Origin of the sequence: Arthrobacter sp. Bi26 (assembly GCF_918697925.1) — a bacterium.
Taxonomy (GTDB): domain Bacteria; phylum Actinomycetota; class Actinomycetes; order Actinomycetales; family Micrococcaceae; genus Arthrobacter.
The window spans coordinates 1-86,771 of sequence record NZ_CAKKMF010000008.1 but is presented as its reverse complement, the minus strand read 5'-3'; the positions used below and the strand labels follow the sequence as shown (position 1 = coordinate 86,771).

The following is an 86,771-nucleotide window of genomic DNA, read 5'->3' as shown; positions in this document are numbered from 1 at the left end:
GTTCTTGCCGGTGGGGTTCTTGCTGGTGGGGATTTTGGCCGATGAATTTTTGGCGGCACTCCGAGACGGGCTCCCGGATCCGTTCCCGGCGCCCTTGGTGGCGGGACGGGAGGCTTCACGGGCGGCGGATCGGCTGGCTGCATTGCTGGTGGCCCGGGCAGCGCGGGCGCTCCGCACGGAATTCGCGAACGCGGCCGGGCCGAACCTGAGCATCTTCTTCGGCTGCATGCCGGGGTCCATCTGGGCCCTGGCCAGGGACAGGACGACGCCGATTGCGCACAGCGACATCAGCAGGGCCGAGCCGCCGTAGGAAATGAAGGGCAACGGGACGCCGATCACCGGTGCCAGCCCCGTGACCACGGCCATGTTGACGCTGGCCTGGCCCAGCAGCCAGACCATGATCGCGCCGGCCAGGACGCGGTGGAAGACATCGTGCTGTGCGACGACGACGCGGTAGATGGCGGTGCCGAGGATAGCGAAGAGGACCAGGACCACGAGCGTGCCCACCAGTCCGAGTTCCTCGCCGATGATCGCGAAGATGAAGTCGTTGTGCGCTTCCGGGATCCAGCTGTACTTCTGCCGGCTCTGGCCCAGTCCGACGCCGAACCATCCGCCGGACGCGAGCCCGTACAGACCGTTGGTGGACTGGTAGTTCAGGTCGGAGCCATCGGCACAGGTCTGGCCCGTCCATGACAGGATACGGCACATCCGGTTCGGGCTCGTGACGGCGAGGACGGTCGCGCCTATGGCCAGTAACGCCCCGGAAATGCCGAAGAAGGAGAGCCGGACTCCGGCGAAGAACAGTGCGGCGGCCACAATGATCATCACAATCATGGCCGTGCCGAGGTCGTTTCCGGCGAGGATGAGGCCAAGGACCACAATAGCGCCCGGGAGCACGACCGGAATGAGCGCGTGGCGCCACTCCTGGAGGAGCTTGGCTTTGCGGTCAAGCACCGTGGCCATCCAAAGCGCCAGGGCAAGCTTGGCGGCTTCGGAGGGCTGGAAGGTGAACGGGCCGACGTCGATCCAGTTCTGGTTGCCCAGGGCGCTGCGTCCCACGAGGAGGACCAGGCCCAACAGCGCAATGGCCAAGAACATGAGCCCCCAGGCCACGCGCCTGAGCCAGGCGACGTTGACGCGCGAAAGGACAAACATGGCGAAGAGGCCAATGGCGGCGAATCCGCCCTGTTTGAGGGCAGCGGAGTACGGTGACTCCCCCGCAGCGATGGCTTCCACGCTGGAGGCGGAGAGGACCATCATGATGCCGATCGCCGTCAGGGCCAGGGTGGAGCCAAGGATCAGGTAGTACGTGGATCCGTTGCGGGACTTGCCGGTGCCTTCGAGCGCCGACCAGAATCCGCGGTTCCAGGCACGCACCCGGGCTGCCGGGGTGACGGAGGGCCTGCCGGCCGTTGACGCGGTAGCCGAAGGCGTCCTGCTGCCGGCGGACTTGCCACTGGTGGCACCGCCTCCGGCGGGTCGTGCCGCCGTCGTACGTGTGGGCGTGCTGACCATTGTTACTCCTCGCTGGTCTGAGCCTGCCCTTCCACGAGCTCGCGGACAGCTTCGATGAAGGCATCGCCACGGTGAGCATAGGAAGAGAACTGATCCATGGAAGCAGCCGCCGGCGCGAGCAGCACAGTGTCCCCGGAGGCGGCCAGCTGCGCCGCCGAGGCAACGGCCTGGGCCATCACAGTCTCACCGAAAATCGGCGAAGGGCCTGCGTCGGCTTTGGCCGTTACGGCAGTCTGCACGTCTTCAGTCTCGCCCTTGGCCGGCAGGATCACGGGGACATCCGGCGCGTGTCGCTTCAGTGCGGCCTGCAGATCGCTGGAGTCAGCGCCGATCAGGACCACGGCTTTGAGCCGGCTGCCCTGTTCCTGGATCAAGGAGTCGTAATTCACGCCCTTGGACAAGCCACCGGCGATCCACACCACGTTCTGGAAGGCGGATAAAGCAGCGGCGGCGGCGTGCGGGTTGGTGGCCTTGGAATCATTGACCCAGAGCACACCCTCATAGCGGGCCACGGGCTGGATCCTGTGGTCTCCCGGAAGGTAGTCCAGCAGGCCCTGGCGGACAGCCGACGGCGCCAGGCCGTAGGCCCGGACCAGGGCGGCCGCTGCCAGAGCGTTCGCCACCATGTGGCGCGGAGCCGCCGACCCCAGGTCAGCAATCGAGGCGAGTTCGGCCGCGCTGTCCTTGCGTTCGGCGATGAACGCGCGGTCCACCAGCAGCCCCTCCACGACCCCAAGCATGCTGATGGCCGGCGTCAGTGTGGTGAAGCCCACGGCCCGGCAGCCTTCCACCACGTCCGCGTCCTCGACCATGCGTTCGGTCTCGATCTGCTCGGCGTTGTAGATGCAGGCCTTCTGCGTATTCGCGTAAACCTTGGCCTTGTCGGCGAGGTAGGAGGCGTACGAACCGTGCCAGTCCACGTGGTCTTCAGCGACGTTGAGGCACACGCTGGCCACTGGGGACACCGAGTGGCTCCAGTGCAGCTGGAAACTGGAGAGTTCCACTGCAAAGACGTCGTAGTCCACGGGATCGCGCAGGGCGTCCAGGATCGGGGTCCCGACGTTGCCTACGGCGATCGCCTTGAGCCCGGCGGCCTGGAGCATGGACTCGGTGAGGCCGACCGTGGTGGTCTTGCCGTTGGTGCCGGTGATGGTCAGCCAGTCGGCGGTCTTGCGGCCCTTGCGTTCGCGGAGCCGCCAGGCGAGTTCGACGTCGCCCCACACCGGAATGTGCGCCCGCGCCGCAGCGGCGAGCAAGGCCTGGTCCGGGCGCCAGCCCGGGGACGTGACAACGAGGTCGGGCTTGTGCCCGTCGATCTTCGGAACCGACTCCACGGCTTCTTCGCCCAGCAGGACGTCCACGGCGCCGACGATGCGGAGCGTGTCGGCCTGCGCCAGCGCTTTGGCGCTGGTCGCGGCGTCCACCACGACCACCCGGGCACCGAGTTCGATCAGGGTATCGGCGGCGGCGAAGCCCGAGACGCCGATGCCGGTGACCACGACGCGCAGGCCGGACCAGTCGGAGTCCCACGTGGTGAGGCCCTGCAGCCGGGGTGAGGTGGTGAGCGGGGCGGGGATCGGTCCGGTCACAGGAGTACCACCCATTCAGCGTAGAAGATGCCCAGGCCGGCGGCGACAAACAACCCGCACAGGATCCAGAACCGGACCACCACCGTGACTTCGGCCCAGCCTTTGAGCTCGAAGTGGTGCTGCAGCGGTGCCATCTTGAAGAACCGTTTGCCCTTGGTGATTTTGAAGTAGCCCACCTGGATGATGACCGAGAGCGTGATGAGGACGAAGAGCCCGCCGATGAAGGCCAGCAGCAGTTCGGTGCGGGACAGGATGGCGAAGGCTGCGACGGCGCCGCCGATGGCCAGGGAGCCGGTGTCGCCCATGAAGATTTTCGCGGGCGAGGTGTTCCACCACAGGAAGCCGACCATCGCCGCGCTCAGGATGGCGGCCAGCAGGGCCAGGTCCAGGGGGTCGCGGACGGAGTAGCAGCCGCCGCCGGCCTGGCGCGGGGACCCGCAGGCCTGGTTGCTTTGCCAGATGCCCATGAGCGTGTACGCCCCGAACACCATGACCGAAGCGCCGGCGGCCAGGCCGTCGAGGCCGTCGGTGAGGTTCACGCCGTTGGTCGCGGCCGTGACGATCAGGTTGGACCACAGCACAAAGAGTATGGCGCCGAGCACGGTTCCGGCGAAGGCCAGGTTGAGCCACGGAATATCCCGCACCAGTGAGATCTGGGTGGAAGCCGGGGTCAGGCCGGCGGCATTGGGGAAGTTCAGCGCCAGCACGGCGAAAATGATGCCCACGGCACCCTGGAGGATCAGCTTGGCTTTGGCATCCAGCCCCAGGCTGCGCTGCTTGGAAATCTTGATGAAGTCATCCAGGAAGCCGACCAGCCCCATACCCACCATGAGGAACAGCAGGAGCAGCCCGGAGGCGCTTGGACCCGGGGAGTGCGGGTTCATCATCCACATGATCAGGTGCGTGAGCCCGTAGCTGACGAGGACCGCCACGACCACAACGGTGCCGCCCATTGTCGGGGTGCCGCGCTTGGTGTGGTGGGAGGTGGGTCCGTCGTCCCGGATGAATTGTCCGTAGCCCTTGCGGACCAGGAACCGGATAAACAGCGGGGTGCCCACAAACGCGAGGAGCAGCGCCATTCCGGCGCCCATCAGCAGTGCAATCACAGCTGTGCACTCCCTTCGGTGGCGGTGGCGGCAGTTCCCTCAGCAGATCGCTCGGGAGAGTCCTTGGTGGCATGTGGGGGTAATGCTATCCGATCCCCCAAGTGGCGCAGCCCGATGCCGTTCGATGACTTGAACAGGACCAGGTCGCCGGGCTGGAGCTCGGCTTGAAGGAGCTCGTAGGCCTCGTCCGCAGTCTCGGCGAAAACACATTCGTCGCCCCAGGAGCCCTCGTTGATGGCGGAGACATACAGCGACCGGGCTTCCCGGCCCACCACGACGAGACGGGAGATGTTGAGCCGCACCACCTGGGTGCCGACTGCCATGTGCTCGCGGATGGAATCCGGGCCGAGTTCCAGCATGGCGCCCAGGACCGCCCAGGTGCGGCGGCCGCGTCCCAGCTCGGCCAGCGTCCGCAGTGCCGCCCGCATGGACTCCGGGTTGGCATTGTAGGCATCGTTGATGACTGTCACGCCGTCGGGACGCTCCGTGCGCTCCATCCGCCAGCGGCTGGCGGCGGCCTGCGTACCGAGCGAGGCGGCGATCTGCGCGCCCGGAATGCCGGCCGCGTGCGCCGCGGCCGCAGCCGCGAGGAGGTTGGCCATGTGATGGGCACCGATCAGCTTGGCGGCAACGTGGTACTCGGTCGGTCCTTGCTGGCTCAAGTCGCCGGGGAGGAACAGCTCAAATTCTGGATGGCCGTCGGCGTTCAGTTCCACACCCTCTGCCCTCACCACATCGGCTTGGGCCATGCCCGTCTGGACGCTGTTGTCTTGGCCTATGCCGGCCGCGCGGGAGGTGTAGCCGAGCACGCGGGCCCGGGTCCGGGCGGCCATCGCTGCGACGCGGGAATCATCCAGGTTCAGCACGGCGGTGCCCGTGGCCGGGAGCGACTCCACGAGTTCGCCCTTGGCCACCGCGATGTTGTCGATACCGCCGAATTCTCCGGCATGGGCGGAGCCGACACCGAGGACGACGCCGATCTCCGGCTGGACCATGTCCGCGAGGTATTGGATGTGGCCGATACCCGTGGCGCCCATCTCGATGACGAGGTAGCGGGTGTCGAAGTCGGCCTTGAAGACGGTGAGCGGGACGCCGATCTCGCCGTTGTAGGACCCTTGCGGCGCAACGGTGGCGCCTTCAGTGCCGGCTGCCGCGAAGATTCCGGCGAGCAGGTCTTTCGTGGTGGTCTTGCCGGCGGAACCGGTAATGCCGATCACCGTGAACGCGGCGCCGGCAGCTGCGCGGCTGGCCCGGATCCGGCGGACGGATTCAGCAGCCAGTGCGCCCATGGCGAGGACAGCGTCCTCAACGACGACGGCGGGAAAGTTCGTTCCGGCGGCGTCGGCGACTTCGCGCTCGACGAGTGCCAGGACGGCGCCCCGGTCAAAGGCGGCGCCCACGAAGTCGTGTCCGTCGGCGTTCTCCCCCGGTTTGGCCACATAGAGGGAACCCGCCGTGGCCTCGCGGGAGTCGGTCACCACGGATGCGGGAGTAATTCCCGGTTCCGCGGCGAGCCGGCCGTTGGTTATGTCGGCGATTTCCGCCGCTGTAAGTGCAATCATCTCGGTTTAGGACTCTATCCGGTGGTCTTCGAGAACGGTGAATCCCCGTGCTGTCAAGGCGTTCCGAAGCTCCACCCGGTCATCCAATGCCAGGTTGACTCCCTTGACCTCCTGCCACACCTCGTGCCCGCGCCCGGCCACGAGGATGGTGTCCCCGGCTCCGGCGAGCTCTACGGCCTTCACGATGGCCGCGTCGCGCGGGAAGACCTCCAGGACAGTGCAGTCCAGGCCTTCGTCATCCTTGGCCGCCAAGGCCCCGGCAAGGACGTCCGCGCGGATGGCCGCCGCGTCCTCGTCGTGGGGATCGTCGTCGCTGACAATTACGGTGTCCGCCAGCCGGGCCGCAATGGCCCCCATGGCGGGGCGCTTGCTCTGGTCGCGTTGTCCGGTGGCGCCGAAAACGATGATCACCTTGGACCCGGGCTCCGGGGACCGGACGGCTTCGAGGGCACGTTCGAGGGCGTCGGGGTTGTGCGCGAAATCCACCACGGCCGCCGGGGCCGTGGAGACGAGCTGCATCCGGCCGGGCACGGCGACGGTGAAGGGGTCTGCGGCGTCGAGGGCGGCCTGCACGGCGGCAGGCTCGTGGCCGCCGGCGAGCACCATGACCGTGGCCAGTGCTGCGTTGGCGACGTTGAAGCCTCCCGGCAGGCCAGTGTGGACGCGCAGCTCGGCGCCGTCCAGGTGCCTGAGTACGAAGTCGGAGCCAAGGCCCCGCGGAGCAGTCCGGGCCACAGTCCAGTCCGCGGTCCAGTCGGCGTCAGTCTGCCCGCTGCCGGTGGTCCCGGCCGCGGCGAGGGTTGTGACCGGGATTTCGGCGGCGGCCGCGAGCTTCCGGCCCCAGGCGTCGTCGATTGTCACCACCGCGGCGCGGGCGCGTTCCGGCGTGAACAGCCGGGCTTTGGTCTGGAAGTATTCCTCCATGGTCCCGTGCAGGTCCAGGTGGTCCTGGGTGAGGTTCGTGAACCCGGCGACGTCGAACACCACGCCGTCCACGCGGTGGAAGGACACGGCGTGCGAGGAAACTTCCATGGAGGCGGCATCGAGCCCGCGTTCGCGCATGAGCGCCAGCAGGGCGTGCACATCCGTGGATTCGGGGGTGGTCAGCAGGCTCGGGATCGGCTCGCCGCCGGCCAGGATCTCAATCGTTCCGATCAGCCCGGTCCGTTTGCCCAGCGCCCGCAAGAGGGCATTGATGAAGTAGGTGGTGGTGGTCTTGCCGTTGGTGCCCGTCACGCCGAAGAGGGCCGGCGCCCCGGCGCCGTCGGGCCGGCTCTGGTAAATGAGTGCGGACAGCCGGCCGACCACGCTGCGCGGCTCGGCGGACAGCAGCACCGGGACGGGGATGTCATTGGCCAGTGCCAGCAGGCGCGCTCCGGCGTCGTCTGTCAGGACCGCCACGGCGCCGGCGTCGACGGCCTGGGACACGAAGTCGGCCCCGTGCCGTGCGGCGCCGGGCAGGGCCACGTAGAGGTCTCCCGGGCGGACCGACCGGGAGTTCAGGGAGATCCCGGTGACCGGGACGGAGCTGGATGCCCCGGGAACGGCGACGCCGATCGCCGCACCGATGGCTGACAGCGGCACTGCGGCAACCGCAGTGGGCCGAAAGCCCGGGGTGGCGTCATGGCCGGACGGCGCGGAAGCATCGGGGGCGGTGAGCTCTGACAAGTGGATCTCCGTTGTGGTGCTAGTGGATCGGGCACTGAATGAATCGGGACCTGCGCACGGAGATAGGCTCCGGCGGGCAGGCACTGGGCAGTGGCGCCGGCTGGTAACTTCCGGGTGCCAGGTGGAACGGGCGCTACTTGGCGTACTGCGGCAGCCGGGCAGGTTCGCCGGTGGAGGGCTGGACGTTGAACGTGCGCAGCGTCTGGCTCATCACCGATCGGAACACCGGTCCGTTGGTGATTCCGTAGATGCTTCCCTTGGGCCGTTGCAGGACCACCTCAACAATAAACCGCGGATTGTCCATGGGCGCCATTCCCACCATGGAGGCCGTGAAGCCGCAGAAGCCGGATTTGCCGTCGTCGCACGGGGACTCGGACGTGCCTGTCTTGGCGCCCACGCGGTACCCGTCGATCGCGGCCTCCTTGATCTCGCCCTCGGTCACCGCGCTCTCCAGGATGTCGCGGACCTGCTTGGCGGTCTCCTTGGAAACGATCTGCTGCGGGGCCTTGGCCGGGACTTTTTCCTCGGTTCCGTCCGGGTTGATGTAGCTGTCGATCAGCCGCGGCTGGAGCATCACTCCGTCGTTGGCGATGCTCTGGTAGGCCCGGACGGTCTGGAGGGTGGATTGGGCGACGCCCTGGCCGAAGAGGACGGTGTACTGCTGGCGGCCATCCCACTGGTCAGCCGGGGTCAGGATGCCCTTGGATTCGGCCGGGAGTCCAATGTCGGGGGCGTCGCCGATCCCGAACTTCCGCAACCAGTCATGGCGCTGGTCCTTGCTCAGGCGCTGGCCCACCATGACCGTGCCGGTGTTCATGGAGTAGCCGACAATTCCGGCCAGCGTCCGGCGCTCGGTGCCGTGTTCGAACGCGTCGCTGAAGGTCTGCCCGTCCACGGTGTAGGTGGGCGGAATGGTGAAGGTGTCCAGCGGGCTGGACTTGCCTTCTTCGATCGCGGCGGCGGCCGTGATCATCTTCTCCACCGAGCCGGGCTCGTAGGAGGCGGTGACGGCCCGGACGCCGCGGTCCTCGGCCGCGACCTTGCCGGGGTCGTTGGGATCCGGGGAGTCGGTATCGGCCATGGCGATGATGTTGCCGGTCTTGGCGTCGGAGACCACAATCACACCCCACTCGGCGCCGAGCTTGTCTTTTTGGCTTTGAATCGCCTGCTGGGAAAAATACTGCAGGTCCGAATTCAGCGTGAGCTTGATGTCCTTGCCGTTAATCGCCGGCGTCAGCTCGTCCACGCCCACGGGGATGCGCAGTCCGTCGGCGCCGATTTCGAACAGGCGCTTGCCGGGTGTCCCTTTGAGGATCTCGTCCTGGGTCTGTTCGAGTCCTGCCTGCCCGGTGGTGCCGTCCTTGAGGAACCCCACAATTCCGCCGGCCACGGAGCCGTTGGGGTAGACCCGTTTGCTGGTGCCTTCGGTGACAATGCCCGGAATCTGCAGCTTGGACACCCGGTCCTCGACGTCCGGTTTCAAGTCCTTGGCCACGATGTAGTAGCGCTGGGTTCCGGTCAGGGCATCGCGCAGCGCGTCGCGGTCCATGCCGAGCACGCCGGCCAGTTCGGAGATGCCCTGGTCACGGGTGACCTTGACGAGTTCGTCCTTGCCCTTGATGGTTTCGAGCCGGCGGAACGAGTCGGTCTTGGTGTTGACGGTCTGGTCCACCACGACGTTATAGCGGATGACGCTGCTGGCCAGGACCGTGCCGGAGGAATCGAGGATACTGCCGCGCTCCGCGGGCAGCTCTATGGGCGTGAGCCGGTTATTGAGGGCCGCCTCCGCCATGCCCCCAATGTCCAGGCCCTGGACCATGAACAGCTTGCCGCCGACCACCAGCAGGAGCGCCAGCATGATGCCGAGTCCCCAGCGGAGCCGCCGGGTGGCGTTTGGGGCTTTCGCCTTGCTTGCCTTGCCGGAGTTCTTCGCCACGGTGAGTCCTTGCTGCTTGCCTTGCTGGTGGTCAGTGAGCGTTACTGCCCGGGGGTCTTCTGCGCCGGGGCGGGAACCGATCCACCGTGGAGCTCCGCCGCGGGAGCGGGCTTTGCAGGTGCCGCCGCGGGAGCGGGCTTTGCAGCCGCCGGCGCCGGCACGGTGTCCGCCGCCTTGCGCTGGGCCAGCGGTTCATTTTCCGTGACAGGCGGAACGACGTTGAGCTGTCCTGCGACGGCCGGTGCGGCGATGACGGCGCCCGGGGCATCGCCCTTGACGGCCGGTTTGGCCTTGCCGGTGACACTGAGGGTGGAGAGATCGATCTGGCCCTTGGCCAGGGATGCCACCATGCCCAGTTCCGCGGCCTTGGCCGCGAGGTTCTGCGGGGCGTCGAAGTTCTGCACTTGCTGGGTGAGGTCCTGGTTCTGCTTGGTCAGGGTGCTCTGTTCACTGCGGAGCTGGACCAACTGGTACTGGGCGGAGGAAACGGAGATGTTCAGGACCAGTACGGCCATGAGGGCAATCGCCAGGAGACCGAAGCAGAGGACCACGAATGGTGCGCGGCGCTTGCGGGGCACGGAGCGGACCACAGAAAGCGGAGTGCGCGCCTTCCGGGTCTGATCAGTGCCGGGGCGGAGGCCGGGCAGGGCACGGGCAGTGGCGCCCTGGGCAACGGGGTAGCTGTTGACGGCGGCGGTGCTCATGCGGCTCTCCTGGCTTTGATGCGTTCGACGGCGCGCAGCCGGGCGGAGGCTGCACGGGGGTTTTCGGCGATTTCAGCGGCGGTAGGTACCTCGGTGCCCTTCGTCAGGGTTTTGAGTTCGGCTTTGTGCTCTTCGAGCTCGACCGGGAAGCCGAGCGGGGCCGAGGACTTCGACCCGGCCTGGAAGAAGCCCTTGACGATCTTGTCTTCCAGGGAGTGGTAGGACATGACCACCACGCGGCCACCGAGGGCGATGGCCGCGATGGCTGCCGGAATGGCACGCTCCAGGACGTCCAGTTCCTCGTTGACCTCGATCCGGAGTGCCTGGAAAGTGCGCTTCGCGGGGTGGCCGCCGGACTTGGCGGCACCGGCGGGCACCACGGACCGGATCTGTTCGACCAGTTCGCCGGTGGTGGTGAAGGGCTTTTCGGCACGCGCGGCCACGATCCTGTTCGCGATGCGGCCGGCGAACTTCTCCTCGCCCCATTTTCGGATGATCCGGACGAGTTCTTCTTCGCTGTAATTGTTGACGACGTCGGCGGCAGTCTGGCCGCGGCTGGTGTCCATCCGCATATCCAGGGGCGCATCAAAGGAGTAGGCGAAACCGCGCTCCCGCTCGTCCAGCTGGAGGGACGAGACGCCAAGGTCCATCAGCACACCGTGGACTTCGGTGAAGCCCAGGTCCGCGAGGACGTCCGGGATTTCGTCGTAGACGGCGTGAACGAGGTCGGTCCGGTTCGCGAAGGGCGCCAGACGCGCCCCCGCCAGCGCCAGGGCTTCCTCGTCCCGGTCGATGCCGATCAGGTGGAGGTCGGGAAAGCGCTGCAGGAGGGCCTCGGAGTGGCCGCCCATGCCGAGCGTCGCGTCGATCACCACGGGGGTCTCGCCGCGGCTCCGGGCAGCCTCGAAGCCAGGGGCCAACAAATTGATGCACCGGTCCTTGAGGACCGGTACATGGCGTTCGGACGTTGGCTTCGCCTGGTCGGGATCAGTCATGCCGTCGTCCTTTCGTTGCGGGAGTTTGCTGGTTGCGGCCCTTACGCAACGTTCCTTGGTCCAGATCCCCATCCGCGCCTACCCGGTGCCGGCCTGGCTCCGGGGAAGTGAGCCAGGACAACAACCGGATGGGCGGCTGGAGATCTCGATCAAGGAACGTTGTGTGCTTGTGGATGAGTGGGGGTTCAGAGAATCCCCGGAATAGCGTCGTCTGTTTCCGAGAAGGCGGTTTCCTTTTCGGCCAGGTACTCACTCCAAGCCTGGGCGTCCCAGATCTCCGCGCGGGAACCTGCGCCAATGACGGCGAGTTCCCGGCCAAGACCTGCGTATTCCCGGAGCGCCGGCGGAATCGTCACGCGCCCCTGCTTGTCAGGTACCTCGTCCGAGGCTCCAGAGAGGAAAACACGGATGTAGTCACGTGCCTGCTTGGAGGAAATTGGAGCCTCCCGCATCTGCTCGTGAACCCGGCCGAATTCCGCCTCACTGAAAACGTAGATGCAACGCTCCTGGCCCCTTGTGAGAACCAGCCCGCTGGCAAGTTCCTCGCGGAACTTCGCGGGGAGGATAATTCGGCCTTTTTCGTCCAGACGCGGCGAATGTGTGCCGAGAAACACGGCCCACCGCCCGTCTGTTCTAGAAAGTCCAACGTCCCCTGAGTTGCAACTACCCTCTTACGCCCTCCACATTACTCCACATCGCTCCACAGTCAACGACACGCCCGGGATGTTTAGACAAATTTGCGGATGTTTATCCCCTTTCGTCCCAGCATTTGCAGGGAAACAGGATTGGTGGGGGAAAGTGGAGTGATTTTTCCTGCTTGCCTCACTCGCCCTGGCCGATTCACGGTTCGGACCGGCGCCAGGGTGAATCAATTCGACGGCGCCGCCCCTTTTATGGCCCGATCGCGGCGAACCCGGGCAAGAACCGGAGCAAAATTTCTGCTTTAAATGGCGAAAGACCCGCCGAAGCGGGTCTCGCGCCGTCCCCCGGAGAGCCGGTGGCGGAAAGTGGAGGGCCTAAGGGGCCGTCACGGATTGGTTCAGGACTCGCCCCCGTGCCGTTCGTCCCAGCGCTGTTCAAGGTTGCTCATGAACGAGTTCCTGGGTTTGCCCTGCTTGCGGCCGCCGGCTGCCCGGGACCTGCCCACAGCCGAACTGCGCATCGTGGCGAAATAGACGCCGGCGCCCATCACTACAAAGCCCACAACCCCGACGATGATAATTTGCGTGGACACGCCGACCAATAACAGAAGCACGCCCGCGAGAGTCGCGAGCACGCCCATGACGAGGTGGCGTGTGGACCAAGAGCGTCCGGGGACCGATCCCATCGAGCTTGCAAACTTTGGGTCGTCCTCATTCAGCTGCTTCTCAAGTTGCTCCAGCAACTTCTGTTCGTGTTCCGAGAGCGGCATCACGACCTCCTCAAGTCTGCCAACGTCCGGGCGTGACGTATCCAGTGCCCTAATCGCCTAACGCCCGGGATTCCGAAGAGGTTCCCATTCACCGCCCTTGGTGAAAGGGGCAATTCAGCAGTCCCGTGCCGGTCTTAGCTGGCCGGGTCGCCCGAACGGTCGATCCAGTAGTCCTAAACCTAGGTATTAATAAGGATAGATTGTTGCGGCCTGTTCTGAAAGACAGTCTTAAGGCCCTGTCCCGTGTCCGAAACCCCTCGCTGGAGCCCTTGTCGGGGCGGGGCCGCCATATTCCTGCGCCGGTCCCTGCGCCGGGCTCACTCGAGGGGGCCCCCGGGATCCAGGAGCCGTGCCGGTAGAACCGACTTATTGCCGAATTTCCGGGTGACAGCATCGAGGGCTTGTTCGGCGGCCCGCCAGTTGTCGTCCCGGCGGTCCAGGCTGAGCTGGAGCGGGGCGTGGGCAGCCTCTTCCAGCTGTTCGGCCCGAATGCCCACGAGCCGGACTGTCATGGGCCTCTCACCTACCGATTCCAGGAGCTGCACTGCCACGGCGTAAAGAAGTTGGGCGCTGTCGATCGGTGTGCTGACGGTGCGGCTGCGGGTGATGGTGGAAAAGTCCGCGTAGCGCAGCTTGAGCGCCACGGTGCGGGCGTGCATGCCGGCGCCCCGGAGGCGCTCCGCGGTCCGGTGCGAAAGCCGCAGCAGCTCACGGTGCAGCAGGGCGTCATCCGCAGTGTCAGTGGCGAACGTCTCTTCGGCTCCAATGCTCTTTTCCAGCCGGACCGGCGTCACGGGCCGCGGATCGATGCCCCAGGAGAGCCGGTAGACATGCTCCCCCGACGCGCCCAGCAGCTTCCGCAGCGAGGGCAGCGGCGAGGCGGCGACGTCTGCCACCGTCCGGATCCCCCTGCGGGCAAGCACTTCCACTGTCTTGCCGCCGACGCCCCACAGCGCACTGACGGGAAGGCTGTGCAGGTACGGGACGGTTTCCTCGGGCCTGATCAGCAGCAGCCCGTCCGGCTTGCACCGGGTGGAAGCGATCTTGGCCACAAACTTGCTGGCGGCAATGCCCACCGACGCCGTGATTCCCAATTCCCGGAAGACGCGGGCCCGGATCAGTTCGCCAATCTCACGGGGCGGACCGAGCCGCCGGATGGCTCCCCCGACGTCCAGGAACGCCTCGTCCACGCTGAGCGGCTCGACGAGATCGGTGATGGAGCCAAAGATTTCCATGATCTGGCCGGAGACTTCGTAGTAGAGCTTGTGGCGGGGCTCGATAATGACAGCCGAGGGGCACATGCGTGCCGCCACCACCATAGGCATCGCTGATCTGACGCCGAACGCCCGGGCCTCGTAGGACGCGGACAGCACCACGGAGCGGTCCGCCGGATAGCCCACAATCACGGGCCTTCCCTTCAACTCGGGACGGCTGCGCAGCTCCACGGAAACAAAGAACGCGTCCATGTCCACATGCATGATGCTGCTGCGCCTCAGTTCCAGCAGGGAATCCCCGCTCAGGCGGCCGGGAAGCTGGCTGTGGGGCTGCGCATTCGGCAGCCCCCGAGGGTGCACATTTGACTGCACTCTCTGCTGATTGTCTGCGTCCGGCCCCACGTCTTCAATCCTATGCCCGGGGACTGACTAAACTGGAGGCTGATTCCGCTTCAACACCAGGAGGAAAGTCCCTGTGAAGGTATTTGGACAGCGCAAACGTGCCGCAGCAGCCATCGCGGCGGCGGGCGCGTTATTGGCCTTGGCCGCATGCACGCCCGCCGGCTCCGCGAGCCCGGCGGCGTCGTCGGCGTCGAACCCGGCCGCATCTGCGCAGTCCTCCACCACGGCTCCCCCCAGCCCTTCGGCGCAGCCCGGCACGTCGGCGACGGTTGGCGCGCTGGTTCCCGGCTTCCCGCAGAAGCTCCTGCCGCTCATGCCCGGGGCCAAGTTGGTCTCCAGCAGCTTCGATAAGACCACCGTGCCGGCAACCGTGGCACTGGTCGGCAGCATCACCGCCCCTGCCGCAGATGTCCTGGCCTTCCACACCAAGACGCTGGAGGCACAGGGCTTCAAGGCCGTACCCGGTGAAACCGTGGGCGCCCTGCCCTCGAAGGACTTCCTGCGCGGGGACAACGAAACTGTGAACATCTCCGTCATGCAGAAAGCAGGCGTGTCCACGTTCACGATTGGCGCGAACGTCGCTGCCGAGTCCGTCAAGTGAGTCTCGCTGAACAGCTAAGGCTAGAGCAGGCGGATTACGTGGCCGCCGTCGCCGGCCAGCTGACGGAGTTCCTGACCAGCCGCCAGGCCGTCATGTCCTCGATCTCCCAGGACATCGATCCGCTCATGGGCTCGATCTCAAACCTGGTCACGGGCGGAAAGCGCCTGCGGGCACTCATGTGCTACTGGGGGTGGCGTGGCGCGGGCGGGGAGGCAGGCGCCACCGAGGTGGTCACAGCCGGCTCAGCCCTGGAGCTGTTCCAGGCTGCGGCCTTGATCCACGACGACATCATTGACCGCTCGGATACCCGCCGGGGCGGCCCCAGCGTCCACCGCCGCTTCATTGAACTGCACGAGGCCCAGGGCTGGGCGCTGGACAGTGAGCGGTTCGGCCACGCGGCAGCGATCCTGACCGGGGATCTCTGCCTGTCCTTCAGCGAGGAATCCTTCACGGAAATCGGCCACCGCGCCGCCTCGGGCAGCCCGGCACGGCTGATCTTCAACCTGATGCGTGCCGAAGTGATGGCCGGGCAGTACCTGGACATCCTCGAAGAGGTCGCCGGGCCCAGGCGGGACCGCGCCGGGGCAGTCAGCCGGGCCCAGTCCATCATCCGGTTCAAGTCGGCCAAGTACTCCACCGAACACCCGCTCGCTCTCGGCGGCGCCCTGGCCGGCGCCGGCGACGAGCTGCTGCGCGGCTATTCCGCCTTCGCCCTGCCGCTCGGCGAGGCGTTCCAGCTGCGGGACGATGTCCTTGGCGTCTTCGGCGACCCCGTCACCACGGGCAAACCTGCCGGGGACGATCTCCGTGAGGGCAAGCGCACGGTCTTGGTGGCTTTCGCCCTGGACCAGGCCTCGGCGGCCGAATCAGAGTTCATCGACGCCAAACTGGGCAGCCCCGATCTCAGCGACGCGGACATCGAGGAGATCCGGCGGATCATCGTGGACTGCGGTGCGCTCCAGGCCACCGAGGTACTCATCGAGGAATTCGGCAAGGCGGCCTTCGCCGCCCTGGACCTCCTGCCGCTTCAGGAGCTGCCCAAGACCGCGCTCCGCAGGCTGGCAGAGGCCACGGTCAGCCGCGCCGCCTAATCAGAACGAAACACCGGACCAAAACGCAGCGGGCCGTGCACAGCGGCTTGCGCTGTACACGGCCCGTCATGGCACGTCTTGGGGATGCTGCCGGCTCCTTGATGCTGCCAGCGGGCTCCTACCAGGCCAGTGACTGCGCCCTGCGTCGGATTTCGGTCTTGCGCCCTTCCCGGAGGGCATCGATCGGCCGGCCGCGGAGGGACTCGTCCGGGGTAAAGAGCCAGTTGATCAGTTCCTCATCGGAGTACCCGGCGTCCGAGAGGACAACAATGGTGCCTTTCAGGCTCTCCACTGCGTGCCCGTCCTGGATGAAAGCTGCAGGCACGGACCGGATGCGCCGGTCGCCGATTCTCACAGCCGCCAGCGCACGCTCGTCCAAAAGTGCATGGACCTTGGTAATAGATACGTTCAGAAGCTGTGCGACATCGGGCAGGGGCAGCCATTCGCCCACGAGGCTTTCTACATTACTCACGCATAAAGATTGCCACGACGGGTGCCCCGCCGCCTAGTCGGCAGGCGCAGAAATGACGGCAGCGGCCATAGCCCATCCCACCGGCGGCAATGCCGCCCGGGTTCACCCGGGACCCCGCCGGGACACCAATTGCCCGACACTCCGCCGGAGAGTGGTTTGTGGAATGCCAAACAGTTCTTGTGCTAATTGCCAATTCATGAGACATTCACATAGATCACATTTGTAACAGAAATAACTTTTGTCACACTGGTAACACCAGTTCCACCGGCCTGACCGCAGCGTTGCCGCTGAGAAGAGGATCTTTCCAATGACGACCTCACGTTCGCCACAGCTCCGTCCGGGGCGCAGCCTGCCGCTGATCGCGGCCACGACGGCGGCGCTTCCCGCCGTCGTGCTTTCCTCCCTGGCGATCGCCCAGCCGGCCGCAGCCGAATCGCGTGTACGCTCGGTCCCCGCAACCCTCGCGGCTGCCATGCGAGCCCAGGCGCAGGCGGACGCAACGACGTCCCTCAAGGCGGCACTGATCCCCTCCGCCTCCGTTCCGGCAACGCTGCCAAGCGCCATGCGGCCCGCGCAGTCCGCGGCTCCCGCCGTCTACACGATCGCCCGCGGCGACACCATCAGTGCCGTTGCCGGCCGCTACGGCCTGGACACCTTCGCCGTGCTGAAGCTGAACAATCTGCAGGCGAACACCATCATCTACCCGGGGCAGAAGATCAAGCTCACGGGCTCGACGCCGGCCCCGGCAACCAAGCCCGCCGCCCCGGCCAGTTCCGCCTCTGTTACCTCCGGCTCTGGCCGCGTCTACGTCGTGAAGGCAGGCGACACCCTGAGCGCCATCGCCGCACGCCACGGCGTTGGGCTTTCCGAGCTCTTCAAGTGGAACGGGCTTGGCATGAGCTCAGTGATCTACCCCGGCCAGAAGGTCAAGGTCGGCGGCGGTTCCAGTACCCAGGCTCCGGCCGCGACAAAGCCCGCGTCGTCGGCACCCGCGCCGGCCAGCTCGGGCTCTTACACCATCAAAGCCGGCGATACCCTTTCCGGCATCTCGGCCCGCAACGGCGTCAGGCTCTCGGATGTCCTCTCGGCCAACCGGCTGACGATGTCGAGCATCATCTACCCGGGCCAGAAGCTCGTCATCCCCGGTGCGTCGACGATCGCGCCGGCTTCGAGCAAGCCTGCTGCCACCACGCCCCTCGTGCCCAGCACGTTCCTCGGGTTCAGCTACCCGGCCGCCGTGGTCAGCTCGGCCAACCAGAACAAGGCGCTGCTCAACGCCTCTCCCGTGCCCAGCCATCAGCAGATGAAGTCGATCGTGGCGGACACGGCACGGCGCATGGGCGTGGATGCCAGCCTCGCCCTGGCCTTTGCCTTCCAGGAATCCGGCTTTGACCAGCGTGCCGTGTCACCGGCCAACGCGATCGGCACCATGCAGGTCATCCCGTCCTCCGGCCAGTGGGCCTCCGATCTCGTGGGCCGCAAGCTGAACCTCCTGGACCCGTACGACAACGCCACGGCAGGCGTAGCGATCATCCGCCAGCTGGTCCGCACGAGCCCTGACTTGGACACTGCGATCGCCGGCTACTACCAGGGCCAGTACTCGGTGAGCCAGAATGGCATGTTCGAGGACACCAAGGGATACGTCGCGGCCATCAAGGCCAACCGGAGCCTGTTCGGTTAAGCACAGACACCAGCACAGGCTCCCTGACAACGGAGCGTGACGCTACGGGCCCGGATCGCATGTTGATTCGGGCCCGTTTCTGTCCAGCGACTACGATTGTAAGGTGCAAGAATACGTGTCGGACGCTCTCGTAGGGAACCTGGTGGACAACCGCTACCAGGTTCAATCCAGGCTTGCCCGCGGCGGGATGTCCACCGTGTACCTCGCCACAGACCAGCGCCTCGAGCGCGACGTCGCGCTGAAGGTGCTCCATCCCCATCTGGCCGACGACCCGCAGTTCCTTGACCGGCTGGGCCGCGAAGCCAAGGCCGCCGCCCGGCTTTCCCATCCCCACGTGGTGGGCGTCCTGGACCAGGGTGAAGACGGCCGGCTCGCCTACCTGGTCATGGAGTTCATCAAGGGCCACACGCTGCGGGACGTCCTCAACGACAAGGGCGCCCTGTCTCCCCGGCTGGCCCTGGCGCTGATCGATCCGGTCGTCGAAGGGCTCGGCGCCGCGCACGCCGCCGGAATGATCCACCGGGACATCAAACCGGAAAACGTCCTGATCGCCGACGACGGGCGGATCAAGCTCGGCGACTTCGGCCTGGCACGCGCCATCTCGACGTCCACGAGCACCGGCGCCCTGATCGGGACTGTCGCCTACCTCTCCCCCGAACTCGTCCTGGGTAAACAGGCAGACGCGCGCAGTGACATCTATTCCGTAGGGATCATGCTCTACGAGATGATTACGGGCCGGCAGCCGTTCGACGGCGACGTGCCCATCCAGGTCGCCTACCAGCACGTCAATTCCACCGTGGGAGCTCCCTCGTTGGAGGTTCCCGGACTGGCTGCGGAGATCGACGAACTCGTCCAGTGGTGCACGGACCGGGACCCGGACAAACGCCCCGTCGACGGGAGCGCACTGTTGTCCGAGCTCCGGCACATCAGGACCAACCTCAGCGACGCCGAGCTCGACCTCGTACCGCCGGCGGCTATCCTCAGCCCGCTGCCGGCCGTGGCCGCCCCGCCGAACCGGCGGCCCGGCAGTGCCGGCCCGGCGCCGGACGCGCACGACACTCAGGACACAACCTACGTGAAGCCGCCCACCGAGGCGCCCACGGAATTACACACTGAGGTATACGGCAGCCTTGCCCGGCCCACCGAGATGATCTCCCGCGCCAGCGGCAACCCGACCACCGTGATGTCCGGTGCCCCGCGGCGTCCGTCCTACGGTCCGTTGTCCACTCCGGACGAGGCGGCCTACGACGGCGCCGCCGGCTACGACGACCCGGCGGCAGTTGCGGTTGCCCCCAGCAAGCGCGCCCAGCGCAAGCTGGACCGGGACGAGGAGAAGGCGCGCCAGCGCGCCGCGGCCACGCCCACCAAGACCCTGCACGAGGGGAACCCGCGACGCCGCGGGCTGCTGTGGATCGTCCTGCTCGTCGTCGCGGCGCTGCTCGCCGCCGTCGCCGGCTGGTTCTTCGGGATGGGACCGGGCTCGCCCGGAACGATCCCCCCGGTGGCGAACAAGACCGTTGCCGAGGCCCAGGACCTGCTCCGCACCGCCGGGTTCCAATCCACCGTCAAGGATGTCTTCGACGACGACGTCTCGCCGGGGCTGGTGGTCGGCTCGGAACCAAACGCAGGCGAGGTCATCCGCAAGTTCCAGCCCGTGTCCCTTGCCGTTTCCAAGGGCCCGGAACTGTTCCCGCTGCCGGAACTGACCGGCAAGACCCTGGACGAGGCCAAGACCACCCTCAACGCCGCCGAAATGGCCCTGGGTCCGATTACCGAGACGTTCGATGAATCGGCGCCTGCCGGCACGGTGCTTGCCCAGGCGCCTCGCAGCGGCAATCCGGTGCGGCACGGGACGCCCGTGGGCCTCACCGTCTCGAAGGGCCCGCAGCCCATTCCGGTCCCGGATGTCCGCGGCCAGGAGCAGCGTGCCGCCGTGAGCGCGCTCGAAGCCGCCGGGCTGAAGGCCGTGGTCTCCCCGGAGACAGTCAATGACCGGAAGGTGCCCAAGGGTTCCGTCGTGGCGCAAGACCCGGCCTCCGGCAACCTGACCAAGGGCGGATCGGTCACCCTGACGATCTCGAAGGGTCCGAAGCTCGTCGAGGTACCCAGCTTCATCGGGAAACAGGCCTCGGAAGCCAAGGAGGCCCTCGAAAAGCTCGGCTTCGAGGTCCAGATCGATGAGATCCTGGGAGGATTCTTCGGAACAGTCCGCGCCCAGGATCCCGTGAACACGGCCGTCCCCGAAGGCTCGCTTGTCACCCTGACCGTGGTCTGACCGCACGCGGCTCAAGGCAGACCTGCTCCACATAAAAGCTCCGCCCGGCTGCATCAGCCGGGCGGAGCTTTTTTAGCAGCGTTATTGTCTGCGTTTTTCAGCGAATTCTGTTGTCGATTAGTGCCGCGGGTCAGCGCTTGGCGAGGGCTCCGGCCACAAGGAACGCCATTTCGAGCGACTGCATGTGGTTCAGGCGCGGATCGCAGACCGACTCGTAGCGGTCCAGGAAGGCTTCCTGGTCGATCGGGTCGGCTCCGCCGAGGCATTCGGCGACGTCGTCGCCGGTCATCTCCACGTGCAGGCCGCCGGGGACGGTGCCGAGCGCGTGGTGGACTTCGAAGAATCCGCGCACTTCGTCGATGACGTCGTCGAAATTGCGGGTCTTGTAGCCGTTGGGCGAGGTGACCGTGTTGCCATGCATGGGGTCGGTGACCCACAGGACCTGAGCCCCGGAGGCGGTGACGCGTTCGACGATCGCCGGCAGCTTCTCGCGAATGTTGCTGGCGCCCATGCGGGTGATGAAGGTAAGCCGGCCGGGCTCCCGGTCCGGATCCAGTTTGTCTATCAGGCGCAGGGCGTCGTCGCCGCTCGTTGACGGGCCGAGCTTCACGCCGATCGGGTTACGGACGCGGGAGAGGAAGTCAACGTGTGCATGGTCCAGCTCGCGGGTGCGCTCCCCGATCCACAGGAAGTGCGCCGAGGTGTCGTAGGGCAGCCCCGTGCGCGAATCGATGCGGGTCAGGGCGCGCTCATAGTCCAGCAGCAGCGCCTCGTGGCTGGCGTAGAATTCCACGCGCTTGAGTGCCTCGAAGTCGGCGCCGCAGGAGGACATGAACTTGATGGCGCGGTCGATGTCCCGGGCCAGGGACTCGTAGCGGGCGTGCGCCGGGTTTTCGGTGAAGCCCTTGTTCCACTGGTGCACCAGGCGCAGGTCCGCGAAGCCACCCTGGGTGAAGGCACGGATCAGGTTCAGCGTCGAGGCGGAGGTGTGGTAAGCCTTCAGCATCCGGCCGGCGTCGTGGGCGCGGGAAGCGGGTGTGAAGTCGTAGCCGTTAACGATGTCGCCGCGGTAGGCCGGCAGGGTGACGCCCTCGCGCGTTTCGTCGTTGGAGGAGCGGGGCTTGGCGAACTGGCCAGCCATGCGGCCCATCTTGATGACGGGCATGGCCGCACCGTAGGTGAGGACGACGGCCATCTGGAGGATGGTCCGGACGCGTGCGCTGATCTTGTCCGCCGTCGCCGCTTCGAAGGTCTCGGCGCAGTCGCCGCCTTGGAGCAGGAATGCCTTGCCCTGCGCGGCAGCGGCGAGCCGTTCACGAAGGATGTCCACTTCGCCGGCGAACACGAGGGGCGGGAGGACGGAAAGTTCCTTGACGGACGCCTCAAACACAGCCGGGTCGGACCACGTGGGCTGCTGCGAGGCCGGGAGTTCCCGCCAGTTGTCCAGTCCGGGATAGTTGGCGGCTCCGCTCTGGGCGGTGCTGGTCAGCGGGGAAACTGGTTTCTCAGATAGCTCGGTCACCCTCTAAGGATAGTTGCCCCAACGAGGTTCGGCGGCCCTGCCTGTCATTGACTGCTCCGTTGCCGTCACATGGCACCCGTGGCGCCAGTTAGGCAGTCCCGGGAACCTCGGGGCCGTCTTCCGTGGCCGCCGTCGGCGCACCGGGGTTGTGAGCGTTGTCTGGCGTTTTTTCTGATGTTTTGTCGGCGGCTTTGTCGGCGGGCGCTTCCTGCGCCGCATCGGGGCCCGCGGAGGCCTTGTCCGGCGCTGCTTCCTGCGCTTTGCCCGCCAGGCGGAGCTTCACGACGGCGGCGTACTCGTCCACGTATTCCTGACCGGACAGCCGCATGAGTTCATACATGATCTCGTCAGTCACCGAACGCTGGACCAGCCGGTCATCCTCCATCCCGTAGTAGCGGCTGAAGTCGAGCGGTTCGCCAAAGATCATGCCGATGCGACGGATATTGGGGACGCGCTTGCCGATCGGCTGGACTTTGTCCGTTCCGATCATCGCCACGGGAATGACCGGTACACGGGCCTGCAGCGCCAGGCGGGCAACGCCCACCTTGCCGCGGTAGAGGCGCGCGTCGGGGCTGCGTGTCCCCTCGGGATAGATGCCCAGGAGCGAGCCGTTCCTGAGTACGTCCATGCCAGCGTTCAGGGACTGCGCGGACGCGGCTCCCCCGGACCTGTCCATGGGGAGCTGGTTGGTGAGCCGGAAGAAGGCGGCGGTCAGCCTGCCCTTGATCCCGGTGCCGGTGAAGTATTCGGATTTTGCCAGGAATGCGACGGGCCGCGGCACCATGACCGGCATGAAGATGGAATCCGAGAAGGAGAGGTGGTTCGAGGCCAGGATCGCGGCGCCCTCGGCCGGGACGTTGTCCAGGCCCTTGACCCAGGGCCGGAACAGCAGCTTCAGCACCGGTCCCAGGACAAACGTCTTCATGAACCAATAAAACACTCGGTGACCTCTCCGGAAGGCGTCTGGCCGGCCGCCCAAATCGGGTCCGGCCAGGACTTCAATGGACACCTTACTCTAGTGAGTTTTGCCGCCAAGGGTGACACGATGGGCTCATGACTGAAAGCAGCACTCCCCCGGCGCCCGCCGCTTTCAGCTACCCCGGCCACGGCCCCAACGCCCGGACCGGCGTGGCCATCTGCCACGGCTTCACGGGCAGCCCGCACAGCGTCCTGCCGTGGGCCCACCACCTCGCCGCCCAGGGCTTCGCGGTATCGGTGCCACTGCTGCCCGGGCATGGCACCCACTGGCGGGATCTCGCCCGGCAGCGCTGGCAGGACTGGTACACGAGCTTTGAAACGGCGTACCTGGACCTGGCCGCCCGGACCAACGACTGCTACGTCGCGGGGCTGTCCATGGGCGGCACCATAGCGCTGCGCACCGCGGCCCGCCACAGCGTGGCCGGCGTGGCCGCAGTCAACCCCGGCCTGAGCTTCTATGACCGCAGGGTCAGGATCGTGGGACTGCTCAAATACTTCCAGCGCACCACCATGCCGCTTCAGGAGGAGAATTCCACGGCGGCCGCCACCGACGACGGCGACTACTCGCTGACGCCGTTGGCCGCCGTCCACCAGCTGCGCCGGCTGTTCTCCGCGACCCTGCGGGACCTGCCGGCAGTGCAGGCTCCTGCCCTGGTCTTTAAGTCGGCCACCGACGCCGTGGTCCCGCCGTCGTCCCTGGCGCTGCTGCGCAGGAGGCTCGGATCCCGGGAACTCACCGTGATCCCGCTGCCGCACAGCGGGCACGTTGCCACCCTGGACGCCGATGCGCCGCTACTCTTTGAAGAATCAGTCCGCTTCTTCCTTCAGCACGCCCACGCCACCCACACACGGTCCACCATGCCGCCCACCGCCCCCTCGGAGACCACATGAGCATCCTTCCGGACCACTCGCCGTTCAGCAGCCCGTTCACGGGAACCGGCCCCCGGACCGGCGTCGTGGTGTCCCACGGCTTCACCGGCAGCCCGCACGGTGTGCGGGACTGGGCGTCGTCGCTGGCCGGTGCCGGGTTCGCCGTCCGGCTGCCCCTGCTGCCGGGGCACGGAACGAGCTGGCAGGAGCTGGCCAAGACCCGCTGGCAGGACTGGCATGCGGCCCTGGACGCGGCCTACCTGGAGCTAGCGGAAGAATGCGACATCGTGGTCGTGGCGGGGTTGTCAATGGGCGGTGCCCTGGCGTTGCGGATTGCGGCCACCCGTCCCGTGGCGGGGGTTGTGGTGGTCAACCCCGGCCTGGTCATCGATGATCCCCGTGCCCCGCTGGCCGGCGTCCTGAAGTTCGTCCTCAAGAGCACCCCTGCGATCGCCAATGACATCCTCAAGCCGGACATGGATGAGGGTGCCTACCCGCGCACGCCGGTGGCCGCGGCGCACGAGCTCAACAAGATGTTCAAGGACACCGTGCGCCTGCTGCCCCGCATCACGGCTCCTGTCCGGGTGTACCGTTCAGCAGTGGATCATGTGGTGTCCGAATCCAGCATGGTGGCCCTGCGCCGCGGGTTGACCAACGCCCCGCTCGAGGTGGTCCGTCTGGAAAACAGCTACCACGTGGCTACTATGGACAACGACGCGCCCGAGATCTTCCATGGCACAGCCGAATTTGTCCGGTCCGTTGCCTCCGCAGCCAGTCCGGGCGCGGCCCGCGCCAGCCGGAAGGACACGGCCAATGACTAAACCAGACCCCGACCTCCCGGATCCCGAGACTCCGGACCCGGACCCCGCCGATGCCCGGCACTCCGGCCCGGACGCCACCGCGCACCAGGAGCCCCAGCCCCCTGAGTCCCAGGCCGATGAGTCCCAGGACTCCCCCGCCTCGGACGCACAGTTGGCCGACGACGACGCCGTCTGGCTGGATCTCGTCGCCAGGCTTGAAGGGGTCGGGGCAGCCGGGGACGAGGCAACCGGCGGGCCGGCCGACGGAACCGAAAGCGCTGCCGGCGGCGGGGCCGGCTCCGGCGCTGGCTCCGGCGCTGGTTCCGGCGCTGGTTCCCCTCCGGGTCGGACGTTCCGGGATTTTGACCCGTTGGGCCTCTCCGGCGCCGCACCGATCGAGCTCTCCGCCAAGGAGCGCCTCGCCCCGGCCCCGGGGCAGCCGGCTGCGGGCACCAACGAGATACCGGATACTGCGCCCGGCCCCCGCGACTACGAGCCCGACGACGACGACGGCGCGTTCGTCCCGGAGGAGCCGCCCAGCCTGGCCGGGGCAGATCCGATGACTGTCCTTGCCTGGATTGGCGCGGTGGGCGGCCCGATTGCGCTCGTGCTCTCGGCAATGTTCTGGCGGTCGGCGCCGCTGGTGGCCATCCTTGGCATGGTGGCCGCGTTCGCGGCCGCAGTGGTCTTCCTGATCATGAAGCTGCCCGGCGAGAAAGACGAGCACGACGACGGGGCGCGCATCTAGCCCACCCGCTCATTTAGGCCACCAGCTACTCCGCCTGTATCTCAGGGCTGGCTACATCGCGCTGCTACGTGTGCATCCGGCTGCTGACCCGGGAGAGGTCGGCCGCGCCGATCAGTCCGGCGTTGGGTCCGAGGGCAGCCAGTTCGATCTCCGCCGCCGGGCGGAAACCGCGGCCGGTTAGGTTCCGGGCGAAGGCCTTCCGGGCCGGCGCGACCAGCAGCTCGCCGGCATCGCACAGTCCGCCGCCGATCACGAACTTTCCGGGGTCCAGGGCCGCTGCGAGGTTCGCCAGGCCAAGGCCCAGCCATTCCCCGACGTCCTCGAGGAGTTCGCAGGAGGTCTGGTCCCCGGCCTTGGCCAGCTCGGTCACAATCACGCCCGTGATCCGTCCCACGTCTCCGTCCACAGCCTTGAGCAGCTCCTGGGCAACCGGAGAATTAGCAGCGGCCAGTTCCCTGGCCTCGCGGCCGAGCGCATTGCCTGAGGCGTACTGTTCCCAGCAGCCGCGGTTGCCGCACTCGCAGCGGTGCCCGCCCGGCATGATGATCTGGTGGCCGAACTCCCCCGCCACGCCGAAGCGGCCGCGTTCCAGCCGTCCGTCCATCACCATGGCGCCGCCGATCCCGGTGCCCAGGGTGATGCAGACCAGGCGGTTCTGTCCCTGTCCGGCGCCGAAGCGCCATTCCGCCCAGGCGGCAGCATCGGCGTCGTTGGTCAACAGGACGGGGCGGCGCAGCAGCCGCTGCAGGTTCTCGCGCAGCGGTTCATTGCGCCAGGCCAGGTGCGGGCTGAAGAGAACGGTACCGCCGTCGAGGTCCATCCAGCCGGCGGCGCCGATGCCGACCGACCAGATCCGGTGCCCGGCGCCCAGTTCCTCGACCAGCTCGACAATGACCTGCTCCACGGCGCGCGGGTCATTGCCCGGAGTGGAGCGTTTAGCCTGGCTGAGGATCCGGCCCTCGGCATCGACCACCCCGGCAGCAACCTTGGTTCCCCCGATGTCGACGCCGATCGCCAGGCCCTTGCGGCCCAGCCGCAGGTGTGAGCGGATGTCGTGCCCGGCCGTGGCGGCCGCCGCTCCGGCCACGGTCCTGCTCCGCCAGGCGGCGGTCCGGCCGCGCAGGCCGGGCTGCCGGCCAGGTGTTGGTGTCTGCATGGTGCCCCATTCTATTCGCCGGGACCGCCGCAGCCGCGAACGCCCCCGCAGCACGACGCGCCAGCACGACGCGGAGCATTACGCCGCGCCGGTGTCCGCAGCATCCAGACTGGCGGAAAGTCGGGCCCGCCCGTAAAGTTACCGGCCAGTAGGTGTCGCAGAACACACCTTGGGGGAACCGCATACTAGGCTTAGCGGTACCCCTTGCGGGCCTATGGATACCTAAGGAGCTGTCGTGCGAGAAATCATTGTCCCGCCACTGGTGAATGTCGATCCGGACACCAACGTCACCGATCTCGTAGTGCGCCAGGCGGCCAAGGCCTCCAACCCTGCGCTTTTCTCGCGGCTCGACGCGGCGGGCCAGTGGCAGGACGTCCGCGCCACGGATTTCCTGGCCGACGTGTCGGCCCTGGCCAAGGGCCTCATGGCCAGCGGCGTGGCGGCCGGCGACCGCGTGGGCATCATGTCCCGCACGCGGTATGAATGGGCCCTGATCGACTTCGCCATCTGGTTCGCCGGCGCCGTTTCGGTCCCGATCTATGAGACCTCCTCCCCCTCCCAGGTGGCGTGGAACCTTGGCGATTCCGGCGCGGTAGCCGCGTTCGGCGAATCCGCGCATCACGAGGACATCATCCGTCAGGCCGCCACCTCCGAAGGGCTCACGGCCCTGCGTCATGTCTGGCAGCTCGAGGGCGACAGCCTGGAGGAGGTCCGTGCGGCTGGAGCCGGCATCAGCGACGCCGAGCTCGAAGCGCGGCGCGGCCAAGCGTCCCTGAACGATATCGCCACGATCATCTACACCTCAGGAACCACCGGCCGGCCCAAGGGCTGCGAGCTGACCCACGGCAATTTCGTGGAACTGTCCGAGAACGCCCTGGTCACGTCGCTGGGCAAGATCGTGCACGAGCAGGCCAGGACCATCATGTTCCTGCCCATGGCCCACGTCTTCGCACGCTTCATCTCCGTGCTGGCCGTCGCAGCCGGCGTCACGGTGGCGCACACACCGGATATCAAGAACCTGCTGCCGGATCTGCAGAGCTACAAACCGACCTTCATCCTCGCCGTCCCGCGCGTCTTCGAAAAGGTCTACAACTCCGCCCTGACCAAGGCCGAGGACGGCGGCAAGGGCGCCATCTTCCACCGCGCTGCGGACACCGCCATCGAATTCTCCCGGGCCCGGCAGGCCGGCAAGGTGGGGCTCGTGCTGAGGCTCAAGCACGCCTTGTTCGACAAGCTCGTGTACAGCAAGCTTCGGGCCGCCATGGGCGGGCACGTCGCCCATGCCGTTTCCGGCGGCGGCCCGCTCGGCGAACGGCTGGGCCACTTCTTCCAAGGCATCGGCATGCAGATCCTGGAAGGGTACGGGCTGACCGAAACCACGGCGCCGGTCACGGTCAACACCCCGGACCTGATCAAGATCGGCACCGTTGGCGCCCCGATTCCCGGCAACTCCGTCAGGATCGCGGACGACGGCGAGATCCTCACCAAGGGCGTGTGCGTCATGCGCGGCTACTACAAGCGCGATGACCTGTCCGCCGCGACCTTCGACGAGGACGGCTGGTTCCGCACGGGAGACATCGGCCAGCTGGACGAGGCGGGGTTCCTGACCATCACGGGGCGCAAAAAGGAAATCATCGTCACGGCGGGCGGCAAGAACGTGGTTCCTGCCCTGCTGGAAGACCAGATCCGGGCGGACGCGCTTGTCTCGCAGGTGCTCGTGGTGGGCGACAACCGCCCGTTCATCGGCGCCCTTGTGACCCTGGACGAAGAGGCCCTTCCCGGCTGGCTGGGCCGCCACGGACTCCCGGCCTCGACCTCGCTTGCCGAGGCTGCCGGGCACCCGACGGTCAAGGCCGCCGTCCAGGAGCTCATCAACCACGCCAACCAGTCTGTGTCCCAGGCTGAGGCGATCAAGTCCTTCCGGATCGTGCCGGCCGACTTCACCGAGGCCTCCGGCCATCTGACCCCTTCCATGAAGGTCAAGCGGGCGCAGGTGCTCAAGGACTTCGAGAACGTGATCGAGGAGATGTACAGCGCCAAACGTCCCACCCTCGCGTAGGCAACGGACGCCCGCACCACAGCAAAGGGCCCTTCCAGCTTCGGCTGGAAGGACCCTTTGTCTGTGTTCCGGGTTGTTTCTGCTGCCGCTATTCGACGACGAGCAGCAGATCCCCGCCCTGGACCTGTTCGATCGAGCCGACGGCGAGGCGCGCCACGGTGCCGGCCACCGGCGTCGTGATGGACGCTTCCATCTTCATGGCCTCGATCGTGGCCACCGTGTCGCCGGCCTTGACCGTGTCGCCGGCTTTGACGGTCAGCGTGACGGCACCGGCGAACGGCGAGGCCACCTGGCCCGGCTGGGAGGCATCGGCACGTTCGGCGGCCTTGACGTTGCTCACCACTGAACGGTCACGGACCACCACGGGCCGGGACTGGCCGTTGAGCGTGCACATGACCGTCCGCATGCCCTTTTCGTCCGGCTCGGAGACGGCCTCGAGCGAGGCGATCAGGTGGACGCCCTTCTCGAGTTCGATCTCGTGCTCCGCACCGCGCTGCAGCCCGAAGAGGTAGTCGCGCGTGTCCAGCACCGAAAGGTTGCCGTAGGACTCGACGCTCTTCTCGTAGTCCTTGGTGGGACCGGCGAAGAGCAGCCGGTTGAGGGTGCGCCGACGGGTCTTGGAGTCGCCGTTGAGCGCGGCGCTGTCCTCGGTGCTGAGCTCGACGTCGCGGACCTTGACGTTGCGGCCCTGCAGCGCCTTGGTCCGGAAGGGCTCGGGCCAGCCGCCGGGCGGGTCGCCGAGTTCGCCGGAAAGGAAGCCGATCACGGAATCCGGGACATCGTACTTCTGCGGGTTCTCGTTGAAGTCCGCGGGATCGGCGTTGAGGCCCACCAGGTGCAGGGCGAGGTCGCCCACCACCTTGGACGACGGCGTCACCTTCACCAGGCGGCCGAGGATCCGGTCCGCCGCGGTGTACATGTCCTCGATCGCCTCGAAACGCTCGCCCAGGCCCAGCGCCATCGCCTGCTGGCGCAGGTTGGACAGCTGTCCGCCCGGAATCTCGTGCTGGTAGACCCGGCCGGTGGGGCCCGGCAGCCCGGACTCGAACGGCGCGTAGACCCGGCGGACGGCTTCCCAGTAGGGCTCGAGGGCACAGACGTTCGCGAGGCTGAGGCCGGTGTCGCGCGGCGTGTGGGCCAGCGCGGCGACGAGGGCCGAGGCCGAGGGCTGGCTGGTGGTTCCGGCAAGGGAGGCCGAGGCCACGTCCACGGCGTCCACGCCGGCATCCACGGCCGCGAGGAGCGTGGCCAGCTGGCCGCCTGCGGTGTCGTGGGTGTGCAGGTGGACGGGGAGGTCGAACCGCTCCCGCAGCGCCGAGACGAGGCGTGCCGCGGCAGCCGGACGCAGCAGCCCGGCCATGTCCTTGATCGCGAGGATGTGCGCCCCGGCGTCGACGATCTTCTGCGCCAGCTCCAGGTAGTAGTCCAGGGTGTAGAGCGTTTCCTCCGGATCCAGCATGTCCGCGGTGTAGCAGAGGGCGACCTCGGCGACGGCGGTACCGGTCTCGCGGACGGCCCGGATGGCCGGGGCCATCTGGTTGACGTCGTTGAGGGCGTCGAAGATGCGGAAGATGTCGATGCCCGTGGCGGCGGCCTCGTTGACGAACGCCACCGTGACCTCTTCCGGGTAGGGCGTGTAGCCGACGGTGTTGCGGCCGCGGAGCAGCATCTGCAGGCACAGGTTCGGCATTGCCTTGCGCAGGGCAGCAAGACGGTCCCACGGGTCTTCGCCGAGGAAGCGCAGGGCGACGTCGTAGGTTGCCCCGCCCCAGGCCTCGACCGACAGCAGCTCCGGGAGCAGCTTGGACTCGGCCGGACCGGCCGCCACGAGGTCGCGGGTGCGCACACGGGTGGCCAGCAGGGACTGGTGCGCGTCGCGGAAGGTGGTGTCCGTGACAGCCACGGCGTCCTGCGCGCGCAGGGCCCGCGCAAATCCTTCCGGGCCGAGCTCCAGGAGCCGCTGCCGGGACCCCGGCCGGGCCTCAGTGTCATCGAGGGCCGGAAGCTTGTCCGCCGGGTCCGTGTGGACCCGCAGTTCGCCGTTGGGCTTGTTGACGGTGACGTCGGCAAGCCAGGTCAGCAGCTTGGTGCCGCGGTCTGCGGAGACCCGCGCCTTCAGCAGCTGGGGCCGTTCGTCAATGAACGAAGTGGCCACATCCCCGGCGACAAAGTCGGCGTCGTCGAGGACGGCCTGCAGGAAGGAGATGTTGGTGGACACCCCGCGGATGCGGAATTCGGCGAGGGCGCGGCGGGCGCGGGCGACGGCGGCCGGGTAGTTGCGGCCGCGGCAGGTCAGCTTGACCAGCATCGAGTCGAAGTGCGGGCTGATCTCCGCACCCGAGTAGACGGTGCCGCCGTCGAGCCGGACACCGGCGCCGCCGGCCGAGCGGTAGCCGGTGATCTTGCCGACGTCGGGCCGGAAGCCGTTGGCCGGGTCCTCCGTGGTGATGCGGCACTGCAGGGCGGCGCCCTTGAGCTGGACGCTCTCCTGCGACAGGCCCAGATCCGCGAGGCTCTCACCGGCGGCGATGCGCAGCTGCGCCTGGACGAGGTCGACGTCGGTGACTTCCTCGGTGACGGTGTGCTCGACCTGGATGCGCGGGTTCATTTCAATGAACACGTGCTGGCCGGCGCGCTCCCCTACTGTGTCGACAAGGAATTCGACCGTACCGGCGTTGACGTAGTTCAGCGCCTTCGCGAACTTCACGGCGTCGCGGTACAGCGCCTGCCGGATGCCTTCGTCGAGGTTCGGGGCCGGTGCGATCTCCACCACTTTCTGGTGGCGGCGCTGGATGGAGCAGTCACGCTCGAAGAGGTGCATGATGTTGCCCTGGGCATCGGCCAGGATCTGGACCTCGATGTGCCGCGGGCGCAGGACGGCCTGCTCGAGGAACATGGTGGGGTCCCCGAACGCGGCGTCCGCTTCGCGCATGGCGGCCTGCAGGGCCTCCGGGAGCGCTTCGCGGGTGTCCACGCGGCGCATGCCGCGCCCGCCGCCACCGGCGACGGCCTTGGCGAAGATCGGGAAGCCGATCTCATCCGCGGCGGCGATCAGCTCGTCCATGTCCTTCGACGGCTGGCTGGACTTGAGCACCGGGACGCCGGCCTTGCGGGCGGCCTCCAGGGCGGCAACCTTGTTGCCCGCGAGTTCCAGGACCTCCGCCGGCGGGCCGACGAACGTGATGCCGGCCGCCTTCGCGGCCCGCGCCAGGCGCGGGTTCTCGGAGAGGAAGCCGTAGCCGGGGTAGATGGCGTCCGCCCCGGACTCCTTGGCGACCCGCACCACCTCGTCTACGTCGAGGTACGCCCGGACCGGGTGGCCCTCTTCGCCGATCAGATACGCCTCATCGGCCTTCTGGCGGTGAATAGAGTTGCGGTCCTCGTGGGGAAACACAGCGACAGTCTTGGCACCCAGCTCGTAGCTCGCGCGGAAAGCGCGAATCGCGATCTCGCCGCGGTTGGCCACCAGAATCTTAGAAAACATACTTCTCCTGCATCATCGCGGGCGTATCGGTAAGTGCTCACAGTGTCTAGGACCTGTGCGGGCAAACACAAATCATTGTGGCCACTGTCACAGCATTATCCGTCACGGACGCTGCGATGGGCAGGGCCCCGGCCATAGAGCTTTCCCCGCCGGCCCGGTTCGCGAGGTTCCGGCGCCCCCGCGCCGGATGAAACGGGATTCGCCGGAGCATCAACATATGATGAGTGGGTGGGTGGCGCATGCACGCCCCGGCTCCGAAGAACGCAGGAGCCGGCACGACCCCGTCTCGGCAACCGGCGTTAGGTATTGGTTTTTCAAGTGCAAGTAGTGAGCATCAGCAGCCTCAAAGGCGGTGTCGGCAAGACATCCGTGACCACTGGACTGGCATCGGCAGCATTGGCCGCCGGCATCCCCACCCTCGTCGTTGACCTTGACCCGCACGCTGACGCCAGCACCGCCCTCGGCGTGAGCCCGGACGATCAGCTCGATATCGGCAGGATGCTGAGGTCGCCCCGGCGGGCGCACCTGGCGGACAACGTGGTTCCCAGCGGCTGGGTGGAGCGCGCCAGGATCAACGGCGCCGCCAACGGCCGCGCCAATGGTAGAACGCAAGCCGGCGCTGCAACCTCAGTCCTCGACGTAGCCGTCGGCTCTGCCTACACCGGCATCTACGACCGGCCTGACCTGGGCCGCCGCGACCTCCGCCGGCTTTCCACTGTGCTGGCCGGCGCCACGAACTACGAACTCGTCCTGGTCGATTGTCCCCCGTCGCTGAACGGCCTGACCCGGATGGCCTGGTCCGCAAGCGACAAGGTGACCCTGGTGGCCGAACCCGGACTCTTCTCGGTGGCCGGCACGGAGCGCACCATGCGCGCCATCCAGCTGTTCCGGCAGGAATTCGCGCCCAATCTGTCCCCCGCCGGCATCGTGGCCAACCGGGTGCGCAGCGGCTCGGCCGAACACACGTTCCGGCTCTCGGAGATGGAATCCATGTTCGGCCAGCTGCTGCTGAGCCCGCACATCCCTGAGCAGGCCAACTGGCAGCAAATCCAGGGCGCGGCCCACTCCATCCACCACTGGCCCGGAGACTCGGCCAAGAATGCGGCCGGACTCTTCGATGCCCTGCTGCAGAACCTGCTGCATCCCAACGGCGCGGCCCCGGCCGGCACCGTCCGCGACCGCAGCCAGCGCTGACCAGCGACCGGCGCACCCGGGCGCAACGCTCAACGAACTGAGGCCGCCTCCCTGTCCGGGAGGCGGCCTCAGTCTTGTCTGTAACGGTGTGTGCTAGCCGATCTTGCGGGCCGCGCGGCGCTTGCTCAGTTCGTCGTCGGGAAAGGACTGGTCCGCGGCGTGTTCGCTGGGAAGGGCTGCGAGGCTTCCTTCAACTTCGCGCCACACACGGCCGACGGCGATGCCGAACACCCCCTGGCCGCCCTGGACGAGATCAATCACTTCATCCGCCGACGTGCACTCGTAGACGCTCGCACCGTCGCTCATCAGCGTGATCTGGGCGAGGTCTTCGACGCCGCGCTCCCGCAGGTGCTCCACGGCGGTGCGGATCTGCTGCAGGGAGACGCCGGTGTCCAGGAGCCGTTTGACTACTTTAAGGACCAGGATGTCGCGGAAACCGTAGAGCCGCTGGGAGCCGGAGCCGGCTGCGCCGCGGACGGCGGGCTCAACCAGTCCGGTGCGTGCCCAGTAGTCGAGTTGGCGGTAGGTGATGCCGGCCGCCTTGCAGGCGGTGGGCCCGCGGTAGCCCGCATCTTCGTCCAGAACGGGAAGATCCTCGGTGAACAGCAGGCCTTGGGCACCGCTGGCGGGCACAGCAACGCCGGCCGTTGCGGCCTGCTTCAGCTCGCCTGCTTCGCCTTTCGGACTCACGTGGACCCTCCTTGTTGTGGGTTCCCCTGGGTAAGTTGCATCGGCAGCATTATCTGTGAACAGCTGCACGACACAGGATGATGACTTCACCCGTGTAATTCAGCCGGGGCTGCACTTTCCAGTGTGACTTGCGCGGCTACCGTATGCAATGGGAACTTGTACCTCCGACGTTAGGCCTGCCAGGGCCCAAGGTCAAAGACGTTGGGGCTATTCGGCGGGCGTGTCGAAAGTTTCATCCTCGGCTTTAACGTTTGGCGCCGCCACAGCTGTCCCCGGCGTTTCAGAAACCTCACCCGTAACAGGCGCACCAACAACCCCGGCAGCCTCCTTGGCTCCGGTTGCCGGGCAGTTCAGCCGCCGAAGTCTTCCGGTTCGACGTCGTCGAGGAACTCGCGGAAGCGCCGCAGTTCGCCTTCCTCGTCCACGGCGGGTCCGGGATGCGTGTCCTCGCCCTCGTCGTGTTCGGTGATCCGGACGCCGGCCTCGTCCATGACGGCGTCGGCACACCAGATCCGGCACTTGGCGCGCAGGCCAAGCGCCAGGGCATCCGAGGCGCGGGAGCTTACGGTGGTTCCGTTCTCGAACTGCAGCTGCCCGTAGAAGATGTTGTCCTCCACTGCGACGATGTTGACGCTGACGATGCTGTGGCCGAGGGCCTCGACAACGTCCACCAGGAGGTCGTGGGTCATCGGCCGGGGCGGGACGACTCCCTGCTGGGCCAGGGCAATGGCGCTGGCTTCCGGAGTCCCGATCCAGATCGGCACGTGGCGCTCACCATGGATTTCCTTGAGCAGGACAAGCGGCTGGTTGGACGGCAACTCAATCCGCACGCCGACAATCTCCACCTCAATCATCAGATGTCCATCCTTGAGATGCGGTCATGGACCAGCGCCTGGTGCAGGGACAGGCAGAGGTCGCTGATTTCCCGGGCAGCCTCGGCGGCGCGGGCGTGGGAGGCCGCGTCTTTGCGGGACGTCAGCGTGGCCACTGCGCGTTCCACGAGCCCGAATTCGCGGTCGGCAGCCGCCTGGAACGGCCGCAGGTGGCGGGGCTCCAGGCCATGGCTCTCCAGCTGGACGCAAGCCCGCGCCACCTGCAGGGCGTGTTCGTCGAACTTGCCGTTCACGTGCCCGATCAGGCCGTAGCTCAAGAGGGATTCCAGCAGCGGGACGCTCGCCCCGGATTCAGCACGGAGCTGCTCCTCGCTGAGCCGGCGCGCACGGCTCTGCAGCTCGGTGGCGAGCTCCTCGGAGACGACCCGCGGGGAGAGCGTGACCCCTGCCGGCAGGTTTTCCGGCCGTTCGCCCCGGTCGATCGCGTCAAGGTAGTCCTTGATGACCTTTAGCGGCAGGTACTGGTCACGCTGGAGGGACAGAACGAAGCGCAGCCGTTCGACGTCGTTCTCGGAATACTGTCGGTAACCGGCAGGGGTCCGCTGCGGGTTGATGAGTCCCTTTTCCTCAAGGAACCGGATTTTTGACGCCGTCATGCTGGAAAAGTCGTCGCTCAGTTGAGCCAGGACTTCCCCGATGTTCAGAACCTGGGGTCCGCGCCGATCCGCATGTGCCGTGGCCACAGGCAGCTACCCCCGGAATCAGACGTTGCCTGCTGCGCGGGCAGGGCTGAGGTAGAAGGTGAGGCGGAACTTGCCGATCTGGACCTCGTTGCCGGACTTCAGTTCCACGGAGTCCACGCGGTCGTGGTTGACGTAGGTGCCGTTCAGGCTCCCGGTGTCCACTACCTCGAAGCTGCGCGCGGTGCGGCGGAATTCCACGTGCCTGCGGGACACGGTGACGTCGTCGAGGAAGATATCGGCGTCCGGGTGGCGGCCCGCCGTCGTGACGTCCGAGTCCAGCAGGAACCGCGCGCCGGCGTTGGGGCCGCTGTGTGCCACGAGCAGGGCCGATCCGAAGGGAAGGGCCTCGACCGCTACCCGCTCCTCGGCCGAGAGCTTCGGCGTGAAGTTGGGTTCATCGCGCACCGGAGTGAGGTTGATCGACGTGGTCTCCGAAGCTTTCACTCCACCCGTGCCGTAACCGTCACCGGTGTCGTTCCGTTCGTGCCCAAACATTGAGTCCTCCTCATTCGTTGCAGGTGTCCCCCCTGCAAACAACGCATGCCGTCCGGAAAAGCCTCGCAGTCCCGGTATTGAGGCCTTTCGGCGGGGCGCGGCTTGTTTTGTTATCCCAACAACACACTCCGGCGACCCCGGACCGAACGACCTCTGTCTTTAGCCTACCTGCTGTTCATACTCGGATGCACTGAGCAGGGACTCTACCGCGTCGGCTTCCGCGAGCTTGATTTCGATCAGCCAGCCGTCACCGTACGGATCCGAGTTAATAAGGGCGGAATCGGTGTCCAGAGCCTCGTTCCGGGCCACCACCTCGCCCGTCACGGGGGCGTAGATGTCGCTGACGCTCTTGGTGGATTCGACTTCTCCAACCACGTCATTGGCCTTGATGGTTGTCCCCACTTCAGGCATCTGGGCGTAGACGACATCCCCGAGGGCGTCCTGGGCAAAATCGGTGATGCCGACGCGCACAATCCCGTCAGCATTGGGGGCCGAAACCCATTCGTGTTCTGCGGTGTAGGACAGGTCTTCGGGAATGATGCTCATGACGGGCCTTTCATCGGGTCAATCACCTATGCGGCGGCAGTCGTTTGTTCTAGCCGCCGCTGAAAGTATAGGCATATCCGGCAGGGGCCGGGGAGGGATCTGAGAAGATGGTGCGATGTCAGAACATGCGCCGCTGTGTGTCAGGAACGTGAACAACCGGGGCGCCGGGACCCTCCGGACCCGCAGGGGCTAGGCCATGCCTGAGCTTCCGGAAGTTGCGGCCCTGACGGACTTTCTCCACGAGCACCTGCGCGGGGCAGTTGTGACGAAGATCCAGCTGGTCTCCTTCGCCGTGCTCAAGACGGCAGACCCCCTCTTCACCGACCTCGAGGGCAGGGCCGTCAGCGGGGTGCGGCGGTTCGGCAAGTTCGTCAGCATGGAAGCCGACGGGCTGCATTTTGTCTTCCACCTGGCGCGGGCCGGCTGGGTCCGCTTCACTGACACGCCCACCGACGCCCAGCTGAAAATGGGCAAGGGGCACATCGCGGTGCGGCTGACATTTTCCGGCGCTTCCGGCCCGGTGGGCATGGACCTGACCGAGGCGGGCACGAAAAAGAGCCTCGCGGTCTATGTGGTCCGCGATCCGAACGACGTTCCCGGCATCGCCGCGCTCGGACCGGATCCGTTCAGTCCAGACTTCGACGTCGACGCCTTGGCCGGGATCCTCGGTTCCAGTTCCCACCAGATCAAGGGCGTCCTGCGGAGCCAGAGCATTATTGCCGGGATTGGGAATGCGTACAGCGACGAGATCCTGCACGCCGCCAGGATCTCGCCTTTCGCCCTCGCCAAGTCCCTGGACCGGACGGACGTCCAGCGCCTCTACGACGCCGTCCACACCATTCTGGGCACGGCCGTGAAGGAAGCCCAAGGCAAGCCGCCCAACGAACTCAAGGACACCAAGCGGAGCCACATGAGGGTCCACGGCCGCACCGGCGAAGCGTGTCCGGTGTGCGGCGACACGGTTCGGGAGGTCTCCTTTGCGGACACCGCCCTGCAGTACTGCCCGACGTGCCAGACGAAGGGGAAGATCCTGGCCGACCGCCGGACTTCGCGCTTCCTGAAATAGGCGCTTCTTGAAACGGGCACCGGCGTCTGAATCCCTTGCGCTGGCGCCTCCTGAGCGAACACGATACAAGGACACCTTTCAACGGCGCCTGAGGGAGTTGTCTCCAAGATGCGAATGCTGATTATGGGTCCCCCGGGGTGCGGCAAGGGCACCCAGGCCGAACGTTTGTCCCGGCGCCTCGGCATCACCGTGGTGTCAACCGGCGAGGTATTCCGCGACCATGTGAGGAACCTGACGCCGCTGGGCCGGGAAGTCATTGTGCATCTGGATGCGGGCGACTTGGTGCCCGACACCCTGACGAACCGTGTGGTGCGTGAGCGGCTGAACCAGAAGGACGTCAGGGCAGGGTTCCTCTTGGACGGGTACCCCCGAAACACGGCTCAGCTGGCTGAACTCGACGTCATCCTTGCCGCCAACGGACAGGTTCTGGACGTTGCGGTCCAGCTGACGGTTGACGACGGCGAACTTGTCCGCCGAATGCTCCACCGCGCCACTTTGACCGGACGCAGCGACGATACCGAGGACGTCATCCGGCACCGTTTGGAGCTGTACCACCACGAGACTGAGCCTGTGGCCTCAGCATACTCACAGCGCGGGATCCTCCTGAGCGTCAACGGCATGGGAAGCGAGGATCAGATCTTCGGCCGGCTGCTCGCGGCGCTCCGCGCGTCCTTCCCCGCGGCCATACCCGATGCCAACACTGCCTCCATGGACGGAACGGCGCCGAACTGAGTCGCCCTCCAAAACAGAAAACCCCGCCATTCCTTCGTCAGGAATGGCGGGGTTTCGTCTGTTGGTCGGGCTGACAGGATTTGAACCTGCGACCCCTTGACCCCCAGTCAAGTGCGCTACCAAGCTGCGCTACAGCCCGCTGGTTCCACCGTTCTCCGCTGGGAAGTCTGCCCGGATTCGCTCCAGGTTTTCTTCCAAGCAGTCCGGCCGAACCACCTCCAAAAGCTTACACGATCCCGGAGGGTGCCTGTGACAATTTCATGCTGTCACGCCCAAGGTGTGTCGGAATTAACGTTTCTTGCCGCGCTTTTCACGTACACGCATGTTGACCTCGATCGGCGTGCCCTCGAAACCGAAGGTCTCGCGGAGGCGCCGGGTGATGAAGCGGCGGTATCCCGGATCCAGGAATCCGGTGGTGAACAGCACGAACTTCGGCGGCCGGCTGGACGCCTGGGTGCCGAACAGGATGCGCGGCTGCTTGCCGCCGCGGACCGGGTGCGGGTGCGCTGCCACGAGTTCGCCAAGGAACGCGTTGAGGCGTCCGGTGGGGATGCGCTTGTCCCAGTTCTCCAGGGCAATGTCCAGGGCCGGGACCAGCCGGTCCTTGTGCCAGCCAGTCAAGGCTGAGATGTTCACGCGAGGGGCCCAGGCGACGTGTGCCAGGTCCTGCTCGATTTCGCGTTCCAGGTAGCGGCGGCGTTCGTCGTCGAGGAGGTCCCATTTGTTGAAGGCGAGCACCAGGGCGCGGCCGGATTCGACGGCGAGCTGCAGGATGCGGACATCCTGCTCGCTGAGCACTTCGTCCACGGCCAGGAGCACGACGGCGACCTCAGCCTTTTCGAGCGCGCTCTGGGTGCGCAGGGAGGCGTAGAAGTCTGCGCCCTGGGCCATGTGCTGGCGGCGCCGGATGCCGGCGGTGTCCACGAAGCGCCACGTGCGGCCGCCGAGTTCGATGAATTCATCGACCGGGTCACGGGTGGTGCCGGCGGTGTTGTCCACCACCACGCGCTCGGAACCGGCGAGCTTGTTCAGCAGCGAGGACTTCCCGACGTTCGGGCGGCCGATCAGGGCGATGCGGCGGGGTCCGCCGGAGCGCTCGAGGCCCTCGATCAGGGAGTACTCCGGGAGGGTGTCCATGACGTGGTCCAGGAGGTCGGCCACGCCGCGGCCGTGCAGGGCCGAAACCGGGTACGGTTCGCCGAAGCCGAGGCCCCAGAGGGTTGCCGAATCGGCTTCCTGGGCGAAGTCGTCCACCTTGTTGGCCACCATGATGACCGGCTTCTTCGACTTACGCAGCATCTTCATGACGCCTTCGTCGGTCGCGGTTGCGCCCACGGCGGAGTCGACGACGAACAGGACGGCGTCCGCGAGTTCTACAGCCATCTCGGCCTGCTCCGCCACACGGGCGTGGATGCCGCGGGCATCGTGTTCCCACCCGCCGGTGTCCACTACCGTGAAGTTGCGGCCGTTCCAGTTCGCCGAGTACATGACGCGGTCGCGGGTGACGCCGGGGGTGTCCTCGACGACTGCCTCGCGGCGGCCCAGGATCCTGTTGACCAGGGTGGACTTGCCCACGTTGGGCCGGCCGATGATGGCCAGGACAGGATCCAGTTTGACCGGACCGTCAAAGTCCTGGTCGTCGAACTGGCCGCTCAGCAGCGCGGCGTCGTCCTCGTCCAGCTCGTAGTCGTCAAGGCCGGCCCGAAGGGAGGCCGCGCGTAGCTCCGCTTCGTCATCGTCCAGGGCGGCGAGGTGTTCAGCCACCTGGTCGGTGCCGGTGGGCGTGTATTCGTCTTCGCCGGCGCCAAAATTGCCGGAGGTTTGAGTCGTATCGCTCATTGCACTTTCCTTAGGTGGTGATCTGCCGGCGTCCCGGCTACTGCAACATGTCGTTCGTGCGGGGATTCCGCGTGGGGCAGGGACTGCCCGGTTCTTAGTACTGAGTCCTGGACATGGCGCGCTAGCGCGGCCCGGATTTCGGTTCCCGCCCTGTCCATTGAAACACGCCCGGTCTCACCGGGCCTGCGGCTGACGTTGATGGCACCGCCGAAGCTGACATGCAGCCGCCGGCGGGGCGGGGGAACCGTGTCCAGGTGTTCGCCGCCGATTCTGGTGCCCAGGATGGCGACGGGAACCACTGTGGCGCCGGAGTTGAGCGCCAGCCAGGCGACGCCGTTGTTGATCGCGGCTGCCTCACCGCTCCCCCGGGTGCCTTCGGGCAAAATCCCGACACACCGGCCGGCGTCGAGCAGGCTCCGGGCCGTGGCCAGAGCCGCACGGCCGCCGCGGCGGTCGACGGGCAGCTGGCCCGACGCCGCCAGCACGCGGCCGAGGAGCCCGGTGAACATCTCCTGCTTGACGAGGATGTGCATGGGCCGGGGCGAGGCGCCGTACATGACGGGTCCGTCGAGGAAGCTGATGTGGTTGCCCGCGAAGATGACAGGGCCGGCCGCCGGGACGTTGGACCGTCCGGTCACCGAGGTGCGGTAGACGAGGTGGTCCAGGATCCAGCCGACCGGCCGGCTCCACACCGTCGTCCAATGGCCGGGCAGGGAGGCGTGCACGCCCGCCTGCCAATCTGCGCGCCCCTCAGTCACCGTGGACGGTCCGGTGTGGGACAGCGGTGTGGTTGACCACCGTGTCCACGATGTCGAGAGCGGCCTGAACCGTCTCGTCGAAGTCCAGCTCCGAGGAGTCGAGCGTGACGACGCCGTCGGCGGCTGTGGTGAAGTTCACAACGGTGGAGTCCCTGGCATCGCGGTGCGTGACCTGGGCTGCCAGTTGCTCGGCATTCTGGCTCCCGCCCAGCTGGATGCCGCGGCGGCGCAGCCGGGCTTCCTCGCTGGCGGTCAGCAGCATCCGGACCTCGGCATGGGGCGCGACGACGGTGGTGATGTCCCGGCCCTCGACCACCATGCGGCGGTGGTGCTTTTCGATCAGCTCCCGCTGCCGGCGGATCAGTTCCGTACGTGCGCCCAGGGTAGTGGCGACGGCGCTGACGGCCGCGGAAATGGCCGGCTCCCGGATGGCGAGAGTGACATCGTGGCCGCCGACGCGGACGTACTCTTCCTGCGGACTCGTGCTGATTTCCAGCGGGAGCGCCTCAGAGGCGGACTCGACGGCCGCCCCGTCGTCCAGGTCCGTGCCGTTCTCCAGGCAGAACCACGTCAGGGCGCGGTACATCGCGCCTGTGTCGAGGTAGGCCAGCTTTAGCCGGCGGGCCACCTCTTTGCTGACGCTGGATTTGCCGGAGCCGGAGGGGCCGTCGATGGCCACCACGAGGCTTTTCCCGGGGCGGAGCACGTCCACTGTCTCGATGAGTTCCTGGGTCATTACTGGAGTACCCGCCATCCGCGGTCGTTGAGGGCTTCGATCAAAAGGTCGTGCTTATTGGGCAGGACGGAAATTTCCACCATGCCCACATTCTGTCCCGAGGAGTGGTCGAGGCGGAGGTCCTCGACGTTGACGCCGATCTCGCCGATCTCGGTCAGGAGCTTGGCGATCTGTCCCGGCGTGTCATCCACCAGGACCGTCAGCCACGAATAGGCCTGCGGGGGTCCGCCGTGCTTGCCCGGGATCCGGGACTGGCCGGCGTTGCCTTCGCTGATCAGCTGGGCAAGGTCCAGCCGGGCACCAGGAGCGGTCGGGGCCTCCAGAGTGCCGATCAGCCGGTTGAGGTCCTCGCGGACTCCGTGCAGGATCTCCACCACCTTGTCCGCGTTCGCGCCCAGGATCTGGACCCAGAGCGTGGGATCGCTCGCAGCGATCCGGGTGACGTCCCGCAGCCCGTTCCCGGCCAGGGAAAGGGCGTGCAGGGGCGTGCCCTGCAGGCGGCTGGCCACGAGCGAGGACATCACCTGCGGCAGATGTGAGACAAGCGCCACGGCTTCGTCGTGTTCGTCGGCGGCGAATTCGGACACGACGGCGCCGAGATCGCCGGCCAGCGAACGCGCCACCTGCAGGGACTCCGGCAGAGTCTCTTCCGCGGGGCACACGACCCACGGCATGGAGGTGAACAGCTCGCCGCGGGCTGCGACGGGGCCGGATTTCTCGCGCCCCGCCATGGGGTGGGTCCCCACGTAGCGGCCCACGTCGGCACCGCGGCTGCGGAGATCGGCCAGGATGGACGCCTTCACACTCGCGATGTCCACCACGACGGCGTGCGGGTAGTCCCGGAGCGCGCCGGCAACGACGTCCGCCGTGACATCCGGCGGCGCCGCCACTACGACGAGCTCCGGCTGGTCCCCGTCGAGGCGCGCCAGTGGCAGGCCGGCGCCGATGTCAACGGCGACGGCCTGGTTGGTCGGCGAGGGATCCGAGAGGAACACAGCGACACCGCGCCCCCGCAGCCCCAGCCCGATGCTGGTGCCCAGGAGCCCGGAGCCCAAGACGACCACCGGGCCGTTCAGGTGGCCGCGGCCGTGCGTGCGGAAAGCGGACATGCTTACAGCCCCACGGATGCCAGCAGGTGGCCGACTTCCTGCTTGCCGAGGTTGCGGATGCTGCCCTGGCGCTGGTCGCCCAGACCGATGGGGCCAACCTTGACGCGGACCAGGCGCAGCACGGGGAAGCCAACGGCGTCGAACATGCGCCGGACGATCCGGTTCTTACCCGAGTGGAGCACGACCTCGATCAGCACGTGGCCGGGGGTCGAGTCGACGAGCTTGAAGGAGTCCACCGAGGCGATACCGTCCTCGAGTTCGACGCCGGCCTTGAGTTCGGCGCCGATGCCCTGCGGGAACGGCCCGCGGACCTGCACGAGGTAGGTCTTGGGCACTTCGTAGGACGGGTGCGTCAGGCGGTTGGCAAGCTCGCCGTCGTTCGTCAGGAGCAGGAGCCCTTCCGTGGCGACGTCGAGCCGGCCCACGTGGAACAGGCGTTCGCCGTGGTGGTTGCGGACGAAATCGCTGATGCACGGGCGGCCATCCGGGTCCTCCATGGTGGAGACAACGCCCTTGGGCTTGTTGAAGACCATGTAGACCATGTTCTCGTCCAGCTGGATGCGCAGTCCGTCGACGTGGATCACTGCCGTTTTCGGGTCGACGCGCACGCCGAGCTCGGTGACCACCTGGCCGTCGACCTCGACGCGGCCTTCGGCAATCATTTCCTCGCAGACGCGCCGTGAGGCGACTCCGGCGGAGGCCATGACCTTCTGGAGGCGGGTGCCGTCGGCGTCGTGCAGCTCAGACTGCGGCACCTCGCGGCGCGGTCCGCGGTTGCGGACTGGCTTGCGCACCGGTCCGAGGTTCTGGCCGAAGCGTTCGCTGCCGAAGGCCCGGGGACCGGCGAACTTGGCGGCGCCGGTGCGCGGCTTGGGCTTGAGGGCACCGGGGGTGCCGGGGGTCTTGCCGAAGCCGGGCTTGCGGGCGGCGGCCTTGCGGGCTGCTTCCTTGCCAGATGGCGCTTTGGACTTCCAGTCAGCGGAGGCCTGGCGGGCAGCCGACGGCGCGCCGTCGGGACCCTGGAGGTCCGGATCGATGAAGGCCTCTTCGCGAGGCTTGGGGTGCTTGAAGGGGCGGTCTCCGCCGCCCTTGGAGAAGTCACGGCCTCCCTTGCCGCCGGCGGCGCGCGGTCCGCCGCCCTGGACCGGGCCGCGTGCGGTCTTGCCCTGGCCTCTGCTTTGTCCGGCACTGCTTTGTCCGGCACTGTTGCGTCCCGAACTGTTACGTGGTGAACCCTGGCGTCCCGCCTGTGTCATGACCCGTCCTTACGTTGGTGGCCCGCGGCCGCTGTCTCCCGACAACACCCGCCGGCCGGGCAAATTATTCTGCCCGGTGGATACTCTTGTGCAGACGTTGTGCCCGCACAAGATACTTCTTACATTCTTCCTGCGTCGTAGTACTCCTCGATGCCTTCCAGACCCGGAAGGTGGGGGGAAAGCTGTGGCAATTCAGCCACAGAGCCGATTCCCATCCGCTCAAGGAAATACGATGTCGTGCGGTACAGGATTGCCCCGGATTCGGGATCAGTTCCCGAGTCCTCGATCAGCCCCCGCTGCGTCAGCGTCCGCACGACAGAGTCGACGTTGACTCCTCGAATTGCAGACACCCGCGCCCTTGATACGGGCTGGCGGTATGCGATGACGGCGAGCGTTTCGAGCGCCGCCTGCGTCAGCCTGGCTGTTTGTCCTTCCAGCACGAATCCGCCAACGATCTCGGCGAACTCCGCGCGGGAATAGATCCGCCAGCCTCCGGCGATATTCCGCAATTCAAAACCCCGGGGGGCGGCATTGTTGCCGTCAGTTTTGCCAGTGTTGCTACTGGTGTTGGTGCTGTTCTGGCTGGCGACGTCCGCATCCGGGGCATTAACAGTATAGCCGTTATAATCACGCTGCAGTTCAGCCAGGAGGGACTCGACGACGTCGACCGTCAGGTCCAGTCCGGCGGCGAGGGCCATGGTTGTGGCCGGTTCGTCGATCACCATCAGGACGGCTTCGAGGGCCGCGCGGGCCCCGCCGGGCAGGCTCTCGACGTCCGGCCGCGTGTCCGGTTCGGCGTCCGGTTCGGTGTCCGGCAATCGTTCGTTCACGGCTGGTCCTCGTATTCTTCACTCAGGTTTTCGCTGCTCCACCCGTCGGCATCGGCCGTCCAGTGCACGGTCAGCTCGCCCAGCGGCAGCAGCTGGTCAAAGCCCACCGCGCGGTCGCGGAACAGTTCCAGCAGGGCCAGGAACCGCGCCACCACCACCAGCGTGGATTCGGCGTCGGCGATCAGCGCCCGGAACGTCAGCGGCGTCCCCAGCCGCAACCGGTTCCCCAGCAGCTCGGCCTGTTCCTTGACGCTCACGGGCGTACCGTGCAGGTGCGCGAGGCCTACTTCCGTGGGGGCGGCCTCCTTGGGCTTGAGGGCCGCCTCGGCCAGGGAAGCGAACTGCTCCGGGGTGTGCCGCCAAAGAAGTTCCGGAAGGAGGGCAGCAAAGTGTCCCTCCAGGGCAACCTGCCGGGCATACCGCCGGGCTTCGAGCTCAAGGGTGGAGCCGATCATGCCGGCCACGTGCTTGAAGGCCTTGTACTGCAGCAGCCGGGCGAACAGGAGGTCCCGGGCCTCCAGCAGGGCAATGTCCTCATCGTCCTCGACCTCGCCTGCGGGCAGCAGCCGGGCCGCTTTGAGGTCCAGGAGCGTGGCCGCAATCACCAGGAATTCGCTGGCCTCATCCAGCGCCCATTCCTCCCCCAGCTGCTGCAGGCCTCGAATGTACTTGATGAATTCGTCCGTGACCGTGGACAGCGCCACCTCGGTGATGTCCAGCTGATGCTTCGAGATCAGGCCGAGAAGGAGGTCGAACGGGCCGGTGAAGTTGGCGAGCCGCACTTCGAATCCGGGCTTCTTCCCGGACGACGCAGCCAGGTCAGGTGCTGCGGGGACGGCCGGGCCTGCGGACTGCGCGGAATCCGCGCGTGTGTCGAGCTCCGCCGGTATGTCGAGAGTCGCTGGCATGTCGAGCTCCGCTAGCGGAGAGAAGGCGCCTGCCACGATCCTGGCTAGGGCGCGCCGCCGCGCGAGATCAGCTCTTTGGCCAGGCGGCGGTAGGCGTCGGCACCGACGTGGTTGCCCGCGTAGGTTGTGATGGGCTCGGCTGCAACCGTGGCGTCGGCGAACTTGATGGAGCGCTTGATGACGGTTTCGAAGACCTTGTCACCGAAGGCCTCCACCAGGCGGGCGATCACTTCCCGGCTGTGAAGGGTCCGCGCGTCGTACATCGTGGCGAGCACGCCGTCGACCTGCAGGCGCGGATTGAGGCGGTCCTGGACCTTGTCGATGGTTTCCACGAGCAGCGCGACGGCGCGCAGGGCGAAGAATTCACAGATGAGCGGGATGATGACGCCGTGGGCGGCGGTCAGCGCGTTGACCGTGAGGAGCCCGAGTGAGGGCTGGCAATCGATCAGGACGACGTCGTAATCGTCTTCGACCTTTTTCAGCGCACGGTCCAGGACCTGCTCGCGGGCCACTTCGTTGACCAGCTGCACCTCGGCGGCGGAGAGGTCGATGTTGGCAGGGAGCAGATCCACGTTTTCCACGCCGGTCTTCTGGATGGCGTCGCGGATGTCCACTTTGCGGTCCATCAGCACGTTGTAAACGGTGAGATCGAGCTCGTGCGGGTTAGTGCCCAGGCCGGCGGACAGGGCACCCTGCGGATCGAAGTCGACCAGGAGCACCCGGCGGCCGTATTCGGCCAGGGCTGCGGCGAGGTTGATCGCGGACGTGGTTTTGCCCACGCCGCCCTTCTGGTTCACCATGGCAATCACCCGCGCAGGACCGTGGGAAGACAGCGGTGCGGGCTCCGGAAAGTCGCGATGGGGCCGCCCGGTGGGACCCATAACGGCGTCTTCCAGGTCGAATTCGGTGCCTTCCAGAGTTGCTGAACCCTGCTCGCTGCTCACGTATCTATCCACACTTTCGATGACGGTGATTGTCGTGCTTCATATTGCCGCCTCCGGGCTCCCAGAGCCCAGCGCGTTCCTCCCAAGGTTACAGCGCCCGACACGGTATTCGCCGGACCTTGACACTGGCGCGGGCGCTGTGCCTTGACGTTCTGGTTGAAGTCGAAGGTTGCGGCCTCCGGCCGGGCACGACGGCCGGAGCACGCCGGCAGCTTTGGCGGGAGCGGCTACGGGAGGAAGACAGCCGGCGAGGGGCGGCTCCGAGCCTAGTGCAGGCATATTGAAGTTTGTACCCCGCGGGCCTACATTGAAACGACGAGGTGGCAGCAGCTCATGCACGAACTTGCGATTACCCAAAGTCTTGTGGAGGCGGTCCTGAACCGGACCGGCGACCGCCCCGTCACGGGCGTCAACCTGCGAATCGGCCCCTTGAGCGGTGTCCTGCCGGACGCAGTGCGCTTTTGCTTCGAAGTGGTTTCAGCTGACACGCCGCTGGCCGGGGCAGCCCTCACTATCGATGAATCCGAGGGCCGGGCCAGGTGCCGCAGCTGCCGCGACGAATTCGTCCTCGAGGACATATTTCTGCTCTGTCCGTGCGGCAGCGCCGATGTCGAAATCGTCAGCGGCCGGGAACTCCTGGTCACGTCGGTGGAGGTTGCATAGGTATGTGTGCGACGTGCGGATGCGGCGACGACGCCGGAACAAGGGTTTCCGACCTCGACGGAACGGTGCACGACGGAACGGTGCACGACGGAACAGTGCACGACGGAACAGTGCAGAATACGGTGCACGCTGCTGCAGCCCCGCACGAGCATCCGCATCCCCATCCGCATCCCCACGATCACGGGCACGAACATCCGCACGATCACGGGCCTGACGGGCACAGCCACGCGCCTGATGGACGGACGCTCATTTCCCTGGAGGAGAATCTTCTCGCCAAGAACGACCTCCTGGCCGCACGGAACCGGGGATGGCTGGAAGGACGCGGCATCCGGGCCTTCAATGTCATGAGTTCCCCCGGGGCCGGCAAGACCACGCTCCTGGTGCGGACCATCCGGGAACTGGCCGGAGAACTGGACATCGGTGTCATTGAAGGCGACCAGGAGACTTCGCTGGACGCCGACCGGATCCGGTCCACGGGGCGGCCGGTGATCCAAATTAACACCGGAGCAGGCTGCCACCTGGATGCCGGGATGCTGCAGCGGGCCCTGGACGCACTGGACCCTGGACCCGGCTCCACAGTCTTCATCGAAAACGTGGGCAACCTGGTGTGCCCGGCATTGTTCGACCTCGGCGAATCGGCCAGGGTCGTCGTGATCTCAGTTACGGAGGGCGATGATAAACCGCAGAAATACCCCCACATGTTCCTGGCTGCCGACCTGGTGATCATCAACAAAGCAGACCTGCTCCCCTACGTGGAGTTCGACGTCGAGCGCTGCGTTGGCCAGGCGCGCCGGCTGAATCCCGGCGTCGACGTCCTGACCCTGTCAGCTACCACCGGCGAAGGCATGGATGGCTGGCTGGAGTGGATCCGGAAGAATCCCCACGCGGCGACGGCCGCCGTCGGGAGCGCACCGCGCTCCGGTGGACTACGCGTTTGACCTGCTGACGCAACATTCGAGCCGCAGCCGCAGGGCGGGGCTCCGAAGGAGGCAACGATGCCTACAGCTACTGCATTGAAAGCGGAAGAAACTTTGATCCACGTCCTGTGGATCAACGCCGGACTCAGCTGCGACGGTGACTCCGTGGCCCTGACGGCGGCAACCCAGCCCAGCGTCGAGGAGATAGCCCTCGGGGCGCTTCCCGGACTCCCCAAAATCGCCATGCACTGGCCGCTGATCGACTTCGAATGCGGCCCGCAGCAGGGAGCCGACGACTTCCTCGAGTGGTTCCGCAAGGCGGACCGCGGCGAGCTGGAGCCGTTCGTGCTGGTGGTGGAGGGGTCCATCCCGAATGAGAAGCTGCACGCCGCGGGCGGCTACTGGGCTGCCTTCGGCAACAACCTTGAGACCGGACAGCCGATCACCACCAGCGAGTGGTTGGACCGGCTGGCCCCCAAGGCGACGGCGATCATCGCGGCGGGAACCTGCGCGACCTACGGCGGCATCCATGCCATGGCCGGGAACCCCACCGGGGCCATGGGGGTGCCCGACTATCTCGGATATGACTGGCGGTCCAAGGCCGGAATCCCGATCGTGTGCGTCCCGGGCTGCCCCATCCAGCCGGACAACCTGTCAGAGACCATGACATATCTGCTGTATCAGGCCACCGGGCAGGCACCCATGATTCCCCTTGACGAGGCACTCCGGCCAACGTGGCTGTTCGGCCAGACGGTGCACGAGGGATGCGACCGCGCCGGGTACTACGAACAGGGCGACTTCGCCACCGAATACGGGTCCCCGAAGTGCATCGTCAAACTCGGCTGCTGGGGACCTGTGGTCAAGTGCAACGTGCCCAAGCGTGGCTGGATGAACGGAATCGGCGGCTGCCCGAACGTGGGCGGCATCTGCATCGGCTGCACGATGCCGGGATTCCCGGACAAATTCATGCCGTTCATGGACGAACCTCCTGGCGGCAAACTGTCCACCGCGTCGGTCATGCCCTACGGCAAGACCATCAGGACACTGCGGAACATCACGAAGCACACGCTGGACCAGGAACCACGCTGGCGCAAACCCGGCAATGAACTGCTGACCGGCGCCAAGCGGACCTGGTAGGGACGCTAAGCAGAGAGGCAATGCAATGACTTCGACGATTCCGATGCCTTCGGCGGACGGTTCCGCGGGCGAAAACCTGGTGGAGATGGCCTGGGACCCGATCACGAGGATCGTCGGCAGCCTCGGCATCTATACCAAGGTCGACTTCAAGAACAACGAAGTGGTGGAATGCCACAGCACGTCATCGATTTTCCGCGGCTATTCCATCTTCATGCGCGGCAAGGACCCCCGGGACGCCCACTTCATCACGAGCCGGATCTGCGGAATCTGCGGCGACAACCACGCCACGTGCTCCTGCTACGCGCAGAACATGGCCTACGGGGTGAAGCCTCCGCACCTCGGCGAATGGATCGTCAACCTGGGCGAGGCTGCCGAGTACATGTTCGACCACAACATCTTCCAGGAGAATCTGGTCGGCGTTGACTACTGCGAGAAGATGGTCTCCGAAACCAACCCGGCGGTGCTCGCCAAAGCCGAGAACACGCCGGCCCCTCACGCGGCCGAGCACGGCTACCGCACCATCGCGGACATCATGCGCTCGTTGAACCCGTTCACCGGGGAGTTCTACCGCGAGGCGCTGCAGGTGAGCCGGATGACCCGGGAAATGTTCTGTCTGATGGAGGGCCGGCATGTCCATCCCTCCACGCTTTACCCGGGCGGCGTGGGCACCGTGGCGACGATCCAACTGATGACGGACTACATCACCCGGCTCATGCGCTACGTGGAGTTCATGAAGAAGGTCGTGCCGATGCACGACGACCTGTTCGATTTCTTCTATGAGGCACTTCCCGGTTACGAGCATGTGGGGCTGCGGCGCACCCTGCTGGGCTGCTGGGGTTCCTTCCAGGATCCGGAGTTCTGCAATTTCGCCTACAAGGACATGACGGAGTGGGGCCGGAAGATGTTCGTCACCCCCGGGGTGGTGGTGGACGGCAAACTCGTGACCACGGACCTGGTGCGGATCAATCTGGGGATCCGCATCATGCTGGGCTCGTCGTACTACGAGGACTGGGGCGACCAGGAAATGTTCGTCACCCGTGATCCGCTGGGCAACCCGGTGGACCGCCGGCACCCCTGGAACCAGCACACCAACCCGCGGCCGCAGAAGCGCGACCTGGAGGACAAGTACAGCTGGGTAATGTCGCCACGGTGGTCTGACGGCGAAAACAATCTGGCGCTGGATACCGGCGGCGGGCCGCTTGCCCGGCTGTGGTCCACCGCCCTTGCCGGACTCGTCGAGACCGGCTACCTCAAGTCAACGGGCAGCAGCGTCCAGATCGAGCTGCCCAAGACGGCGCTGAAGGGCCCGGTGACCCTGGAATGGAAGATCCCGCAGTGGAGCAACACGCTGGAACGCAACCGGGCGCGGACCTATTTCCAGGCCTACGCGGCCGCCGCTGCACTGCACTTCGCCGAAAAGGCACTCGAGGAGATCCGGGCGGGCCGCACCAAGACCTGGGAGTCCTTTGAGGTCCCGGACGAAGCCATCAGTTGCGGCTTCACCGAAGCCGTCCGCGGCGTGCTCTCCCACCACATGGTGATCCGCGACGGCAAGATCGCCAACTATCATCCCTACCCGCCGACGCCATGGAACGCGAGCCCGCGCGACTCCGAGGGAACGCCGGGTCCGTACGAGGACGCGGTGCAGGGCCAGCCCATCTTCGAGGAGAACGACCGCGATCATTTCAAGGGCATCGACATCATGCGCACCGTCCGGAGCTTCGACCCCTGCCTGCCGTGCGGCGTCCACATGTACCTGGGGGACGGGCAGACGCTGGACCTGCTGCACTCCCCCACGCAGTCGCTCACCGGTGAGTAGCCCGCCATGGACCGGGAGAATCTGTTGGGCTCGGCCGGTGAACGGATCAGTTCGCTCCTCGATGCGCTGGGTTCCGGCGGTCCTGTGGCCCGGGACCGGGCAGAGGAACTGGTCCGGCAGGTAACGGAGCTGTACGGTGCCGGGCTGGAACGAATCCTGCATGTGCTGGATGCGCAGGGTGTGCTCGATTCTGGAACGGTGTCCGCTCTCACGTCGGACCCGTTGGTGTCCGGCCTGCTGCTGATCCACGGACTGCACCCCGTGGACCTGCCCGGGAGGGTCGCCGCCGCCCTCGACTCAGTCCGGCCTTACCTCGGCTCGCACGGCGGGGATGTGGAGCTTCTCGGCATCAGCGAAGAGGGCGTCGTCCGGCTGAGGCTGCTGGGCAGCTGCCAGGGCTGTCCGTCGTCGTCGGTCACTCTCAAACTCGCCGTCGAGGACGCGATAGAAACCGCGGCGCCGGAGGTGACCGCCATCGAAGTGGAGGAGGCGGCCCCCGCCGCCGTACCTGCCCTGATCCCGGTCGGTGCCCTGCGCTCCAGGCTGGACGGGCTGGGCGGCCACGACGGCGGCCCGTCCGACGCCGGCGCACCGGACTGGACGGCGCACGACGCCGCCACGCCGGCCTCCGGCACGTGGCAGGCGGTCCCGGCCCTCGCTGAACTCGAGTCCGGGAGCGTCGCGGGCTTCCTGGTGGCGGGCGTCGAGGTGCTCACCTGCCGGATCGGCCCGGACGTTTACGCGTTTGTGGACCGCTGCCCCCGTTGCACCCATTCCATGCCGGGCGCCTCGCTGCAGCGTGCACTGGCGGCCCCGGTGGGCGGCGGGCTGTTGCGCTGCCCGCACTGCCGCAGCCACTTCGACGTCCGGAAGGCCGGGGCCTGCCTCGAGGACAAGGCACTGCATCTTGATCCTCTACCACTGCTGCTCCGCGACGGTGTTCCCTCCGTGGCCGTTCCCACCACCGCGGACCCGCTGTGAGGTGCCGCAAATGAACGCCGCGGCACGGGAACGGAGCCGGGAATGACGGCGCCGCCGGGAACCGGGAGGCCGGCGACGGGCGGCACAGGAGCCGGGAGGGAGCCCACGGGCGGTACAGGAGCCGGGGGAACGTCGGCGCTCTCCGTGCTCCGCCGGATAGCTTCCACCCGCCCGGCCCAGCCTGCCGGCGAGCGCTGCGAGATGTGCGCGGAGCCCATTCCGGAGGCCCACCAGCATGTGGTGGATCTGGAGAGCCGCTCCCTGCTGTGCACGTGCCGGCCCTGCTATCTGCTGTTCACGGACTCGTCGGCCCATCTGCGCTACCGTTCCGTCCCTGACCGCTACGTCTCATTCGAGCCCTTCGAGCTCGGGCAGGCCCAGTGGGACGAGCTGGAAATCCCGGTGGGACTGGCATTTTTCTTCTTCAACTCGGCGCTGGGCCGGACCGCTGCTTTCTACCCGAGCCCGGCGGGCGCCACGGAGTCGGAACTTCCCCTGAACGCCTGGGCATCGGTCCAAGCCGCCAACCCGGCAATCGCCATGCTCGCCCCCGACACGGAAGCCCTGCTGATCCGCTCCCCCGGCCCCGAGCGGGACCGGGCGGACTGCCATCTGGTCCCCATCGATACGTGCTACGAGCTGGTGGGCCGCCTGCGGCGGGTGTGGAAGGGCTTCGACGGCGGCCAGGAGTCCCGCCAGGAGCTCGCCGGCTTCTTCGACCGGATCAGCAGCCGCAGCAGGCCCGCCCCCGCTCCGGCCCAGGCAGAGCAGGAGGGACGCCATGGTTGACCTCGAATTCAGCGTGCTGGACATCACCCCCGAGCCCTACGCGGCCGCACCCCAGCTGACCGCGCGCCTGCGGATCCAGGAGCGAAGCGGCGCCGCCATCCACGCCATGGCCCTGCGCTGCCAGGTGCGGATCCTGGCCCAACGCCGCGGTTACGACGCCGACGAGGAAGCCGGGCTGCTGGAACTCTTCGGCAACCGCGGGCGGTGGCCCACCACCCTCAAGCCCTTCATGTGGATGCACAGCAGCGTCCTGGTGCAGGGATTTGCGGACAGCGTCGAGGTTGACCTGCCGCTCCCCTGCACCTTCGATTTCGAGGTCGCCGCGGCAAAGTACCTGAACTCCCTGCGGGACGGGACCGTTCCGCTGGAGTTCCTCTTCTCCGGGACAGTTTTCACGCGCGGCGCGGCGGGCTTCGGCGTCGAGCAGATTCCCTGGGACCGGGAAGCGCGGTACGCCCTGCCCGTGGCCGTCTGGCGCTCGCTGATAGACGCATTCTTCCCCAACCAGGGATGGATCCGCCTGGACCGCGACGTCCTGGCGGCCCTGGCCAGGTACAAGGCGGTCCACGGCCTGACTTCCTGGGAGGCGGCAATCGAGGGCCTGTTGGCCGGGGCGGGTGACCCGGTACCGTGAACGCCGGCCTCAGCCTGGCACGCGCCGTCGCCGACGCTGTCCTCTATGAGGGGTACCTCCTGTACCCGTACCGCGCCTCGTCCGCCAAGAACCAGGCCCGCTGGCAGTTCGGGGTGCTTGGGCCGCCGGGCGCGGCAGCCGCCGGCGCCGGTGAAGAGCCGGACATGGCAGCGGACTGCCTCCTCGAGCCGGGACCCGCAGCCCGGGTCGAAGTCCATCTTCGCTTCCTGCACCTGCAGACAAGGTCCGCCGAGCGCGCGGATGACGGCGGCTTCACACCCGTCGATGAACTCTTGGTCGGCCCGTCCCGGTGGCTCAGCTGGGACGAGGCCACGGATCAGGAGATCACGCTCGGGCCGTACAGCCTCGGCCAACTTGCCGCGGGCGTGCGCGCGCCGGTCAACGTCCCGGCGACCGAGGACATCGAGCCCTTACGGGACACCCGCGGCGCCACCGCCGGCAGGCTCGTACGCCGGCGTCGGACGCTCCGCGGGGAGCTGCGCCTGATGGCGACGCAAGTGGCGACACCGGTGCCGGCGGCAGGTCCGCTGTGGCGGCTCAGGGTCACGGTCGAAAACACGGCGGCAGCAACCACCGACAAGCGGTCCGCCATCGAGCTCTCGTTCATCGGAGCCCACGTCCTGCTCGCAGTCCACGACGCCGACTTCCTCTCGGTGATCGATCCGCCGCAGTGGGCGTCGGCGGCGGCGGCTTCGTGCCGCCAGCACCGCTGCTGGCCCGTGCTCGCCGGCCCCGAGGGGCAGCGCGATGTCCTGCTCCTGTCCCCGATCATCCTCTATGACCACCCCGCGGTGGCGCCGGAGAGCACCGTGGAACTGTTCGACGCGACGGAGATCGATGAAATCCTGACCCTCCGGGTGCTCACGCTGACCGATGAGGAAAAGGCGGAAGCCCGGTCAACCGATGCCCGGGCGGCAGCGATCATCGATCGCTGCGAAAACATGACAGCAGAGGAGCTCCAGCAGTTGCACGGCATCCTGCGGAACCCGCACGCCGGTTCGCCCCGCGGACCCGGGACGTCCGGGTACGACGAGTTCCCCGGCTTCGCCGTTCCGGAATATTCAGATTCGGAATTGTCCGTCCCTGAATTTTCCGTCCCGGGCAACGGCGCCGCCGCGAACACCGGCGCCGATACGCCGTGGTGGGATCCGGCCCGGGACGCAGCCGTGGATCCGGAATCGGACACTGTCTTCATCGACGGCGTCCAGGTCTCACGCGGCAGCCGGGTGCGGGTTGTTCCACTGCGCCGCGCCGATGCGCAGGACCTCTTCTTCGCCGGTAAATCGGGACGTGTCACAGGAGTCCACTTCGACGTCGACGGCGGAACGCACGTCGCGGTGGTCCTCGAAGCCGACCCGGCGGCCGAACTGCAGGAATGGTACGGCCGGTATCTGTATTTCGCCCCCGAGGAACTCGTGCCGCTCGCCGCGGCGCAGCCCCCGGACAACGGAAAGGAACCATCATCATGAAAGGTCTGGGCATCATGACCGTCGTGCTCCTGCTGGCCGCGGGCCTGGCAGTGGCCGTCGTCGGACTGCGTTCGATTCCGGACATCAAGCGCTACATGCGAATGCGCAGCATGTGAGCCCGCTGTGAGCAGGGTTCTCGTGGCGGGCGTGGGGAACGTGTTCCTCCGCGACGACGGATTCGGACCGGCCGTCGCCCGCCGCCTGGCGCAGGAGGCGTCAAGCCTGCCCGGCTGGGTGCCAGAGCACGTTCAGGTGAGGGACTACGGGGTCCGCGGGCTGCACCTCGCCTACGATCTCCTGGACGGGGTGGATGCGCTGGTGCTCGTGGATGTGCTTCCGGCCCCGGCGGACGGAAGCACAAGCGCCGGGACCCTCCGGATCCTCAAGATCCGGGCGGAGGATCTGGAACCCGGCGGACCGCTCACGCCGGCCGGCCTGCCGGTCAACCCGGAGTTCGATCCGCATGGCATGGACCCGCTGGCTGTCCTGCGCCGCCTCCGCATCCTGGGCGGATCGCTGCCGGAGACCTACCTGGTGGGTTGCATCGCGGGGCGAACAGACGACGGCATGGAGCTGACCGAGGACGTGTCCCGCGCCGTCCCGGCAGCCGTGGAGGCAGTGCGCACACTGGTCACGGCCCACATAACGTCCGCGGACGCAGCGACCGCGAGCGCCGGTTCGGATGAAGCAGGCTGAGGAGGAAGCGCGGATGTGCTTGGGAATACCGGGCCGGATCATCGAAGTGATCGACGGCTACAACGGGCAACTGGCCCTCGTGGATGTGGCAGGCGTGCAGCGAAAGATCAACATTGGGCTCCTCGACGACGGCCCGTTGGAGAGCGGTACGTGGGTCCTGATCCACATGGGCTTCGCCTTGGAGCGCGTGGACCAGGCTGGCGCCGACCGTGCCATGACGGGACTGGAGCTCATGGGACGGGGCCCGGACCCCACCGACAACGTCCCGTAGCCTGCGCTCCCCCCTTACTGTTCTGTATTCACTGTTCGAGTGCAATCGCGGCGCCGCGATGCTCCACGCCGGAGTTGGCGATCTTGAGGTGGCGCGCAAAGTAGTGCTGGAGCCGGTGGAGCTGCGCCGGCCCCAGCCGGTCGCACACCCAGTCCCAGTGAAGGGACACCATGTCGCCTGCCGTGAGGTCAGCGATGAAGCCGGACCCGGCCACGGCGTACTTGGCCGTCTCGATCACCGGTTCGCCGAGCGAGAGCGCCATCCCGTCCCAGACCAGGGGCCGGGAGCGCACCAGGGCGCTGTCCCCTTCGACGGCCACCACTTCGCCCCACCGGATGCGGCATTGGTCAAGGACGTTCAGGGCCGTGGATGAGCGCCGATCATCGCGCAACAGTCCAAGCCACGGATAGATTTCCAGCACATGGAAGCTGTGGTGCGGTACGCCGCCGGCCAGGACCCCTTCCATGAGATGCGGAAACTGATGGCCGGTCCGTGCTCGGAACCTGTCCTCCATGGAATTGCCGATGCTGCGCACACCCACGGAGTCCAGCAGCGTGTTTCCCACCCAGTAGGCCTCCACTACCGGGTAGTCAAGCGGGTCCGGGTTGCCCGTGGCACCGGCGATGAGCTCCAGATACGGCCAGGCGCCGGCGAACCCCTTGGCCAGTTCCCGCAGGCCCGCGTCCGTCACCCCCGACTGGCCATAGTGCAGCAGCGCATCGCTGTCCGGCGGCCCGCAGCTGCCCCGCGAATTCGGCGGATATGCGTACCGGACAAAGAGTTGAGCGCCATTGACTTGCATCCCGTGGCCTCGTTTCACAGGGGATATGTGCGAGGCTAGCACCGCCGCCCATCGGCAAACAATGTCCGCGTTGCCGGCATTGACACCCCTGCGCATTCGGCAGATGCTGTGAGGGAATGCCGTGCCTGGAACACTGTCGTGGCTGGAAACACTGCCATGGCTGGCGCGGAGCGAATGGCCGCTCGTGTGCGGTCCTTCCCGGGAGGTAGGCCGATGAACATCCCCGAAGCCAACCGACGATCAGTACTGGCAGCGGCCCTCTACGGCGGAGGGGCGCTGTTCCTCGCTTCCTGCGCCCCGGGAAGCACGCCGCCGCAGCCAACACCACTGTCAATGCCACCGGCAGGTACCTCGCCACCGGGTTCCGCCGCCGGTTCGGCCGGGATCCAGGTCACGGACCAGCGCGGGACCGTGCTGAGTTTCGACCGCCCGGTCACCCGGGTGGTGACCATTCCCATGCCGGCCGCCTCCCTGCTCGCCGCCGTCGACCAGGGCGCAAGCCATCTCGCCGGGATGCATAACGCCTCCTGGGTTGCCATGCGTGACGGCGCCATGGGCACCATGTACCCGGAGGCCCTGAATATTCCGCACGACATCGCCACTACCGATTTCACGCCCAATGTCGAAAGCATCCGGGCACTGAACCCGGACGTCGTGGTCCAGTGGAGCGATGCGCAACTTACGGCACCGCTGGAACAAGCCGGGATGAAGGTCCTGGGCATCACGAACACCGGTACGCAGCAGGATGTGGACACCTGGACCGCGCTGTTCGCGACGATGCTGGGGCACCCGGAGCGGGCCGCGCAGATGAAGGCGCGCAGCGACGAGCAACAGAGGTCCATCCAGGCCGAGGCCGCCTCCCGCGGCACCGGCGGCCCGGGCATCATCTACTTCAACAGGTTCAGCGGCGGGCTCAAGGTTGCCGGAAACGACAGCTACAACGACTTCTACATCAAGCTCATCGGCGGCCACAATCCAGCAACCGGCCCGCAGGGCCTCCAGGGCAAGGGCATGGTGGGGGTCGACGTCGAACAGGTCCTGGCATGGGATCCGGAGATCATCCTGCTGGGGAACTTCGACGACGCGATGCCCGCGGACGTCTACGGCAATCCGGTGTGGCAAAGCGTGTCCGCCGTGCGTTCCCGGCGCGTGTACAAGGTGCCGCTGGGCGGGTACCGTTGGGATCCCCCGGGCCAGGAGTCACCCCTGATGTGGCGCTGGCTCAGCGATATCAGTTTCCCCTCCGGCAGCCGGTCCGCGCTGAGGGACCAGACCAGCGACTACTTCGATTTCCTGTACCGCTACCGGCCATCAGCGCCGGAGACGGACAAGATCCTGTGGACTGAAGCCAATGGCATCTCGGCCAACTACCGGCAGTTCGATGCTTCGTGAGGCCCAGCCTCTGACCACGGGACACCTTGGCGGCCGCCGCGGACCGAGGCTGCGCCAGGTCATCGGTCCATGCCTGCTCTCAGCGGCCGTCCTGGCCGCCGTGTCGGCGCTTGCCCTCGCCAGCGGCCGCTACAACGTGTCCCTCGCCCATGTCGCGGAAATCCTGGCCTCCCGGATAGTTCCCTTGGGCTCAAGCCTTCCCGCTGCCGAGGAAAACGTGGTGCTGCTGGTCAGGCTGCCCAGGGTCCTGCTGGCCCTGCTGGTGGGTGGTGGCCTCGCACTTGGCGGTGCGGCGCTGCAGGCCGTGTTCCGTAATCCCCTGGTCAGTCCGGAGGTCATCGGCGTTTCATCCGGTGCCTCCTTCGGTGGTGCCCTGGCCCTGCTGCTGGGCCTGGGTCCGGTGGCCCTCGTGGGCGGATCGTTCGGCTTCGGGCTGCTGGCACTGGCCATCGTCTTCCTCATCACGTCCGGCCGGGGCGGCACCCACATCCTCATGGTCGTCCTCGGAGGAATCGTCACGGCCTCGTTCTTCTCCGCCCTGGTGGCCCTGGTGACGTATCTGGCGGACCCGTTCACCACCCTTCCCGCAATCGTCTTCTGGCTGCTTGGCAGTGTCGCCACCGCAACCTGGGCGAAGGTACTGGTGGCCTTCATTCCGATTGCTGCCGGCGGCGTCGTCCTGCTGGCACTGCGGTGGCGGATCAATGTGCTCTCGCTCGGCGACGACGACGCCGCGGCCCTGGGCCTCCGGCCGCGTCCGCTGCGCTGGGCTGTCCTCTCCGCCGTGGCCCTCATGGTGGCAGGGGCCGTGGCCGTCAGCGGCGTCATCAGTTGGGTGGGGCTGGTCATCCCGCACCTGGCGCGGATGTGGGTGGGCCCGGACCACCGCGTCCTGCTGCCGGTCTCATTCCTGCTGGGCGGGGCGTACCTCATCGCCATAGACACCATTGCGCGCACCGCAACGGCCGGTGAAATCCCGTTAGGAGTCCTCACCGCCCTAATCGGGGCGCCGGTCTTCTTCGTGCTGTTGCGCCGGAACAGGGAGAGGATCTGGGACGGTGCTTGAACTACGCGGTGCCGGGTTTGGCTATTCACCGCAGAACTGGGTGTTCAAGGATCTGAGCTTCTCGGTGCCGCCGGGCACCGTGACGGCGGTCCTGGGGCCAAACGGCAGCGGCAAAACGACGCTGGTGCGCTGCGCGGCGGGCATGCTGGCCGTCCAGGAGGGGGCGGTGCGCCGGTCCGAGACGGCCGGCTATGTTCCCCAGGCGCGTGGCAGCACGTTCGGCTACCCGGCCCTGGACATGGTGGTCATGGGCCGTGCCCGCCACATCGGCGTCTTCCGCTCCCCCGGCACCCGGGACAGGGCTGCCGCCCTCCAGGCCATGGACCGGGTGGGGATCGCCGCCCTGGCCGACCGGCTGTTCCCGACCCTGAGCGGCGGCGAGCAGCAGCTGGTCCTCATTGCACGGGCCGTCGCGGGAGGTTCGCGGCTCCTTGTCCTGGATGAGCCGTCCACCGGGCTGGACCTGAAAAACCAGGTCCGGGTCCTCCAGCTCCTGAGGGAACTCGTGCGGAGCGGGATGTCGCTGCTGGTGAGCACCCATCACCCGGACCACGCCCTGTTCCTCGCAGACTCGGTGGTCCTCATGGGCGCCGAGGGGGTGGTGACTGGTCCTGCCGGGCCGCTACTCGCCGACGCGCAGCTCTCGGCGCTGTACGGCGTCCGTGTCAGCACACTGAACTACGACGACGCCGGGACGCCCCGCCGGACAGTGGTGACCCCATTCGGCGCAGACGAGCGCTGATCCGAACGCCAAAGCGCCCGGCAGCTTAGCTGCCGGGCGCTTTGGCGTCATCTGGCGGTTTGATGTCCGGTCCGGCCGCGGCCGGGGTTCAGGCCGCGGTTCAGGCCGGTGTCCGGCCTGGGGTTCAGGCGTGTGCCAGGACCGGCTGCGTCGGTTGTTCGACGGTTTCCTGCCCACCGATGTGGTCGGCGAGCATGGTCACTTCGTCGAACGGCTCGGCACCGGCGAGGACACGGTCCACGCGTCCGGCGTCGATCTCCTTGACCCAGGTGCCGATCAGCACCGTGGCGACGGCGTTGCCGGTGAAGTTGGTCAAGGCGCGGGCCTCGGACATGAACCGGTCGATGCCTACGATCATGCCCACGCCGCCCAGCAACTGAGGTGCATGCGCCTGGAGTCCAGCGGCCAGCGTGGCCAGGCCGGCGCCGGTGACGCCGGCGGCACCCTTGGAAGCGATGATCATGAAGACCAGCAGGGAAACCTGGGCACCAAGATCCAGCGGCGTGCCCATGGCGTTGGCGACGAAGAGCGCGGCCATGGTCAGGTAGATGGCGGTGCCGTCCAGGTTGAAGGAGTAGCCGGTGGGGACGGTGACGCCCACGACCGGCTTGGACACACCGAGGTGTTCCATCTTCGCGATCAGGCGGGGCAGCGCCGCTTCGGAGGAGGACGTCGAGAAGATCAGCAGGTATTCGCGGCCGAGGTACCTCATGAGCTTGAAGATGCTGACGCCTGCGACCACCTTGAGCAGGCCACCGAGGATCACGACGATGAACAGGGCACAGGTGACATAGAAGGCGCCCATCAGGGTCGCCATGCTGATGATGGCCTGGAAGCCGGTGGCACCGACAACTGCGGCGATCGCACCGAAGGCTCCGACCGGGGCCAGCCACATGATCATGATCAGGATGCGGAACACGAGGGCCTGTCCATAACCGACCGCCTTGAGGATCGGTGCTCCCTGAGGGCCCATCTTTTGCAGCGCGAAGCCGACCAGGATCGCGGCGAGGAGAGTCGGCAACACAGGAATGTCGCCCGGGATGATGCCGAGCAGGAAGTCAACGGTGCTGTCGACCGCCGCCTTCTTGTTCGGATCATAGGGGGCGAGCTTGAGGCCCTCGCCCGGGTGGATCAGGTTGCCCACCACGAGGCCGATCGCCAAGGCGAAGGTGGACATGACGACGAAGTAGGCAAGCGCCAGGCCGCCGACCTTGCCTACTGTGGCGGCCTTGGCGATCGAGCCGATGCCCAGCACGATCGTGCAGAAGATCACCGGAGCGATCATCATCTTGATGAGTTTGATGAAGCCGTCGCCCAGCGGTTTGAGGGATTTGCCGACCTCGGGGAACAGCAGACCGATAACGGCACCTGCAATCACGGCGACGATGACTGCAATGTAGAGGTAGTGGGACTTGTCCAGTCCCTTGCGCTTCTTGGCCGGGGCTGCGGCCGGTGCTGCTGACTCTCCTCGTTGAGAGGCCATGGTGTTCTCCTTGGATAGGCTGGACTTTCGTGAGCTTCCCGCTAGGGTCCGCTCGCGTCCGTTCTTGCGTGTACCCCCATCATTGATGACAAGGTGACGCGCATCACCCTTGCGTTCATATTGGTCATGGAAGGTGTTGATGATCCAGCGCTGGAGCATCGCCCGCAGGCTGTTTGTGGCCCAACTGCTGTTCGTGGTGGCCCTGACGGCCATCGTCGGCACGGCCACGTTCGTCGACGCGCGCGACCACGCCTACGACGAGGCCGGCCGCCGGATGGCCGGCATAGCCACGACGGTGGCCGACGCCCCCTTCGTCCTCGAGGCGGCGGGCGCCACCGACCCCACGGCCCTGCTCCAGCCGTATGCCCTCAAAATCATGAAGGATGCCGACGCCGATTTCGTCACGATCATGGCCCCGGACCGCACGCGGTGGACCCATCCGCGCGATGAGGAACTGGGCAAGCCGTATATCGGTTCGATCGATGCGGCCCTCAATGGCCAGGTGTTCACGGAGGTCACGGCCGGCACCCTCGGCCCCTCGGTGCGCACCATCGCCCCTGTCAAGGATGCGGACGGCAAGGTCCGGGCACTCGTGGCCGCTGGCGTGACCGTCCGGACCGTGGACGTGGCAGTCTCCGGCAGGCTGCCGGCGCTGCTGGCCATCGCTCTGGCGCTGCTGGTAGGCGGTTCCGTGGCGTCCTGGCTGCTCGGGCGCTACCTGCGCCGGGTGACCCGCGGCTGGGGCCCGGAGCAACTGGGCCAGCTCTTCGCGTACTACGAATCGGTGCTTCACTCGGTGCGTGAGGGCGTGATCCTCATCGACCCCAAGGGCAAAGTGGTGATGTACAACGATCAGGCCGCCGAACTGCTGGGGCTGAAGAAGCAGGCCTCCGACGCCGCTGCCGGCACGCATGCCCCCGGCGCGCCAGACGGCAGGCGCCCGGAGGCGCCCTCCCTCGCGGAGTTGCCGCTGGCACCCAGCCTTAAGGAACTCTTCGAATCCGGGCGTACCGCGCACGACGAGATCCACCTGACCGGCTCACGGATCCTGGTGGTCAACCAAGGCCCGGCGGTCGGACCCGCATCGGCCGGAGCCCGCCAGCGGGGAGCGGCTTCCGGCGCCCATGTTTACGGCACTGTGGCCACCATCCGGGACCGCACCGAAATCGAATCCCTGGGCAGCGAACTCGAAACCATGCACACGCTCTCCGACGCCCTGCGGGCACAGACGCATGAACATGCCAACCGGCTCCACACGATCGTCTCGCTCATGGAACTGGGGCGTACCCCCGAGGCGCTGGACTTCGCCACGAAGGATCTGGAACTCAGCCAGAGTCTGACGGATGACATTGTCAGCTCCATCGAGGAACCGGTGCTCGGCGCCCTGATCATGGGCAAGGCCGCCGAAGCGCACGAGCGCGGCGTCGAACTGATCCTGAACGCAGGCGGCTCCACGTCGGTGACCGGACTGGCCGTGCAGGATCTCGTAGCCATCCTTGGAAACCTGCTGGACAACGCCATCGACGCCGCGGCCGAGGCGCCGGCGCCCAGGCTCGTGGAGCTGACCGTCGAGTCCACCGGGTCCGCGCTGGAGATCACCGTGGAAGACAGCGGCCCGGGAATCGACCCCTCGGCCGTGGACGACATCTTCCGTCACGGCTTCAGCACCAAGACACCGGGACCTTTCGGACGTGGCCTCGGGCTGGCCCTGGTCCGCCAGGCAGTGCAGCGGCTGGGCGGTACCATGACAATCACCAGCCCGGCCGGGGCGCTCTTCCGCGTCACGCTGCCGGTCACAACGCTGCCGGTCACAACAGAGGGACAGCCATGAGCGAGATCAGGGTGCTCGTCGTCGAAGACGAGCCCATCGCCGCCGCGGCGCACGCCGCCTACATTGAACGGCTGGACGGTTTCACCCTGGCCGGCTCCGCGCCGGACGGGCAGTCCGCGCTGCGCCTGCTCACGGATTTCGCGGCGGCGGGCAATCCGGTGGAGCTGGTACTGCTGGACATGAACCTCCCGGACCTGCACGGGCTGGACATCGCACGCCGGATGCGGGCGGCCGGGCTCTTCGCGGACATCATCGCCATCACCGCCGTGCGGGAACTGAATATCGTCCGCAGTGCTGTGGCCACCGGCGTGGTCCAATACCTGATCAAGCCGTTCACCTACGCAACGTTTGCGGACAAACTCGCCAGTTACCGGCAATTCCGCGAGCAGCTGGCCTCCCCTGTGACCGGAGTCGCGGGGGCCCGGGCGTCCCAAAGCGATGTGGACCAGGCCTTCGCCAGCCTGCGTGCCCCGTCCGAAGTGTCGCTGCCCAAGGGCCTGGCCGTATCCACGCTGGAATCCGTCCAGGACTACATCAAAGAGCAGGACGGGGCGGTCTCGGCCAGCGAAGTCATGGAGGCGCTCGGCATGTCCCGGGTCACCGCCCGGCGCTACCTCGAGTACCTCGCCGATGCCGGAACGGTCTCCCGCGCCGCACGCTACGGCGCCCCCGGCCGGCCGGAGAACGAATACCGCTGGTTACGGCCGCGGCCCTAAGCTTCACCGCTCCCCCGCGGTTCCTGTCATCGACATGGCACTTGGCGGCAATGATTCCCGGAAACACTGCCGCCAAGTGTCATCTCGACGGCGGGCCGGGGCGCAGGGTTACGAGCAGCCGGTCGATCACGCCGGCATCCTCGATCGTGGACGGCACCACGTAGGTCTCGCCGTCGGCGATCTGGCGCATGGTCTTGCGCAGGATCTTTCCGGAACGGGTCTTGGGCAGGGCGTCGACCACGGTGACGTGCTTGAAGTCCGCCACGGCCCCGATGTCGCGCCGGACCAGGGCAATCAGGTCCTTGGCCAGAAGGTCCTCGGGAATGTCCACACCGGATTTGAGGACCACGTAGCCGCTGGGACGCTGGCCCTTGAGCGGGTCGGCGAGGCCGATCACCGCGCATTCGGCGACCGCCGGGTGCTGGCCGATCACCTGTTCCATGGCGCCGGTGGAGAGCCGGTGTCCGGCGACGTTGATGATGTCATCGGTTCGGCCCATGACAAAGACATAGCCGTCCTCGTCCCGGTAGCCGGAGTCGCCGGTGGCGTAGTAGCCTTCGAACGCCTGCAGGTAGGAGGAAATGTAGCGTTCGTCGTTGCGCCACAGCGTGGTCAGGGTGCCCGGGGGCAGCGGAAGGCCCAGGACGATGTTCCCTTCCGTGCCGGCCTCGACGTCCCCGCCCCCGCCGTCGACGATGTTGAGCCGGAAGCCGGGCATCGGGACGCTCGGTGAACCGGCCTTAATCGGCAGACCGTCGAGGCCGCGGGGGTTGGCGCAGATGGCCCAGCCCGTCTCCGTCTGCCACCAGTGGTCGACCACCGGAACGCCGAGGACCCTGGAGGCCCAGTGGAAGGTGTCTGTGTCCAGCCGCTCGCCGGCCGCGAACAGGGTCCGCAGGCTGGAAATGTCGTACTTGTCCAGGAGCTGGCCCTCAGGGTCGGCTTTTCGGATGGCGCGCAGCGCGGTGGGCGCGGTGAACAGCACGTTGACCTTATGGTCCTCGATGACCCGCCAGAACGCGCCGGCGTCCGGTGTCCCCACCGGCTTACCTTCGTACAGCACCGTGGTGGCGCCGGCCAGCAGCGGCCCGTACACAATGTAGGAGTGGCCCACCACCCAGCCGACGTCCGAGGCGGTCCACATGACGTCCCCGGGGCCGACGTCGTAGATGTTTTCCATGGTCCACTTCAGGGCCACGGCATGGCCGCCGTTGTCCCGCACCACGCCCTTCGGCGCCCCGGTGGTGCCCGAGGTGTAGAGGATGTACAGCGGATCCGTGGCCGTGACATCCACCGGCGCGGCAGGCTCGGCGGTGGCCATCTCGGCGTCCCAATCGAGCCACCCGGGCTGTTCGGCCGCCATGGAGGCCATGGTGGACGCGAAGCCTTCCCTGGCTTTGACCAGCACCGGGATGTCCGGGGCGCCGGCGATGCCGAGGGCCTCGGCGACGGCGGGAAGGTATTCGATCCGGCGCGATGGCTCGATGCCGCCGGACGCCGTCACCACCGCCGCAGGGGCAGCGTCGCGGATGCGGGCGGCAAGTTCCTTGGGGGCGAAGCCGCCGAAGACCACCGAGTGCACGGCGCCGAGCCGTGCGGTGGCCAGCATCGCGATCACGGCCTCGGGGATCATCGGCATGTAGATCACCACGCGGTCGCCCTTGCCGACGCCGCTGCGGCGCAGGACACCGGCGAACCGGGCCACGAGGTCCGTCAGTTCCGCATACGTGTAGCTCTGCTGGATGCCCAACATCGCGGAATCGTAGACCAGGGCGTCCTGCGCACCCCGGCCCTGGGCAACGTGCCGGTCGAGGGCGTTGTAGGAAGTGTTCAGGACACCGTCCGGAAACCAGTCGTAGAGCGGTGCCCGGCCCGGATCGAGGGCCTGCCGCGGTGGCGTCTGCCAGGAGATCCCGTCCGCGGCCTCCAGCCAGAACTCCGCGGGGTGATCCAGGCTCCGCTCGTAGGCGGCCTGGTAGCTCTTGGTGACCATGACTTACATCCTGTCCACGACGTTGTGATGTAGCCCATGGTAAACCGGGGCGGACCGGCGTTACAAGGGCTTCTGTATACACAGCTCATCAATTTCCACCCCACGGACCGCAATTGCTGGGCAAAGCGACCCCGCGTGTATACACTGTTGATGTTCCACCGTTACGGAGCCACCACCGAAGGAGGCAGGATGCGCGCCAGCGACAAGGCCTACGCGGCCCTGCGCGACGACATCATCGAATGGCGCCTCCTGCCCGGAACCGTGCTCGCGGAAGTGGAGCAGTCGGAGCGCCTCGGCATCTCCCGCACCCCGCTGCGGGAGGCCCTGAGCCGGCTCACGGCCGAGGGCCTGACGACGACGGCGGGCGGCCGCGGCGTCGTCGTGACCGACATTTCCCTGGACGACATCGACGAACTGTTCGAACTGCGCGAAACCCTCGAAGGCAGGGCAGCAGCCCTGGCCGCCGAGCGCGGAGACCCCGCAACCTTCGAACAGCTCCGGCGCGAACTGCTCCAGGCACCGGAACTGATCGGCGGTCAGGATCCGGCTCTGCACGACTACTACGGGCTGGTCGGGCGGCTCGACGCGGCCATTGACGCCGCAATCTCCAACGCCTACCTCGTCCAGGCCATGCGCAGCCTGCGCGTCCACCTCGTGCGCGTCCGGCGCCTGGCCGCCGACGACGCCGCACGGCTCACCGCCGCCGCCGCAGAGCACGCCGCCATCGCCGAGGCGATCGCCGCAGGCAACCCGCGGCTGGCCGAGGCCGCCACTACGCTTCACCTGCACCGCAGCCTCTCACACGTCAAAGCCACTCATACACCTCAGCAAAAGGAGCACCATGGTTAAGGAACACCACGTCCGCGTTTACAAGAGCGAGGAAAACCTGGGCCGCGAGGACCAGCTCGCCTACAAGATCGCCAAGGTCGCCGCGGATCCCGTGGATGTCACCGATGAGGTCACCGACATGGTGATCAACCGGATCATCGACAACGCCTCGGTGGCGATCGCGTCGCTGAACCGTGCCCCGATCGTCGCTGCCCGGGCCCAGGCCCTCACTCACGGCCCCAGCACCGGCGGCAAGGGCTCGAAGGTCTTCGGCATCGAGGAACGCGTCTCCCCCGAATGGGCTGCCTGGGCCAACGGCGTCGCGGTCCGCGAACTCGACTACCACGACACTTTCCTGGCCGCGGACTACTCGCACCCGGGCGACAACATCCCCCCGATCCTGGCCGTCGCGCAGCACGTCGGTTCCAGCGGCCAGGACCTGATCCGCGGCATCGCCACCGGCTACGAGATCCAGGTCAACCTGGTCAAGGCCATCTGCCTGCACAAGCACAAGATCGACCACGTGGCGCACCTCGGCCCCTCCGCCGCGGCCGGCATCGGCACCCTGCTGGGACTCGACGTCGAGACCATCTTCCAGTCCGTCGGCCAGGGCCTGCACACAACCACCGCCACGCGGCAGTCCCGCAAGGGCGAAATCTCCACCTGGAAAGCCCACGCCCCCGCGTTCGCCGGCAAGATGGCCGTCGAATCCGCTGACCGCGCGATGCGCGGCCAGACCTCCCCGGTGCCGATCTACGAAGGCGAAGACGGCGTGATCGCCTGGATGCTGGACGGCCCGGACGCTTCCTACACCGTGCCGCTGCCCGAAGCTGGCGAGGCCAAGCGGGCCATTATGGACACCTACACCAAGGAACACTCCGCCGAATACCAGGCCCAGGCGTGGATCGACCTCGCCCGCAAGCTCAACGGCGAACACCCCGAAGTCACGGACCCTGCCAACGTCGAATCCGTGCTGATCAAGACCAGCCACCACACCCACTACGTGATCGGCTCCGGCGCCAACGACCCGCAGAAGTACGATCCCACGGCCAGCCGCGAGACGCTGGACCACTCGATCCCGTACATCTTCACCGTCGCCCTGCAGGACGGCACCTGGCACCACGTGGACTCCTACGCCCCGGAACGCGCCGCCCGCCCCGACACCGTGGAACTCTGGCACAAGGTCACTACGGTCGAGGACCCGGAATGGACCCGGCGCTACCACTCCCTGGACATCGCCGAGAAGGCCTTCGGCGGCACCGTGGAGATCACGCTCAAGGACGGTACCGTCATCACCGATGACATCGCGGTCGCCGATGCCCACCCGCTGGGCGCCCGCCCGTTCGCACGGGAGCAGTACGTCAACAAGTTCCGCACCCTCGCCGCCGGCCTTGTGGCCGACGAGGAGATCGAGCGCTTCCTCGCCGCTGCTGCCCGGCTCCCCGAGCTCGCCGCCGGCGAGCTGGACCAGCTGAACATCCGGGCGGCCGACGGCGTGATCGACCTCGCCGCCGCCCCGAAGGGACTCTTCTAATGTTGTATTCGAAGGTCACGCCGGAGCAGAAGCGGATCCGGTTCCGCGAACTCCTCGCCTCCGGCACCATCGCCCAGTTCCCCGGCGCGTTCAACCCGCTCTCGGCGCGGCTGATCGAGGAGAAGGGCTTCGCCGGGGTGTACATTTCCGGTGCCGTCCTCGCCAACGACCTCGGCCTGCCGGACATCGGGCTGACCACCCTCACCGAGGTCGCCACCCGCGCCGGGCAGATCGCCCGGATGACGGACCTGCCGGCAATCGTCGACGCTGACACCGGTTTTGGCGAGCCCATGAACGTGGCCCGCTCGGTCCAGGAGCTCGAGAACGCCGGCCTGGCCGGCTGCCACATCGAGGACCAGTTCAACCCCAAGCGCTGCGGCCACCTCGACGGCAAGAACGTTGTGGACCTGGACACCGCCACCAAGCGGATCCGGGCTGCGGCCGACGCCCGGCGTGACCCGAACTTCCTGATCATGGCCCGGACCGACATCCGCGCCACAGACGGCCTGCAGGCCACGCAGGAGCGCGCCCGGGCCCTGGTCGAGGCCGGTGCGGACGCGATTTTCCCCGAGGCGATGAAGGACCTGAGCGAGTTCCAGGCCATCCGCGACGCCGTCGACGTCCCGATCCTTGCCAACATGACCGAATTCGGGCAGAGTGCCCTGTTCACCGTGGAGGAGCTGGCCGGCGTCGGGGTCAATATGGTGATTTATCCGGTCACGCTGCTCCGTAGTGCCATGGGCGCTGCGGAGCGTACTCTGGAATCGATTAAGGCCGACGGAACCCAGGAGGCACAGGTTGGAAGCATGCTGACCCGTGCGCGTTTGTACGATCTCGTTGATTACGAGGCTTATAACCGTTTCGATACCGGAGTTTTCAATTTCCAGATCCCCGGTAAGTAAGCCCCGCATAGAACCTCCGGCATATGCCGGTATACAAGCGTTAGGAACAAAGGAGTTTCAGCATGGCTGAACAGGACATCAAAAAGGGCCTCGCCGGCGTCGTGGTTGACTACACCGCGGTCTCCAAGGTCAACCCGGACACCAACTCGCTGCTGTACCGCGGCTACCCCGTGCAGGAGCTGGCCGCCAAGTGCAGCTTCGAGGAGGTCGCCTACCTTTTGTGGAACGGCGAGCTGCCCACCACGGACCAGTTGGCGGAGTTCACTGCCAGGGAACGTGCCGGCCGCGCCCTGGATCCGGTTGTCAAACAGGTGATCGACGCGCTGCCCACCACCGCGCACCCCATGGATGTATGCCGAACCGCCACGTCGGTCATCGGCGCCCGGCACCCCCTGGCGGAGGATTCCTCGCGCGAGGCCAACCTGGCCAAGGCCGTTGACCTGTTCGCCGCGATGCCCGCCGTCGTGGCCTACGACCAGCGCCGCCGTCACGGCCAGGACCTCGTGGAGCCCCGCGAGGATCTGGGCTACGACGCCAACTTCCTCTGGATGACCTTCGGCGAGGAGGCCGTCCCCGAGGTAGTCGACGCTTTCAACGTCTCAATGATTTTGTACGCCGAGCACTCCTTCAATGCCTCCACCTTCACTGCCCGCGTGATCACCTCCACGCTCTCGGACCTGCACTCGGCCGTGACCGGGGCCATCGGCGCCCTCAAGGGCGCGCTGCACGGCGGCGCCAACGAGGCCGTCATGCACACCTTTGACGAGATCGGCATCAGGCCCGAGGAATCACTGGAGGACGCTCACGTCCGGGCCAAAGCCTGGATGGAAAACGCCCTGGCCCACAAGAAGAAGGTCATGGGCTTCGGCCACCGCGTCTACAAGCACGGCGACTCCCGCGTGCCCACCATGAAGTCCGCGCTGGACAAGATGATCGCCCATTATGGCCGGCCCGAGCTGCTGGGCCTCTACAACGGGCTCGAGACCGCGATGGACGAGGCGAAGGGGATCAAGCCGAACCTCGACTATCCGACCGGCCCCACGTACCACCTCATGGGCTTCGACACCGCCACCTTCACTCCCCTGTTCGTCGCCAGCCGCATCACCGGCTGGACGGCGCACATCATGGAGCAGCTGGATGCGAACTCCCTGATCCGTCCGTTGAGCGAGTACAACGGCGTCGAGGAGCGACACCTGGCGTAGCAGGGACTCCTGCAGAAAAAACGCGGGCAGAAAACACGGACCGGTCACCCCCCAAAGGTGGCCGGTCCGCGTTGTCTGCCCGCGTTTTTTCTGCCCGCTTTCTCCTGCCTGCGGCGTTGTGCCTAGCTGGCCTTGATTTTCAGCGACGTGATCATGCGCTTCGCGTTCACGTACTCCGGGGTCTGCATGTAGGCCCTTGCCGCTTCCAGCGAGGGGAACGTCTTGGCGCCCTTACGGTTTCCGGTCTGCTCGGAACCACCGCTGTTGACCTGGACGGCGTCGGCAAAGTAATAGAAAGGCGACTCTGCCGGACCACTGACCACGTTGTAGAACATGCAGGACTTTCCGTCCTTGCCCGCTACTCTGCCCGCGATGCCGTACGAAGCGGTGACGCGGCCCGGTTCCTGGAGGGCGCGGAAGGCAAAGCGGGGCGTGATGGTGTCAGCCGCGGCAGTGTTGTACGGCAACGCTAGCTCCACCGAGTCCAGGACACTGTAGGGAACCGGGTTCTGGCGGCAGCCGCCGAGCCCGTCAAACGGTTCGTCCAGGCTGATCGGTCTGACGGGTGCCGGTCACCCCTACGGGTGACCGGCCCACCGCATTTCGCTATCCTTGTGCCGGCAATTTCAGGCTGCGAATCATGCTCTTTAGTTTTGTGTACTCGGGTGTCCCCATGTAGGCCTTGGCCTCGGCCATGCTCTGGAACACCGGTTCGTCAAGACTCTTCGAGTCCCTGTCGGCGAAGGTCAGCGAACCCCTCGGTGCGCCGCTGACCACCGAATACATGAGGCAGCTGTTCATGAGCTGGCCGCTGGACTTGTCCACCAGGCCAACCTGGTAACTGAAGCCCTTCCCTACCGATGTCTGGTCGAGTACGCGGTAGGAAAACCGGACCTGCGCCGCGACCGCCCAATCGGAGCTGAGCGACGACGGTGCGGAGTCGAGCTCAGTGGCCGTGTATTTTTCCGGACCGCAGCCGCCTCCCAGCCCACCGCCCAAGCCGTAGTAGAGTCTCGCCACGCGCTTGCTGGACTCATCGAACACACCCACGCCGGTTGCCGGAAAATCTGGAGTGCCTGCTGGCTCGTCTTTCGCGGTCCAGCCCGCGGGGAGTTCGAAACTAACGCTCCCGTCCTTACTGACGAAGCGTCCGGCGGCAGCCACATTGACCGGATGCAGTGCCAAGGAAATCAGCATGCGCTTAGTGTCCTGGTAATCCTGCGTCTGCATGTAAGCCGTGGCCTCCGCAACGCTGTCGAAGGCCAGTGCGGCCTCCTCGCCGTCGGGCTTGAGCCACATGGTATCGCCGAAGTGTGCGAAGGGCATGTTGTCCGGGCCCAAGATGCTGTTGTACAGCCCGCACGTCGTGGTACCCGGAGCCAGCTCTGCGTCATTGAGGGCCATGGAACCATAGATTTTGTCTCCCTGGACGATCCGAAAGACAAACCCGGACGGGCCCCGGGGCATTTCCTTGAGTTTCTGCGCCTTTTGCGGAATGTCGACAATGACTGAGTCAAGGGTGGAGAACGGCTTGGGATCCGCGCAGACGGGTCCTCCCGTTCCGTCGTAGACCAGGCTGAGGGTTGACATCGTCTTGCCGGTGGAATTCTTCACCACGACGGTGTTGTAGGCGCCCCCGTCGATCGATTGCGGCGCCTGGGACACGGTCCAGCTCGCGGGGAGTTCAAACGTGGCCTGGCCAGTCGTGTCAGTGAAGGTAGTCCAGACAGCCGGAGCGGATGTTGCCGTTGGTGTCGGCGACGGCGTCACGCTCGCCGAGGCGGTCGCTGAAGCCGTCGGGGAGGCAACGGCCGTGGGAGCAACGGTGCTGGCCGGCTCCGGGTCGGTGGTGAGTGCCCCCAGGTTCGTTGCCACCAGGACGCCGGCGGTGACGGCCGCCGCTGCCAGGGTCAGCACACCGCCCAGCCTGGCCCGCCGGTGCTTCCGGTCCGCCAGGGAGACGACATTGCGCGGCAGGCGATCGCTAAACTCGCCGGATTCGGCGAGCATCCGGCGCAGTGCTGCCTCGCCGTCGGGCACGGACGGATCGTTGTGCACGGGGTCCGTCGCGGAAATCATGTTCTTGATCGGATCCATCTCAGGCACCCATCTTCTGTGTCATCGTGTCAGCACTGACCGGCATTTGCTTGCGAAAAGCGGCCCGGGCCCGGTGCAGCCGGACCTTGGCGGCGGACTCGCTGCAGTGCAGCACGCCCGCGATGTCAGCGATACTCAATTCATCCCAGTAGGCGAGCTGGAGAATGTCCCGGTCCTTCTCCCGCAAACCGGCCAGGGCGTCCTGGACCGCCACGTTGTCCGAGCCGTCACCGAACCGGACAACGGCCGCGGAGCGCAGCTTGTCCTGCAGCGCCTGCTGCCGGTCCCGGCTACGGTACGCGTTCCCGATCAGGTTGCGGGCCACCGTCAGAAGCCACGCTGTATCCGTCCGCGGTGCGTCATCCCATTTCTGCCACACCACCCGGAAAACATCGGCGGCGAGTTCCTCCGCCAGCTCGGCTGATTCAACCCGCCGCCGCACAAATTTGTAGACCAGTGGGTAACTGTCTTTGTGAATGGCGATAAATGCCAATTCGCGCTCCGAAAGCACGCATCCCCCAAGTATGTTGTGTCCGAAACTGCTGGATAACTGTATTGTTTCCGGCCGCCGGCCCGGGGTTACACGCCCCGCAAAGAATATTCCGCGGAGGCCACGGTCTCGTTGTCGTCGTTCAGGGTGATGACGGCTTCCACAGTGCCTTCCCCCAATGCCAGCGGCAGCCAGTGCTCGGCATCCTGCCACATGCGCGCCAACGGCAGGGACGCGACCTGGAACCATTCCGGGATCATTTCCTGGCTTTCGACGGGTTCGCCACTCCAGCGGCGCGTGGTGAAAAGGCTGGTGGACATGTTCCATTCCGGCCGTGCGGGAAAGACGAATTCGATCAGCCCGGCAACGCGGAGGTCGTCCTCTATGACCACGATTCCGGCTTCCTCAAAGACTTCGCGGCAGGCAGCCTCGGCGTCGGACTCCCCCGGTTCCACGTGCCCGCCGAGCCCCACGATCTTTCCGACACCGAACCCGGTCTTCTTCGTACCGAGGAGGACCTGCGTGCCGGCAGCTCCGTCGCGTAGCAGGAAGCACAGAGTGACAGCTGTCGAGTTCATGAATCCACCCTAGCGCCAGCCCCCGGGGCCGTCGGTGCCCGGCCGCAGGCGTGCCGCGGCGCGGATTTAACCCAGGGCGCGCGGATGCGCTGCGGCGTAGATCTCCCGCAGCGTATCGGCCGTCACCTGGGTGTAGACCTGCGTGGTGGTCACCGAGGCGTGCCCCAGCAGTTCCTGGACCACCCGGACATCGGCGCCACCCTCAAGCAGGTGGGTGGCGAAGGAGTGCCGCAGGGTGTGCGGCGAAACGTCTTTGGTGATGTTGGCCTTGTCCGCCGCCGCCTTCAAAATGGTCCAGGCGCTTTGCCGGCTGATCCTGCCGCCGCGGGCGTTGAGGAACAAGGCAGGGGTGCCCTTGCCCTTGGCGGCCAGCAGGGGCCGGCCGCGGACAAGGTAGGCGTCGAGGGCGCGAGCTCCGTAGGATCCGAGCGGCACGAGACGTTCCTTTGAGCCCTTGCCGAACAGCCTGACGATCGCCGGGCCGTCGCTTTCGCCGGCCTGTTCGGGCGTGTGCAGGGAGATGTCGTCCACATCCAGGCCCACGGCTTCGCTGATGCGGGCACCGGTGGAATAGAGGAACTCGAGCAGCGCGCGGTCGCGCAGGCCGGTGGCCGTATCCGTGCCGGCCGCCTCCAGGATCCGGGTGACCTCGTCGACGCTGATGGCCTTGGGCAGCCGCTTACCGGGCATGGGCGGGTGGACGTCACTGGCCGGATCGGCGGGAGTGACGCCTTCGAGGGCCCAGAACTTGTGGAGTCCGCGGACGGCCACTACCGTCCGGGCTGCCGAGCGGATGCCCAGGGCAGAGCCGCCGTCGGACCCGTCGGAGAGGGCCTGGACGAAGCCGGTGACGTCGTGCCGGGTGATCTCGGCGGGGCGTTCCCGGCCTGTGCTGGCGAGGTGCCTGGCGTACCGGGCCAGGTCCCGCCGGTAGGCGGAGAGGGTGTTGGCCGCGAGCCCCCGTTCCACGCCCATGTGCTGCAGATAGTCAGTTATGGCGCGGTCGATCGCTGTGAGCGGCCGGATGGGCGGGCGTTCGGGAGCGGCTGCCTCCGCCGGCGCGGGGGCCTGAAGTTGCGCGGGGGCCGGAGGCTCGGCAATCAGCGCATCGGTCATTGGCGCTGGCTGGGATGGGCGGGCCAGGGCGCGTCGGCCGGGCGGAGGCTCTCGAAGTTGTCGGCGCGGGCGGCGGCAGCGGCCAGCACGCCGACGACAGCGGACGGGTTGTGCAGGCGGCCATCAAGCACCGCCTGCACAGCCTCGTCCAGCGGGGTCCAGTGCAGTTCGATTTCGGCTTCCTCGTCGGTGCGGACGTGCCGCTCATGTCCCGGCACCTCGCTCAGCCCGCGGGCCAGGTAGATGCGGATGGCTTCGCTGGAGGAACCCGGGGAGTTGAAGAAGTCCGCCAGCACGTTCCAGCGCTCCGCCACGAGGTCCGCTTCCTCGGCCAGTTCGCGGGCGGCGCCGATGACGAAGTCCTCCCCTTCGACGTCCAGCAGCCCGGCGGGGATCTCCCAGAGGTCCATGCCGACGGGGTGCCGGTACTGCCGGAGCAGCAGCACGTCGCCGGCGTCGTTCATGGGAAGTATGGCCACCGCGCCGGGATGGTCGATGTAGTCCCGGACCAGGGTGTCGCCGTCGTCATTGAGCTGGAAACTGTCGCTGACAACGTCCCAGATCCTGCCTTCGTAAACCTTCCGGGAAGACAAAAGACGGCGCGGGCTCGGCTCATCCGAAACCTGCCGTGCAGCATTGGGGGTCTCAGACATACCGGGCATCGCGCCGTCCTTTGATTCAGTTGGAAATTACTTGGACACTGCTGCCGACGAGGGCTTGGGCGCAGCAGCCGGGGCATCGGCCTTTGCACTGGCCGCAGGCACGCCGTTGGCGGCCCGCTGATGCCCAAGGGCAGCTTCGATCAGGCCCGCGAACAGGGGGTGCGGGCGCGTGGGCCGGGAGCTGAGCTCGGGGTGCGCCTGCGTGGCCACGTAGTACGGGTGCACGTCGCGGGGAAGTTCCACGAACTCGACCAGCTTGCCATCGGGCGACGTTCCAGAGAACGACAGGCCCTTGGCGGCAATCTGATCGCGGTACTTGTTGTTGACCTCGTAGCGGTGGCGGTGCCGTTCGCTGACCTTTGTGGTGCCGTAGGTCTCGGCGACGACGGAGCCTTCGTCAAGCTTGGCTTCGTACAGGCCCAGGCGCATGGTGCCGCCGAGGTCGCCCTTGCCGTCGACGATGTCCAACTGCTCTTCCATCGTGGCGATGACGGGGTACTTGGAATCCGGCTCGAACTCGGACGAGGACGCTCCCTCGAGGCCGACCACGTTGCGGGCGTACTCGATCACCATGCACTGCAGGCCCAGGCACAGGCCCAGGACCGGGAGCTTGGTTTCGCGGGCGTACTTCAGGGCGCCGAGCTTGCCTTCGAGGCCGCGGATGCCGAAGCCGCCCGGAACGCAGATGGCGTCGACGCCGTTCAGGGACTGCACGGCACCCTCGCGGGTTTCGCATTCGTCCGAGGGGACCCAGCGGATCTTGACCTTGGTGTCGTTGGCGAAGCCGCCGGCCCGCAGGGCCTCCGTAACGGACAGGTAGGCGTCCGGCAGGTCGATGTACTTGCCCACGAGCGCGACCTCTACCTCGTGCTTCGGGTTGTGGACGGCGTCGAGCAGCTTGTCCCAGCTGGTCCAGTCCACATCCTTGAACGGCAGGTCCAGGGCGCGGACGATGTATGAATCCAGGCCCTGGGAGTGCAGGGTCTTCGGGATGTCGTAGATGCTCGGTGCGTCCGGGCAGCCGATCACGGCGTCGATGTCGACGTCGCACATGCGGCCGATCTTGTCGCGCATCGGCTGCGGGACTTCGCGGTCCGAACGGATCACGATTGCCTCCGGCTGGATGCCGATGGAGCGCAGCGCGGCAACGGAGTGCTGCGTCGGCTTGGTCTTCAGCTCCTGCGACGGGCCGATGTACGGCACGAGGGACACGTGCAGGAAGAAGACATTTCCGCGGCCGATGTCCTGGCGGACCTGTCGTGCGGACTCCAGGAACGGCTGGGACTCAATGTCGCCCACCGTGCCGCCGATTTCGGTGATGATGACGTCCGGGGCGTTCTTGCCCTCGGCGGGAAGCCGCATGCGCCGCTTGATCTCATCGGTGATGTGCGGGATGACCTGGACGGTGTCGCCGAGGTATTCGCCGCGGCGTTCCTTGGCGATGACGGTCGAGTAGACCTGGCCGGTTGTGACGTTGGCCGATCCTTCGAGGTTTTCATCGAGGAAGCGCTCATAGTGGCCGATGTCCAGGTCCGTTTCGGCGCCGTCGTCAGTGACGAAGACTTCGCCGTGCTGGAAGGGGTTCATCGTGCCCGGATCCACGTTCAGATAGGGATCGAGCTTTTGCATTGTTACAGACAGACCACGTGCCCGCAGAAGGTGGCCGAGGCTCGAAGCCGTCAGTCCCTTACCGAGCGAGGACGCTACACCACCGGTGACGAAGATGTGTTTGGTCGTCTTGGACGAGCCCGGAAACCGGGAATTTACACGAGAGTTTGATCGCTGCACCACGGGGTTTGAGCTTATCATCAATTCGGCCTTCCACGGGCTCCTTGGCGGGATCCCAATGTGATTGTTGTCCTAGCTGCGGTCCCGTCGGGAATCCTTGCGGAGGTCCCCGGCGGCCCGCCTAGATTTGCGGCAGGAGTTTGGCGTCGTCCAGCAGCTCCTGGGCGTGGGCCTGCGCTGATTCCGAGTCCTCCTGGCCCGCCAGCATGCGGGCCAGCTCGCGGACGCGTTCGGCCTCGTCCAGCAGCTGCACGTCGCTGGAGGTGAAGCCCGTGGCCGTAGCGCCGTCAGCGCCCCGCACGGAGGTCTTGGTGACCCTGATGTGCTGGTTCGCGAACGCGGCCACCTGCGGCAGGTGGGTCACCACGAGGACCTGAACGTGCTGGGCCAGCATCGCCAGCCGGCGCCCTATCTCGACGGCGGCACGGCCGCCCACGCCGGCGTCGACCTCGTCGAAGACGAACGTCGGGACGGGATCGACGGCGGCCAGCACCACTTCGATGGCGAGCATGACTCGGGAGAGTTCACCGCCCGAGGCGCCCTTGCCCAGCGGCCGGGCCGGCGCGCCGGAGTGCGGCTGCAGCAGGAACGAGATCTCATCGGCCCCGAACGGTCCCAGCTGGCCTGCGGGTTCCACGTTGATCACCAGGGTGGCGTCTGCCATGGCCAGCGCGGTCAGCTCTGCACTGACCCGTGCGGAGAGATCCTTGGCGGCCTTCGTGCGCGCTTTGCTGATCGCGGCGGCCTTCTTCCGGAGCTCGGCTTCGGCCCGGGCAACCTCGGCGTCCAGCGATTCGATCCGGGTGGAGTCGTCCTGCAGTTCCTCATGCCGGGCGCGGGCGGCCTCGGCCCAGACCAACACCTCGTCGATGCTTGGCGCGTACTTGCGCACCAGCTTGGCCAGCGCGGCCCGGCGGTCCTCGATCTCGGCGAGCCGTTCCGGGCCCTCCGTGTCCAGGGCGGCCTGGTAGCTGGCGAGTTCCGCGGCGATGTCGTTGAGCAGGAAGCCGACCTCGGCCAGGCGCGCCGCGGCGGACCCCAGCTCCTCGTCGTGTTCGGCAACGTGCTCCAGGGTGCGCTTGGCGGCATCCACCAGGGTGGTGGCGTCGGCTTCCTCGCCGAAGTCCTCGGCGATGAGCGCCTGGTGGGCGGTGCTGGCTGCGATCCGCAGTTCCTCGACGTTGGCCAGTTTCACGGCCTCGGCCTTGAGGGCATCGTCCTCCGCCGGCTGCGGGTCCACGGCGTCGATCTCGGCCAGGGCAGCCTGCAGCGACTCGGCCTCGCGGAGGCGTTCACGGGCGGCGCTGCGCAGGGCGTCCAGCTCGCCCTGGCTGGCGTGCCAGTGGGTGTAGAGGTCCTGGTAGGCGGCAAGCGTCCCCGCGAGGCCCTCGCCCGCGAATTTGTCCAGGGCGCCGCGTTGCGCCACCGGGCTCTTGAGCCGGATCTGGTCCGACTGCCCATGCACCACCACGAGGGTTTCGCCGATTTCGGCCAGCACCCCGACCGGCGCGGCGCGTCCGCCCAGGTAGGCACGGCTGCGGCCGTCGGCTCCGACGCTGCGGGCAAGCAGCAGTTCCACGCCGCCGTCGAACTCCTCAACCTCCGCGCCGGCCTCGCGGGACCGCGCGACGGCGGCGTGGCCGGCGTCGAGCTTCAACACCGCCTCCGCGGAAGCGCTCTTCGCACCGCTGCGGACGGCACCGGCGTCGGACCTGGCACCCAGAAGCAGGCCGACGGCGGTGACCACCATGGTCTTGCCGGCACCGGTTTCACCGGTCACCACGCTGAGGCCCGGGCCCAGCGGCAGGATGGCGTCGGTGATGACGCCGAGATCGCGGATACGCAGTTCTTCAAGCATGGTTCACTTCGCAGTCGAGGGATCGGGGGTGTCACCGGGATCCGTGTGGCCCGGCAAGGGCAGCGGCGGCATGGGACGGGGCGTGCGAATTATCGGGATGGGTCCGGTGTGGATGACCTCGGCCTGCGGCATGGGGCCGCGCCAGCCCTGGATCGGGAGCTCGAATTTGCGCACCAGCCTGCCTGAGAAGGGGGTCTGGTGCGTCCTGGCCAGCCGCACGGGCGTCGCGGAGCGGGTCACTTCGACGCGCGCGCCGGGCGGCAGATCCACCGAGCGGCGGCCGTCGCACCAGAGGACGCCCTGGGCATCGGTCCGGTTCAGGATCTCGACCGCAAGCCTGGACCGGGGCGAGACCACGAGCGGCTTCGCGAAGAGGGCATGGGCACTGATCGGCACGATCAGCAGGGCCTCGACCTCGGGCCACACCACAGGACCGCCGGCGGAAAACGCGTAGGCCGTGGAGCCTGTGGGCGTGGCCAGGACTACGCCGTCGCACCCGAATGAGGTCAGGGGGCGTTCGTCGACTTCCGTGACCACCTCCAGCATCCGTTCCCGGTTGCCCTTTTCGATCGCGGCCTCGTTGAGGGCCCACGTGTGCCAGATCTTCTGACCGCGGACCCAGACCTGGACGTCGATCGTCATGCGCTCCTCCACCGTGTAGTCACGGCTGGCGATCCACTCGACGGTCTGGGCGAGGTCGGCCCGCTCGCTCTCTGCCAGGAACCCCACGTGGCCGAGGTTGACCCCGAGCAGCGGCACGTCGACTTCGCGGACGAGCTCGGCAGCGCGGAGGATGGTGCCGTCCCCGCCCAGCACCATGACGAGTTCTACCTCGGGCAGCTTCACGTGGTCGTGAAGGACCTCGACGGGGTGGTCGAGCCGGCCGAAGAAGCGGACCATGTCCCCGAGCTCGTTCTCCTGCAGCACAGGGACCAGCCCGGATTCATGCAACAGGGCGCACGCTTCCCAGGCAGCCTTGAGGGACTCCTCGCGCCCTGTGTGGGCAAGGATGAGGACACGCCTGCTCATCGGGTTCCGCCTTCTGGTGGTACTAGTGGTTCGGCCAGATTGTTCCGAGCAACGCAGCAACGGCTGCGTCCCGCTCCTCGATCTTAGGCGGGACTTCCGACATCGCGCGTTTTATCCACAGGAAGTATTCGACATTGCCGTCCTGGCCCGGCAGCGGGCTTTGGGCCAGGCCGGACAAGACCAGGCCCGCATCCACGGCGGCGGCAGCCACCTTGCCCACGGCGAGCCGGCGTTCCCGTTCCGAGGTGACCACGCCGGTCCGGCCCAGCCGGTCCTTGCCGATCTCGAATTGTGGTTTGACCATGAGGACGAGGTCGCCGCCGGGCTCGGTGCAGGCCGCCAGCGGCGCCACCACGAGTGTCAGCGAGATGAAGGACAGATCCGCCACCGTCAACGCAGACTGGCCGCCGATTTCCCCGGGCGTCATGTACCGCACGTTGAGGCCTTCGTGCACGGCAACGCGGGAGTCATTCCGGATTTCCGGCACCATTTGGCCGTGCCCTACGTCCACGGCCACCACGTGGGCGGCTCCGCGCCGAAGCAGCACATCCGTGAACCCGCCGGTCGAGGCACCGGCGTCGAGGCACCGTTTGCCCGCGACGTCGACGGCGGGAAAGGCATCCAGCGCCCCGGCCAGCTTGTGCCCGGCGCGGCTGACGTAGCCGTCCTCAGCGGAGGCCATGACATCCAGCGCGGCATCGTCCGGGACCTGCAGTGACGCCTTGGCGAGGACCTCGCCTCCGGAGCTCACCTTGCCCTCGGAAATCAGCCGGGCGGCATGCGTCCGGGACCTGGCGAGCCCCCGGCTGACGAGCGCCTGGTCTAGCCGACTCACGATCCCCCGTCCCCCGCGGCATGGATACGGCGCGCCACGCCGGCGTGGGAAGCCACGTCTTCGTTCAGGGCCTCCAGCAGGGCATCATGCATGTCGGCATAGACTTCCCCGTGCCCGGAAACGGGCGTTTGCCGCACGGCCGCAAGCCGGTCCAGCACAGCGCTGACGGCCGCGTCCTGGACGTGTGCCTGCTGTTCTGGTGCCTGCTGTTCTGATGCCGCGTCCCCGGACGGTTCCGCCGGGAGCTGCCGCGAAGGCAGATCCGGCCACGCGACGTCGGCCGCGGGGCTAGGCGCCTCCGCCTCCGCCACAGCTGGCGGCTGGATTGGGGCCTGGTTTAGCTGCTGGTTCGGCTCGGTCATGTCTCCAGCCTAGTGATCGAGCCACTCGAGGGCCGGAGCCAGTGCGCTGGTGGTCTCGGGGTTCGCTGCCCACCAGGCCGAGCAGGCGGCACGCCATGAATCGAGGTCGGCGGGGTCCCCGCTGATGTGGACGGACTGGCCCCGTACGATCGCCGAGGCCGTGCCGCTGCGGAACCGCCCGGCGTCGTGCTCCACGGCCGGGTATGGCGCGTACAGGCCGGTCAGGTCATTGATGAGGAAATCGGGGCGTTCCATGGACTTCGCGGCGAGGATTGATTCCCTGGTGTCCACGCCTGTCAGCACAGCCACCGTGGCGAAGCCGGCGTTGTTGCCGCCGAGGATGTCGGTGTCCAGTCGGTCACCGACGACGAGCGGCCGGTCCGCGGCCAGCCGCTTGGCGGCGGTGTGGAACAGCGGCGCCTCGGGTTTGCCCGCCACGATCGGGCTCTTGCCGGTCGCGGCGGCCACGGCTGCCACGAGCGTCCCGTTACCGGGGGCAATTCCGCGCGCCTGAGGTATGGACCAGTCAGTGTTGGTCGCCACCCAGAGGGCGCCGCCGGCGACGACGTACGACGCCTCGGCGAGGTCCTTCCATCCGATGTCCGGGCTAAAGCCCTGCACGACGGCGACGGGGTCATCCTCCGCGCCGCGGACGGGAACCAGACCGACCAGCTCAATTTCCTGGGCCAGTGCGGCACTGCCCGTGATCAGCACGTGGGCCCCGGCCGGCAGCAGCGAGGCCAGCAGCGCTGCCGCCGCCTGCGAGGAACTCACCACTTGGTGGTCCTCGGCGGGGGCGCCGAGATCGCGAAGGTGTTGCGCTACCTGCGCCGGAGAACGGGATGCGTTGTTGGTGACGTAGCCCAGGCCGACGCCTACACCGGCGAGCCGGCGCAGCGACTCGACGGCCCCGGGGATGGCATGGGGGCCGGCATAGACAACGCCGTCGAGGTCGGCGAGCAGGGCATCAAAGGTGGAGATCAGCGCAGTATCCGTCATGCGGTTAGTCCTCCACACGTTCACGCTGGGCAGGCTCTGAGTCGTCGACGAGTTCCTGATCCGCTTCAGCGTTCCGTTCCCCGTCGGCGTCATCTTCAGCTTCGGTGTCGGCTTCGGTGTCGGCTTCAGCTTCGGTGTCGGCTTCGGTGTCGGCTTCGGTGTCGGCTTCGGTGTCGGCTTCGGTGTCGGCTTCATCGAGCACGTCGGCTTCGACCGAATCCTGGTCGGACTCGGCGTCGTCGGACTCGAAGTAGTCGGCTTCGGCGTCGTCGCTGCTGTCGTCAATGGCATTGTCGTCGATGGAACTGTTGTCGCTCGCGCTGCCGTCGATCGCGTTCAGGCCGGCCGCTCCGGCTGCGGTGCCGGTGGCTTCTGCCGCGACAGCAGCGCCGGCGGCACGCGGCGCGCGCTCTTCGGTTCCGCCGTGCATGTCGGCATTCTCCTGCTCGCGGAGCCTGCGCTGCCGGTTCTCCTCGCGGGCCTCTTCTTCCTCGTCCCAGCCGAGATCGATGATGTCAGGGTCTTCGTCAGCCCCGAGTCCGAGTGCGTTTTCGGCCACGACGGCCTGCCGCTGCCACTTGTCGGCCTCGGCAGCGCGGCCGGCAGCCGTCAGTGCGTCAGCGTAGGCGCGGAACAGTCGCGGGCTGTAGGAAAAGGCGCGGTTGATGTCCAGCAGCGGAATTTCCAGTTCGGAAACCGCGGCGTCGAACTGCCCGAGGTCCGTGCGGGCCCCGGCTGCCACGATAGCCAGCTCCACCTTGCCGGGGGCGTCCAGATCCTTGGCTTCGTCGGACCGGGCCATGTCCAGGGCGCGGTCCGGGCGGCCAAGGCCCCGCTCGCAGTCGGCCATGACCGGCAGGTGCATGTTGGAGCCGCTGATCCGTCGGTAGGTGCGGAATTCCCGGAGGGCTTCACCATAGTGGCCGGCCGCATAGGCGGTCAGGCCGACAGCTTCGCGGACGGACGCAAGGCGTCCGCCGCGGCGGCTGGCTGCCAGGGCATGCTGGAAGGCAAGCTCAGGTTCTTCGTCCAGAAGCCGTCCCGCCATGACGAGGTGGCGGGCCACCCATTCGGCGCTGGTGCCTTCGAGGGTCTTGATCTGGTGCTGGGTGGCACGGTCAAGTTCCTTGCCCGTGACGTCCTCGTCGATCTGGGGTGAACGTTCCCGGTCGGGACGGTTGGCGCTGCGGAGATCGCGGGCATTGGGCACGCGTACCGGACGGTCTTCCGGACGGTCCCGCCCGTACTGGCGCGGGCCTGAGTCGCCACGGTCGAAGCTCCGTGCCGGACGGTCCTCGCGGTTGCCGAACGGCTTGCGGTTGTCGCCGCTGCCATAAGGCTTGCGGTCACGGTCACGGTCGCCGCCGCCGAAGCTGCGCTGTCCCCCGCCTTCACGCGGAGCACGATCACCGTACGGCTTGCGGTCACGATCGCCACCGCCGCTATACGGCTTTCGGTCGCCATAGGTCGGGCGGCTATCGCCACCAAAGCTGCGCTGTCCCCCACCCTCATGCGGAGCACGATCACCATACGGCTTGCGGTCACGATCTCCACCGCCGCTATACGGCTTACGGTCGCCATAGGACGGGCGGCTATCGCCACCGCTGTACGGCTTGCGGTCGCCATAGGTCGGGCGGCTATCGCCGCCGAAGCTGCGCTGTCCCCCGCCTTCACGCGGAGCACGATCGCCGTACGGCTTGCGGTCACGATCGCCACCGCCGCTATACGGCTTACGGTCACCATAGGACGGGCGGCTATCGCCACCAAAGCTGCGCTGTCCCCCACCCTCACGCGGAGCACGATCACCATACGGCTTACGCTCACCGCCGGAATACGGCTTACGTTCGCTACCGCCGAACCCACGCTGATCCCCGCCCTCACGCGGAGTCCGCTCACCATACGGCTTACGGTCGCCATAGGACGGGCGGCTATCGCCACCGAAGCTGCGCTGTCCCCCACCCTCACGCGGAGCACGATCACCATACGGCTTACGCTCACCGCCGGAATACGGCTTACGCTCACTACCGCCGAACCCACGCTGATCCCCGCCCTCACGCGGAGCACGCTCACCATACGGCTTACGGTCACGGTCTTCCCTGGAACGGAACCCGCGAGGATCGCCGCCCGAGTTGCTCGTGCCGCGGAAAGGGGCTCCACCGGAACTGCGTCCGCCAGAGTTGTCGTGGGCCTTGCCGCCACGGTTGCCATCATTGTGCTCAGCCATGCTGGAATCCTCCTGTTGCGAGCTGACCACTGGCGCAATCGCAGCCGCTCTGTTCCGTGTTTCGTCTCCTACGCAACCCGAAATCAAGCGCTTCGAAGTCCGTACATCTCCCCCAATTCTAGGCGAGCAACCCGCCACCGGCTAACGGCAACCCCCAAGAGGGCACGTCGGTGGCGAGGCTCACAACGCCTCAGCAGCAGGGGCTCATGGGGCCGTTCAGGAACCAGGCTGAACGAGGCTCCCCCGGGATGGTGCGGGACGTGAGGGAACATGTCCAACTAGGTAGCAGCCGGGGGTAGAAAGGTAGCTAAATGGCTCTTCCTACCTGAGGTGGGGATGGGACAGTCCGCCGCCGATGAGCAGCATGCGTAGTCGGTAGTGCTTCCGGTTGCGGAAGCCGCGGGCAACGCGGCGGTGGAGTTCGATGAGGCCGTTGATCGCTTCGGTGCCGCCGGACCGGTCGACTGGGGCGACCTCGCTGGTGGCGCAGGCTACTTCGACCAGGCCCACTTCGGCCACGAGTTCCGGGCGTTCACCGGGCTCATGCCGACCCGGTACGTCGAAGTCTGGCGGCGATTCCTGCGCGAACATCCCGGCCACGCGCTGGACGGCTGGCCGCTGCCGGCCGACTAATTTCCTACTAGAGCGACAGCTCACGACACGCTAATGTGGGGGCACCCCAAAGCAGAGGAGAGCCCCGTGGGCAAGGTGGTCATGTACAGCTCGGTGTCGGTGGACGGCTTCGTCGCGGACGAGAATGACCAGCCCGGACTGCTGTTCGACTGGTTGTCCAACGGTGACGTCCCGTTGGACGAGAGCGGCGAGGTGAAGGTGTCTCAGACGTCCTACGACTACACCCGGCCGTACTGGGACCAGATCGGGGCGACAATCGTCGGCCGCCACGTCTTCGACATGACGGACGGCTGGGACGGGAAGCCTCCGAGCGGGATCGACCACGTGGTCGTCGTGACGCACCGGCCGCAGCCCGAGGGCTGGGACCCCGAGGCGCCGTTTCACTTCGTCGACGGCGTCGAGGCAGCCATGGCCAAGGCGCAAGAGCTTGCGGGTGACCGCATCGTCGAGGTCGCCGCTGGTGACGTCGGTGGCCAGATGCTTGCCGCGGGCCTGGTCGACGAGGTGCGCATGGACGTCGTACCCATCGTGTTCGGGTCCGGCAAGCGCTACTTCGGGTCGGTCCACGCACAGCACCTGTTGGAGGATCCCGACGTGGTGATTCAGGGCAACCGGGTGCTTCACCTGCGCTATCGGGTGCGCCGTTGACCGATCTGAGCGGGTACGCGAAGAAGTCTACTGCGAACGGTGACACAAGATCGGGCCTCCGGCTGCGGTTGCGCGTCGCTGCCCCGGGACCGACGCGCCAGCCAACATCCAGCCAGCGGTTACACCCTCAACTGTGAAGAGCCCGGGTCGGTCAGCGCAGGCGTTCCCGCTGCGCTGAGCGAGGTGATCACGCTGGGCCGAACGCTGAAGAAGCGCGCCGTCGACGTGCTGGCCTACTTCGACCGACCCGGCACCAGCAACGGCCCAACCGAGGCGATCAACGGACGACTCGAACACCTCCGCGGCTCCGCCCTCGGGTTCCGCAACCTCACCAACTACATCGCCAGATCGCTACTCGAGACCGGCGGCTTCAGGCCGCTGCTACATCCTGGATTGTGAAGAGCCCGGAAACCTAGGACCCTCCCTCACGTATCGCGGGACCTGTCCAGCCCCTCCCGCACGTCTTGGGTGTTCGACAGCGGCGCCGGGTCCCGGGTGCCTGCCGGCCCGTGCGGCAGCAGGCGAGGGAGCGTCCGGCAGGAGAAGCTGCAGGAAGACGTGAACGAGGCTCCCCCGGGATGGTGCGGGACGTGAGGGAGCAGGTCCAACTAGGTAGCAGCCGGGGTAGAAAGGTAGCTTAAATGCGGGAGGACCCCCAACCTGTGGTTGGGGGTCCTCGACCGTGAATGGTGTTCCGGCGGTGACCTACTCTCCCACACCCTCCCGGGTGCAGTACCATCGGCGCTGTGGGTCTTAGCTTCCGGGTTCGGGATGGGACCGGGCGTTTCCCCCACGCTATGACCGCCGTAACCCTGTGTCCGCACCCGCCGGCGTGGCGTGGGGGTGGGAAATCTGGTGGTTACAACATCTGTGGTGTTGTTATTTTGTTGTCGGTTCCTGTGCAACAGTGCCGTCGGTGACGGGTTTGTTGTTTGGGAACCACATAGTGGACGCAAGCAGTCTTGTTTCTTTGTACCCTTCCCGGGGTGTGAACGTCTTTTGAATCCGTTCACGGGATGGGTGTGTGGTGTAAGTTATCGGCCTAT

General features: G+C 66.9%; 76 protein-coding genes, 1 tRNA gene, 1 rRNA gene and 2 pseudogenes. 32 read left to right on the top strand and 48 right to left on the bottom strand.

Annotation, left to right across the window (positions count from 1 at the left end; genetic code table 11):
* The 11 genes from ftsW to dinB form a co-directional block, all read right to left on the bottom strand.
* Positions 1-1,515: putative lipid II flippase FtsW (gene ftsW / locus LQV16_RS03620; RefSeq protein WP_229992574.1), on the bottom strand; the 1,515-nt coding region annotated here is incomplete at its 3' end.
* 2 nt (positions 1,516-1,517) lie between these two features.
* A complete protein-coding gene (murD, locus tag LQV16_RS03615; RefSeq protein ID WP_229992573.1) occupies positions 1,518-3,119 on the bottom strand; it encodes a UDP-N-acetylmuramoyl-L-alanine--D-glutamate ligase in 1,602 nt (533 codons plus the stop codon).
* A complete protein-coding gene (gene mraY, locus LQV16_RS03610) occupies positions 3,101-4,210 on the bottom strand; it encodes a phospho-N-acetylmuramoyl-pentapeptide-transferase (protein ID WP_229992572.1) in 1,110 nt (369 codons plus the stop codon). The genes murD and mraY overlap by 19 nt, the downstream gene beginning before the upstream one ends.
* Positions 4,207-5,772, bottom strand: coding sequence for a UDP-N-acetylmuramoyl-tripeptide--D-alanyl-D-alanine ligase (gene murF, locus LQV16_RS03605; protein WP_229992571.1), 1,566 nt, complete (start codon positions 5,770-5,772; stop codon positions 4,207-4,209). The genes mraY and murF overlap by 4 nt, the downstream gene beginning before the upstream one ends.
* A gap of 6 nt (positions 5,773-5,778) precedes the next feature.
* Entirely contained in the window at positions 5,779-7,440 is a 1,662-nt protein-coding gene (locus LQV16_RS03600) for a UDP-N-acetylmuramoyl-L-alanyl-D-glutamate--2,6-diaminopimelate ligase (RefSeq protein WP_229992570.1), read from the bottom strand.
* 133 nt (positions 7,441-7,573) lie between these two features.
* Positions 7,574-9,376: a penicillin-binding protein 2 gene (locus tag LQV16_RS03595; protein ID WP_229992569.1), complete on the bottom strand. Its 1,803-nt coding sequence runs from the start codon at positions 9,374-9,376 to the stop codon at positions 7,574-7,576.
* Between the two features lie 41 nt (positions 9,377-9,417).
* Positions 9,418-10,080 (bottom strand): hypothetical protein, encoded by a 663-nt coding sequence (locus LQV16_RS03590; protein WP_229992568.1) that lies wholly within the window; start codon positions 10,078-10,080, stop codon positions 9,418-9,420.
* Complete coding sequence (gene rsmH, locus LQV16_RS03585) at positions 10,077-11,075, bottom strand: 16S rRNA (cytosine(1402)-N(4))-methyltransferase RsmH (protein WP_229992567.1); 999 nt, start codon at positions 11,073-11,075, stop codon at positions 10,077-10,079. Before rsmH ends, LQV16_RS03590 begins: the two co-directional genes overlap by 4 nt.
* Positions 11,076-11,260: 185 nt before the next feature.
* Complete coding sequence (mraZ, locus tag LQV16_RS03580; RefSeq protein WP_090956633.1) at positions 11,261-11,689, bottom strand: division/cell wall cluster transcriptional repressor MraZ; 429 nt, start codon at positions 11,687-11,689, stop codon at positions 11,261-11,263.
* Positions 11,690-12,114: 425 nt separating this feature from the next.
* Positions 12,115-12,486 carry a DUF3040 domain-containing protein gene (locus LQV16_RS03575; RefSeq protein WP_229992566.1) on the bottom strand — a complete coding sequence of 124 codons (372 nt, stop codon included), beginning with the start codon at positions 12,484-12,486 and terminating at the stop codon, positions 12,115-12,117.
* A gap of 317 nt (positions 12,487-12,803) precedes the next feature.
* Entirely contained in the window at positions 12,804-13,964 is a 1,161-nt protein-coding gene (gene dinB, locus LQV16_RS03570) for a DNA polymerase IV (protein WP_229992580.1), read from the bottom strand.
* Positions 13,965-14,175: 211 nt separating this feature from the next.
* Here dinB and LQV16_RS03565 point away from each other — a divergent pair, with 211 nt between their 5' ends.
* Together LQV16_RS03565 and LQV16_RS03560 are read left to right on the top strand one after the other, a co-directional pair.
* Complete coding sequence (locus LQV16_RS03565; RefSeq protein WP_229992565.1) at positions 14,176-14,703, top strand: hypothetical protein; 528 nt, start codon at positions 14,176-14,178, stop codon at positions 14,701-14,703.
* Entirely contained in the window at positions 14,700-15,794 is a 1,095-nt protein-coding gene (locus tag LQV16_RS03560) for a polyprenyl synthetase family protein (RefSeq protein WP_229992564.1), read from the top strand. The genes LQV16_RS03565 and LQV16_RS03560 overlap by 4 nt, the downstream gene beginning before the upstream one ends.
* A gap of 118 nt (positions 15,795-15,912) precedes the next feature.
* Here LQV16_RS03560 and LQV16_RS03555 read toward each other — a convergent pair whose 3' ends face one another.
* A complete protein-coding gene (locus LQV16_RS03555) occupies positions 15,913-16,266 on the bottom strand; it encodes an Rv2175c family DNA-binding protein (protein WP_026538795.1) in 354 nt (117 codons plus the stop codon).
* Between the two features lie 307 nt (positions 16,267-16,573).
* Here LQV16_RS03555 and LQV16_RS03550 point away from each other — a divergent pair, with 307 nt between their 5' ends.
* Both LQV16_RS03550 and LQV16_RS03545 read left to right on the top strand, forming a co-directional pair.
* The gene (locus LQV16_RS03550; protein WP_229992563.1) at positions 16,574-17,947 is read left to right on the top strand and encodes a lytic transglycosylase domain-containing protein; all 1,374 of its coding nucleotides are present in this window, start codon (positions 16,574-16,576) and stop codon (positions 17,945-17,947) included.
* A 103-nt stretch (positions 17,948-18,050) separates the two neighbouring features.
* Positions 18,051-20,222, top strand: a complete 2,172-nt coding sequence (locus LQV16_RS03545; RefSeq protein ID WP_229992562.1) for a PASTA domain-containing protein — start codon at positions 18,051-18,053, stop codon at positions 20,220-20,222.
* A gap of 130 nt (positions 20,223-20,352) precedes the next feature.
* Here the strand turns inward: LQV16_RS03545 and LQV16_RS03540 are convergent, their stop codons facing one another.
* Both LQV16_RS03540 and LQV16_RS03535 read right to left on the bottom strand, forming a co-directional pair.
* A complete protein-coding gene (locus LQV16_RS03540) occupies positions 20,353-21,744 on the bottom strand; it encodes a class II 3-deoxy-7-phosphoheptulonate synthase (RefSeq protein WP_229992561.1) in 1,392 nt (463 codons plus the stop codon).
* 88 nt (positions 21,745-21,832) lie between these two features.
* Positions 21,833-22,684: a lysophospholipid acyltransferase family protein gene (locus tag LQV16_RS03535; RefSeq protein WP_229992560.1), complete on the bottom strand. Its 852-nt coding sequence runs from the start codon at positions 22,682-22,684 to the stop codon at positions 21,833-21,835.
* A gap of 113 nt (positions 22,685-22,797) precedes the next feature.
* On the opposite strand from LQV16_RS03535, the gene LQV16_RS03530 reads away from it, so the two are divergent.
* Genes LQV16_RS03530 through LQV16_RS03520 form a run of 3 tightly spaced genes read left to right on the top strand, consistent with a single transcriptional unit; the run spans position 22,798 to position 25,140 of the window.
* A complete protein-coding gene (locus LQV16_RS03530) occupies positions 22,798-23,613 on the top strand; it encodes an alpha/beta fold hydrolase (RefSeq protein WP_229992559.1) in 816 nt (271 codons plus the stop codon).
* A complete protein-coding gene (locus LQV16_RS03525) occupies positions 23,610-24,413 on the top strand; it encodes an alpha/beta fold hydrolase (protein WP_229992558.1) in 804 nt (267 codons plus the stop codon). The genes LQV16_RS03530 and LQV16_RS03525 overlap by 4 nt, the downstream gene beginning before the upstream one ends.
* Positions 24,406-25,140 carry a hypothetical protein gene (locus tag LQV16_RS03520; RefSeq protein ID WP_229992557.1) on the top strand — a complete coding sequence of 245 codons (735 nt, stop codon included), beginning with the start codon at positions 24,406-24,408 and terminating at the stop codon, positions 25,138-25,140. Before LQV16_RS03525 ends, LQV16_RS03520 begins: the two co-directional genes overlap by 8 nt.
* 64 nt (positions 25,141-25,204) lie before the next feature.
* Here LQV16_RS03520 and LQV16_RS03515 read toward each other — a convergent pair whose 3' ends face one another.
* On the bottom strand, positions 25,205-26,296 hold the full coding sequence (locus LQV16_RS03515; protein WP_229992556.1) for an ROK family glucokinase: 1,092 nt from the start codon (positions 26,294-26,296) through the stop codon (positions 25,205-25,207).
* A 235-nt stretch (positions 26,297-26,531) separates the two neighbouring features.
* Between LQV16_RS03515 and LQV16_RS03510 the strand changes: the two genes are divergently transcribed.
* Positions 26,532-28,355, top strand: coding sequence for a long-chain fatty acid--CoA ligase (locus LQV16_RS03510; RefSeq protein WP_229992555.1), 1,824 nt, complete (start codon positions 26,532-26,534; stop codon positions 28,353-28,355).
* An 88-nt stretch (positions 28,356-28,443) separates the two neighbouring features.
* On the opposite strand, the gene LQV16_RS03505 is transcribed toward LQV16_RS03510, so the two are convergent.
* Positions 28,444-31,839 carry a pyruvate carboxylase gene (locus tag LQV16_RS03505; RefSeq protein WP_229992554.1) on the bottom strand — a complete coding sequence of 1,132 codons (3,396 nt, stop codon included), beginning with the start codon at positions 31,837-31,839 and terminating at the stop codon, positions 28,444-28,446.
* A gap of 318 nt (positions 31,840-32,157) precedes the next feature.
* Here LQV16_RS03505 and LQV16_RS03500 point away from each other — a divergent pair, with 318 nt between their 5' ends.
* The gene (locus tag LQV16_RS03500; protein WP_229992553.1) at positions 32,158-33,033 is read left to right on the top strand and encodes a ParA family protein; all 876 of its coding nucleotides are present in this window, start codon (positions 32,158-32,160) and stop codon (positions 33,031-33,033) included.
* A gap of 93 nt (positions 33,034-33,126) precedes the next feature.
* Here LQV16_RS03500 and LQV16_RS03495 read toward each other — a convergent pair whose 3' ends face one another.
* From LQV16_RS03495 to gcvH, 5 genes are all read right to left on the bottom strand, one after another.
* A complete protein-coding gene (locus LQV16_RS03495) occupies positions 33,127-33,723 on the bottom strand; it encodes a MerR family transcriptional regulator (RefSeq protein WP_018772320.1) in 597 nt (198 codons plus the stop codon).
* A 350-nt stretch (positions 33,724-34,073) separates the two neighbouring features.
* Positions 34,074-34,577, bottom strand: coding sequence for a bifunctional nuclease family protein (locus LQV16_RS03490; protein WP_229992552.1), 504 nt, complete (start codon positions 34,575-34,577; stop codon positions 34,074-34,076).
* A complete protein-coding gene (locus LQV16_RS03485) occupies positions 34,577-35,299 on the bottom strand; it encodes a MerR family transcriptional regulator (protein WP_229992551.1) in 723 nt (240 codons plus the stop codon). The genes LQV16_RS03490 and LQV16_RS03485 overlap by 1 nt, the downstream gene beginning before the upstream one ends.
* A gap of 18 nt (positions 35,300-35,317) precedes the next feature.
* Positions 35,318-35,794, bottom strand: a complete 477-nt coding sequence (locus LQV16_RS03480) for an FHA domain-containing protein (protein ID WP_229992550.1) — start codon at positions 35,792-35,794, stop codon at positions 35,318-35,320.
* 159 nt (positions 35,795-35,953) lie between these two features.
* Positions 35,954-36,340: a glycine cleavage system protein GcvH gene (gene gcvH, locus LQV16_RS03475; protein WP_229992549.1), complete on the bottom strand. Its 387-nt coding sequence runs from the start codon at positions 36,338-36,340 to the stop codon at positions 35,954-35,956.
* A 196-nt stretch (positions 36,341-36,536) separates the two neighbouring features.
* Here gcvH and LQV16_RS03470 point away from each other — a divergent pair, with 196 nt between their 5' ends.
* Positions 36,537-37,406: a DNA-formamidopyrimidine glycosylase family protein gene (locus LQV16_RS03470; RefSeq protein ID WP_229992548.1), complete on the top strand. Its 870-nt coding sequence runs from the start codon at positions 36,537-36,539 to the stop codon at positions 37,404-37,406.
* 114 nt (positions 37,407-37,520) lie between these two features.
* Positions 37,521-38,138: an adenylate kinase gene (locus LQV16_RS03465; RefSeq protein WP_229992579.1), complete on the top strand. Its 618-nt coding sequence runs from the start codon at positions 37,521-37,523 to the stop codon at positions 38,136-38,138.
* 62 nt (positions 38,139-38,200) lie between these two features.
* On the opposite strand, the gene LQV16_RS03460 is transcribed toward LQV16_RS03465, so the two are convergent.
* The 9 genes from LQV16_RS03460 to LQV16_RS03420 form a co-directional block, all read right to left on the bottom strand.
* A tRNA-Pro gene (locus LQV16_RS03460) sits at positions 38,201-38,277 on the bottom strand.
* Between the two features lie 149 nt (positions 38,278-38,426).
* Complete coding sequence (gene der, locus LQV16_RS03455) at positions 38,427-39,977, bottom strand: ribosome biogenesis GTPase Der (RefSeq protein ID WP_229992547.1); 1,551 nt, start codon at positions 39,975-39,977, stop codon at positions 38,427-38,429.
* Positions 39,974-40,669 carry a lysophospholipid acyltransferase family protein gene (locus LQV16_RS03450; RefSeq protein WP_229992578.1) on the bottom strand — a complete coding sequence of 232 codons (696 nt, stop codon included), beginning with the start codon at positions 40,667-40,669 and terminating at the stop codon, positions 39,974-39,976. The genes der and LQV16_RS03450 overlap by 4 nt, the downstream gene beginning before the upstream one ends.
* A 58-nt stretch (positions 40,670-40,727) precedes the next feature.
* Positions 40,728-41,471, bottom strand: a complete 744-nt coding sequence (gene cmk / locus LQV16_RS03445) for a (d)CMP kinase (protein WP_229992546.1) — start codon at positions 41,469-41,471, stop codon at positions 40,728-40,730.
* Positions 41,471-42,580, bottom strand: coding sequence for a prephenate dehydrogenase (locus LQV16_RS03440; protein WP_229992545.1), 1,110 nt, complete (start codon positions 42,578-42,580; stop codon positions 41,471-41,473). Before LQV16_RS03440 ends, cmk begins: the two co-directional genes overlap by 1 nt.
* 2 nt (positions 42,581-42,582) lie before the next feature.
* Complete coding sequence (locus tag LQV16_RS03435) at positions 42,583-43,836, bottom strand: pseudouridine synthase (protein ID WP_229992544.1); 1,254 nt, start codon at positions 43,834-43,836, stop codon at positions 42,583-42,585.
* A gap of 119 nt (positions 43,837-43,955) precedes the next feature.
* On the bottom strand, positions 43,956-44,561 hold the full coding sequence (locus tag LQV16_RS03430) for an SMC-Scp complex subunit ScpB (protein ID WP_229992577.1): 606 nt from the start codon (positions 44,559-44,561) through the stop codon (positions 43,956-43,958).
* 101 nt (positions 44,562-44,662) lie between these two features.
* Positions 44,663-45,574: a ScpA family protein gene (locus LQV16_RS03425; protein WP_229992543.1), complete on the bottom strand. Its 912-nt coding sequence runs from the start codon at positions 45,572-45,574 to the stop codon at positions 44,663-44,665.
* A 44-nt stretch (positions 45,575-45,618) separates the two neighbouring features.
* The gene (locus LQV16_RS03420; RefSeq protein WP_229992542.1) at positions 45,619-46,518 is read right to left on the bottom strand and encodes an AAA family ATPase; all 900 of its coding nucleotides are present in this window, start codon (positions 46,516-46,518) and stop codon (positions 45,619-45,621) included.
* Between the two features lie 333 nt (positions 46,519-46,851).
* Here LQV16_RS03420 and LQV16_RS03415 point away from each other — a divergent pair, with 333 nt between their 5' ends.
* The 10 genes from LQV16_RS03415 to LQV16_RS03370 all read left to right on the top strand — a co-directional run bounded on the left by LQV16_RS03415 (position 46,852) and on the right by LQV16_RS03370 (position 55,915).
* Positions 46,852-47,181: a hydrogenase maturation nickel metallochaperone HypA gene (locus LQV16_RS03415; RefSeq protein WP_229992541.1), complete on the top strand. Its 330-nt coding sequence runs from the start codon at positions 46,852-46,854 to the stop codon at positions 47,179-47,181.
* A gap of 2 nt (positions 47,182-47,183) precedes the next feature.
* Positions 47,184-48,119 (top strand): hydrogenase nickel incorporation protein HypB, encoded by a 936-nt coding sequence (gene hypB, locus LQV16_RS03410; RefSeq protein WP_229992540.1) that lies wholly within the window; start codon positions 47,184-47,186, stop codon positions 48,117-48,119.
* A 57-nt stretch (positions 48,120-48,176) separates the two neighbouring features.
* Positions 48,177-49,235: a hydrogenase expression protein HypE gene (locus LQV16_RS03405; RefSeq protein WP_229992539.1), complete on the top strand. Its 1,059-nt coding sequence runs from the start codon at positions 48,177-48,179 to the stop codon at positions 49,233-49,235.
* Between the two features lie 25 nt (positions 49,236-49,260).
* Positions 49,261-51,054, top strand: a complete 1,794-nt coding sequence (locus LQV16_RS03400) for a nickel-dependent hydrogenase large subunit (protein WP_229992538.1) — start codon at positions 49,261-49,263, stop codon at positions 51,052-51,054.
* 6 nt (positions 51,055-51,060) lie between these two features.
* A complete protein-coding gene (locus LQV16_RS03395; protein WP_229992537.1) occupies positions 51,061-52,035 on the top strand; it encodes a NifU family protein in 975 nt (324 codons plus the stop codon).
* Positions 52,036-52,077: 42 nt separating this feature from the next.
* Complete coding sequence (locus tag LQV16_RS03390; RefSeq protein ID WP_229992536.1) at positions 52,078-52,824, top strand: DUF5947 family protein; 747 nt, start codon at positions 52,078-52,080, stop codon at positions 52,822-52,824.
* Positions 52,817-53,458: a DUF6084 family protein gene (locus LQV16_RS03385; protein WP_229992535.1), complete on the top strand. Its 642-nt coding sequence runs from the start codon at positions 52,817-52,819 to the stop codon at positions 53,456-53,458. The genes LQV16_RS03390 and LQV16_RS03385 overlap by 8 nt, the downstream gene beginning before the upstream one ends.
* Positions 53,455-54,948: a hypothetical protein gene (locus tag LQV16_RS03380; protein WP_229992534.1), complete on the top strand. Its 1,494-nt coding sequence runs from the start codon at positions 53,455-53,457 to the stop codon at positions 54,946-54,948. The genes LQV16_RS03385 and LQV16_RS03380 overlap by 4 nt, the downstream gene beginning before the upstream one ends.
* 123 nt (positions 54,949-55,071) lie before the next feature.
* Entirely contained in the window at positions 55,072-55,644 is a 573-nt protein-coding gene (locus tag LQV16_RS03375; protein WP_229992533.1) for a hydrogenase maturation protease, read from the top strand.
* Between the two features lie 13 nt (positions 55,645-55,657).
* Positions 55,658-55,915 (top strand): HypC/HybG/HupF family hydrogenase formation chaperone, encoded by a 258-nt coding sequence (locus LQV16_RS03370; protein ID WP_229992532.1) that lies wholly within the window; start codon positions 55,658-55,660, stop codon positions 55,913-55,915.
* A 28-nt stretch (positions 55,916-55,943) separates the two neighbouring features.
* Here the strand turns inward: LQV16_RS03370 and LQV16_RS03365 are convergent, their stop codons facing one another.
* Positions 55,944-56,717, bottom strand: coding sequence for a DUF6390 family protein (locus tag LQV16_RS03365; RefSeq protein WP_229992531.1), 774 nt, complete (start codon positions 56,715-56,717; stop codon positions 55,944-55,946).
* Between the two features lie 213 nt (positions 56,718-56,930).
* Here LQV16_RS03365 and LQV16_RS03360 point away from each other — a divergent pair, with 213 nt between their 5' ends.
* Genes LQV16_RS03360 through LQV16_RS03350 form a run of 3 tightly spaced genes read left to right on the top strand, consistent with a single transcriptional unit; the run spans position 56,931 to position 59,917 of the window.
* Entirely contained in the window at positions 56,931-58,109 is a 1,179-nt protein-coding gene (locus tag LQV16_RS03360) for an ABC transporter substrate-binding protein (protein ID WP_229992530.1), read from the top strand.
* The gene (locus LQV16_RS03355; RefSeq protein ID WP_229992529.1) at positions 58,069-59,175 is read left to right on the top strand and encodes an iron ABC transporter permease; all 1,107 of its coding nucleotides are present in this window, start codon (positions 58,069-58,071) and stop codon (positions 59,173-59,175) included. The genes LQV16_RS03360 and LQV16_RS03355 overlap by 41 nt, the downstream gene beginning before the upstream one ends.
* Positions 59,168-59,917, top strand: a complete 750-nt coding sequence (locus tag LQV16_RS03350) for an ABC transporter ATP-binding protein (RefSeq protein ID WP_229992528.1) — start codon at positions 59,168-59,170, stop codon at positions 59,915-59,917. Before LQV16_RS03355 ends, LQV16_RS03350 begins: the two co-directional genes overlap by 8 nt.
* A gap of 124 nt (positions 59,918-60,041) precedes the next feature.
* Here LQV16_RS03350 and LQV16_RS03345 read toward each other — a convergent pair whose 3' ends face one another.
* Positions 60,042-61,400, bottom strand: coding sequence for a cation:dicarboxylase symporter family transporter (locus tag LQV16_RS03345; protein ID WP_229992527.1), 1,359 nt, complete (start codon positions 61,398-61,400; stop codon positions 60,042-60,044).
* A gap of 139 nt (positions 61,401-61,539) precedes the next feature.
* Between LQV16_RS03345 and LQV16_RS03340 the strand changes: the two genes are divergently transcribed.
* Together LQV16_RS03340 and LQV16_RS03335 are read left to right on the top strand one after the other, a co-directional pair.
* Positions 61,540-63,231, top strand: a complete 1,692-nt coding sequence (locus LQV16_RS03340) for a sensor histidine kinase (RefSeq protein ID WP_229992526.1) — start codon at positions 61,540-61,542, stop codon at positions 63,229-63,231.
* Entirely contained in the window at positions 63,228-63,947 is a 720-nt protein-coding gene (locus tag LQV16_RS03335) for a response regulator (RefSeq protein ID WP_229992525.1), read from the top strand. Before LQV16_RS03340 ends, LQV16_RS03335 begins: the two co-directional genes overlap by 4 nt.
* Positions 63,948-64,026: 79 nt before the next feature.
* Here LQV16_RS03335 and LQV16_RS03330 read toward each other — a convergent pair whose 3' ends face one another.
* Positions 64,027-65,940, bottom strand: a complete 1,914-nt coding sequence (locus LQV16_RS03330; protein WP_229992524.1) for an AMP-binding protein — start codon at positions 65,938-65,940, stop codon at positions 64,027-64,029.
* Between the two features lie 189 nt (positions 65,941-66,129).
* Here LQV16_RS03330 and LQV16_RS03325 point away from each other — a divergent pair, with 189 nt between their 5' ends.
* The 4 genes from LQV16_RS03325 to LQV16_RS03310 all read left to right on the top strand — a co-directional run bounded on the left by LQV16_RS03325 (position 66,130) and on the right by LQV16_RS03310 (position 70,406).
* On the top strand, positions 66,130-66,789 hold the full coding sequence (locus LQV16_RS03325; protein WP_091564429.1) for a GntR family transcriptional regulator: 660 nt from the start codon (positions 66,130-66,132) through the stop codon (positions 66,787-66,789).
* Positions 66,782-68,302, top strand: a complete 1,521-nt coding sequence (locus LQV16_RS03320; RefSeq protein WP_229992523.1) for an MmgE/PrpD family protein — start codon at positions 66,782-66,784, stop codon at positions 68,300-68,302. The genes LQV16_RS03325 and LQV16_RS03320 overlap by 8 nt, the downstream gene beginning before the upstream one ends.
* Entirely contained in the window at positions 68,302-69,204 is a 903-nt protein-coding gene (prpB, locus tag LQV16_RS03315) for a methylisocitrate lyase (RefSeq protein WP_229992522.1), read from the top strand. Before LQV16_RS03320 ends, prpB begins: the two co-directional genes overlap by 1 nt.
* 62 nt (positions 69,205-69,266) lie before the next feature.
* Entirely contained in the window at positions 69,267-70,406 is a 1,140-nt protein-coding gene (locus LQV16_RS03310) for a bifunctional 2-methylcitrate synthase/citrate synthase (RefSeq protein ID WP_229992521.1), read from the top strand.
* A 122-nt stretch (positions 70,407-70,528) separates the two neighbouring features.
* On the opposite strand, the gene LQV16_RS03305 is transcribed toward LQV16_RS03310, so the two are convergent.
* The 14 genes and pseudogenes from LQV16_RS03305 to LQV16_RS03240 form a co-directional block, all read right to left on the bottom strand.
* Positions 70,529-70,873, bottom strand: a complete 345-nt coding sequence (locus LQV16_RS03305; RefSeq protein WP_229992520.1) for a hypothetical protein — start codon at positions 70,871-70,873, stop codon at positions 70,529-70,531.
* Positions 70,874-71,012: 139 nt separating this feature from the next.
* Complete coding sequence (locus tag LQV16_RS03300) at positions 71,013-72,512, bottom strand: hypothetical protein (RefSeq protein WP_229992519.1); 1,500 nt, start codon at positions 72,510-72,512, stop codon at positions 71,013-71,015.
* On the bottom strand, positions 72,505-72,996 hold the full coding sequence (locus LQV16_RS03295) for a sigma-70 family RNA polymerase sigma factor (RefSeq protein WP_229992518.1): 492 nt from the start codon (positions 72,994-72,996) through the stop codon (positions 72,505-72,507). The genes LQV16_RS03300 and LQV16_RS03295 overlap by 8 nt, the downstream gene beginning before the upstream one ends.
* 86 nt (positions 72,997-73,082) lie before the next feature.
* On the bottom strand, positions 73,083-73,571 hold the full coding sequence (locus LQV16_RS03290; RefSeq protein ID WP_229992517.1) for an 8-oxo-dGTP diphosphatase: 489 nt from the start codon (positions 73,569-73,571) through the stop codon (positions 73,083-73,085).
* Between the two features lie 66 nt (positions 73,572-73,637).
* A complete protein-coding gene (gene xerD / locus LQV16_RS03285) occupies positions 73,638-74,687 on the bottom strand; it encodes a site-specific tyrosine recombinase XerD (protein ID WP_290369319.1) in 1,050 nt (349 codons plus the stop codon).
* A complete protein-coding gene (locus LQV16_RS03280; protein ID WP_229992516.1) occupies positions 74,684-75,349 on the bottom strand; it encodes an NUDIX hydrolase in 666 nt (221 codons plus the stop codon). Before LQV16_RS03280 ends, xerD begins: the two co-directional genes overlap by 4 nt.
* Positions 75,350-75,376: 27 nt before the next feature.
* The gene (locus LQV16_RS03275) at positions 75,377-77,158 is read right to left on the bottom strand and encodes a CTP synthase (protein WP_229992515.1); all 1,782 of its coding nucleotides are present in this window, start codon (positions 77,156-77,158) and stop codon (positions 75,377-75,379) included.
* A gap of 100 nt (positions 77,159-77,258) precedes the next feature.
* On the bottom strand, positions 77,259-78,995 hold the full coding sequence (gene recN, locus LQV16_RS03270; protein ID WP_229992514.1) for a DNA repair protein RecN: 1,737 nt from the start codon (positions 78,993-78,995) through the stop codon (positions 77,259-77,261).
* 3 nt (positions 78,996-78,998) lie between these two features.
* Entirely contained in the window at positions 78,999-80,024 is a 1,026-nt protein-coding gene (locus LQV16_RS03265) for an NAD kinase (protein ID WP_229992513.1), read from the bottom strand.
* Between the two features lie 22 nt (positions 80,025-80,046).
* A complete protein-coding gene (locus LQV16_RS03260; protein ID WP_229992512.1) occupies positions 80,047-80,859 on the bottom strand; it encodes a TlyA family RNA methyltransferase in 813 nt (270 codons plus the stop codon).
* The gene (locus tag LQV16_RS03255; RefSeq protein WP_229992510.1) at positions 80,856-81,221 is read right to left on the bottom strand and encodes a hypothetical protein; all 366 of its coding nucleotides are present in this window, start codon (positions 81,219-81,221) and stop codon (positions 80,856-80,858) included. Before LQV16_RS03255 ends, LQV16_RS03260 begins: the two co-directional genes overlap by 4 nt.
* 9 nt (positions 81,222-81,230) lie before the next feature.
* Positions 81,231-82,220: an HAD-IIA family hydrolase gene (locus LQV16_RS03250; RefSeq protein ID WP_229992509.1), complete on the bottom strand. Its 990-nt coding sequence runs from the start codon at positions 82,218-82,220 to the stop codon at positions 81,231-81,233.
* Positions 82,221-82,224: 4 nt separating this feature from the next.
* Entirely contained in the window at positions 82,225-84,444 is a 2,220-nt protein-coding gene (locus tag LQV16_RS03245) for a hypothetical protein (protein ID WP_229992506.1), read from the bottom strand.
* Between the two features lie 321 nt (positions 84,445-84,765).
* A pseudogene (locus LQV16_RS03240) lies at positions 84,766-84,900 on the bottom strand (transposase); the annotation flags it as partial.
* 243 nt (positions 84,901-85,143) lie between these two features.
* On the opposite strand from LQV16_RS03240, the gene LQV16_RS03235 reads away from it, so the two are divergent.
* The gene (locus LQV16_RS03235; RefSeq protein ID WP_229992575.1) at positions 85,144-85,725 is read left to right on the top strand and encodes a dihydrofolate reductase family protein; all 582 of its coding nucleotides are present in this window, start codon (positions 85,144-85,146) and stop codon (positions 85,723-85,725) included.
* 150 nt (positions 85,726-85,875) lie between these two features.
* A pseudogene (locus LQV16_RS03230) lies at positions 85,876-86,124 on the top strand (transposase); the annotation flags it as partial.
* Positions 86,125-86,417: 293 nt separating this feature from the next.
* Here the strand turns inward: LQV16_RS03230 and rrf are convergent.
* Positions 86,418-86,534 (bottom strand): 5S ribosomal RNA (gene rrf / locus LQV16_RS03225).
* Positions 86,535-86,771: the final 237 nt, after the last annotated feature.

What these genes read in the sequence shown, in the direction of transcription:
- murD (WP_229992573.1), bottom strand. Translation starts at nt 3,119, where the DNA reads ATGGGTGGTACTCCTGTGACCGGACCGATCCCCGCCCCGCTCACCACC.
- murF (WP_229992571.1), bottom strand. Translation starts at nt 5,772, where the DNA reads ATGATTGCACTTACAGCGGCGGAAATCGCCGACATAACCAACGGCCGG.
- LQV16_RS03590 (WP_229992568.1), bottom strand. Translation starts at nt 10,080, where the DNA reads ATGAGCACCGCCGCCGTCAACAGCTACCCCGTTGCCCAGGGCGCCACT.
- rsmH (WP_229992567.1), bottom strand. Translation starts at nt 11,075, where the DNA reads ATGACTGATCCCGACCAGGCGAAGCCAACGTCCGAACGCCATGTACCG.
- LQV16_RS03575 (WP_229992566.1), bottom strand. Translation starts at nt 12,486, where the DNA reads ATGCCGCTCTCGGAACACGAACAGAAGTTGCTGGAGCAACTTGAGAAG.
- dinB (WP_229992580.1), bottom strand. Translation starts at nt 13,964, where the DNA reads ATGCATGTGGACATGGACGCGTTCTTTGTTTCCGTGGAGCTGCGCAGC.
- LQV16_RS03550 (WP_229992563.1), top strand. Translation starts at nt 16,574, where the DNA reads ATGACGACCTCACGTTCGCCACAGCTCCGTCCGGGGCGCAGCCTGCCG.
- LQV16_RS03530 (WP_229992559.1), top strand. Translation starts at nt 22,798, where the DNA reads ATGACTGAAAGCAGCACTCCCCCGGCGCCCGCCGCTTTCAGCTACCCC.
- LQV16_RS03525 (WP_229992558.1), top strand. Translation starts at nt 23,610, where the DNA reads ATGAGCATCCTTCCGGACCACTCGCCGTTCAGCAGCCCGTTCACGGGA.
- LQV16_RS03520 (WP_229992557.1), top strand. Translation starts at nt 24,406, where the DNA reads ATGACTAAACCAGACCCCGACCTCCCGGATCCCGAGACTCCGGACCCG.
- LQV16_RS03515 (WP_229992556.1), bottom strand. Translation starts at nt 26,296, where the DNA reads ATGCAGACACCAACACCTGGCCGGCAGCCCGGCCTGCGCGGCCGGACC.
- LQV16_RS03505 (WP_229992554.1), bottom strand. Translation starts at nt 31,839, where the DNA reads ATGTTTTCTAAGATTCTGGTGGCCAACCGCGGCGAGATCGCGATTCGC.
- LQV16_RS03490 (WP_229992552.1), bottom strand. Translation starts at nt 34,577, where the DNA reads ATGATTGAGGTGGAGATTGTCGGCGTGCGGATTGAGTTGCCGTCCAAC.
- LQV16_RS03480 (WP_229992550.1), bottom strand. Translation starts at nt 35,794, where the DNA reads ATGTTTGGGCACGAACGGAACGACACCGGTGACGGTTACGGCACGGGT.
- gcvH (WP_229992549.1), bottom strand. Translation starts at nt 36,340, where the DNA reads ATGAGCATCATTCCCGAAGACCTGTCCTACACCGCAGAACACGAATGG.
- LQV16_RS03470 (WP_229992548.1), top strand. Translation starts at nt 36,537, where the DNA reads ATGCCTGAGCTTCCGGAAGTTGCGGCCCTGACGGACTTTCTCCACGAG.
- LQV16_RS03465 (WP_229992579.1), top strand. Translation starts at nt 37,521, where the DNA reads ATGCTGATTATGGGTCCCCCGGGGTGCGGCAAGGGCACCCAGGCCGAA.
- der (WP_229992547.1), bottom strand. Translation starts at nt 39,977, where the DNA reads ATGAGCGATACGACTCAAACCTCCGGCAATTTTGGCGCCGGCGAAGAC.
- cmk (WP_229992546.1), bottom strand. Translation starts at nt 41,471, where the DNA reads ATGACCCAGGAACTCATCGAGACAGTGGACGTGCTCCGCCCCGGGAAA.
- LQV16_RS03440 (WP_229992545.1), bottom strand. Translation starts at nt 42,580, where the DNA reads ATGTCCGCTTTCCGCACGCACGGCCGCGGCCACCTGAACGGCCCGGTG.
- LQV16_RS03435 (WP_229992544.1), bottom strand. Translation starts at nt 43,836, where the DNA reads ATGACACAGGCGGGACGCCAGGGTTCACCACGTAACAGTTCGGGACGC.
- LQV16_RS03430 (WP_229992577.1), bottom strand. Translation starts at nt 44,561, where the DNA reads ATGGTGATCGACGAACCGGCCACAACCATGGCCCTCGCCGCCGGACTG.
- LQV16_RS03425 (WP_229992543.1), bottom strand. Translation starts at nt 45,574, where the DNA reads ATGCCAGCGACTCTCGACATACCGGCGGAGCTCGACACACGCGCGGAT.
- LQV16_RS03415 (WP_229992541.1), top strand. Translation starts at nt 46,852, where the DNA reads ATGCACGAACTTGCGATTACCCAAAGTCTTGTGGAGGCGGTCCTGAAC.
- hypB (WP_229992540.1), top strand. Translation starts at nt 47,184, where the DNA reads ATGTGTGCGACGTGCGGATGCGGCGACGACGCCGGAACAAGGGTTTCC.
- LQV16_RS03405 (WP_229992539.1), top strand. Translation starts at nt 48,177, where the DNA reads ATGCCTACAGCTACTGCATTGAAAGCGGAAGAAACTTTGATCCACGTC.
- LQV16_RS03400 (WP_229992538.1), top strand. Translation starts at nt 49,261, where the DNA reads ATGACTTCGACGATTCCGATGCCTTCGGCGGACGGTTCCGCGGGCGAA.
- LQV16_RS03395 (WP_229992537.1), top strand. Translation starts at nt 51,061, where the DNA reads ATGGACCGGGAGAATCTGTTGGGCTCGGCCGGTGAACGGATCAGTTCG.
- LQV16_RS03390 (WP_229992536.1), top strand. Translation starts at nt 52,078, where the DNA reads ATGACGGCGCCGCCGGGAACCGGGAGGCCGGCGACGGGCGGCACAGGA.
- LQV16_RS03385 (WP_229992535.1), top strand. Translation starts at nt 52,817, where the DNA reads ATGGTTGACCTCGAATTCAGCGTGCTGGACATCACCCCCGAGCCCTAC.
- LQV16_RS03370 (WP_229992532.1), top strand. Translation starts at nt 55,658, where the DNA reads ATGTGCTTGGGAATACCGGGCCGGATCATCGAAGTGATCGACGGCTAC.
- LQV16_RS03365 (WP_229992531.1), bottom strand. Translation starts at nt 56,717, where the DNA reads ATGCAAGTCAATGGCGCTCAACTCTTTGTCCGGTACGCATATCCGCCG.
- LQV16_RS03360 (WP_229992530.1), top strand. Translation starts at nt 56,931, where the DNA reads ATGAACATCCCCGAAGCCAACCGACGATCAGTACTGGCAGCGGCCCTC.
- LQV16_RS03355 (WP_229992529.1), top strand. Translation starts at nt 58,069, where the DNA reads ATGGCATCTCGGCCAACTACCGGCAGTTCGATGCTTCGTGAGGCCCAG.
- LQV16_RS03345 (WP_229992527.1), bottom strand. Translation starts at nt 61,400, where the DNA reads ATGGCCTCTCAACGAGGAGAGTCAGCAGCACCGGCCGCAGCCCCGGCC.
- LQV16_RS03340 (WP_229992526.1), top strand. Translation starts at nt 61,540, where the DNA reads ATGATCCAGCGCTGGAGCATCGCCCGCAGGCTGTTTGTGGCCCAACTG.
- LQV16_RS03335 (WP_229992525.1), top strand. Translation starts at nt 63,228, where the DNA reads ATGAGCGAGATCAGGGTGCTCGTCGTCGAAGACGAGCCCATCGCCGCC.
- LQV16_RS03330 (WP_229992524.1), bottom strand. Translation starts at nt 65,940, where the DNA reads ATGGTCACCAAGAGCTACCAGGCCGCCTACGAGCGGAGCCTGGATCAC.
- LQV16_RS03325 (WP_091564429.1), top strand. Translation starts at nt 66,130, where the DNA reads ATGCGCGCCAGCGACAAGGCCTACGCGGCCCTGCGCGACGACATCATC.
- LQV16_RS03320 (WP_229992523.1), top strand. Translation starts at nt 66,782, where the DNA reads ATGGTTAAGGAACACCACGTCCGCGTTTACAAGAGCGAGGAAAACCTG.
- prpB (WP_229992522.1), top strand. Translation starts at nt 68,302, where the DNA reads ATGTTGTATTCGAAGGTCACGCCGGAGCAGAAGCGGATCCGGTTCCGC.
- LQV16_RS03310 (WP_229992521.1), top strand. Translation starts at nt 69,267, where the DNA reads ATGGCTGAACAGGACATCAAAAAGGGCCTCGCCGGCGTCGTGGTTGAC.
- LQV16_RS03290 (WP_229992517.1), bottom strand. Translation starts at nt 73,571, where the DNA reads ATGAACTCGACAGCTGTCACTCTGTGCTTCCTGCTACGCGACGGAGCT.
- xerD (WP_290369319.1), bottom strand. Translation starts at nt 74,687, where the DNA reads ATGACCGATGCGCTGATTGCCGAGCCTCCGGCCCCCGCGCAACTTCAG.
- LQV16_RS03280 (WP_229992516.1), bottom strand. Translation starts at nt 75,349, where the DNA reads ATGCCCGGTATGTCTGAGACCCCCAATGCTGCACGGCAGGTTTCGGAT.
- LQV16_RS03275 (WP_229992515.1), bottom strand. Translation starts at nt 77,158, where the DNA reads ATGATAAGCTCAAACCCCGTGGTGCAGCGATCAAACTCTCGTGTAAAT.
- recN (WP_229992514.1), bottom strand. Translation starts at nt 78,995, where the DNA reads ATGCTTGAAGAACTGCGTATCCGCGATCTCGGCGTCATCACCGACGCC.
- LQV16_RS03265 (WP_229992513.1), bottom strand. Translation starts at nt 80,024, where the DNA reads ATGAGCAGGCGTGTCCTCATCCTTGCCCACACAGGGCGCGAGGAGTCC.
- LQV16_RS03255 (WP_229992510.1), bottom strand. Translation starts at nt 81,221, where the DNA reads ATGACCGAGCCGAACCAGCAGCTAAACCAGGCCCCAATCCAGCCGCCA.
- LQV16_RS03250 (WP_229992509.1), bottom strand. Translation starts at nt 82,220, where the DNA reads ATGACGGATACTGCGCTGATCTCCACCTTTGATGCCCTGCTCGCCGAC.
- LQV16_RS03245 (WP_229992506.1), bottom strand. Translation starts at nt 84,444, where the DNA reads ATGGCTGAGCACAATGATGGCAACCGTGGCGGCAAGGCCCACGACAAC.